Annotated in this window: 91 protein-coding genes and 1 pseudogene (2 of these 92 cut by a window edge); 51 read left to right on the top strand and 41 right to left on the bottom strand. The window is 70.0% G+C overall.

Annotation, left to right across the window (positions count from 1 at the left end):
• On the top strand, positions 1-2,054 hold the 3' portion of the coding sequence (locus ABZ880_RS13035; RefSeq protein WP_361260803.1) for a beta-N-acetylglucosaminidase domain-containing protein. 1,030 nt of this gene lie to the left of the window's left edge; only the last 2,054 of its 3,084 coding nucleotides appear in the window; its start codon lies beyond the left edge, outside the window; its stop codon occupies positions 2,052-2,054.
• 71 nt (positions 2,055-2,125) lie between these two features.
• On the opposite strand, the gene ABZ880_RS13030 is transcribed toward ABZ880_RS13035, so the two are convergent.
• Entirely contained in the window at positions 2,126-2,890 is a 765-nt protein-coding gene (locus ABZ880_RS13030; protein WP_361260801.1) for an SIS domain-containing protein, read from the bottom strand.
• 171 nt (positions 2,891-3,061) lie between these two features.
• Here ABZ880_RS13030 and ABZ880_RS13025 point away from each other — a divergent pair, with 171 nt between their 5' ends.
• The 6 genes from ABZ880_RS13025 (at position 3,062) to ABZ880_RS13000 (ending at position 12,321) form a co-directional block, all read left to right on the top strand.
• Complete coding sequence (locus tag ABZ880_RS13025) at positions 3,062-3,946, top strand: MurR/RpiR family transcriptional regulator (RefSeq protein WP_361260800.1); 885 nt, start codon at positions 3,062-3,064, stop codon at positions 3,944-3,946.
• A 134-nt stretch (positions 3,947-4,080) separates the two neighbouring features.
• Positions 4,081-8,298, top strand: coding sequence for an NEW3 domain-containing protein (locus ABZ880_RS13020; protein ID WP_361260798.1), 4,218 nt, complete (start codon positions 4,081-4,083; stop codon positions 8,296-8,298).
• Complete coding sequence (locus ABZ880_RS13015) at positions 8,295-8,921, top strand: peptidyl-prolyl cis-trans isomerase (protein ID WP_361260796.1); 627 nt, start codon at positions 8,295-8,297, stop codon at positions 8,919-8,921. The genes ABZ880_RS13020 and ABZ880_RS13015 overlap by 4 nt, the downstream gene beginning before the upstream one ends.
• Before the next feature lie 129 nt (positions 8,922-9,050).
• Positions 9,051-10,424 (top strand): sugar ABC transporter substrate-binding protein, encoded by a 1,374-nt coding sequence (locus ABZ880_RS13010; RefSeq protein ID WP_361260794.1) that lies wholly within the window; start codon positions 9,051-9,053, stop codon positions 10,422-10,424.
• 26 nt (positions 10,425-10,450) lie between these two features.
• Positions 10,451-11,446, top strand: coding sequence for a sugar ABC transporter permease (locus tag ABZ880_RS13005; RefSeq protein WP_361261081.1), 996 nt, complete (start codon positions 10,451-10,453; stop codon positions 11,444-11,446).
• On the top strand, positions 11,443-12,321 hold the full coding sequence (locus tag ABZ880_RS13000) for a carbohydrate ABC transporter permease (protein WP_361260792.1): 879 nt from the start codon (positions 11,443-11,445) through the stop codon (positions 12,319-12,321). Before ABZ880_RS13005 ends, ABZ880_RS13000 begins: the two co-directional genes overlap by 4 nt.
• On the opposite strand, the gene ABZ880_RS12995 is transcribed toward ABZ880_RS13000, so the two are convergent.
• Together ABZ880_RS12995 and ABZ880_RS12990 are read right to left on the bottom strand one after the other, a co-directional pair.
• The gene (locus ABZ880_RS12995; RefSeq protein WP_361260790.1) at positions 12,311-14,578 is read right to left on the bottom strand and encodes a glycoside hydrolase family 3 N-terminal domain-containing protein; all 2,268 of its coding nucleotides are present in this window, start codon (positions 14,576-14,578) and stop codon (positions 12,311-12,313) included. The genes ABZ880_RS13000 and ABZ880_RS12995 overlap by 11 nt on opposite strands.
• 46 nt (positions 14,579-14,624) lie before the next feature.
• On the bottom strand, positions 14,625-15,707 hold the full coding sequence (locus tag ABZ880_RS12990; protein WP_361260788.1) for a BadF/BadG/BcrA/BcrD ATPase family protein: 1,083 nt from the start codon (positions 15,705-15,707) through the stop codon (positions 14,625-14,627).
• 20 nt (positions 15,708-15,727) lie between these two features.
• Here ABZ880_RS12990 and ABZ880_RS12985 point away from each other — a divergent pair, with 20 nt between their 5' ends.
• Positions 15,728-17,014, top strand: coding sequence for a glycosyl hydrolase (locus ABZ880_RS12985; protein ID WP_361260786.1), 1,287 nt, complete (start codon positions 15,728-15,730; stop codon positions 17,012-17,014).
• A 46-nt stretch (positions 17,015-17,060) separates the two neighbouring features.
• Here ABZ880_RS12985 and nagZ read toward each other — a convergent pair whose 3' ends face one another.
• Together nagZ and ABZ880_RS12975 are read right to left on the bottom strand one after the other, a co-directional pair.
• Positions 17,061-18,548, bottom strand: coding sequence for a beta-N-acetylhexosaminidase (gene nagZ, locus ABZ880_RS12980; RefSeq protein WP_361260784.1), 1,488 nt, complete (start codon positions 18,546-18,548; stop codon positions 17,061-17,063).
• 57 nt (positions 18,549-18,605) lie between these two features.
• Positions 18,606-19,556, bottom strand: coding sequence for a LysR family transcriptional regulator (locus ABZ880_RS12975; protein ID WP_361260782.1), 951 nt, complete (start codon positions 19,554-19,556; stop codon positions 18,606-18,608).
• 71 nt (positions 19,557-19,627) lie between these two features.
• Here ABZ880_RS12975 and ABZ880_RS12970 point away from each other — a divergent pair, with 71 nt between their 5' ends.
• The 5 genes from ABZ880_RS12970 (at position 19,628) to ABZ880_RS12950 (ending at position 24,614) form a co-directional block, all read left to right on the top strand.
• Entirely contained in the window at positions 19,628-20,515 is an 888-nt protein-coding gene (locus ABZ880_RS12970) for an SDR family NAD(P)-dependent oxidoreductase (protein ID WP_361260780.1), read from the top strand.
• A 338-nt stretch (positions 20,516-20,853) separates the two neighbouring features.
• Positions 20,854-21,831: a lysylphosphatidylglycerol synthase transmembrane domain-containing protein gene (locus tag ABZ880_RS12965; protein ID WP_361260778.1), complete on the top strand. Its 978-nt coding sequence runs from the start codon at positions 20,854-20,856 to the stop codon at positions 21,829-21,831.
• Between the two features lie 324 nt (positions 21,832-22,155).
• Complete coding sequence (locus ABZ880_RS12960; RefSeq protein WP_361260776.1) at positions 22,156-22,563, top strand: ATP-binding protein; 408 nt, start codon at positions 22,156-22,158, stop codon at positions 22,561-22,563.
• A gap of 103 nt (positions 22,564-22,666) precedes the next feature.
• The gene (locus ABZ880_RS12955) at positions 22,667-23,281 is read left to right on the top strand and encodes a haloacid dehalogenase-like hydrolase (RefSeq protein WP_361260775.1); all 615 of its coding nucleotides are present in this window, start codon (positions 22,667-22,669) and stop codon (positions 23,279-23,281) included.
• Between the two features lie 175 nt (positions 23,282-23,456).
• On the top strand, positions 23,457-24,614 hold the full coding sequence (locus ABZ880_RS12950) for a hypothetical protein (protein ID WP_361261079.1): 1,158 nt from the start codon (positions 23,457-23,459) through the stop codon (positions 24,612-24,614).
• On the opposite strand, the gene msrB is transcribed toward ABZ880_RS12950, so the two are convergent.
• The 4 genes from msrB to ABZ880_RS12930 all read right to left on the bottom strand — a co-directional run bounded on the left by msrB (position 24,595) and on the right by ABZ880_RS12930 (position 27,919).
• Positions 24,595-25,002, bottom strand: a complete 408-nt coding sequence (gene msrB / locus ABZ880_RS12945) for a peptide-methionine (R)-S-oxide reductase MsrB (protein WP_361260773.1) — start codon at positions 25,000-25,002, stop codon at positions 24,595-24,597. The two genes, ABZ880_RS12950 and msrB, sit on opposite strands and share 20 nt — an antisense overlap.
• A gap of 13 nt (positions 25,003-25,015) precedes the next feature.
• Positions 25,016-26,404, bottom strand: coding sequence for a UDP-N-acetylmuramate--L-alanine ligase (gene murC / locus ABZ880_RS12940; protein ID WP_361260771.1), 1,389 nt, complete (start codon positions 26,402-26,404; stop codon positions 25,016-25,018).
• Between the two features lie 77 nt (positions 26,405-26,481).
• Positions 26,482-26,955 carry an indole-3-glycerol phosphate synthase gene (locus ABZ880_RS12935; RefSeq protein WP_361260769.1) on the bottom strand — a complete coding sequence of 158 codons (474 nt, stop codon included), beginning with the start codon at positions 26,953-26,955 and terminating at the stop codon, positions 26,482-26,484.
• A gap of 133 nt (positions 26,956-27,088) precedes the next feature.
• Positions 27,089-27,919, bottom strand: coding sequence for a pyrimidine reductase family protein (locus ABZ880_RS12930; protein ID WP_361260767.1), 831 nt, complete (start codon positions 27,917-27,919; stop codon positions 27,089-27,091).
• Positions 27,920-27,956: 37 nt separating this feature from the next.
• Between ABZ880_RS12930 and zapE the strand changes: the two genes are divergently transcribed.
• The 10 genes from zapE to ABZ880_RS12880 all read left to right on the top strand — a co-directional run bounded on the left by zapE (position 27,957) and on the right by ABZ880_RS12880 (position 36,660).
• Entirely contained in the window at positions 27,957-29,063 is a 1,107-nt protein-coding gene (gene zapE, locus ABZ880_RS12925) for a cell division protein ZapE (RefSeq protein WP_361260765.1), read from the top strand.
• Between the two features lie 165 nt (positions 29,064-29,228).
• On the top strand, positions 29,229-29,621 hold the full coding sequence (locus ABZ880_RS12920; RefSeq protein ID WP_361260763.1) for a hypothetical protein: 393 nt from the start codon (positions 29,229-29,231) through the stop codon (positions 29,619-29,621).
• An 84-nt stretch (positions 29,622-29,705) separates the two neighbouring features.
• Entirely contained in the window at positions 29,706-30,284 is a 579-nt protein-coding gene (locus tag ABZ880_RS12915) for a carbonic anhydrase (protein WP_361260761.1), read from the top strand.
• Positions 30,285-30,292: 8 nt separating this feature from the next.
• Complete coding sequence (locus ABZ880_RS12910; RefSeq protein ID WP_361260759.1) at positions 30,293-31,747, top strand: SulP family inorganic anion transporter; 1,455 nt, start codon at positions 30,293-30,295, stop codon at positions 31,745-31,747.
• A gap of 101 nt (positions 31,748-31,848) precedes the next feature.
• Entirely contained in the window at positions 31,849-32,637 is a 789-nt protein-coding gene (locus ABZ880_RS12905) for a slipin family protein (protein ID WP_361260758.1), read from the top strand.
• A gap of 95 nt (positions 32,638-32,732) precedes the next feature.
• Positions 32,733-34,100, top strand: coding sequence for an alkaline phosphatase PhoX (locus ABZ880_RS12900; protein WP_361260756.1), 1,368 nt, complete (start codon positions 32,733-32,735; stop codon positions 34,098-34,100).
• 33 nt (positions 34,101-34,133) lie between these two features.
• Positions 34,134-34,688, top strand: coding sequence for a YbhB/YbcL family Raf kinase inhibitor-like protein (locus ABZ880_RS12895; protein WP_361260754.1), 555 nt, complete (start codon positions 34,134-34,136; stop codon positions 34,686-34,688).
• A gap of 16 nt (positions 34,689-34,704) precedes the next feature.
• Positions 34,705-35,562, top strand: a complete 858-nt coding sequence (locus tag ABZ880_RS12890) for a PPK2 family polyphosphate kinase (RefSeq protein ID WP_361260752.1) — start codon at positions 34,705-34,707, stop codon at positions 35,560-35,562.
• Between the two features lie 48 nt (positions 35,563-35,610).
• Entirely contained in the window at positions 35,611-36,453 is an 843-nt protein-coding gene (locus ABZ880_RS12885; RefSeq protein ID WP_361260750.1) for a polysaccharide deacetylase family protein, read from the top strand.
• 18 nt (positions 36,454-36,471) lie between these two features.
• Positions 36,472-36,660, top strand: coding sequence for a hypothetical protein (locus tag ABZ880_RS12880; RefSeq protein ID WP_361260748.1), 189 nt, complete (start codon positions 36,472-36,474; stop codon positions 36,658-36,660).
• A gap of 107 nt (positions 36,661-36,767) precedes the next feature.
• On the opposite strand, the pseudogene ABZ880_RS12875 reads toward ABZ880_RS12880, so the two are convergent.
• Positions 36,768-36,986: pseudogene (locus ABZ880_RS12875) on the bottom strand (ATP-binding cassette domain-containing protein); the annotation flags it as partial.
• A 69-nt stretch (positions 36,987-37,055) separates the two neighbouring features.
• On the opposite strand from ABZ880_RS12875, the gene ABZ880_RS12870 reads away from it, so the two are divergent.
• From ABZ880_RS12870 to ABZ880_RS12835, 8 genes are all read left to right on the top strand, one after another.
• The gene (locus tag ABZ880_RS12870) at positions 37,056-37,772 is read left to right on the top strand and encodes an aminoacyl-tRNA hydrolase (RefSeq protein ID WP_361260746.1); all 717 of its coding nucleotides are present in this window, start codon (positions 37,056-37,058) and stop codon (positions 37,770-37,772) included.
• Entirely contained in the window at positions 37,763-38,407 is a 645-nt protein-coding gene (locus ABZ880_RS12865; RefSeq protein WP_361261077.1) for a TetR/AcrR family transcriptional regulator, read from the top strand. The genes ABZ880_RS12870 and ABZ880_RS12865 overlap by 10 nt, the downstream gene beginning before the upstream one ends.
• A gap of 83 nt (positions 38,408-38,490) precedes the next feature.
• The gene (locus ABZ880_RS12860) at positions 38,491-39,099 is read left to right on the top strand and encodes a TIGR03086 family metal-binding protein (protein WP_361260744.1); all 609 of its coding nucleotides are present in this window, start codon (positions 38,491-38,493) and stop codon (positions 39,097-39,099) included.
• A gap of 163 nt (positions 39,100-39,262) precedes the next feature.
• Positions 39,263-40,054, top strand: a complete 792-nt coding sequence (locus ABZ880_RS12855; protein ID WP_361260742.1) for a DUF4142 domain-containing protein — start codon at positions 39,263-39,265, stop codon at positions 40,052-40,054.
• A gap of 124 nt (positions 40,055-40,178) precedes the next feature.
• On the top strand, positions 40,179-41,519 hold the full coding sequence (locus tag ABZ880_RS12850; RefSeq protein ID WP_361260740.1) for a DUF692 domain-containing protein: 1,341 nt from the start codon (positions 40,179-40,181) through the stop codon (positions 41,517-41,519).
• Positions 41,520-41,597: 78 nt separating this feature from the next.
• Entirely contained in the window at positions 41,598-42,368 is a 771-nt protein-coding gene (locus ABZ880_RS12845; protein ID WP_361260738.1) for a DUF4142 domain-containing protein, read from the top strand.
• Positions 42,369-42,474: 106 nt separating this feature from the next.
• Positions 42,475-43,236, top strand: a complete 762-nt coding sequence (locus tag ABZ880_RS12840; protein WP_361260736.1) for a TIGR04222 domain-containing membrane protein — start codon at positions 42,475-42,477, stop codon at positions 43,234-43,236.
• A 154-nt stretch (positions 43,237-43,390) separates the two neighbouring features.
• Positions 43,391-45,028 carry an alpha/beta hydrolase gene (locus tag ABZ880_RS12835; protein WP_361260734.1) on the top strand — a complete coding sequence of 546 codons (1,638 nt, stop codon included), beginning with the start codon at positions 43,391-43,393 and terminating at the stop codon, positions 45,026-45,028.
• Positions 45,029-45,072: 44 nt separating this feature from the next.
• Here the strand turns inward: ABZ880_RS12835 and hemQ are convergent, their stop codons facing one another.
• Together hemQ and hemG are read right to left on the bottom strand one after the other, a co-directional pair.
• The gene (gene hemQ / locus ABZ880_RS12830; protein WP_361260732.1) at positions 45,073-45,804 is read right to left on the bottom strand and encodes a hydrogen peroxide-dependent heme synthase; all 732 of its coding nucleotides are present in this window, start codon (positions 45,802-45,804) and stop codon (positions 45,073-45,075) included.
• A gap of 4 nt (positions 45,805-45,808) precedes the next feature.
• A complete protein-coding gene (gene hemG, locus ABZ880_RS12825; RefSeq protein WP_361260731.1) occupies positions 45,809-47,323 on the bottom strand; it encodes a protoporphyrinogen oxidase in 1,515 nt (504 codons plus the stop codon).
• Positions 47,324-47,483: 160 nt separating this feature from the next.
• Between hemG and ABZ880_RS12820 the strand changes: the two genes are divergently transcribed.
• Together ABZ880_RS12820 and ABZ880_RS12815 are read left to right on the top strand one after the other, a co-directional pair.
• On the top strand, positions 47,484-48,458 hold the full coding sequence (locus ABZ880_RS12820) for a DUF4349 domain-containing protein (RefSeq protein WP_361260729.1): 975 nt from the start codon (positions 47,484-47,486) through the stop codon (positions 48,456-48,458).
• 53 nt (positions 48,459-48,511) lie between these two features.
• Positions 48,512-49,900, top strand: a complete 1,389-nt coding sequence (locus ABZ880_RS12815; RefSeq protein WP_361260728.1) for an FAD-dependent oxidoreductase — start codon at positions 48,512-48,514, stop codon at positions 49,898-49,900.
• A 56-nt stretch (positions 49,901-49,956) separates the two neighbouring features.
• Here ABZ880_RS12815 and ABZ880_RS12810 read toward each other — a convergent pair whose 3' ends face one another.
• A complete protein-coding gene (locus ABZ880_RS12810; protein WP_361260726.1) occupies positions 49,957-50,277 on the bottom strand; it encodes a hypothetical protein in 321 nt (106 codons plus the stop codon).
• Between the two features lie 125 nt (positions 50,278-50,402).
• Between ABZ880_RS12810 and ABZ880_RS12805 the strand changes: the two genes are divergently transcribed.
• Positions 50,403-51,221, top strand: a complete 819-nt coding sequence (locus ABZ880_RS12805; RefSeq protein WP_361260724.1) for a rhomboid family intramembrane serine protease — start codon at positions 50,403-50,405, stop codon at positions 51,219-51,221.
• 1 nt (position 51,222) lies between these two features.
• On the opposite strand, the gene hemE is transcribed toward ABZ880_RS12805, so the two are convergent.
• Complete coding sequence (gene hemE / locus ABZ880_RS12800) at positions 51,223-52,299, bottom strand: uroporphyrinogen decarboxylase (RefSeq protein ID WP_361260722.1); 1,077 nt, start codon at positions 52,297-52,299, stop codon at positions 51,223-51,225.
• A gap of 126 nt (positions 52,300-52,425) precedes the next feature.
• Here hemE and ABZ880_RS12795 point away from each other — a divergent pair, with 126 nt between their 5' ends.
• The 3 genes from ABZ880_RS12795 (at position 52,426) to ABZ880_RS12785 (ending at position 55,505) form a co-directional block, all read left to right on the top strand.
• Entirely contained in the window at positions 52,426-53,094 is a 669-nt protein-coding gene (locus ABZ880_RS12795; RefSeq protein WP_361260720.1) for a DUF3000 domain-containing protein, read from the top strand.
• 229 nt (positions 53,095-53,323) lie between these two features.
• A complete protein-coding gene (locus tag ABZ880_RS12790) occupies positions 53,324-53,986 on the top strand; it encodes a response regulator transcription factor (protein ID WP_030939825.1) in 663 nt (220 codons plus the stop codon).
• Between the two features lie 202 nt (positions 53,987-54,188).
• Positions 54,189-55,505 carry a ribonuclease D gene (locus tag ABZ880_RS12785; RefSeq protein ID WP_361260717.1) on the top strand — a complete coding sequence of 439 codons (1,317 nt, stop codon included), beginning with the start codon at positions 54,189-54,191 and terminating at the stop codon, positions 55,503-55,505.
• 82 nt (positions 55,506-55,587) lie between these two features.
• On the opposite strand, the gene ABZ880_RS12780 is transcribed toward ABZ880_RS12785, so the two are convergent.
• The 3 genes from ABZ880_RS12780 to ABZ880_RS12770 are packed head-to-tail and all read right to left on the bottom strand — an operon-like array spanning position 55,588 to position 58,684.
• Entirely contained in the window at positions 55,588-56,418 is an 831-nt protein-coding gene (locus ABZ880_RS12780; protein WP_361260715.1) for a carbohydrate ABC transporter permease, read from the bottom strand.
• Complete coding sequence (locus ABZ880_RS12775; RefSeq protein WP_361260713.1) at positions 56,415-57,368, bottom strand: sugar ABC transporter permease; 954 nt, start codon at positions 57,366-57,368, stop codon at positions 56,415-56,417. Before ABZ880_RS12775 ends, ABZ880_RS12780 begins: the two co-directional genes overlap by 4 nt.
• Positions 57,368-58,684, bottom strand: a complete 1,317-nt coding sequence (locus ABZ880_RS12770; RefSeq protein WP_361260712.1) for an extracellular solute-binding protein — start codon at positions 58,682-58,684, stop codon at positions 57,368-57,370. Before ABZ880_RS12770 ends, ABZ880_RS12775 begins: the two co-directional genes overlap by 1 nt.
• Before the next feature lie 151 nt (positions 58,685-58,835).
• On the opposite strand from ABZ880_RS12770, the gene ABZ880_RS12765 reads away from it, so the two are divergent.
• The 6 genes from ABZ880_RS12765 (at position 58,836) to ABZ880_RS12740 (ending at position 68,766) form a co-directional block, all read left to right on the top strand.
• Entirely contained in the window at positions 58,836-61,211 is a 2,376-nt protein-coding gene (locus ABZ880_RS12765; RefSeq protein WP_361260710.1) for a glycoside hydrolase family 2 protein, read from the top strand.
• Positions 61,208-62,236 (top strand): LacI family DNA-binding transcriptional regulator, encoded by a 1,029-nt coding sequence (locus ABZ880_RS12760; RefSeq protein ID WP_361260708.1) that lies wholly within the window; start codon positions 61,208-61,210, stop codon positions 62,234-62,236. Before ABZ880_RS12765 ends, ABZ880_RS12760 begins: the two co-directional genes overlap by 4 nt.
• Positions 62,237-62,359: 123 nt before the next feature.
• Positions 62,360-63,580, top strand: coding sequence for an acetyl-CoA C-acyltransferase (locus tag ABZ880_RS12755; RefSeq protein ID WP_361260706.1), 1,221 nt, complete (start codon positions 62,360-62,362; stop codon positions 63,578-63,580).
• Positions 63,577-65,703: a 3-hydroxyacyl-CoA dehydrogenase NAD-binding domain-containing protein gene (locus tag ABZ880_RS12750; RefSeq protein WP_361260704.1), complete on the top strand. Its 2,127-nt coding sequence runs from the start codon at positions 63,577-63,579 to the stop codon at positions 65,701-65,703. Before ABZ880_RS12755 ends, ABZ880_RS12750 begins: the two co-directional genes overlap by 4 nt.
• 234 nt (positions 65,704-65,937) lie before the next feature.
• The gene (locus tag ABZ880_RS12745; protein ID WP_361260702.1) at positions 65,938-67,305 is read left to right on the top strand and encodes a cellulose binding domain-containing protein; all 1,368 of its coding nucleotides are present in this window, start codon (positions 65,938-65,940) and stop codon (positions 67,303-67,305) included.
• 51 nt (positions 67,306-67,356) lie between these two features.
• Positions 67,357-68,766, top strand: coding sequence for a polysaccharide deacetylase family protein (locus ABZ880_RS12740; RefSeq protein ID WP_361260700.1), 1,410 nt, complete (start codon positions 67,357-67,359; stop codon positions 68,764-68,766).
• A 61-nt stretch (positions 68,767-68,827) separates the two neighbouring features.
• Here ABZ880_RS12740 and ABZ880_RS12735 read toward each other — a convergent pair whose 3' ends face one another.
• The 3 genes from ABZ880_RS12735 to ABZ880_RS12725 all read right to left on the bottom strand — a co-directional run bounded on the left by ABZ880_RS12735 (position 68,828) and on the right by ABZ880_RS12725 (position 73,146).
• A complete protein-coding gene (locus ABZ880_RS12735; protein ID WP_361260698.1) occupies positions 68,828-70,552 on the bottom strand; it encodes a glycosyltransferase in 1,725 nt (574 codons plus the stop codon).
• The gene (locus tag ABZ880_RS12730) at positions 70,549-71,817 is read right to left on the bottom strand and encodes a nucleotide sugar dehydrogenase (RefSeq protein ID WP_361260697.1); all 1,269 of its coding nucleotides are present in this window, start codon (positions 71,815-71,817) and stop codon (positions 70,549-70,551) included. Before ABZ880_RS12730 ends, ABZ880_RS12735 begins: the two co-directional genes overlap by 4 nt.
• Before the next feature lie 312 nt (positions 71,818-72,129).
• The gene (locus ABZ880_RS12725; protein ID WP_361260695.1) at positions 72,130-73,146 is read right to left on the bottom strand and encodes a hypothetical protein; all 1,017 of its coding nucleotides are present in this window, start codon (positions 73,144-73,146) and stop codon (positions 72,130-72,132) included.
• Between the two features lie 85 nt (positions 73,147-73,231).
• Here ABZ880_RS12725 and ABZ880_RS12720 point away from each other — a divergent pair, with 85 nt between their 5' ends.
• Positions 73,232-74,122: an NAD(P)-dependent oxidoreductase gene (locus ABZ880_RS12720; protein WP_361260693.1), complete on the top strand. Its 891-nt coding sequence runs from the start codon at positions 73,232-73,234 to the stop codon at positions 74,120-74,122.
• A complete protein-coding gene (locus ABZ880_RS12715) occupies positions 74,122-74,496 on the top strand; it encodes an NTP pyrophosphohydrolase (RefSeq protein WP_361260691.1) in 375 nt (124 codons plus the stop codon). The genes ABZ880_RS12720 and ABZ880_RS12715 overlap by 1 nt, the downstream gene beginning before the upstream one ends.
• Before the next feature lie 16 nt (positions 74,497-74,512).
• Here the strand turns inward: ABZ880_RS12715 and ABZ880_RS12710 are convergent, their stop codons facing one another.
• The 9 genes from ABZ880_RS12710 to ngcE form a co-directional block, all read right to left on the bottom strand.
• Positions 74,513-76,009 (bottom strand): amino acid permease, encoded by a 1,497-nt coding sequence (locus ABZ880_RS12710; RefSeq protein ID WP_361260689.1) that lies wholly within the window; start codon positions 76,007-76,009, stop codon positions 74,513-74,515.
• Positions 76,010-76,154: 145 nt separating this feature from the next.
• The gene (gene dxs / locus ABZ880_RS12705) at positions 76,155-78,083 is read right to left on the bottom strand and encodes a 1-deoxy-D-xylulose-5-phosphate synthase (protein ID WP_361260687.1); all 1,929 of its coding nucleotides are present in this window, start codon (positions 78,081-78,083) and stop codon (positions 76,155-76,157) included.
• Between the two features lie 205 nt (positions 78,084-78,288).
• Positions 78,289-79,605 carry a sugar ABC transporter permease gene (locus ABZ880_RS12700; protein ID WP_361260685.1) on the bottom strand — a complete coding sequence of 439 codons (1,317 nt, stop codon included), beginning with the start codon at positions 79,603-79,605 and terminating at the stop codon, positions 78,289-78,291.
• Positions 79,602-80,393: an ATP-binding cassette domain-containing protein gene (locus ABZ880_RS12695; protein WP_361261075.1), complete on the bottom strand. Its 792-nt coding sequence runs from the start codon at positions 80,391-80,393 to the stop codon at positions 79,602-79,604. Before ABZ880_RS12695 ends, ABZ880_RS12700 begins: the two co-directional genes overlap by 4 nt.
• A gap of 247 nt (positions 80,394-80,640) precedes the next feature.
• Positions 80,641-81,735 carry a substrate-binding domain-containing protein gene (locus ABZ880_RS12690; RefSeq protein ID WP_361261073.1) on the bottom strand — a complete coding sequence of 365 codons (1,095 nt, stop codon included), beginning with the start codon at positions 81,733-81,735 and terminating at the stop codon, positions 80,641-80,643.
• Positions 81,736-81,868: 133 nt separating this feature from the next.
• Positions 81,869-83,068, bottom strand: a complete 1,200-nt coding sequence (locus ABZ880_RS12685) for an ROK family transcriptional regulator (protein WP_361260683.1) — start codon at positions 83,066-83,068, stop codon at positions 81,869-81,871.
• Between the two features lie 204 nt (positions 83,069-83,272).
• Positions 83,273-84,208, bottom strand: coding sequence for a carbohydrate ABC transporter permease (locus ABZ880_RS12680; protein ID WP_361260681.1), 936 nt, complete (start codon positions 84,206-84,208; stop codon positions 83,273-83,275).
• Positions 84,209-84,223: 15 nt separating this feature from the next.
• The gene (locus ABZ880_RS12675) at positions 84,224-85,159 is read right to left on the bottom strand and encodes a sugar ABC transporter permease (RefSeq protein WP_361260679.1); all 936 of its coding nucleotides are present in this window, start codon (positions 85,157-85,159) and stop codon (positions 84,224-84,226) included.
• Between the two features lie 67 nt (positions 85,160-85,226).
• Complete coding sequence (gene ngcE / locus ABZ880_RS12670; protein ID WP_361260677.1) at positions 85,227-86,672, bottom strand: N-acetylglucosamine/diacetylchitobiose ABC transporter substrate-binding protein; 1,446 nt, start codon at positions 86,670-86,672, stop codon at positions 85,227-85,229.
• A gap of 355 nt (positions 86,673-87,027) precedes the next feature.
• Between ngcE and ABZ880_RS12665 the strand changes: the two genes are divergently transcribed.
• Positions 87,028-90,828, top strand: coding sequence for a GH92 family glycosyl hydrolase (locus ABZ880_RS12665; protein WP_361260675.1), 3,801 nt, complete (start codon positions 87,028-87,030; stop codon positions 90,826-90,828).
• A 20-nt stretch (positions 90,829-90,848) separates the two neighbouring features.
• Positions 90,849-92,813 (top strand): alpha-glucuronidase, encoded by a 1,965-nt coding sequence (locus tag ABZ880_RS12660; RefSeq protein WP_361260674.1) that lies wholly within the window; start codon positions 90,849-90,851, stop codon positions 92,811-92,813.
• A gap of 7 nt (positions 92,814-92,820) precedes the next feature.
• On the opposite strand, the gene ABZ880_RS12655 is transcribed toward ABZ880_RS12660, so the two are convergent.
• From ABZ880_RS12655 to ABZ880_RS12635, 5 genes are read right to left on the bottom strand one after another with little or no spacing between them, the layout of a single operon-like run.
• Entirely contained in the window at positions 92,821-94,833 is a 2,013-nt protein-coding gene (locus ABZ880_RS12655) for a beta-galactosidase (protein WP_361260672.1), read from the bottom strand.
• Entirely contained in the window at positions 94,830-95,519 is a 690-nt protein-coding gene (locus tag ABZ880_RS12650; protein WP_361260670.1) for a hypothetical protein, read from the bottom strand. Before ABZ880_RS12650 ends, ABZ880_RS12655 begins: the two co-directional genes overlap by 4 nt.
• Positions 95,516-97,171 (bottom strand): extracellular solute-binding protein, encoded by a 1,656-nt coding sequence (locus tag ABZ880_RS12645; RefSeq protein ID WP_361260668.1) that lies wholly within the window; start codon positions 97,169-97,171, stop codon positions 95,516-95,518. The genes ABZ880_RS12650 and ABZ880_RS12645 overlap by 4 nt, the downstream gene beginning before the upstream one ends.
• Positions 97,172-97,207: 36 nt before the next feature.
• Positions 97,208-98,080: a carbohydrate ABC transporter permease gene (locus ABZ880_RS12640; RefSeq protein WP_361260666.1), complete on the bottom strand. Its 873-nt coding sequence runs from the start codon at positions 98,078-98,080 to the stop codon at positions 97,208-97,210.
• Positions 98,074-99,066: an ABC transporter permease subunit gene (locus ABZ880_RS12635; protein ID WP_361260664.1), complete on the bottom strand. Its 993-nt coding sequence runs from the start codon at positions 99,064-99,066 to the stop codon at positions 98,074-98,076. Before ABZ880_RS12635 ends, ABZ880_RS12640 begins: the two co-directional genes overlap by 7 nt.
• 228 nt (positions 99,067-99,294) lie before the next feature.
• On the opposite strand from ABZ880_RS12635, the gene ABZ880_RS12630 reads away from it, so the two are divergent.
• Complete coding sequence (locus ABZ880_RS12630; protein ID WP_361260662.1) at positions 99,295-100,302, top strand: acetylxylan esterase; 1,008 nt, start codon at positions 99,295-99,297, stop codon at positions 100,300-100,302.
• Here the strand turns inward: ABZ880_RS12630 and ABZ880_RS12625 are convergent.
• Together ABZ880_RS12625 and ABZ880_RS12620 are read right to left on the bottom strand one after the other, a co-directional pair.
• Positions 100,283-103,555, bottom strand: a complete 3,273-nt coding sequence (locus ABZ880_RS12625) for a GH92 family glycosyl hydrolase (RefSeq protein ID WP_361260660.1) — start codon at positions 103,553-103,555, stop codon at positions 100,283-100,285. The two genes, ABZ880_RS12630 and ABZ880_RS12625, sit on opposite strands and share 20 nt — an antisense overlap.
• A 355-nt stretch (positions 103,556-103,910) precedes the next feature.
• Entirely contained in the window at positions 103,911-104,984 is a 1,074-nt protein-coding gene (locus tag ABZ880_RS12620) for a lytic polysaccharide monooxygenase (protein WP_361260658.1), read from the bottom strand.
• Positions 104,985-105,294: 310 nt separating this feature from the next.
• On the opposite strand from ABZ880_RS12620, the gene ABZ880_RS12615 reads away from it, so the two are divergent.
• Positions 105,295-105,897, top strand: coding sequence for a Uma2 family endonuclease (locus tag ABZ880_RS12615; protein WP_361260656.1), 603 nt, complete (start codon positions 105,295-105,297; stop codon positions 105,895-105,897).
• A 10-nt stretch (positions 105,898-105,907) separates the two neighbouring features.
• Here the strand turns inward: ABZ880_RS12615 and ABZ880_RS12610 are convergent, their stop codons facing one another.
• The 4 genes from ABZ880_RS12610 to acnA all read right to left on the bottom strand — a co-directional run bounded on the left by ABZ880_RS12610 (position 105,908) and on the right by acnA (position 111,726).
• Positions 105,908-106,510, bottom strand: a complete 603-nt coding sequence (locus tag ABZ880_RS12610) for an HD domain-containing protein (protein WP_361260654.1) — start codon at positions 106,508-106,510, stop codon at positions 105,908-105,910.
• Between the two features lie 81 nt (positions 106,511-106,591).
• Positions 106,592-108,118 carry an ATP-binding protein gene (locus ABZ880_RS12605; RefSeq protein WP_361260652.1) on the bottom strand — a complete coding sequence of 509 codons (1,527 nt, stop codon included), beginning with the start codon at positions 108,116-108,118 and terminating at the stop codon, positions 106,592-106,594.
• Positions 108,115-108,840: a response regulator transcription factor gene (locus tag ABZ880_RS12600; protein ID WP_361260650.1), complete on the bottom strand. Its 726-nt coding sequence runs from the start codon at positions 108,838-108,840 to the stop codon at positions 108,115-108,117. Before ABZ880_RS12600 ends, ABZ880_RS12605 begins: the two co-directional genes overlap by 4 nt.
• Before the next feature lie 168 nt (positions 108,841-109,008).
• Positions 109,009-111,726 carry an aconitate hydratase AcnA gene (gene acnA, locus ABZ880_RS12595; RefSeq protein WP_361260648.1) on the bottom strand — a complete coding sequence of 906 codons (2,718 nt, stop codon included), beginning with the start codon at positions 111,724-111,726 and terminating at the stop codon, positions 109,009-109,011.
• 282 nt (positions 111,727-112,008) lie between these two features.
• On the opposite strand from acnA, the gene ABZ880_RS12590 reads away from it, so the two are divergent.
• Together ABZ880_RS12590 and ABZ880_RS12585 are read left to right on the top strand one after the other, a co-directional pair.
• Positions 112,009-112,206 carry a DUF4236 domain-containing protein gene (locus tag ABZ880_RS12590; protein WP_361260646.1) on the top strand — a complete coding sequence of 66 codons (198 nt, stop codon included), beginning with the start codon at positions 112,009-112,011 and terminating at the stop codon, positions 112,204-112,206.
• Between the two features lie 65 nt (positions 112,207-112,271).
• Entirely contained in the window at positions 112,272-113,801 is a 1,530-nt protein-coding gene (locus tag ABZ880_RS12585) for a UDP-N-acetylglucosamine 1-carboxyvinyltransferase (RefSeq protein ID WP_361260644.1), read from the top strand.
• 23 nt (positions 113,802-113,824) lie between these two features.
• On the opposite strand, the gene ABZ880_RS12580 is transcribed toward ABZ880_RS12585, so the two are convergent.
• Positions 113,825-115,343, bottom strand: the final stretch of a protein-coding gene (locus tag ABZ880_RS12580; protein ID WP_361260643.1) for a beta-ketoacyl synthase N-terminal-like domain-containing protein. The gene runs 6,125 nt beyond the window's last position; the window shows 1,519 of its 7,644 coding nt (coding positions 6,126-7,644); its start codon lies off the right edge, out of view; its stop codon occupies positions 113,825-113,827.

Raw genomic sequence — 115,343 nt, 5'->3', positions numbered from 1 at the left:
GCCTGCAGCCCCTGGAGATGGTCCCCACCGAGTACTCCGACCTCGCCGACTCCCCGTACAAGAAGGCCCTGCGCGAGCAGCTCGACCCGTCCGTGGTCGTGGAGTGGACCGGCGTCGGCGTGATCGCGCCGACCATCACCACCGAGCAGCTGAAGCAGGCCCGCGCGGTGTACGGCCACCCGATCCTGGTCTGGGACAACTACCCGGTGAACGACTACGTCACGAGCCGTCTCCTCCTCGGTCCGTACACCGGCCGCGAACCGGGCGTCGCGAGCGAGGCGGTCGGCGTGACCGTCAATCCGATGATCCAGGGCGAGGCCAGCCGCATCGCCCTGTTCACCTCGGCCGCCTACCTCTGGAACCCGGACGCCTACAACCCGCGCACCGCCTTCCCGGCCGCCGTCCGCGACCTCGCCGGACCCCAGGCGGCGAAGTGGCTGCGCATCTTCGCCGAGAACAACTACTCGTCCCAGCTGGACGCGACCGAATCCCCCACGCTCACAAAGCTCATCGCGGCCTTCCGCAAGGCATACGACGACAACAGCGGCCTCGGCCAGGCATCCGCGGCACTCTCCTCGTACTTCGCCGACATGGCGGCCACGCCCGCCGAGTTGCGCGCCCACCTCTCCAACTCCGCCTTCCTGGACGAGACTTCGGCCTGGCTGGACAAGCTCGGCCGCTACGGCACCGCGGGACAGACGGCCGTGGACCTGTTGCTGGCGAGCAAGAAGGGCGACACCGAAGCCGTCTCGACGTACTGGAACCGCCTCAAGTCCGAGCGCAAGGAGCTCGACGCGATACCGCAGCAGGTCTCGCCGGGTGTGATGGACCAGTTCCTCTACCGGACGATGCTGGATTCGGCCCCCGACCCGGGCGTCGACGCCTCCTTCGCCCCGGGCTCCCTCAGCCTGAAGCCGGGCGCGACCGAGACCCTCACCCTCGGCCTCTCCGACCGGCGCTCCACCGCCGCCCGCACGGTCTCCTGGAAGCTCGACGTGTCCGACGGCGTCACCGCCTCGCCCACCGGGGGCACGGTCACCGTCCCGGCGGGCGGCAGCGCCTCGGCCACCGTCGAGGTCACCGCCGGGACGACACAGGGCGTCCATTCCCTCGTCGTGTCCGGCACCGGCATCCTCTCCCGGGCGCTCCCGGTCCGGGTCACCGACGGCACGAACACGTCCAGGGCACTGACCGCCAACTTCAGCGGCGCATCGGTCAGTTCGATCGACCTGGCCTCCGGCGAGAGCACCGCCATCACGGTCGGCGCCAACCCGGGCGAGGTGGTCGCCAGCTCCGACGGCCGCACCGCGTACGCCGCCGACCAGGGCTCCAACACGGTCAGCGTGATCGACGTGGCCGCCGGCAAGGTGACCGCCACGGTCCCCGTGGGCCGCGTCCCGGCCGGACTGGCCCTCACGCCGGACGGCCGTACGCTCTGGGTCGCCAACTACACGGACGGCACGGTCCAGCCGATCGACACGGGCACCTTGAAAACGGGCACACCCGTGACCGTCGGATCCGGCCCCGAGAACATGGCGATCACACCCGACGGCAAGACGCTCTACGTGGCGAACATCCACGACAACACGGTCTCGCCGGTCGACCTCACCACCGCAAAGGCCGAGACCGCGGTCCCGGTCGGCCCCAACCCCTTCAACGTCGTCGCCGCCCCAGACGGCAAGAGGGTGTACGTCTCCAACTCCGGCGGCTCGACGGTCACCCCGATCGACACGGCAACGAACGACACCGAACCAACACTGCTCGTCACAGGCCAGGCCTACGGCCTGGCCCTCTCACCGGACGGCCGCACCCTGTGGGTGAGCCCGAGCAACGGCGACACGGTCACACCGGTGGACACGGTGACCGGCGCACCCGCCAAGACCATCACGGTCGGCAAGTCGGCCTTCGACGTAACCCTGAACTGGAACGGCACCAAGGCCTACGTCACAACGGCCGACGCAAACGCCCTGGTACCGATCGACGTGGCATCGGAGACAGCAGAGGCACCCCTCACCACCGGCGCCTATCCACTAGCGGTGGCCACAACGCCCTAAGGGGCGCGGGGCTGTATCGATTTGCGGCTCCGCCGCGTGGGCGCGACAAGCCCCCACCGGCCCGCAGGTACTCAACTAGCGGTACGCCGAATCCGTCCGGCGTACCGCTTCTCCAACTCCAAGTTGCCCTCAAACCCACCAGGCACATTGGCCGAGACATAGACCGGCGGCCGATCACCGGACTCGAGCAGCAGCCTCGACGCCTCGGCGACAGCCATCTGCACCAACATCACACCGGTGAGCGTGGACAAGGCACACACCGCACCTCCACCGGGCAGCTCCAGCAGCGCATCCCCCCGCGGAGCCCGGTTGTCGAGCACGACGTCGGCGATGTCGACAAGCTTCTTCCCGCTCGGATGCCCGGCCGGGACAGCCCGGGTATGGGTGAGCGAGGTGATACCCAGAACCCGGTGACCATGCTCCTTCGCACGCAGCGCCATCTCCACGATGACGTTGTTGACACCGGAGTTGGAGATGATGACGAAGAGATCCTGGGCGTGCGGACCGGCGAGGTCGTAGAGGCGGCCGGCCACCCCGGGCTCGCGCTCCAGGAGCGGATCGTCGAGGACGCTCGGGGCGTCACCGCCGTACAGGACGAGGTCGGCGATCTGGAGCCGATTGGTCGGCACCAGCCCACCCGCCCGCCCGGCGACTTCGAGGACCATCGCCTGGGAGTGCCCGGTGCCGAACGCCTGGATCACGCCGTCGGCGCGGACGCAGTCGGCGATCAGTTCGGCGGCGCCCGCCACCTCGGAGTGTGCGGAGGCGGTGATGTCCTGGAGGACGGCCAGGCTCTCCCGCGCGAAGCCCTCGGCGCTCACGGACTCGACGGACACGCGACACTCCCCACTGGTGGATTGAACCACCCCGTACGACTTCACAGGTGAATCAATAAAACACATGGTCCATGCAGCGAGCAATGCGCGGGGCATGGCCCGTTCCGGACGGCCGCGATGTGGTCCTGGTATTCAATCCAAGCCTCAAGCGGTGGCTGGTACCTTCTCCTCATGCCCTCGACGGACGTCACCACACTGATCCGCACCGAGCTGCCGCGGCTGGCCGGATCCCTACGGAAGGTCGGCGAGCTGATCCTGGAGGATCCGGCCGCCGTCACCCACTGTTCGGCCGCCGAGCTGGGCCGCCGTACGGGCACCTCGCAGGCGACGGTGACCCGTTTCTGCCGTGCCATAGGGCTCGACTCCTACCAGCATCTGCTGATCGAACTGGCCCAGGAGCGCGGCCGCGGCGAGGTCTCCGAGTGGGGCTCCACCGAGATCGACACGGACATCTCGCCGGACGACAGCCTGGAGCGGGTCGTCCAGGTCGTCGGGGTCGCGGACCTGCGCGCGATCCAGCAGACCATCGACCGCATCGACCTGGACGCGCTCGAACGTGCGGCCCAGGCCCTGGCCAAGGCCCGCCGTATCGACGTCTACGGCGTCGGCGGCAGCGGCGCGGTGGCGCAGGAGACGGAGACCCGGCTGTTCCGTATCGGCTGCGCGGTCCGCGGCTGGACCGAGGTGCACGGGGCGGCCACCTCCGCGGCCCTGCTCACCCCGGCCGACGTGGCCATCGGCATCTCCCACTCGGGGGCCACCCGGGAGACCCTCGAACCGTTCGAGATGGCCAAGGAGCGCGGCGCCACCGCCATCGCCATCACCACTGACCCGCGCTCACCGCTCGCCAGGGCCGCCGACGTCCGACTCATCTCGGCCACCTCGGAGACCAGCTTCCGCACGGGCAGCATCGGCGGCCGGCACTCCGTCCTGATGCTCGTCGACTGCCTCTACGTCCGGGTCGCGCAGCTCTCCTACCAGCGCGCGAGCGCCTCTCTGGCGCTGACCGACCACATCACCCCGCAGCATGCGGTGAAGTCGCGCCGGACGAGGTGAACAAGTCCTCGCCTGCAGGGATGCCTGCACGCATTCTGCATGGATGAACCACCGAAGAAACATGAAGATGGTTGTTTGAATCATCCCGGCGATGCCAGGATGGGGTCTCCGCCGAGCATCCTCGTAGGAGACCCATGCGCGTCACCTCTGCCGAGTCGACCGAGCTCTTCGTCGGGACGACCGAGCACCCCCACCAGGTGATGGCCGTCGAACTGAGCCACACCCCGGGCCGCACGGTCCGCCTCACCGTCGACGGCCCGGGCGTCTCCGGCACGACGGACGCCACCACCGGCGACGACGGGACCGTATGCGCCGAGATACCCGTGACCTGCGATCTCGCACCGGGCGAGCACCGCGAGGTCACGGTCACGGCGGCCGACGGGACCGACACGGACCGGCTCACGGCCGGCTTCACGGCCGCCGAGCCCGGCTGGACCATGTTCATGGTCAGCCACTTCCACTACGACCCCGTCTGGTGGAACACCCAGGCCGCCTACACCGAGACCTGGGACGTCGCCGACGACCCGGCCGCCACCGGCCTGCCGGCCCGCACCTTCGACTCGCGCGGCCAGTCCGGGATGAGCCTGGTCCGCGCCCACTGCGACCTGGCCCGCCGCGACCCGGCGTACACCTTCGTGCTCGCGGAGGTCGACTACCTCAAGCCGTACTGGGACGCCTTCCCGGAGGAGCGCGCCTTCCTGCGCGAGCTGATGCGCACCGGCCGCATCGAGATCATGGGCGGCACCTACAACGAGCCGAACACCAACCTCACCGGCGCCGAGGCGACCATACGCAATGCGCTGTACGGCGACGGGTTCCAGCGCGGGATCATGGGCGGTTCGCCGGAGACGGCCTGGCAGCTGGACGCGTTCGGGCACGATCCGCAGTTCCCGGGGCTGATGGCGGACGCGGGCATCAGCTCCAGCTCGTGGGCGCGCGGACCGTTCCACCAGTGGGGGCCGACGCTCTCGGTGTTCGGGGAGGAGCCGCGCGATCCCCAACGCATGCAGTTCCCGGCCGAGTTCAGCTGGATCGCCCCGTCGGGGCGCGGGCTGCTGACCGCCTACATGGTCAATCACTACGGTGCCGGCTGGGCGATCGACAACGCGCCCACCCTCCCCGAGGCGGAGGCGGCCGCGCTCAAGCTCTTCAGGGGCCTGAAGAAGGTCGCGCTCACGCGCAACGTGCTGCTCCCGGTCGGCGGCGACTACGCGCCGCCGTGCCGCTGGGTGATGGCCATCCACCGAGACTGGAACGAGCGGTACGTCTGGCCGCGGTTCGTCAGCGGCATCCCGCGCGACTTCTTCGCCGCCGTCCGCGCCCAGCTCGACGCCGAGGGCCGCAAGGCCTCCCCGCAGACGCGGGACATGAACCCGGTCTACACCGGCAAGGACGTCTCCTACATCGACACCAAGCAGGCCCAGCGGTACGGCGAGACGCTCCTCGCCGACGCGGAGGCCTGGGCGACGCTCGCCTCGCTGGTCACCGGGCACCCCTATCCGGACGCGGCGCTCGACAAGGCCTGGCGTCAGCTGATCTACGGTGCCCACCACGACGCCATCACCGGCTCCGAGTCGGACCAGGTCTACATCGACCTGATGACGGGCTGGCGCGAACTGTACGACCTCGCCGAGACCGTGCACACCGACGCGACCCAGGCGCTCGCCGACCACGTGACGCCGGGCGACGGCGCCGACCTGGTCGTCTTCAACTCCGCGACCTGGGAGCGGACGGATGTGCTGACGGTCGACGACCCGGGTCTGGTGCCCCTCGGTCTGCCCGCCGTTCGGGAGGACGGTCAACTGCACGTCGTCGTACCGGAGTTGCCGGGCATGGGCCTCAAGGCCCTCCCGCTCGGGGAGGGTTCGGCCCCCGAGTGGGCACCCGGCGAGGGCCTCACCATCCGCAACGAGTTCTACGAGGTGACGGTCGACCCTTCGCGCGGCGGCGGCGTCAGCAGCCTGCGCGCGCTCGCCGAGGGCGGCCGCGAGCTGCTGCGCCCCGGGGACATCGGCAACGAGCTGGTCGTCCAGGAGGAGTACCCGCGGCACCCGCGCTTCGGCGAGGGCCCCTGGCACCTCACACCGACCGGCACCACCGCGGCCCGCAGCCGTGACGTGCCGGCCGACATCGATGTCGATCACTCGCCGGCCGGATCGCGGATCACCGTCCGCGCGGACCTCGGGCTCTTCCGGTACACGCAGAGGCTGACCCTGTGGAAGGGCATCGACCGCCTCGACGTGACCACCACCGTCGACGGTTACGACGGCGCCGACCGGCTGATCCGGGTCCGCTGGCCCTCCGACGTGCAGGGCGGGCTGCCGGTGCACGAGGTGGCGGACGCGGTGATCGGGCGCGGGTTCGGGTTCGTGGACGTGGACAGCGAGCAGTTCCCGTGGACGCTGGACAACCCGGCCAACACCTGGTTCGGGCTCGGCTCGACGGCACGGGTCGAACTGCGCGGTGACACGGGGGAGTTGATCGGCCGACGGTCGATCGGAGTCGCCGAGCTCGTGTACTCCGGCTGGGACGAGGCCGGTGAGCTCGGCACCGCGCTCGCGGCGGCCCTCGTGCGCGCCGGGGTCACGGCGACCTCGACGATCTCCGGCGGGCCGCGCTACGGCGACCTGGAGGTCGACTCCAACCTCCCCGACATCCGGATCGCCGTCGGCGGCCCGGACCGCAACTCCCTGGTCGCCGAGGCGCTCGGCTGGGACCCGGCGGCGGCCCGCGAACTCCGGCGCCGGCTGGCCGAGGGCGACGTGGCGGCCGTCTGGGTCGCGCCGCGTGCCTCGCTGCGCGAGGAGTGGGTGCCCGGGGCCGATCTGCGGGACCTGGAGCGGCTGCCGCTGCTGGTGGTCGCGGGCGCCGACGCCGAGGGCGACGCGAAGGCGGTCGACGCGCTGATCGCCGACCTGGACGACGCGACCGTCACGGCCACGGCGGCGGGCGGCGGCGAGGCGCTGCCACCGGGCGACGCCTGGGACGGGCGCGGCTTCGCCGTCCTCAACCGGGGCACCCCGGGCTGTGTCGTCACCTCTTCCGGCGACCTCTACATGTCCCTGATGCGCTCCTGCACGGGCTGGCCGTCCGGCATCTGGGTCGACCCGCCCCGCCGCACGGCCCCCGACGGCTCGGCGTTCCAGCTCCAACGCTGGTCCCACACCTTCGAGTACGCGGTGGTCGCGGGCGAGGGCGACTGGCGCGAGCAGCAACTGCCGCGCGTGGGACATGAGTTCAACCATCCACTGAGCGCGCGAATACGCGGGCACGCGGAATCGCCCTCCCTGCCACGAAAGTCGGCCCTGCTCACCGTGGAGCCGGCGGGCGAGGTCCTGCTCGACGCCCTCAAGCCCGCCGGGTCGCCGCTCGCCCGCGGCAGCGTGGCGCCCGCCGATCCCGAGCGCGGTGTCGTCGTACGGATGCACGAGGTCAACGGGCGTCCGGTGCGGGCGCGGGTGCGCGGGCCGAAGGAGTGGGTGCGGGGCGCCCGCGCGGACGTGCTGGAGACGCCCGGAGAGGCGCTGGCGCCCGACGGGCAGGGGGCGCTCGACGTCGGCCTGACCGGCTTCGAGGTGGCGACGCTCCTCGCCACTCCGCCCGAGGGGACCAGGCCGCCGTACCACCCCGGAGTCGCCGCCCACGAGCCCGCGCAGCCCGTCCACACCCGCTACTGGCTGCACAACTCCGGCCCGGCACCGCGCGGCAACATGCCGGTGACCGCCTACGTCTCCCCGACCACGCTGACCGCCGCCGGCGGACCGGTCGGCGCGACGGTCCGGATCGCCTCGGAGCTGACCGACGCGCCCGTCTCCGGCACCGTGGCCATCGGCGTCCCGCCCGGCTGGCGGGCCGAGCCCGCCGAGGTGCCGTACGCACTGGGCCCCGGCGGCTTCACACTCGGCGAGGTCACGGTGACTCCGCCCGATCAGGCCCCACCCGGTCGGCACTGGCTGACCGCCCGTCTGACCTACGAGGGGCAGACGTACGAGGATGTCGTGGCGCTCGACGTTCCGGGCGAGCGCCACGCAGCACCAACTCTCACCGCCGACCTGGGAGTTGAACAGATCAGCGTGCGCAGGGGCGAGCGGGCCCGCGTCCCGGTGACCCTGTGCAACAGCACCCTCGGCCCGGTCAACGGCACCCTGTGGACCGTGTCCTCCTGGCACACGTGGGGAGGCGTCGACCCGGGCTGCCAGGGCTTCACCGTGGCCGCCGGGGAACAGCTCGACGTCTTCGTCGACGTGGACGGCAGCGCGATCGAACCGGGCTCGTACTGGCTGATGGCGAAGATCGCCTGGCACGGCCGGGTCGCCTACACGGAGGCGATCGTGCTGGAGGTGACGGAATGAGGGAGCACGCGGCCGTGGTGCGGGGCGAAGCGGTCCCGAGACACCGCGTGGACGCGCTGCTGAAGGCCGTACCGGCCCGGGACCGGGAGACGCGCCCGGAGTCCCTCGCGCGGGCCGAGCGGCAGCGGCGGCGCTGGGCCACGCAGGTGGTCGTCGCCGACGAACTCGCCCGCCGAACCTGCGAGGAACAGGGCCTGGCACCGCCGGAAGAGGTGTCCCCCTCCCAGGTGCTGGAAGTCGCCGGCACCGACGTCGCGGACATGGGCAGCATCGTCGCCGCAACCCTCGCCCACTCCCCCGCCGCCCGCCTGCTGCTGACCGAGCTGGAGAAGCAGCAGGAGGTACCCGAGGCCGCCGTGAAGGACTACTACGACCGCAACCGGGACCGCTACCTGACCCCGGACGCTCTACGGCGCGGAGTGGACCCGTTCGGCCGACCCGCCCCCGCGGACTTCCTGCCGTACGAGCAGGCCCGCGAGGGCATCGCACGCGAGCTCCGGCGGGCGGCGGGCCGTCGCGCCTTCTTCGACTGGTTCGACCAGGCTCGGGCCTCCGTGGTGTACGCCGCCGGCCACGAGCACCCCGGCGACCCCTCACACCCGGACCACGAACACCGCCACTGAACACGGGCGGAACCGAAACGCAACACGGCAACCCATTGACCTCCGATGAATTCTGGTCCACCTTTTCATCAATCGGAGTCGAAGTTGGTTGATTGAACCAGCCACTCGGCTGGTCCCAGGAGGGTGGACATGCGCGCTGGAAGACTCACCGCATCCGTGGCGGGAATCATCGCCCTGACGCTCACGGCGGCCGGCTGCGGCCTGTCCGGCAGCTCCGGCGACGGGGACAGCACCGCCGGGGGCTGCAAGGTCGACAAGGGCAACGTCGGCTCCGGGAAGCTGACGGGAGACGTCAAGGGACAGATCACCTTCCAGACGACGAACCTGAAGAAGGACTTCGGGGACTTCTTCAACGGGGTGATCAAGTCCTTCGAGAAGGCCCATCCCGGCGCCAAGGTCAAGTGGATCGACGATCCCGGCGACAACACCTTCACCCAGCGCACGGTCGCCGACGCCCAGGCCTGTACGTTGCCGGACGTCATCAACATCAACGCCCCGACCGCGACCGCCCTCACCAAGGCCGGCTACCTGCTCGACCTGAGCGTGAAGGACCCGGACGTCGCGGGGCCCTTCGTCCCGTCGTTCTGGAAGTCCGCCACCTTCAAGGACGCCTCGGGCAAGGCGATCCACACCACGCTCCCCTGGTACACCGGCGGCGTCCTGCTGACGTACAACAAGGACCTGCTGGACAAGGCGGGCATCGACCCGGCGAAGCCGCCGACGACGTTGTTCGGGCTGTTCGCCGACTACGAGAAGATCGCCAAGGCCGGCAAGGGCAAGTTCTACGCGACGATGGCCAACCCGATCTGGCGCATCCCGGCCGACTTCGACCAGATGAACATCAAGGTCCTGTCCGCCGACGGCAAGTCCGCAGTCTTCGCGGACGACCCGCGGACCGTGCAGTGGGTCAGCTGGATGGCGAAGCTGTACAAGGAGGGCGCGATGCCGAAGGACTCGCTGTCCTCCAGCAACGACCCCTCCACGCTGTACAGCCAGGGCAAGGTGGCCTACGGCTCGACGAACCCGAGCTTCGTACGCTTCGTGAAGCAGAACAGCCCGTCCGTCTACGCGAAGACGGCCGTCGGCCAGCAGCCCTACGACGCACTCGGCCGCGCCTCCGCCGGCGCCCCGCAGTACATCTCGGTCGCCGCGACCAGCAAGCACGCGCCGGTGGCCCTGGCGTTCGCCGAGTTCCTCACCAACGCCGAGAACCAGACGGCCTGGTGCAAGGACCCGAACGTGGTGATCTTCCCGACCACCACGGACTCGTTGAACGATCCGTTCTTCCAGAACGTCACCGGGAGCGACCCGTTCTCCCAGGCCCGCAAGCTCGTCGCCGACCAGCTCAAGACGGCCGACACCAACCAGACCAACCTCTCGCCGGCCGTGCAGAACGCCATCGTCGCGCAGGTGCAGCTGGCCATGCAGGGCAAGAAGAGCCCCGAGCAGGCCGTGAAGGACGCCCAGGCGAAGGCCGACGAGCTGCTGAAGCAGGCGGGCTGAGCGTGGCGACCGAGACCGCGAAGCCGGTGTCCGTGCCCGGTACGGAGCGCAACTCCTCCGTGCCGGGCACGGCCCCGTCCCGTATCCGCCGTATCGCCCGGGCTCTGCTGCCGGGCCCCGCTCCGGGCGCCAACGGAGCGGCGCTGTACCGCCGTTGGTGGCTGCCCTGGCTGTGGACCGCGCCCGCGATCGTGTGCGCGGTGGTGTTCGGGGTGTTCCCGTTCCTCAACACGGTCCTGCTGTCGTTCACCAACGCCAAGCCGCTGGGCGGCGCCGCGAGCTTCGTCGGGCTGGACAACTACACCCGGATGCTGGACGACTCGGACTTCTGGCTGGCAACACGCAACAGCCTGCTCTACGCCGTCATAGTCGTCCCGCTGATGGTGCTGCTGCCGCTGATGCTGGCCGTGCTGGTGGAGAAGAACCTGCCCGGCATCGGCTTCTTCCGCTCCGCCTTCTACACCCCCGTGCTCGCCTCCAGCGTGGTCGTGGGTCTGAGCTGGCAGTGGCTGCTGGCGGACGACGGACTGGTCAACACCTGGCTGCAGAAAGCCCATTTGATCAAGTCGGCCATTCCGTTCCTGTCCGACTCGTGGCTGATCCTGCTGTCCGCGATGGGCCTCACCCTCTGGAAGGGCCTCGGCTGGTACATGATCTTCTATCTGGCCGCCCTCGGGAACGTCCCGAAGGAGCTCCACGAGGCGGCGCAGATGGACGGCGCCGGCGCGGTCCGCCGCTTCTGGCACATCACCGTGCCGGGCGTGCGGCACGCCATGATGCTGGTCGGCACGCTCACCGGCATCGGCTCCCTGCGCGTCTTCACCGAGATCTACATGCTGGGCAGTTCGACGGGCGGCCCCGGCGGCGCCGACCGCACCCTGCCCTTCTACATCCGCGACGTCGGCCTGGATCCGCTCACCGGCAACGCCGGTTACGGCTCCGCGGTCAGCGTCGCCCTGTTCGTGCTGACCCTCGGCCTGACCCTGCTGGCGCAGCGCATGACGAAGGAGGACGAGGCATGACGACCGCCGTCGAGAAGCCCCGGCGCCTGATGCCGCGCTGGCGGGACTACGGCCGCCCCCGCGAACTCGTCGTCCGCTACCTGCTGTTGCTGTTCGTGCTCGGCATCACGGTCGGCCCGCTGGTCTGGCAGTTCCTGGCCTCGCTGAAGGGCGTCGGCGAGGACGTCTTCGGCGCGAACGCCTCCCTGCTGCCGCACCACCCGACCCTGCGCGCGTACCGGCAGGTCTTCGACCAGGTGCCGGTGGCCACGTACATCCGCAACAGCGTGATCGTGGTCGTCCTGTCGATCGTCAGCCAGCTGGTGTTCTCCACCACGGCCGGCTACATGCTCTCCAAGCCCGGCTGGAAGGGCCGCAAGGCGGTCTGGGTGGTGCTGGTCGCCTCCATGATGTTCCCCTTCGAGTCGATCATGGTGTCGCTGTTCCTGAGCATCCGCGACCTGGGCCTGGTCGACAACCTGGTGGGCGTGTGGCTGCCGGGCTTCGTCGGTGCCATCAACGTCCTGCTGATGCGCGGCGCGTTCCTCGCGGTCCCGCGCGAGATCGAGGACTCGGCGATGCTCGACGGGGCGGGCGAGTGGCAGCGCTTCCGCTACCTCTATCTGCCCTCCGCCTGGGGCGCGATCATGGTGGTCACCATCAACACCTTCATCAGCGCCTGGGACGACTTCCTCTGGCCGCTGATCGTGCTCCGCTCGGAGAGCCACATGACGCTGACGCTGGGCCTGTCCCGGCTGCAGAGCTCGTCGTTCGGCTACGACCAGCGGGTGGTCATGGCCGGTTCGGTGATCTCCGTGATCCCGGTGCTGGTGCTGTTCGTGATCACCCAGCGGTGGTTCTACCGGGGCGTCTCGGCGGGGGCCGTCAAGCTCTGAGATCCAGCAGGACGGGTACGGCGGTGAGCGCGGCCCGAGCGGACTCCGCGACCCTGATCTCCACGGTCCTGGTCCCGGCGAGTCGGTCCCTGTCGAGCGGCAGGGCGACCGTACGGCACTCGCCGGGCACCAGGTCGACACCCTCGAACCCGAACAGTTCGAGGGTGCGCGGCCATGTGGAGGTGATCAGCCGCCGCACATAGACCTGCACGACCGAACGCCCGCGCCGCACTCCGGTGTTGGTGACATCGACGGTGACGGTCCGCCCGTCCGTGCCCGGCGTTCCGTACTCGAAGCTCGTGTACGACAGCCCGTGCCCGAAGGAGTGCAGCGGCTCGGCGGTCTCGTCCACGTAGCCCCCGTACTCGGTGTCCTTGTGGTTGTAGTGGACGGGGAGTTGGGCCGCCGAACGCGGGACGGAGACGGGGAGCCGGCCGGAGGGTTCGGAGTGTCCGAGGAGCACTTCGGCGATGGCGTCGCCGCCCCACGGGCCCGGGTACCAGGCGGTGAGCACGGCGGCCGCCGTGTCGGGCACGACGTGCGGGCGGCCCTGCAGCAGCACGACCACCGTCGGCGTGCCGGTCGCGACGACGGCGTCCAGCAGCGCGTACTGCGCCGCGCCCAGCCGCAGCCCGGCGAGGTCGACGCCCTCGCCGCAGCTCATCTCGGATACCGCCGAGACCGCGGCCCCGTTGGCGGCGAAGTCCGTCTCGGGCGTACGGGCGCTGCTGCCGCCCAGCACCAGCACGGCGAGATCGGAGGCGGCGGCCGCGGCGATCGCCTCGGGGATGCCGGAGAGGTCGTCGCCGGTGAGCGCGCAGCCGCGGGCGTGCCGGATGTCGGTGCCGGGCGGGGCGAGCCTGCGCAGCCCGTCGAGCACACTGCTGCCGGTGCCGGGGCGCTGCGGGGCGGTGTAGTCGCCCAACTGGTGGGCGGTGGTGGCGGAGTGGGGTCCGAGGACGGCGATACGGGCGACGGCCGACGCGATGGGAAGAGTGTCGTCGCTGTTGCGGAGAAGGGTGACGGACGCCCTGGCGAGATCGGCGCTCAGGGCCCGGCCCTGCCGGGGTGAGGGCAACTTCCCTGCGCTGTAAGGCCGTTCGAAGAGACCGAGGCGGAACTTGAGGCGCAGGACGCGGGCGACGGCGGCATCAAGGGCGGACTCCTCGACGAGCCCGCGCTCCACCGCAGCCTCGAGATGTGTGAAGCCCTCGTCCCAAAGGCTCAGATCCACCCCGGAGTTGAGGGCGAGGGCGCCCGCGGAGACCTTGTCTCCGGTGATGCGGGCCAGGCGGTCCACGGCGAGACCGTCGGCCATCACGAGCCCGTCGAACCCGCACTGCTCCCTCAACACCCCGGTGAGCAGAGGTCTGTTGCCCGAGCAGGGCATGCCGTCGACCTCGTTGTACGCGGCCATGACGGCGGCGGCCCCGGCGCGGATGCCGGCCCTGGCGGCCAGCAGGTGGATCTCGTCGAGTTCGCGCAGCCCGAGCTCGGACTCGGCGGAGTTGCGGCCGCCGACGGTGGCGCCCTGCCCGGCGAAGTGCTTGAGGACGACGGGGGCCTTGTCGGCGGCGAAGGTGTCCGCCGGGCCGCCCTGCATGCCGCGCACGAGGGCTTCCGTCAGACGGGCGGCGAGGTACGGGTCCTCGCCGAAGCACTCCTCGGTGCGGCCCCAGCGGGGATCGCGCACGATGTCCAGGGCCGAGACCAACGCCAAGTGGCCGCCGCGGGCACGGAGTTCGGCGGCGGCGTGGGCGGCGGCGCGCTCGTACAGCGCCGGGTCCCAGGTGGCGCCGACGGCCAGGTTGACGGGGAGGACCGTGCCGTCCAGGGCCATGTGGCCGTGCGGCACCTCCTCGACGAACAGCGCGGGGATGCCGAGGCGGCTGCGCTCGATGACATGCCGCTGCACGAGGTCGGCGAGGGCCGCGCTGTCGTCGGCGCCGGGCCCGTTGGTGTGGTCTACGCCGGACCAGGCGTCGGCACGCATCAGCCCGTACAGGGCGCCGAGCCCCGCGAAGCGTTCGGTCTCGGCGTACAGGGCGTCGGTGAGTTCGAAGCCGCCGTCGGGGGTACGGCGGTAGGCGTCCCAGCCGTACATGCGCTGGTTGAGCTGGCCGGTCTTCTCCCGGAGGGTCATACGGGGCAGGAGATCGCGGACTCGGGCGTCGAGGGGGGCGGAGGGATCGCGATAGAGGGGGCGGTGCCCTTGTGAGCGTTCGGCGCGGGCGGCCGCGGGCTCGGGAGTCGGCATGCGACCGGTCCTTTCGTGCGTGCAGGTCAGACCTTGTGCGTGTTGGTCAGACGAGGAGGCGAGCGAGGGCCACGGCTCCCGCGCAGCCGTCGGCGACCCAGTCGAGGGTGAGGCCGAGGGCCTGGAGGCGGGCAGTGAGGGGCGCGGTGAGGGGGCCGTCGGGGCCGAGCAGACCGCCGGTCGCGACCACCGGCTCACCCGGCTGCGGCTCCAACGCCCGGAGTGTGTGGGTGAGTTGGTCCACTGCCTCGTCGAGGATCCGCAATGCCACGGGGTCCTTCTCCCGGGCCGCCTCGGCCACCAGCGGGGCGAGGCGGGCGAGCCGGGGGGGGGACTGGGCCATGACGACAGGGAGCAGATGCATCCGGTAGGCCTCACGGCCGACGCGGGACCAGCCGGAGCCGACGAGGAACCCGTACGACGGCTCGCCCGCCCCGGAACCGGCGCGCGAGCTGTCGGCCTCGAGGCCACCGGAACCGACCCCCGGAAGACACTCCGTCGGCAGCCCCAAGGCCCGCCCCACCGCCTCCGCCAGCACCGTCGCCCCGCCCCTCCCGTCCGCCATCCGCAACGCGGCCCGAACCGCCTCCCGCCCGATCCAGAAGCCGCTGCCGTCGTCGCCGAGGAGCCAGCCGTCGCCGTCGACCGTGGCCGTGCAGCGGCGGTCGGTGATGCGCATGGCGACGGCGCCGGTGCCGGCGACCAGGGCGAGGCCGTCCGCCGGGGCGCCGGGGGCGGAGGCGAAGGCGGCCTCGATGTCACTGCTGATGGCGATCGAGTCGGCACCGATGCCGAGTCGGCGCAGGGCGGCGGTGAGCGCGGTCAGGGCGTTGAGGCGCCCGGGGTCGCCCTCGTCGACGCCTGTGGCACCCGCGAACCCGCCGCCCACGGCGACGACCCTGCCCCGCGCGCCCTCCGGCACCGCCCCGGCGACCGCCTCGGCGAGGTGCTCGGTGAGCTGGGGCAACGGGACGGTCAGGGCGTTGCCCGGACCGGCGGCGCCCTCGCCGAGGAGGCGGCCGTCCGCGGCGGTGGCGAGGACGGCCCGGGTGCGGGTGCCGCCGGCGTCGAGCCCGACGACCAGCTCCGGACCCGGCCCGGCCGCCGGTTCGCCGGAAGCTTGGTTCAAATCGCTATTCATTACCGACCATGGTGGTTGATACATTCAGCGAGGACAAGCCCCCGACCCTCGAGGGTCGGCGACCCGAGGAGGATCCCATCCCTACGCTCCGCTTCGGCGTCAACTACACGCCCCGCCGCGGCTGGTTCCACTCCTGGCACGACTTCGACCCGGAGCACGCCCGCGAGGACCTGGCCCAGATCGCCGGGCTCGGCCTCGACCACATCCGGGTCTTCCACCTCTGGCCGCTGCTCCAGCCCAACCGCACGCTCATCCGCACCGCCGCCGTCGACCAGCTGGTGCGCCTGGTGGACCTCGCGGCCGAGGCGGGCCTCGACGTCATGGTGGACGGCGTGCAGGGCCATCTGTCGAGCTTCGACTTCTACCCGGAGTGGACCCGCAGCTGGCACCACCGCAACGTCTTCACCGACCCGGAGGCGATCGAGGCCCAGGCGGAGCTGCTGCGCACCCTCGGCCGCGCCCTCGCCGACCGCCCGAACCTGATCGGCCTGCAGCTCGGCAACGAGCTCAACAACCTGGTCGAGCACAACCCGGTGACGGCGGCCGAGGTCGACCACTACCTCGACACCCTGCTGGCTGCGGCCCGCGAGCACCTGCGTGAGAGGCAGCTGGCCACGCATTCCGCGTACGACGCCGCCTGGTACGGCGACGACCACCCGTTCACGCCGGAGGCCTCGGCCCGCAAGGGCGACGTCACGACCGTGCACCCCTGGGTGTTCTCCGCGGACTGCGCCCGCCGCTACGGCCCCCGCTCCCCCGAGGTGCTGCACCTCGCCGAGTACGGCACCGAGCTCGCGAAGGCGTACGCCGACGATCCGTCCCGTCCGGTCTGGGTCCAGGAGACGGGCGCACCCGAGCCGCACATCCCGGCGGCCGACGCGCCGGGCTTCGCCCGCGCCACCGTCCTCAACGCGGCCGACTGCGAGGGACTTTGGGGCGTGACGTGGTGGTGCTCCCACGACGTGGACCGCTCCCTCGCCGACTATCCGGAACTGGAGTACACCCTGGGCCTGTTCGACTCCACGGGCCGCGCCAAGCCGATCGCCGATGCTCTCGCCGAGACGATCACCGAGCTGCGGGCGAAGCCGGTGTCCCCCCAACCCCGCGACACCGCCCTGGTGTTGGACTGCACGCCCGCCACCCGCTCCGCGTCCGGTCCCGGCGGCGCGTACTTCGAGGAGTGGATGCGGCTGCGCAAGCAGGGTGCTCGTCCGGCGGTGGTGCTCGCCGAACGGGCGGACGACGCCGGGTACTTGGCGGCGCGCGGGATCGTGGAGACCGTAGGACTGCCGTGACGGCCGTACGACTGAGATGACCGCCGTACGACTGAGGTGCTGGCCGTCAGACGCCGGCCAGCACCTCGGCCACGGCCCGCAGGTTGACCCGCCCGCGCCCGTACGAGCACAGGTCGCCGCCCTCCGGCAGCCCGGTGTCCACGCGCACCGCGTCCGGGCGCCGGGCCAGCAGGGCGTCGCGGAAGCGGGCCTGCCAGGGGTGCAGCCCGGCGTCACAAGTGGCCACGACCAGCGGCGAGTTGGCAGATATGCGCAGGATGCCGTCGACCAGGGCGGCCGGATCGGCCGGCTCCCCGCTCACCGCCGTGCCGCCCGCCCTGGCGTCGAGGGGGCGCAGCTCGGTCAGCAGGTCCTCGCCGCCCCAGTTGAGGGCGGGGTGCGGCGGCGGGAAGAGGTCGACGACATGGGCCCCGCGCACGGAAGGCGGCACGCCCCGGCTGCGGACGGCGCGCCGCGCCGCTTCCAGCCCGGCCTCGCCGTCCCAGCCCGCCACGACCCCGGCCGGGGTGGCGTACCGCTCGGCGAGCCGTCGCACCCGCCCCGCGGCCTCCCACACCCGGTCCTCCGAGAGTCGTCCGGAGTCCAGGGCGTCGAGCACCGCGTCCCGGCAGGCGAGCGTGACCTCCAGGTCCGGTACGGCGACGATCACCTGGTCCGCGCCCGCGGCGAGGGCGATCCGCGCGCCGGCCGCCTCGCCGTACTGGTCGGCGATGGCCTTCATCTCCAGGGCGTCGCTGACCAGCACGCCCTCGAAGCTCAGGTCGTGACGGAGGACGTCGCCGAGGATGCGACGGCTGAGGGTGGCGGGACGGTTGGCGTCCAGCGCCGGGAAGACGACGTGCGCGCTCATCAGCATCGGCACACCCGCGGCGACGGCCGCACGGAACGGTTCGAGATCGACCTGCAGTTCCTCGTACGGCCGCGGGTCGACGGCGAGGTCGTGGTGGCTGTCGGTCTCGGTGCCGCCATGGCCGGGGAAGTGCTTGGCGCAGGAGGCGATGCCGCGGGCCTCGGTGGCGGTGATCCAGGCGCGCAGATGGCGGGCGGCGAGCTCGGGGTCGCCGCCGAAGGAGCGGGTGCGCACGATCGGGTTGTCCGGCCTGCGCTGCAGGTCGGCGACCGGGGCGTAGGAGGCCGTGATGCCGAGCGTGGCCAGGTGACCGGCGAGCGCGTCGGCGCAGCGGGCGGTCAGGTTCGGGTCGTCGGCGACGCCGAGGGCGTAGGAGCCGGGGACCTCGGGGGCGCCCGCGCCGACCAGGTGGCCGATGCCGCCGCCCTCGTTGTCGATGGCGACCAGCAGGTCGGGGCGTATCGCCCGCAGCGCGTCGGTGAGCTCGCGGACCTGCTCCGCGTCGCGCACGTTGCGGGTGAAGAGGATGACGCCGCCCAGCCCGCGGTCGACGAGCCGCTTGAGGGTGTCGGGGAAGCTCGTGGTGCCGTCGAACCCGGCGACCAGACAGCGGTGGACCGCCTCGTCCAGGTCGGAGGAGACGGAGGAGAGGGCCGGGCCGACGGACACGCGCTCGGTGGTCACCCTCTGGATTCTTCTGGCTTGCTCAGCCGGAAGTCAACACTTCACTGGATGAACGATTCATCGGATGGGTGGGGTCGAGCCATATCGCGGCAGGTCAGCCCCGTCGAGGGCCGCCGCCCGCAGCGCCTCGGCCACCCGCACCGCCGGTTCCGACGGCGCCCGGGGCGGCCGCGCCAGCAGCAGGCGCCGCTGCTCCTGGGGACCGCCGCGCACCGGCAGGACGCGTACGCCCTCCGGCACGGCATGGGCCAGGGCGGCCGGCACGGTGGTCAGTCCGCAGCCGGCCGCGACGAGGTGCAGCTTGGCCAGCCAGTCCCGGGCGGTGTGGGCGATCTCGGGCCGCTCGTCGAGCCCCGGCCACACCCCCATCAGCAGGTCCCCGCCCGACGTCGGCCCGGCGATCCACCGCTGTCCGCGCAGATCGGCCACGTCGACGAAGTCACCGCGGGCGAGCGGATGCGCCGCGGGGACGGCGAGGCGCAGTCCGCGCTCGGTGAGGGTCTCCAGGCCCAGCGCGGGCGACTCGGCGTCCGGCGGCCGGAAGGGCGGCGCCGCGGCCAGCAGCGCGAGGTCCAGGCTGCCCGCCCGCAGCGCACGCACCAGCGCCGGGGTGCTGCCCTCGCGGGTCTCGACCGTGATCGCCGGGTCCGTGCGGTGCAGTGCGGCCAGGGCGCGGGGCACGACGAAGGCGCCGGCGCTGGGGAACCAGCCCACCCGTACGACACCGGCCTGCGCGGGCAGTCCGGCCAGCTCGCGGGCCGCGCCGTCGATCTGGTCGAGCACGGCACCCGCCCGGCGCAGCACGACCCGCCCGGCCGCCGTCAGCCGTACGCCGTCGCGCCGGCGCTCCAACAGCCGTGCGCCCGCGGCGCGTTCAACGGAAGCGATCTGCCGGGACACGGCGGGCTGGGTGTAGCCCAGCGAGGCGGCGGCCGCCGTGAAGGTGCCCTGCTCGGCCACGGCCCGGAAGACCCGCAGCGCGGTCAGCGAGACGTCGGTGAAGTCCATGACGTACACGCATACCAGGGGTGCGTAACTTTCGTTGGACGCATGGATGTGCGGATTCCTAGCGTGACCGTATGACCTCTTCTCGTATCGCCCTCGTGACGGGCGCCAACCAGGGACTCGGCCGCGCACTCGTCGAGGGTCTCGCGGCCCGGCTGAACCCGGCCGACGTGGTCCTGCTGACCGGCCGCAACGCGGGCCGTGTCGCCGAGGCCGCACAGGAGGTGGCGAGCGCGCCGGGCACCCGCGCCCGGGTGGAGGGCAGGGTCCTGGACGTCTCCGACACGGAGGCCGTCGGCGCGCTGGCCACCGAACTCCACGACCGCCACGGCGGGGTGGACATGGTGATCTCGAACGCCATCGCCCCGCTCCTCCCCGACCGCTCACAAGCCGCACAGGCCGACGAGTTCATCACCGTCTCCAACACGGCCACCCACGCGGTCCTACGATCCTTCGGCGCCGTCCTGCGCCCCGGCGGCCGCCTGATCGTGGTGGCGAGCACCCTGGGCACGCTCGGTCATCTCGACCCGCGCCTCCACCCCCTCTTCGACGGCGCGACGCTCGACGGGGTGGAGCAGACGGTGGAGTCCTGGCGCAGGTCGGTCCTCGACGGCACGGCGCAGCAGGAGGGCTGGCCCCGCTGGCTCAACGTCCCCTCGAAGGTGGCCCAGGTCGCCGCCGTACGCGCCGTCGCCGCCACCCGCCGCGACCACGACCTGGCGACCGGCACCCTCGTCGCCTCCGTATGCCCCGGCATGATCGACACCCGCGCCTCCAGGCCCTGGTTCAGCGACTACAGCCACGCCCAGACCCCCGCGCAGGCCGCCGGCCCGGTCCTCGACCTGATCCTCACCGACCACGTGGACTCGTCCGCATACGGCGAACTGATCCGCTTCGGCAAGATCCTCCCCTGGCACGACGGCACACCCCCGACCGAACAGGACCGCCTGCTGGTGCCCTAGGGTCTGTCTTTCGGATCAGCTCGGCGTCGCGGGCCCTGGCACGCGCTCCCCCACTGCCTTAAAGGCGTGGGGAACCCCCAGCGGCGTTGGCGTCACTCTCCCCCACTCTCGGCTTCGCTCGAGCGGGAGGGGCCCCCATCGCTCCGCGTCGACTCCCTCCTCCGCCTTGCAACTGCACGCTCCCCCATGACCCCGCTCAAGGCGGCCAAGAAGCGCCGTTTCTCGCAGCCGACCTGATCCGAAAGACAGACCCTGACCGCCGGGCACGTCGTCCACCCGCCCGCGCCCCTTCGGCTCCCGGACACCGCGGCGTCACACCGGGCGGGAACGGTTCGGCCGTGTCCCTGCTCCCGCTCGAAGACGCCCCCGCACCACCGCTCCCCGCGGCCCGAGTCGCTCGCCGGGCCCTGGTCCTGCTTCCCCTCCTCCTGATCGGCGCATGGGCGGCGATCGACTGGCGCACCATGTACGACGGCACCGCCCGGCTGGCCTCCGCCGACCCCCGGTGGCTGCTGGCCGCGATGCTGTTCAACTGCCTGGGCTGGGTGTGTGCCGCGTGCATGCGGCAGGGTGCCGTGCCGGAACGGCTCCCGCCGGGGCCGCTGCTCGCCTCGCAGTTCGCCGCCGGCGCCGCCAACCAGCTGCTCCCGGCGAGCATCGGCGCCCATGCCGTCACCCTGCGCTTCCTGCAGAACCGCGGCATCCCCCTCGCCCGCGCCACGGCCTCCCTCGCGCTCTACTCCCTGGTCAAACCGATCGCCAAGACAGCCGTACTGCTGGTCTTCCTCGCGGCCTTCCCCGACCTGCTGCGGATCGGTGAACTCGTCCCGGACCAACGGACGTCGACCATGCTCGTCGGAGGCGTGGCGCTCGCCCTCGCCTCCGTGGCCGCCCTGCTGACAGCCGTACGACCGCTGCGCCGCCCCCTCCGCAACGCCGTGCGCTGCGCCCTCACCGACGCACGGCGGCTGCACACCCGCCCGGCCCGGGTCCTAGCCCTCTGGGGCGGGGCCGTGGCCGCCCCGCTGCTGCAGGGGAGCGTGATCGCCTCGGTGGGCGCCGCGCTCGGCCTGTCGCTGTCCTGGGCCGAGGTGACCTTCGCGTTCCTCGCCGCGAGCGCGGCCGTGGGTGCCGTACCCGCACCGGGCGGCATCGGCCCCGTGGACGCGGCGGTGGTGTTCACCCTCGTCGCCTTCGACGCCCCGCTGGACCTGGCGGCGGCGACCGTCATCGGCTACCGCGTCCTGACGGCCTGGCTGCCCCTGCTGCCGGGGGCGCTGGTGCTGTCGGCACTGGTGCAGCGGAAAGTGCTGTGAACCCACCGGCGGGCTTCGGCCGTTCTGCATGTGACGTACGGATGTCCGACTGGTCAAACGTGCGGGGTGACAGCTCGGGCGGCCTTGTCAGGTGTGTATTCGGCCGACCCGGCATCGCTCCTCTGACCTGCGCTTTTCCCGGCGGCGACAGTCGCGGGCGGATGCGACGAGCAGGTGTCGTACCGCCAGATGAGACGGAACCGGCGGCTTCCGGCCGGATCAGGTCTGGCGCAATGCCGCACGACGGCCATGACCGAAGTGACATCAAGCAGTCACGCTGCGCTTCTGTGTGTGTCAAATCCGTGCACAAAGCGAGGAGCTCCCGTGCTGAGACGTGACGCCTTCCGGCTGCCCCGCCATCCGGCATCGGTCTCCGGCGCCCGGCGGCGCGTACGGGACCACCTGACCGCGTGGGGGCACAAGGCCGACGACGAGATCACCGAGGAGACCGTACTGGTGGTCTCCGAGCTCGCGGCGAACGTGGTGCGCCACGGGCCCGTGCTGGAGCGGGAGTTCGAGATCGCGGTGACGGTACTCGCGGACGACTCCTGCTTCGTCGAGGTCTCCGACGACAGCCCCGCCCCGCCCGTCCCGCAGACCCTCCGCTCCTGGGAGCAGGAGAGCGGCCGCGGCCTGCGCCTGGTCGACGCCCTCGCCCGCACCTGGGGAGTGCACCACCGCGGCCGGGACGGCAAGACCGTCTGGGCCCTGGTCACCTCCGGACCCCCATAGCCGGCCGAATACCCGCAGCCCCGAACAGAGTTCGGACCCCGGCCGCCCGGCGAGTCCGAACAACAGGAAGGACCGGATCATCAAGCCCCGCCGCCCCGCCCCCGTGATCGCATTCTTCGACGTGGACGAAGCGCTGTTCACCACCCCCGCCCGGTACGACTTCCTCCGCTACCGGCTCGGCGAGTCCCAATACGCCTACGAGGCCGACCAGTTGGGCGCCCTGACCGCCCTCGGCATCGACCCGCCCGACCTGCTGCGGGCGTACTACCGCCTCTACGCGGGAACCCCGCTGACCGAACTGATGGAACAAGGCCGCCACTGGTACGACGACGTCCGCCGCGGCCGCCGCATAGGCCCGCCGTTCCTCGCCCAGACCCTGACCGCGCTGCGCGCCCATCAGGACGCCGGGCACCTCACCGCCCTGGTCTCCGAAGCCTTCGCCCCCTGCCTGGCTCCCCTGCGCAAGGACATGGGCGCCGACCTCGTCGTCTCCACCGAACTCGTCCTGAACGCCGAGGGCCACCTGACCGGCGAGGTGCGCCACCCGATGACGGCGGCGGCCAAGACCCGGGCCGTCGTCCGCGCCGCGGCCGAGCACCGCGCGGACCCGCGGGACTGCTTCGGCTACGGCACCCGCACCGACGGTCTCGGCGTCCTCGGTTCCGTCGGCAACCGCACCGTCGTGGACTCCCGTACGGCCCTCGTGTCCCTGGTGTAGCGGTCCCGCTCACGGCCGCCACAAGCAACCCACAGCGCCGAGCCCCCCTCTACAGGGATGACGCAGCGCAGTGCCCGCGACCCCGGCCGTCCCGACGCCGGACGCTGGCGGAGGGGGAGGACCGAAGGTGCTGAACCGGGAGACGGCGCCGGCCGTGCCCAGGGACGGGGCGCGGATCGGCCGGATCGGCCGGATCGGCCGCTATCCGGTGCGGTGGCACAACGCGCTGCTCGCCCTGTGGACGGCCGTCTGGTTCTTCGTGGCCGAACGCCACGGGGCCGTGTCCTGGCACTACCTGAGAACCGGTCAGCAACTTCTCTTCAACCAGATCCCCGGCGGCGGCCTCGCCCTCTACGCCAACCATCCCGAGCTGCAGATCGGCCCGGTGAGCTTCCTGGTCGCCGGCCTGTTCGCGCCGTTCCCGGCCGAGTTGGGCGAGAAGCTCGCCGACGCGTTCATGTCCGGTCTGGGCCTGTACATGCTGGTGCTGGTCGGCCGTGCCGCCGCCGACCACTACCGCGGCACGGGGCTCAACCACAAACGCCTCCAGCAGCGCGTGCTGATCGCCGGAGCGGCCTTCATCCCCATGTGGGTGGAGGTCGCGGTGCGTTTCGCACACCTCGACGACGTCCTCGCGCTGTTCTTCACCACCCTCGCCGTCCGCGCACTGGTCCGCGGCAAGGCCACGGCCGTGGGCATCTTCCTCGCCCTGGCGGTGGACTCCAAGCCCTGGGCGGTCGGCTTCCTGCCCCTCCTGCTGGCACTGCCGCGCACCGCACGCCTGCGCTCGGCGGCCTGGGCCATGGGCCTGGTGGCCGTGGCCTGGCTGCCCTTCTACCTCACCCACCTGGACACCCTGGCCGCCGCCCGCTTCACGATCCCCAACCAACCCGCGTCGTCCCTGCGCTGGTTCGGCGTGCACGACGCCGCCACGCCCTGGTGGGACCGCCCCGCCCAGATGGCCCTCGGCCTCGCCCTGGGCGCCCTGGCCGTCCGCCGGCACCGCTGGCCGGCGGTGGTGCTGCTCGCCGCCGACGCCCGCATCGTCCTGGACCCGAGCGTGTACACGTACTACAACGCCTCGGTCCTCCTCGGGACCCTGATCTGGGACTCCATCGGCCAGCGCCGACTGGTCCCCTGGGTCAGCTGGCTCGCCCTGATCTCCCTCTACGGCAGCGCGCTCCTGGTCCCGTCGGCGTCCACCCAGGGCTTCATCCGCCTGGCCTTCGCGGTGGGCTCCGCCGCCTACGTCCTCTTCTGGCCCCAGCGCCCGCCCCGCAACAGACGCCGCAGGCGGGCACAGGACGACAGAGTCAGCCCTCTTCCGGCGTGAGCCGCAGCGAGATGCTGTTGATGCAGTACCGCTGGTCCGTCGGCGTCGGATAGCCCTCGCCCTCGAAGACATGGCCGAGATGCGACCCGCACCGCGCACACCGCACCTCGGTCCGCACCATCCCGTGCGACCGGTCCTCGATGAGTTCCACCGCGTCCGTGTTCTTGGGGTCGTAGAAGGACGGCCAGCCGCAGTGCGACTCGAACTTCGTGGTGGAGGTGAACAGTTCGGCACCGCAGGCGCGACAGGAGTACACGCCCGTCGTCTTGGTGTTGGTGTACTCACCGGTGAAGGCAGGCTCCGTGCCGGCCTGGCGCAGCACCGCGTACTCGGCCGGAGTCAGCTCCGCCCGCCACTGCTCGTCCGGCTTTTCGACGTCGTACGACATGAGCCTCAGCCCCTCACTGCGAAAGACGGTCCAGGATGCGCGGCCCGAGGTCGGTGACATCGCCCGCGCCCATGGTGAGAACGAGATCACCGGCCTTCGCCATTCCCGCCACCACCTCGGGCACGTCCGCCTTGTCGTGGACCGCCGTAACGTCCGCGCCCGCGGCCCGCGCCGCCTCGATGATCAGCTCGCTCGTCACACCCGGGATCGGGTCCTCACGGGCCGGATAGATGTCGAGGACGACCGAGGCGTCGGCGAGGGCCAGGGACTCTCCCATCTCCTTGCCGAGCTCCTGCGTCCGCGAGAACAGGTGCGGCTGGAAGACGACCAGGATCCGCGCGTCGCCCGCCGCGGAGCGCATCGCCTCCAGGTCGGCCGTCATCTCGGTGGGGTGGTGGGCGTACGAGTCGATGACCTGCGCCCCCGACGCCTCGCCCTTCAGCTGCAGGCGCCGCTTCACACCGGTGTACGCGGCCAGGGCGGGCGCCAGCTCGGCGGCCGGGACGCCCAGCGCGATGCCCGCGGCGAGCGCGGCCACGGCGTTGTGCGCGTAGTGACGGCCGGGGACGGAGACCGTGAAGGTGAGCGGCGAGCCGTCCAGCTCGACGGTGACCTCGCTCTTCAGCCCCTGCGGGACGACCGACAGCACCCGTACGTCGGCGTCCTCCGCGTCGCCGTACGTCACCGTCCGCACCGAACCGGACACCCGCCGCGTCAGCTCGCGCGCACCCTCGTGGTCGGCGTTGATCACCAGCGTGCCACCGGGCACGATCCGTCCGGCGAACGTCTCGAAGGACTCGTAGATCTCGTCCATGGAGGCGTAGTTGGCGTGGTGGTCGAGCTCGACGTTGAGGACGATCGCGACCTCGGGCGCGTACTTGTGGAAGCTGCGGTCCGACTCGTCCGCCTCGGCGACGAAGATCTCGCCCTCGCCGTGCAGCGCGTTGGAACCGGGGGCGTCCAGGTCGCCGCCGATCGCGTACGACGGGTTCAGCCCGAGCTCGCTCAGCGACACCGCCAGCATCGAGGTCGTGGTGGTCTTGCCGTGCGTACCGGCGACCGCGATCGGCCGCAGGCCGTCCATCAGCGCGGCGAGGGCGTCGGACCGGTGCACGACGGGGATGCCGAGCTCGGCGGCCCGGGCCAGCTCCGGATTGTCCTTCCGGATCGCCGACGACACGACGACACAACTGGCGTCGTCGGCAAGGTGCTCCGCCGCATGCCCGATGTGCACGGTCACGCCCAGCGCCCGCAGCGCCTCTGCGGTCGCGGACTCCTTGGCGTCACTGCCGGCCACCTTGGCCCCACGCTGCGCAAGAATCTTGGCAATCCCCGACATCCCGGCCCCACCGATGCCGATGAAGTGCGGTCGGTCCATGGCGGGGGGAAGGCCGGGTGCCATGCGTGTCTCCTGGGATGGTGCGGCAAACGTCGAATCACCCAAACCCTATGGCACACGGAATGGGGTATGGGTACGTCTCATGCCTTGCTGTGCGAGAACAGCTTGAGCACCGGCACCCCCACCTTGTGCCGCGCCCTCGAAGCCCAGTCCCGGTGGAAGAACTCCTCCACGTAGTGGGGATCGGTCAGTACGATCACCTCGTCCGCGTCGATCTCGTCGACCAGCGCTTTGAGGGCGTCCAGCGGATGGTCCTCGATGAGCCGCCCGTCCGCCTCGCTTCCGGCGGCCTGCAGCGCCTGCAGCGACACCTCGAGGGCACGCTCCCCGAAGTCCTTCGCCGCCGCCCCCTCCGGTACCTCGCGCTCCTTCGCCACCTCGTCCAGCTCGCCGAGCGCGACGTCGTCGATGGCCCGCAGCAGGCGGTCCGCCTGGTCGCCGCGGGGCTGGAGCAGGACGTGGAAGGAGACCTCCTCGTCCCCGTGCAGGCTGGTGACGAACTCCACGTCTGCGGACGTCAGGGCCTTCTCGATCATCAATACGCTTGTGAACACCGGGCGCCCCTTCTGCGGAAACCATCCTGCCCCGTGGTGTCACGGGGACTGCGAGATTCAGTGTGCCCGCCGAAAGCCAAGCGGAACGGTAGATTCCGCCGTTTTCGGGACCTGCGGTACCGCTGAACGATTTTCAAGTCCGCTGGTAGCGGCCGAACAGAAACCCCTCCTCCTCCAGCAGCGAGACCAGCCCGAACCGTTGCGGAACCGCGACAGTCGGCCCCCCGGCGATCCGCTGCGCATCCCCCGCGGTGAGCATCGGCGCCACCGTGAGGCACAGCTCGTCCAGCACCCCCGCCGCCACCAGCTGCCCGAGCAGCCGCGGACCGCCCTCGGTCAGCAGCCGCGTGTGCCCGAGCTCCCCGAGGGCCTGTACGGCACGGACGGGCTCCACACCCATCCCGTCACCGGCGATCACGACCCGCGCGCCCGCCTTCTCGGCGGTGGCGATGCGATCGGGGGCCGCCGCGGCGCCCGTGAGAACCAGGGTCGGCACCACCGGCGAGGTGAACAGCGGAAGGGAGAAGTCGAGGTCCAGGCTCGCGGTGACCACCGCGACGGCCGGCGCCGCCTCCTGCCCGGCCGCCTTCCGCGCCTCGGCGAACTCCGCACGCGCGCGTGCGGGCCGGTACGCCTCCTGACGTACCGTTTCCGCACCGACGATCACCACGTCCGCCAGCGCCCGCAGCGTCCCGAAGATCCGCATGTCGGCCGCGTTGGAGATGGGCTGGGACTTGCCGTCGTGCTGGGCGGCGCCGTCCAGCGTGGAGACCATGTTGGCCCGCAGCCAGGGCACGCGCTGCCCGCCGGCGACCGGCTCCGGGTAGGCGTAGGCGGCGGCGAGCTCGGCGAGACTCCACTCCCGGTCGGCCGGGGCGCCGGGAACACCGCCCCCACCGGCCGCACGCTCCTCGCCGGAAGCCGTCGGCACTGTCTGGTCGGTCACAGGGAACAGGCGTCGCATGTCGTGCAGTGTTCCACGACGCTTAGCATGGGTAACCGTGTCGTCCTCGCCTTCCGCACCCGGTATCGGTCCGATAGCCACCGCGGCCCCGCTGTCCCTGTGCGCCCGCACTCCGCACGTCCCCGCTGACCGCCTGGTCGCCGAGATGGTGCCGCCGCCGCGCTTCGACTCGGTCCGGTTCAGCACGTACATACCGGACCCGAACCAGCCCAGCCAGACCGAGGCCGTACGGGTCCTCGAGGGCTTCGCGGCCGGACTCGGCGGGGCACACGCCGTCGGCGGCGGCAAGCGCGGCCTCTTCGGCTTCGGCAGGCCCAAGGCGCCCAAGACCCCGGCCGGTCCCCGCGGCGTCTACCTCGACGGCGGCTACGGCGTCGGCAAGACCCACCTGCTCGCCTCCCTCTGGCACGCCACCCCGGCGGAGCCCGCGCTCAAGGCGTTCGGCACGTTCGTCGAGCTGACCAACCTGGTCGGCGCCCTCGGCTTCCAGCAGACCGTGCAGACGCTCAGCGGCCACCGGCTGCTGTGCATCGACGAGTTCGAGCTCGACGACCCCGGCGACACCGTCCTCGTGTCGACCCTGCTGGGCAAGCTCGTCGACGCCGGCGTCGCCCTCGCCGCCACCTCCAACACCCTCCCCGGCAAGCTCGGCGAAGGCCGTTTCGCGGCGGCTGATTTCCTACGGGAGATCCAGGGCCTGTCCGCCCGCTTCCGCACCCTGCGCATCGACGGCGAGGACTACCGCCACCGCGGCCTGCCCGAGGCGCCGGCGCCGTACTCCGACGAGCAGGTGACGAAGGCGGCGTACGCCACCGCGGGCGCCTCGCTCGACGACTTCCCGCACCTCCTCGACCACCTCGCCAAGGTCCACCCCAGCCGCTACGGCGCGCTGACCGACGGGCTGAAGGCGGTCTGCCTCACCGACGTCGAGGCGGTTCCCGACCAGTCGACCGCCCTGCGGCTCGTCGTCCTCGCGGACCGGCTCTACGACCGTGAAGTACCCGTGCTGGCCTCCGGGTTGCCCTTCGACAAGCTCTTCAGCGAGGAGATGCTGAACGGCGGCTACCGTAAGAAGTACTTCAGGGCGATTTCCCGGCTCACGGCTCTGGCCCGGGACGGCAAGAGGCTCGCCGAGAGCGACTAGATCAAGCCACCCCACCAGCGCATTTCAGGCTCTCTTCAGCTCGAAACGTTAAGTTAACCCTGCAAACAACTTTGCAGGGTTAACGTGTTTCTTGACCAGTCATTGACCCACCCTTGGTCATTGGCTGGTCAATGCGAGAAGTGTGAATCACCTGGAGGGGGGCGCATGTTCCGACGTACGAGGATCCGGACCACGTTCGCGCTCCTTGCCGCCGCGCTGCTCGCCCTCCAGTTCTTCGCACCTGCGGAGTCCTTCGCATCCGCGCACACGGTCCGTCAGGTCGAGGCCAAGGCCCAGCCCGGAATCAAACTGTCCGGCAAGGCGCTGCGCAGCGAGACACTCACGCACCGTCACTGCGACCACTCCGGAGGCCCGACGGGCCCCCTGCGCACCCGAGACCGTCACCGCGCGGTCGACTTCGCCCCCGAGGATCCCGAACGAGGCCTGCCGGCCGAGGACCCCGCGGCCGTACACCAACCGGCCGCGCCCAGGGCGCCGCGCACGTCGAGACCCTCGACAGCGCACTCTCCGGCAGCACTTCAGGTCTTCCGCTGCTGACAGCAGAGCAGTTTCTCTCTCCCCCACATCTGTCCTGCCCACACCGACGCGCCATTGCGGCGCGCCAGGAGGAGTCACCACATCATGCAGCCCCTCATCGACAACGCCCGTACGTTCGGACAGCGCCCTGAGGAGTTCGCCAAACTCGCCGAAGGCCAGTCCCCGCAGGTGCTGTTCATCACCTGCTCCGACTCCAGGGTCGTCCCGGCCCTGATCACCGGCGCCCGCCCGGGCGAGCTCTTCGAGCTGCGCACCGCCGGCAACATCGTCCCGCCGTACGCCTCCGAGCACCCCACCAGCGAGGCCTGCACCATCGAGTACGCCGTGGAGGTGCTCGGCGTCAGCGACATCGTGGTCTGCGGCCACTCCCACTGCGGCGCCGTCGGCGCCCTGGTGCGCGGCGACGACCTGACCGCCGTACCGGCCGTGCGCGACTGGCTGTCCAACGCCACCCCGCGTCCGGCGGGCACGGTCGAGGACCCGACCGTCACCGAAGGCGTGCAGAGCCACGTCCTGACGCAGCTGCTGCGGCTGCGCTCGTACCCGTACATCGACAAGAAGCTGAAGGATCGTCAACTGACCCTGCACGCCTGGTTCTACGAGGTCCACACCGGCACCGTCCTGGCGCACGACGCCGCCACCGACGCCTTCTCCTCCCTGTGAGCGCCGCGATGACCAAATACCCCCACCTGCGGCAGGACTTCGCCGCATCGCTGGTCGTCTTCCTCGTCGCGCTCCCGCTGTGCGTGGGCGTGGCCGTCGCCTCCGGTGTCCCGGCCGAACTCGGCCTGGTCACCGGCATCGTGGGCGGCATCGTCACCGGCCTCATGCGCGGCAGCAGTCTGCAGGTCTCCGGACCTGCGGCCGGTCTGACCGTGCTGGTCTTCGAGGCGGTGCAGGAGTTCGGGCTGCCGGCCCTGGGCGTGATCGTCCTCGCCACCGGTGTGCTCCAGCTCCTGATGGGCGCCCTGAAGCTGGGGCGTTACTTCCGGGCCATCTCGGTCTCGGTGGTCGAGGGCATGCTGGCCGGCATCGGCCTCGTGCTGATCGCCGGGCAGCTGTACTCGATGGCGGACGCCAAGGCGCCGTCCTCGGGCCTGGCGAAGATAGCGGGCATTCCCGAGGCGCTCGTCGAGGCCGTCGGGAACACGGGCGCGCCGGCCTCCCTGGGGCTCGGCGCGGGCACCATCGCCGTACTCGTGCTGTGGAAGCGGATGCCGAAGCAGGTGCGCACCATCCCCGGACCGCTCGCCGCCGTCGGTCTTGCGACCGTCGCCGCGCTGATGTTCTCCCTGCCGGTGGCCACCGTCGAGGTGCAGGGCCTGCTGGGCTCCATCCAGCCGCCCCCGCTGAGCGCCTTCGGCGACCTCGCGAACATCGGTCTGCTCGGCACGGTCGTGGCGTTCACGCTGATCGCGTCCGCCGAGTCGCTGTTCAGCGCGGCGGCCGTGGACCGGCTGCACGACGGTCCGCGCACCGAGTACGACAAGGAACTGATGGCGCAGGGCGCGGGCAACGCGATCTGCGGTGTGCTGGGCGCCCTGCCGATGACCGCGGTCATCGTGCGAAGCGCGGCGAACGTCCAGGCGGGCGCGAGGACGAAGGCGTCCCGTGTGATGCACGGCGTGTGGCTGCTGCTGTTCGCGGCCCTGCTGCCGGGCGTCCTCGCCTACATCCCGATCCCGGCGCTCGCGGGCATCCTCGTGTACTCCGGCGCCAAGCTGATCCCCGTCCGCGAGATCGTGTCCCTGTGGCGCGAGCACCGCGGCGAGGCGCTGATCCTGGTCGTCACCGCCGTGTCGATCGTCGCGGTCAGCATGTTCGAGGGTGTCCTCATCGGTCTGGCTCTCGCCGTCGTCAAGACCGCCTGGGAGGCCTCGCACATCAAGCTCGAGGTCATCGACAAGGGCGCGGGCCCGGTCCAGACGTACCTGTCGGGCAACGCCACGTTCCTGCGGCTGCCGAAGATCCTCGACAGCCTGGAGGCGCTGCCCCAGGACCGCCCGGTGGAGCTGGACCTGTCCGGCCTGCACCACCTGGACCACGCCTGCCGTACGGCACTGGAGAACTGGGCCGAGCGGCACAGCGCGGTCGGCACCGAGCCGGTGCGGGTCACGACTCCGTAGCGCACGGGCGGCTGGTCCCGGGTCCGTCATGGCCCGGGACCAGCCACCGGGCATATCGTTACAGGAGCAGACATACGAGGCCTCTCACAGAGGAGGTCGTGATGGTCCCTGAGCTGGTGACGGCGGCCGTGGCGGCCGGTACCGCCGGGCTCGTCTACCTCGCCGCGGCGGCGAAGGTCGTCAAGCAGTACGAACGCGGGGTGGTCTTCCGGCTCGGGCGGCTCACCGGCGCCGTACGAGAACCCGGCTTCACGACGATCGTGCCGTTCGTGGACCGGATCAACAAGGTGAACATGCAGATCGTCACGCTGCCGGTGCCGGCCCAGGAGGGCATCACCCGGGACAACGTGACGGTGCGCGTGGACGCCGTCGTCTACTTCCGGGTGGTCGACGCGGCGAGCGCGCTGGTCAAGGTCGAGGACTACAAGTTCGCGGTCTCCCAGATGGCACAGACGTCCCTGCGCTCGATCATCGGCAAGAGCGAGCTGGACGATCTGCTGTCCAACCGCGAGAAGCTCAACGAGGGACTGGAGCTGATGATCGACAGCCCGGCCGTCGGCTGGGGCGTGCAGGTCGACCGGGTCGAGATCAAGGACGTGTCGCTGCCGGAGTCGATGAAGCGCTCCATGGCCCGCCAGGCCGAGGCCGACCGCGAGCGCCGGGCCCGCATCATCAACGCGGACGCCGAGCTCCAGGCCTCCAAGAAGCTCGCCGAGGCCGCCGAGCAGATGTCCGATCAGCCCGCCGCTCTCCAGCTGCGGCTGCTGCAGACGGTCGTCGCCGTCGCCGCCGAGAAGAACTCGACACTGGTGCTCCCCTTCCCCGTGGAACTGCTGCGGTTCCTGGAGAAGGCGCAGGAACACCCGCCGGACCGGCAGATCGAGAAGTGACACGTGCTACGCGCGTGGTTCCCGCACCGCGTGACGGGTGATAGACACAGCGGCGTCACAGTTCCTGTCCGCCAGCAGGAAGGTTGCACCCCTTCATGTCTGCAACACGACGTCAGATCCTCGCCCGCAGCGGTGCCCTGGGAGCCGGCATCGCCTTCACCGGAGCCCTCTCCGAACTCTTCGCCGGAACCGCCGCCGCCCAGCCCGTGGGCCACACGGGCTACGGCCCCCTGGTCCCCGACCCCGGCGGCCTGCTCGACCTCCCGAAGGGCTTCCGCTACCAGGTCCTCTCCCGCGAGGGCGACCAACTCCGCTCGGGAGAAGGCACCGTCCCCTCCAACCACGACGGCATGACCGCCCTGCCCGCGAGAGGCCCGCGCGTCCACCTGGTCCGCAACCACGAGAACCGCCCCACCGCGAAGTACGCCGTCCCGACCGTCGCGGGCCTCACCTACGACCCCGCGGGCAAGGGCGGCTGTACGGCCCTCACGCTCGACGGCCGCAACAACGTCCTGTCCGAACGGGTCGCCATCGCCGGTACGGCCGTCAACTGCGCGGGCGGGCCCAGCCCTTGGGGCACCTGGCTGACCTGCGAGGAGACCGAGGACAAGGCCGGCACCAACGGCTACACCAAGGACCACGGCTTCATCTTCGAGGTCGACCCGTCCGACCCGCACCGCACGGGCGCCGTACCGCTGACCGCGATGGGCCGCTTCCAGCACGAGGCGATCGCGATCGACCCGCGGCACGGGATCGTCTACGAGACCGAGGACGCGTTCCTCAAGCCCTTCGGCCTCTTCTACCGCTTCCTGCCCAACAGGCCCCTGGGAGGCGTCGGTTCACTGCGCGCGGGTGGCCGGCTGCAGGCGATGCGCGTGCCCGGCGTACCCGACCTGTCCGCGATCCAGGAGCCGGGCGCCACCTTCGACGGCATCGAGTGGGTCGACGTGCCGGACCCGCTCGCCGCCCAAACCCCCGTCCGCCTGCAGGACTTCGGCCCGAAGGGCATCACGCACGCGCAGAAGCTGGAGGGCTGCTACTGGGGCGGGCGGTGTGTGTACTTCGTGTCGTCGTTCGCGCACAGCGCCGAGGGCTCGGCGGCCGACCACTACGGCCAGATCTGGCGCTACGACCCCTCGTCGCGCCGCCTGACCCTGGTGATCGTCTTCGGCCCGGACACCGACGTCCAGCTCCCCGGCGAGTCCCCGGACAACATCTGCCTCGCCCCGAGCGGCGGCCTCATGGTCTGCGAGGACGGCAATGGCGCCCAGCACGTCTTCGGCGTGACGAGGGGCGGCGAGGTGTACGCGATGGCGCGTGGACGGCAGAACATCGGCACCCCGGACGCACCGGAGTGGGGCGAGTTCGCGGGCGTCACCTTCTCCCCCGACGGCGGCACGATGTACGTCAACTGCTACACACCCGGCACGACGTTCGCGGTGACGGGTCCTTGGCGCAGGTAGCGGGGACCCAGGGGCGCGACTAGCGTTCCGCCCATGGACCGCAGGCTCGTGATCGTGGCCGTCGCGGCGGCGATGGGGCTCGCGTCGGGCTGCGGGGACGACGGGAAGGATTCCTCCGTCCCCGCACCCAGCGCCTCGCACCGCATCGCCGTGTCGAGCTCCGCCTTCGCCGACGGCGGCACGATCCCGCGCCGCTACACCTGCGACGGCGAGAACGTGTCGCCTCCCCTGGCCTTCTCCGGCATCCCGGCCACGGCCACCACCCTGGCCGTCCTGGTCGAGGACCCCGACGCCCCGCACGGCACCTTCATCCACTGGCTGCTCTGGAACGCGGACGCGAAGAAGACACGGTGGGCGGCCGGCCAGGTGCCGCAGGGAGCGACCCAGGGCCGCAACGGATTCAAGAAGCAGGGCTACGGCGGCCCCTGCCCACCCAAGGGCAGCGAACCCCACCACTACGTCTTCTCGGTCTTCGCCACCGACCGCACCCTCGACCTCCCCTCCGACGCCTCGACCGACGACCTGAAGCGGGCCCTGGCCGACCACACCCTGGCCTCGGGCACCCTGACCGGCCGCTACGGCCGCTGACCGGAAGGGACCCGCCGTGGAGAAAGGGAAAGCCCCGAGAGATCTCCGCCGGCTGCTGCGCGTGCCCGCCGGCAAGCGGATCGACCTGTCCACGTACGGCACCCGCGCGACACCTGCCGGCCCGAAGAACAAGCAGGCGGGCCGGGCAGCCACCGCCCGCATGGGCAAACGCCTCGCCGACCTGCAGGAACGCCTCTGGGCGGCCGCCACCACGGGCGACCGCCGCCGGTTGCTCCTGGTGCTCCAGGGCATGGACACCAGCGGCAAGGGCGGCACGGTGAAGCACGTGGTGGGCCTGTTCAACCCGGCGGGCTGCCGCGTCATGGGCTTCAAGGCCCCCACGCCGGAGGAACGGGAACACCACTTCCTCTGGCGCGTCGAGAAGGAGCTCCCCCGCCCCGGCGAGATCGGCGCCTTCGACCGCTCCCACTACGAGGACGTCCTCGTGGCCCGCGTCCGCGCCCTGGCCCCGCCGGACGAGATCGAGCGCCGCTACGAGGAGATCAACCGCTTCGAGCAGTTCCTCGCCGACGACCGCGTGACCGTGATCAAGTGCTTCCTGCACATCTCCTACGAGGAGCAGCGCCACCGCCTCCTGCGCCGCCTCGACCGCCCGGACAAGCGGTGGAAGTTCAGCCCCGGCGACATCGACGACCGTGCGCTGTGGCCCGCGTACCAGGAGGCGTACGAGATCGCCCTGCACCGCTGCACGGCCCCGCACGCCCCCTGGTACGTGATCCCTGCCGACCGCAAGTGGTACCGCGACTGGGCAGTCGCACGCCTCCTCCTGGAACACCTTCAGGCCCTGGATCCGCAGTATCCGGAGCCGGACTACGACGTGGCTGAGAGCCGGGAGCGGCTGCTCGGCGAGTGAAGCGCGCCGGTCCGCCATTCGACCGATTTGTACGGTTATGTTCATGCGGTGATCATTCGAGTACGACAAGTGGCCGCCGCCTGCGCACTCGGCGCCCTCCTCACCGCCTGCGGCGCCCCCGACGCGCCCCACGCCGCCCGCCCGGCACCTTCCGCGACCTCCGCCGCGGCGTCCCGGCCGCCGACTCTCGCCCCGGGGCCCGCCGGTCTGACCCCCGTCTTCAAGAACGGCCCGCGCACGCAGGGCAAGACGGTCGCGCTCACCTTCGACGCCGACATGACCGCCGACGAGGGCACGAGGGCGGCACGCGGCGAGCGGTTCGACAATCCGCAGCTCATCGCGACGCTACGGGCGCTGAAGGTGCCGGCCACCGTGTTCATGACCGGGCGGTGGGCCGAGCAGTACCCGGTGCAGGCCCGGTCGATCGGGCGGGACCCGCTCTTCGAGGTCGCCAACCACTCCTACAGTCACTACGCCTTCACCGGTGACTGCTACGGGCTGCCGACCGTCGCCGAGGACCGGATGCGCTCGGACGTGGAGCGGGCGTACACCGCGTTCCGCAAGGCCGGAGTGCCGGACGCGATGCCGTACTTCCGCTTCCCCGGCGGCTGTTACGACCAGCAGGCCCTGAAGTCGCTGGCCTCGACCGGCGTCACCGCCGTGCAGTGGGACGTGGTGAGCGGGGACGCGTTCGCGACGGACGCCGACGCGGTGGCCCGGCAGGTGCTGGAGGGCGTGCGTCCGGGCTCGGTCGTCGTCATGCACTGCACGCGCAGTGCCGCCCCGGCGACCGAGCGGGCCGTGCGGACCGTCGTGCCGGAGCTGCGCAAACAGGGCTTCCGGTTCGTGAAGGTGTCCGAGCTGATCGGGGCCGAGGACCGCCTGCGGTGACCGGCTTACGCTGGAGGCATGAGCGACGACAGCGACGACGCGTACTGCCTGATCGACGCCACCAGGCCGCCGAAGGCCGACGGGCCGCCGTATGCGGAGTGCGTGCTGTGCCGGGAGCCGACCGAGTATCCGGAGTCGTACAAGGGGATCACGATGTGCCCGGTCTGCGAGTGGCAGGAGGCGCAGCGCACGGCCTGTTCGGGGTGAACCACCTGGTCAGGGCGACCGGCCGGAGGTGAGCGCGCAGGCCGCCGCGGCCGCCGCTGCCGCGAGGACGGCGGCCGCCGCCAGCGGCAGAAGGGGCACCGGGATCTTGGGACGTAGGCAGTGCGGGGGCGGCCGGTGATACGGCCCTCACTGGGGGCGTCCATTCCGGCGAGGAGGCGGAGGAGGGTGGACTTGCCGGTGCCGTTCGGTCCTTCGACGCGGGTGAGGGTGGCCGGGGGGATGGCCAGGTGGACGCCGCGCAAGACCCAGGGGCCGCGGAAGCCGTAGCGGCGGCCGACGTCGTCCAGCCGTAGATCGCGTTGCACGGTGCCATCCTCTCGTGCGGTGGGATCGCACCCGGAAGAACCGATCTTCCGACTGGCAGACTTGTCCTCGTGAGTACGGACGAGACCACCGCCCAGGACAGCCCTTTCCGGTCCGAGCCCAGCGCACGCGACGCCGCACCCCAGTTCGTGCTGCCCCTCGTCGTGCGGATCGAGAAGGCGGCGCCGCCTGCGCGGACCGATGCGTTGGAGACCGCCGCCCGGGCCGTCCTGGTCGTCCTCAGTGACGAACGGTCCGTCGGGGACGGTGAGTGGGCGCAGGTCATGAGCGACTGGCAGGATGCGCGGATCCGGAAGGTCGTGCGGCGGGCCCGTGGTGCCGAGTGGCGGCGGGCCGAGGCGTTGCCCGGGATCACCGTGCAGGGGAAGTCGGCCGAGGTGCGGGTCTTCCCGCCCGTGCCGCTCGACGGATGGCCCAGGGAACTGGCCAAGTTGCAGGTCTCCGGCACCGACCTCGACGACCCCGAGCCGCCGGTGGAGGCGGATCCCGCGCAGCCCGTGCTGTGGCTGAACCCCGACCTCGACATGTCGGCCGGCAAGGCCATGGCCCAGGCGGGGCACGCTGCCCAACTGGCCTGGTGGGAGCTGTCGGACGAGGAGCGGGCCGCCTGGCGCGACGCCGGTTTCCCCCTCGCCGTGCGGACCGCGGACCCGGCGCGCTGGGGGCAACTGACCGGCAGCGGGCTGCCGTTGGTGCGTGACGCGGGGTTCACCGAGATCGCCCCCGGCTCCTGCACCGTGGTCGCCGACCACCCGGCATTGCGATGACCCGCCTCGACGGCCGGGTCGAACGGGGCAACCGCACCCGGCAGTTGGTGTTGGGCCGTACCGTCGAGATCGCCTCCGTCGAGGGGCTGGAGGCCCTGTCCGTCGGGCGGCTCGCTACGGAGTTGCAGCTCAGCAAGAGCGGGGTGTTCGCGCTCTTCGGGTCGAAGGAGGAGCTGCAGCTCGCCACCGTGCGCGAGGCGGGCCGTATCTTCGCCGAGCGCGTGGTCCGTCCCGCCGAGGAGGAGGCGGCGGGGGTCGGCCGGGTGTGGCGGTTGTGCGAACTGTGGCTGGAGTACTCGCGGGGCCGGGTCTTCCCGGGCGGCTGCTTCTTCTACGAGGTGATCGCCGAGTTCGACGCCCGCACCGGGCCGGTGCACGACGCCGTGGTGCGCGCCCAGCGCGGCTGGACGGCCCTTGTGGAGCGCACGATCGGCGAGGCGTGCGATGCGGGAGAGCTGCACGCCGACACGGACGTGCCCCAACTCGCCTTCGAACTCGTGGCGTTGATGGAGACGGCCAATGTGGTCTCGGTGCTGCACGGCGAGGAGAGCGCCTACCGGCGGGCCCGGGTGGGCATCGCGGCGCGGCTGCGGGCTGCTGCGGTCGATCCGGAGCAGGTTCCTCAAGTTCCCTGAGCCGCTTGCGCGTTGACGGGTACCGGGATGGCCGTCGCGAAAAACAAGTAGCACGACCGTTCGCATAGTTTTAGGCTCGGGTCATGACTGTCACCGAAGCGGACATCGTCGAACTGGACCGGGTCGCCGTGCGCGAGGCGGTTCGGGTGGTGGATCTGGCGCAGGGCGAGGACTGGGAGCGGGACACCCCGTGTGCGGGGTGGACCCTGCGGCGGCTGGTGGCGCACATGGCGGCGCAGCATCACGGGTTCGCGGCCGCCGCACGGGGTGCGGGGCGGGAGGCGGTGCACTGGCGGGAACCCGACGACATGAGCGAGCCGGCGCATGTGCACCGGGCGGCCGCGGTGGAGGTGCTCGGCGCCTTCGGTGAACCCGGCGTCCAGGAGCGGGAGTTCGCACTGCCGGAGCTGGGCGGGAGCTTTCCCGGGCGGATGGCGATCGGGTTCCACTTCATGGACTACGTGGTGCACGCCTGGGACGTCGCCGCCACGCTCGGGGCGCGGGTGGAGCTGCCGGACGAGGTGCTCGACGCGGCACTCGCCGTGGCCCGGCTCGTCCCGACCGATCCGGCGCGGCGGGGACCGGGGTTCGCGTTCGCGCCCGTGGTGGAGGGGCCCGCGGGGGCAGGTCCGCTCGAGGAGGCGCTGCGGTTGCTCGGGCGGGCGCCGGAGCAGTGGCCCACGCGGACGTAAAGGCCGCACGAATTCGCAGGTGAGAGCCGTGCGACTTTGCCATCCGTTTAATTCTTTACCCGTTGTTTGAACAACGGGGATCTCCCAGGCGTACCTCCTGGCACGGCGCCGGCCAAGCCCCTTGCGCCGAAGACCAGTTGGTTTTTCACCCCGGGAGGCACCTTTGAGCGTGCGCATCAACGGCACGGCACTCCTCATCGCGGCCCTCGTCGCCACCCTCGGCGCGCTCGCGTTCCCCGTGTGGTCGTACGCCGACCGTTCGGGCACCGGCCAGGCGAACGTGGCGGCGGGGACCGTGAACACCCAGTGGGGTCCGCTGACCGCCGCCGACCGCGATCTGATCGTGCGGGTCCGGCTGGCCGGGCTGTGGGAGCTGCCGGCCGGGCAGCAGGCGATCCAGCGCGCGCCCAGCCAGGCGATCAAGGAGGCCGGCGACCATCTGATCGTCGGCCACACCGACCTCGACAAGCGGGTCCGCATCGTGGCGGCGAAGCTCGGCGTCGAGCTGCCGAACCAGCCGAACGAGCAGCAGCAGGGCTGGCTGCAGGAGATGACCGCGGCTTCGGGCGCGGAGTACGAGTACAAGTTCGTCAACCTGCTGCGCGCCGCGCACGGCAAGATCTTCCCGGCCATCGGTACCGTCCGGAACTCCACCCGCAACACGCTCGTACGGCAGCTGGCCTCGGACACCAACCAGACGGTCCTCGACCACATCACGATCCTGGAGAAGACCGGGCGGGTCGACTTCGACGCCATCGCCAACGACTCCGTGGCCGGCACCACCGCCAGCCCGACCGGCCCGTCTGCGCCGGTCCCCGGCCAGGTCGCGCCCTCGGCACCGGCCGCCGAGGCCACCGGTGACGTCAGTACGACCTCCCGGCCGTCGCCGGGCGCACCGGGCACGGTCAACACGGGCCGGCCGGATCCGGTGGATTCGGAGGGCGTACTGCAGTGAACCGCGCGAGCCGACCGGAACCTCAAATGTTGCTCTGAAGGTTCCGGGGGCGGGATTCGGGTCCCGGCGGCGGGGCCATACCCCCGTCACGTTCTTCGAGGAGACGGCAGGGAGGGGACGGACCATGGAGCGACTGGGAACGGGCATCGGGTGGCGGCCGGAAATCGCCGACGCCGTGGAGCGCATGCCGGGCATCGACTGGGTCGAGGCCGTGGCCGAGAACGTGTGCCCCGGGCACCTCCCCGAGTCGCTGCAGCGGCTGCGCGAGCGCGGGGTGACCGTGATCCCGCACGGCGTCTCGCTCGGCCTCGGCGGTGCGGACCGGCCCGCCGCCGGGCGCCTGGCCGCGCTGGCCGAGCGGGTGGAGGCGCTGGGCGCTCCGCTGGTCACCGAGCACATCGCGTTCGTACGGGGCGGGGGGCCGCTGACGGCGTCGCCGCTCCTCGAGGCCGGGCATCTGCTGCCCGTGCCGCGCACCCGGGACGCCCTCGACGTGCTGTGCGAGAACATCCGCATCGCGCAGGACGCGCTGCCGGTGCCCCTCGCCGTCGAGAACATCGCCGCGCTGATCTCCTGGCCGGGCGAGGAGATGACCGAGGGGCAGTTCCTGTACGAGCTCGCCGACCGGACGGGCGTACGGCTCCTGATCGACGTGGCCAACCTGCACACCAACCACGTCAACCGCGGCGAGGACCCGGCCAAGGCGCTCGCCGAGCTGCCGCTGGAGGCCATCGCCTACGTCCATGTCGCGGGCGGCTTCGAACGCGACGGCGTCTGGCACGACAGCCACGCCCACCCGGTGCCGCAGCCGGTCCTCGACATCCTGACCGACCTCGCGTCCCGGGTCTCACCACCGGGAATGCTGCTGGAGCGGGACGAGAACTTCCCCGAACCGGCAGTGCTGGAAGAGGAGTTGGAGGCGATTCGGGGGGCTGTGGAGAAGGGGCGGGCTGCACGGGCGGAGGCAGTGACGGGAGAGACGGCGGACGTGGACACCGTCACGCCGTCCGCAACGCCCGCTCCCGCCCCGACGTCCGCCTCCTCCACCGATGCCGCCCGTCAGCGGCTCGGCCTCGCGCAGGCCGCCCTGTTGTCCGCGCTCGTCGCCGGGACCCCGGTGCCGGAGGGGTTCGACCGGGTGCGGCTCGGGGTGCAGGCGCGGGCGCTCGCCGGGAAGCGGGCCGATGTCGTGGGCAAGATCGCGGCGGAGCTGCCGGAGATCCTCGGCGAGGCGTACCGGCCCGCCTTCCTCGCGTACGCCCACGGGCACCCGATGAGCGACGGCTACCGCCGGGACGCCCTGGACTTCGCCGAGCATCTGCTGCTCGGCGGGCGACTGGAGGAGGGCCGGGCCAGGCAGGAGCTGCGGGAGTGGTGGCTGGAGCGGTCGGGGCCGGTGCCGCGATCGCAGCGGCCGACCGTGCGCATCGCGCGGGCCGCACGGAGGGTGCTGCTGCACCGCTGAGTGTGCCCAGGACAACAGCCCGCGGAAGCGGTGCCTCCTGAACCCCGCAGTAATATGCGATGCCGTACAGGAGGCACCATGCGACCGCGACCACCCGTCACCGGCCGAGGCATAGTCAGCGGCACCGGGGTCATCATCATCGGCCTGACGGCCACCCTGCTGGCATTGATCTTCCCGATCTGGTCGTACGCCGACCGGTCCGGGGCCGGGACCGACGCCGACGTGCTGAACGCCCAGACCGTGTCGACGCAGTACGGCCCGCTGTCCGCCCTCGACCGCGACTTCATCACGAAGGTCCGGCTGGCGGGCCTGTGGGAGCTGCCCGCCGGCCGGCAGGCCGAGCAGAAGGGCACCACCGAGGCCGTACGGACGGCGGGGCGGCACCTCGTCGAGGGGCACACCTTCCTGGACCAGCGGGTACGCGACGTCGCGGCCAAGCTCGGGCTCGGGCTGCCGGACGAGCCCAACCCCCAGCAGAAGGACTGGCTGGCGACCCTGAACGCGGCTCAGGGCACGGACTACGACCGTGATTTCGCCAACATCCTGCGGCTGGCGCACGGCAGGGTGTTCTCGGTCGTCGCCCAGGTCCGTGCGAGCACCCGCAACTCGCTGGTGCGTGAGCTCGCCGACGACGCGAACACGACCGTGCTGGACCACATCAAGGTCCTGGAGGCCACCGGGTACGTCGACTGGGACGCCCTGGCCCGGGACATGGCCGCCACGAGCACTCCGCCGCTCACCAACTCCCCCGGCCCGACGACCGATCCCGGCCAGGTCGTCCCGGTCACACCGTCGGCGGCCGGGACCTACACGCTCCCGCCGGCCGCCTCCAGCCCGCCGCCGCAGTAGCGAGGGTCCGCTTCAGGACAAACGGAACGTCACGTGCAGGCAACGCTCCGTCCGTATTGTGAACAGGCCATGGCGTTTCCCTGGGCCTTTGGCATAGAAACGCGGCATGTTCTGGGTACTTCTCCTGCTGCTGGCCTGGGCCGTCGCCGGCACAGCGTGTACGCGGCTGTGCCTGGCCGCCGTACGCGCGGCGGCCGTCGACGAGGACTCCCGGGATCACGATCTGACGCTCTACGAAGCCGCGTTCCTGTCCGGCGGACCCGAGCGGGTCGCCGATCTGACCATGGTCTCCATGGCCCGGCAGCGGCGGCTGCTGCTCGCCCACACCGGGTGGGCGACGGTGGTCGATCCGCGCGGGCGGGACGACATGGAGCGGTCCGTCATAGGGGCCATCGGGCCCGAGGGGCAGAACCGCATCGAACCGGTGCGGGCCGCCGCGGCCTCCGCGGACGCGGTCGCCGGTCTCGCCGACCGGCTGGTCAGCGCGGGTCTCGCCGTGCCCGCCGGTGCCCGGACCACGGTCGCCGCCGGGGTGCGCCAGGTGCAACTGGCCGCGGTCGCCGTCCTCGCCCTGGGCGCGATCGCGCTGCTGGTGCCCGCCCAGCCGGACATGCCCCGCGGCCTGGTCGCCCTGTGGTTCGCGCTGCCGCTCGCCCTGACCCTGAGCTGTCTGGCCGTCGCCCGCATCGAGGTCCACCCGTACTCGCGCTGGGCCTCCCCCGCCGGGCAGCGACTGCTCGGCACCCTCCCCAGGCGCGCCGGGAACAGCGACGACCGCACCTACCTCACGACCGTCGCCGTACGAGGCATCCGCGCGGTCGGCGAACCCGACGTACGCGCCGCCTTCGCGCACCGGGAGCACACATAAGGCCTGCCGATCACCGAGGCACATCCTGGCGCGAACCGCAACCCGGGGGCGCATAGGAGGCATTGGGGCCGACACCGCCGGGGCGGTGCTTGCCTTCGACGATCATCGAACGAAACATCCCTTTTGTCGCCGCCGTGCACCGAAGGGATACGTCATGCGAGCTGCCGCCCTCTACTCGGCCGCCGGATCCTTGCTCCTGGCCACCCTCTCCGCCGCCCCGGCCGGCTCCGCACCCGGCACACCGGAAGCGGCCGAGTCGAGAGGTACGGCGGTGGCCGCCGCACGCGCGCGCGCCGCCGGCATCGACTTCGGGAAGTGCACCGACATGCAGGACATGCCGGGGACCATGGAGTGCGGCACGGTGTCGGTTCCGCTCGACTACGCGCAACCCCGCGGCAAGCAGATCAAACTGGCCGTCAGCCGGGTGCGGGCCACGCACAAGGATCCGGGCAACAGCAAGCACCGGGTGCCCCGGCAGGGCTCCCTGGTCTACAACCCGGGCGGCCCGGGCGGAGACGGTCTGTACTTCCCGCTCGTCGGCCTGCAGCCGAAGTGGAAGCGCCTCGCGGCGGCCTACGACCTGATCGGCTACTCCCCGCGCGGCGTCGGCCGGTCCGCACCGCTGTCCTGCGAGGACCCCAAGCGCTTCTTCAAGTCACCCTCGGAGGCGCCGTCGTTCCCCTCGGAGTCGTACAAGAAGGAGCGCATCGCGGAGGCGCAGGCCTACGCGCGCGGGTGCGCCAAGCGGACGGGCAGCGCGCTGCGGTTCTACAACTCCCTCAACAACGCCCGCGACCTGGACGTCCTGCGGGCGGCGCTGCGCGAGAACCGGCTGACGTTCATGGGCGCCTCGTACGGCACCTACTTCGGGGCGCTGTACGCGACGCTGTTTCCCTCGCACGTGCGGCGGATGGTGTTCGACTCGGTGGTGAACCCGTCCCAGGAGCAGATCTGGTACCGCAACAACCTCGACCAGTCGGCCGCGTTCGAGAGCCGCTGGGCGGACTTCCGGGAGTGGGTCGCCCGGCACGACGACGTCTACGGGCTGGGAAGGACGGCCGCGGCCGTCGACCACAACTACAAGAAGGTGAGCGCGCAGCTCGCGGCCGAACCGGCGGGCGGCAAGGTCGGGCCGGCGGAGCTGCAGAGCGCGTTCCTGCAGGCCGGGTACTACGACGACTACTGGCCGCTGCGCGCGCAGGCGTTGTCGGCGTTCGTGAAGGGCGACCCGAAGCCGCTGATCGAGCAGGCCGGGCCGACCACGGAGGCGGCGGCCGAGGCGGAGAACTCCAACGCGGTGTACACGGCCGTCGAGTGCAACGACGCGCCCTGGCCGACGGACTTCAGGGTCTGGGACCGGGACAACACCAGGCTCGCGCGCATTGCGCCCTTCGAGACCTGGGACAACGTGTGGATGAACCTGCCGTGCGCCTACTGGCAGGCGCCCCGGCAGCAGCCCCTCGACGTGCGGACCGGGCCGGGTGAGCTGGCGCCGACGCTGATCCTTGCCGCCGAGCGGGATGCGGCGACGCCGTACGACGGGGCTCTGGAGCTGCACCGGCGGCTGTCCGGCTCGGTCCTGGTGACGGAGCGGGACGCGGGCACGCACGGCATCGGGGGCGGCCCGAACCTCTGCATCAACGGCTTCCTGGACGCGTATCTGCTGGAGGGCCGGCTGCCGGAGCAGCGCGCGGCCTGCGCCCCGCACGCGGAGCCGCAGCCGAAGACGGCGGACGACCGTTCCCAGTCGGCGCCCCTGAAGGAGTCGCCGAAGGGGAAGGCCCGAGGCTGAGAGCGAGTGTCCGGACCCCGCCCGGGGTCCGGACACAGCCTTGGCTACGCCAGGCCCGCGACGAGCTCGGCGATGTCCTTGCGGCGCCCCGTGAAGAACGGGACCTCTTCACGGACGTGCATCCGGGCCTCGGAGGCGCGCAGGTGGCGCATGAGGTCGACGATGCGGTACAGCTCGTCGGCCTCGAAGGCCAGGAGCCACTCGTAGTCGCCCAGCGAGAACGACGCGACCGTGTTGGCGCGCACGTCCGGGAAGCCGCGGGCCATCTTGCCGTGGTCGGCGAGCATGCGGCGGCGGTCCTCGTCGGGCAGCAGGTACCAGTCGTAGCTGCGCACGAACGGGTAGACGCTGATGTAGTTGCGCGGCGTCTCGTCGGCGAGGAAGGCCGGGATGTGCGAGCGGTTGAACTCGGCGGGGCGGTGCAGCGCCATGTTCGACCAGACCGGCTCCAGGGCGCGGCCCAGCTTGGTGCGGCGGAAGAGGTTGTACGCCTCCTGCAGCTGGTCGCTGGTCTCCGCGTGCCACCAGATCATGAGGTCGGCGTCGGCGCGCAGACCGGACACGTCGTACGTGCCGCGGATCGTCACGTCCTTCGCGGCGAGCTGGTCGAAGAGCTCCTGGACCTCGTCGGCGTAGCCCGCGCGGTCCTCGGGCAGCACGTCCTTCAGCTTGAAGACGGACCACAGGGTGTAGCGGATGACCTCGTTGAGGTCCTTGGCCAGCTTGCCCTTGTTCGCGATCCGGTCGGGGGCAGTGGTGGGGGCGTCGTCACTCATGCGGCTATTCTCCCGCTCCGCCGTGCAGACTCTGCACCGGGTTGGCGGTGAGCTCCTCCACGCCCGCCCGTCGCCCACCACCACCCTCAACCGAAGCGCTTCGCGCTGCACCTCTTGATGCCAGATCACCACCGATCTGATCCACGGCCGCGTACGCGCTCGCGATGCAGGCCGGGATGCCGACGCCGTCGTACTGCGCGCCGCACACGGCGAGGCCCGGCAGCTTGGCGACGTGCTCGCGGATGCGGGCCACGCGCGCGTGGTGGCCGACGGGGTACTGGGGCAGGCCGTCGGTCCAGCGGGTGACGCGGGTTTCGAGGGGGGGCGCGTCCAGTCCGGTGGCCTCGCGCAGGTCGTGACGGGAGACGTCCACCAGGCCGGCGTCGTCGCGCTGGAGGATCTCGGTCTCGCCGTACCGGCCGACGGAGGTGCGCAGGACGACCGTGTCCGGGTTCCCCTCGGCGATCCAGCCCCACTTCTGGGAGGCGAACGTCGACGCCTTGATGGTGCGCCCGTCGACCGGCGGCACCAGGAAGCCGCTGCCCCCGGGGAGGGCGGTGTCGGTGCGGCGGTAGGCGAGGGTGACCAGGGCCATGGACGCGTACTCGACGGCGGCGAGCTCGGTGGCGGCCTCCGGTGCCTCGGGGCGCAGGAGGCCGGCGGCCGCGGGCGCGGGGACGGCCACGACGACGGCGTCCGCCTGCAGCACGCGGTCACCGGCGACGACACGCCAGCCGCCGGGTGCCTCGCGGCGCAGTTCCGTCACCGGCGTCCCGGTCAGGATCTCGCCGCCGCGCGCGCGGACCGACTCCGCCACCGCGAGCGGCAGGCTGCCGACGCCGCCCCGGATGCCCATGAAGACCGGGCCGGTCTGCTGGGCGGCGGCCATCCTGGCCTGGATCTCCCGGACCCCTTCGGTGAGCGAGTCGTGGGTCTTCGCGACCTGGTACAGCTGCGGGACCGCCGAGCGCATCGAGATGCGGTACGCGTCGCCCGCGTAGACGCCGCCGAGGAGCGGCTCGACGAGGCGGTCGACGACCTCGCGGCCCAGCCGCGCCGCCACGTACTCCCCGACCGCCACGTCGTCGCCGACCTCCGTGCGGGGCAGGTCGGCGTCGCGCTCGATACGGGCCAGGCCCTCGTCGGAGAGGACCCCGGTCAGGGCGGAGGCGGTACCGGGGACGCCCATGAGGTGGCCCTTGGGCATGGGGCGCAGGGCGCCGCGGGTCCAGATCGAGGCCGTCGCGGTGGCCGGCGGCTGCAGGCGCTCGTCGAGGCCCACCTCGCGCGCGAGGGCGACCGCTTCGGGCCTGCGGGCCAGCATCGACTCGGCGCCGAAGTCCACCCGCGCGTCCGCGATCTCGCCGGGCAGCAGCTTGCCGCCGACGCGGTCCGACGCCTCCAGCACGGTCACCCGCGCACCGCGCTGCAACAGCCGATGGGCCGCGGCCAGCCCGGCGATCCCGGCTCCGATGACGACGACCTGCCCCGTACCCGTACGAGTCTCCTCTTCGCGCATGACGTCAAGCCTCTCAGACCCCACTGACAGCGCGCCCGCGGCCCGGTGTCCTTCACGAGTCCCGACCGTGACCGCATCGGGACCGTCCGGGTCCAACGTCCGGGCCCCTCCCGGCGTCGAAGGAGCGTCAGTCGTCACGACCCTCGGGGGGTACCGCCACATGCGCGCACTTCATTCCGTACGACCGGTTCAGGCCCTGGCCGCGCTCCTGCTGGCCGCGGCCCTCGCGCTGGCCGGCTGCAGCGGCGCCAACGACTCCTCCTCCAGCGACGCCGGCGGGGGCGGGGACGCCAAGGCGGCCGCACCGGGCGCCCAGCAGGAGGGCGCGTCGGGCAGCGGCAAAGCGGACGGCAGCAGGAAGGCGCCCAAGCTCACCGCGAGCCACATCATCCGTACGGCCTCGCTGACCGTGCAGGTCAAGGACGTGCCCAAGGCCCTGGACGAGGCCCGCACGACCACCGAGAACGCGGGCGGCTACGTCGGCGACGAGACCACCAGCCGGGACGAGAAGGGCCACGAGCGCACCCGCGTGGTCCTGCGCGTGCCCGTCGACAAGTACGACGAGGTCCTCGCCGACCTCCAGGGCACCGGCAAGCTCCTCGACCGCACCGCGAAGGCCGAGGACGTCACCGACCAGGTCGTCGACGTGGACAGCCGTATCAAGTCGCAGCGGGCGAGCGTGGCCCGGGTGCGCGAGCTGATGGACCGGGCCACCAAGCTCAGCGATGTGGTGGAGCTGGAGGGCGAGTTGAGCAGCCGGGAGGCCGACCTGGAGGCGCTGCTCGCCCAGCAGGCGTCCCTGAAGGACCGCACGAGCCTCGCCACGATCACCCTGTCGCTGTCCGAGACGCCGGTGAAGAAGGCCGCCGAGGACGACGACCCCGGGTTCGTGGACGCGCTGGCCGGCGGCTGGGGCGCGTTCTTGACGATGCTGCGCTGGCTCGCCGTGGCGTTCGGCGCGGTGCTGCCGTTCGCGGCGGTGGCGGCCCTGGTCGTGCTCGCGTGGCTGCGGCTCGTCCGGCCCCGGCTGCCGCGCCGCCCGGCCCCCGCACCGGCGACGAGCGCGCTGGGCCCGCTGCCGACGGCCCGTCCGGCACCGCAGGCCCCGAGCCCGCGGGAGCACGACGAGGACTGATCCACAAGGTAGGGCAGCGGACCTGAAATGCCCTGCCCCCGTAGCGTGTTCACATGGACATGAGCGCTGCGCGGGAACGACTGGTCGTGATCGGTGGCGACGCCGCGGGGATGTCCGCGGCGTCGCAGGCACGTCGGCTGAAGGGCCCGGACGAGCTGGAGATCGTGGCCTTCGAGCGCGGCCACTTCACCTCGTTCTCGGCGTGCGGCATCCCGTACTGGGTCGGCGGCGACGTCGGGGAGCGGGACGAGTTGATCGCCCGTACGCCCGAGGAGCACCGCGGGCGGGACATCGACCTGCGCATGCGGACGGAGGTCACCGAGATCGACGTGGCGGGCCGCCGGGTACGCGCGCGTGACGTCGATTCCGGGGACGAGTCCTGGACGTCGTACGACAAACTCGTGATCGCGACCGGTGCCCGCCCGATCCGCCCGGACATGCCGGGTGCGGACGCTCCCGGAGTCCACGGCGTGCAGACCCTCGACGACGGCCAGGCGCTCATCGACTCGCTCACGCGCACGCGTGGCCGTCGCGCGGTCGTCGTCGGGGCGGGCTACATCGGCGTGGAGATGGCCGAGGCGCTCATCAACCGCGGCTACGAGGTGACGGTCGTCAACCGCGGCAGCGAGCCGATGTCCACGCTCGACCCGGACATGGGTCGGCTGGTGCACGAGGCCATGGAGGGCATGGGCATCACCATGGTCAACGACGCCGAGGTCACCAAGGTGCACACCGGCGAGGACGGCCGGGTGCGGGCGGTCGCGACGGAGGACGCCGAGTACCCGGCGGACGTGGTGGTCCTGGGCATCGGCGTACGCCCGGAGACGGCGCTCGCGAAGGCGGCCGGTCTGCCCCTGGGCACCCACGGCGGCCTGCTCACCGACCTCGCCATGCGGGTGCGCGGGCACGAGAACATCTGGGCCGGCGGCGACTGCGTGGAGGTCCTCGACCTGGTCTCCGGCCAGGAGCGCCACATCGCCCTCGGCACCCACGCCAACAAGCACGGCCAGGTCATCGGCACCAACGTCGGCGGCGGTTACGCCACCTTCCCGGGCGTCGTCGGCACCGCGGTCTCCAAGGTCTGCGACCTGGAGATCGCCCGCACGGGCCTGCGCGAGAAGGACGCGCACAGGGTCGGACTGGAATTCGAGACGGTCACCATCGAATCGACGAGCCGGGCGGGCTACTACCCGAACGCCTCCCCGATGACGGTGAAGATGCTCGCCGAGCGGCGAACGGGCCGCCTCCTGGGAGTCCAGATCGTCGGCAGGGAGGGCGCAGGCAAGCGGGTGGACATCGCAGCGGTGGCTCTGACGGCCGGGATGACGGTGGAACAGATGACGGCGCTGGACCTGGGCTACGCACCCCCGTTCAGCCCCGTATGGGATCCGGTCCTGGTCGCCGCGCGCAAGGCATCCAAGGCAGTGCAGCAGCTGCCGTAAAGGGGCGCGGGGAACTGCGCGAGCAACCCCCCGCGACCTGCACCCGACAGCGACTCCTAAGCCGACCCGTTGATCCGCTCGATCGCCTGCCGCGCCTGCTCCGCCGGAGGCCGCGGCGGCAACGACGACACGGACGCCGTGGACGTCACCGCCGCCGGCTGCTCCCCCGCCGGCTTCGCATGCGCGGCGCTGCGGACCGACCGCAGCCGCTGGCTCACCGCCTCGTCCAGCGTCACCGGTCGCTGCATCTGCGCAGCCAGCCGTCCGGCCTCCTGGCCGAGCCGGGCGACGTCCTCCCACGGCAGCTTCACCACCAGGGAGATCTCCGCCTCGCCATCGGGCGTTGCGTGCATCGGAGGAGTAACTCGGTCGTTCATCGCCTGTTCCTCACGTCGTCCCCGCGACCCGCCTTCCCCGTGCCGCGGGCGGTTGAGGAGTCATACGCACGCACGCGTACCGGTGTTCACCGATTCGCCCGGCGCATCGGGGGCACTAATTCCTTGTGGTCATCCCCGTCCATGACGTGAACCCGGTGCGCCGCACCCCGTGGGTGACGTACGCGCTGATCGCCGCGAACTTCTACGTCTTCCTGTCCACGCCCGGCTTCGCCGGTTCCGTGACGGGCGAGAGCAGCCTGTCCCAGCTGTGCCACCTGCAGGCGTTCCTGGACCACTATGCCGCGGTGCCAAGGGAGTTGATCCACCATCAGATGCCGCAGGTGGTGCCGACGGGCGACGTGGGCCCGCACGGCGCGGGCTGTGTGGTGGCCCCGCCGGGCTACGACAAGTCCCCGGCCGTCAGCGTCCTCACGGCGTTGTTCCTGCACGGCGGCTGGCTGCACCTGCTGGGCAACATGCTGTTCCTGCTGATCTTCGGCAACAACGTCGAGGACCGCATGGGCCACATCAGGTTCGCGCTGTTCTACGTCGTCTGCGGCTACGCGGCTTCGTACGGCTTCGCGCTCCTGAACGACGACTCGGGCGACCCGCTGATCGGCGCGTCCGGCGCCATCGCGGGCGTCCTGGGCGCCTATCTGGTGCTGTATCCGAAGGCCAGGGTGTGGGTCCTCGTGCCCTTCCTGATCTTCCTGCCGCTCAGACTGCCCGCGTGGCTGGTGCTGGGCTTCTGGTTCGTGCTGCAGGCGTTCTACTCGTCCGGCGAGGGCGTCTCGAAGGCGGGCACGGTGGCGTACGCGGCGCATGTCGTCGGCTTCCTCGTCGGCATGCTGCTCGCCTGGCCGCTCAAGCCGGGCACTCCACCGCCACCGGAACCGCGCGGCCTGCTGTTCGGCAGGAAGGCGCGGCCCCGGCACACCTGGTGAGTCAGCGGGCGGTCTGCGTGTGGACGTACTCCACGAGGCGGGTCAGCGCGTCCGGGTCGGTGGACGGCATGACGCCGTGGCCGAGGTTGAAGACGTGGCCCTCGAGGCCTGCGGCCGAGTCGAGGACCTCGCGGGTCTTGGCCTCGACGGCCTCCTTGGAGGCGAACAGGACGGTCGGGTCGAGGTTGCCCTGGAGCGCCTTGCCGGGGCCGACCCGGCGGGCCGCCTCGTCGAGCGGGACGCGCCAGTCGACGCCCACCACGTCCGCGCCGGCCTCGCCCATCAGCTGCAGCAGCTCGCCGGTGCCGACACCGAAGTGGATGCGCGGGACGCCGTACCCGGCGACGGCGTCGAAGACCTTGGCGGAGGCCTGGAGCACCGAGCGGCGGTAGTCGACCGGGGCGAGGGCGCCGGCCCAGGAGTCGAAGAGCTGGACGGCCGAGACGCCGGCCTCGATCTGCACCTTCAGGAACGCGGACGTGATCTCCGCGAGACGGTCGAGCAGATCGGCCCACAGCTCGGGGTCGCCGTACATCATCGACTTGGCGTTCTCGTACGTGCGCGACGGACCGCCCTCGACGAGGTAGCTCGCGAGGGTGAAAGGCGCGCCGGCGAAACCGATGAGCGGCGTGGAGCCGAGCTCGCGGGTCAGCAGGCCGATCGCCTCGGTGACGTAGGAGACGTCCTCGGGGGTGAGGTCGCGGAGCTGGGCGAGGTCGGCGCGGGTGCGGATCGGGCGCTCCACGACCGGGCCGACGCCGGGCTTGATCTCGAGGTCGATGCCGATGGCCTTGAGGGGGACGACGATGTCGCTGTAGTAGATCGCCGCGTCGACGTTGTGCCGGCGCACGGGCTGCAGCGTGATCTCGGTGACCAGCTCGGGGCGCATGCAGGACTCGAGCATCGGGATGCCCTCGCGCACCTTGCGGTACTCCGGCAGGGAGCGCCCGGCCTGCCGCATGAACCACACCGGGGTGTGCGGCACGGGCTCGCGCCTGCACGCCTTCAGGAAGGCTGATTCGTACGTGGCTGCCGGCTGCGTCTGGGCCTGGCCCGCGGGGCTCTCGTTCACACTCACGACGGCAAGTCTCGCACGGCGCCACAGGGACGGGAGCAGCGGTTCGCGGGGCACTAACCGGACATGCGGCCCCCGCACGGGTGTCCCTCCCTGCACGGAGCCCCCGTTCCCCTTAATCTTCCCCGCATGGCTGCGGCTCAGGGACGACTGTCGGACGGCGCTGACGGAATGGACGACTCCAAGGAGGGGGACCGAAATGGGAGCAGTACTCCCCCGGTGCCCTTTCGGGCTGCCGTCGACGCGCTGAGGGCCGCGCGGCTGCGGCCGCAGATCGAGGTGGAGGCGACGCGCCCGCCGCAGCGGCTCGCGCCGTTCGCGTACGCGCTGGAGGCCACCGTCGTCGACGGCGACCAGGACCTGGCCGACGGCCGTCTGGTGCTGCTGCACGACCCGGACGGGCACGACGCCTGGCGGGGCACCTTCCGGCTGGTGACGCTGGTGCGCGCGGAGCTGGAGCCGGAGATGGCCGCCGACCCGCTGCTGCCCGACGTGTGCTGGTCCTGGCTGACCGGTGCGCTCCAGACGCGCGGACTGTCGTACGGCGAACCGAGCGGCACCGTCACCCGTGCCAGCTCCCACTACTTCGGCGGCCTGTCGGACCGCCCGGCCGCCTCGCAGATCGAGATCCGTGCCTCCTGGACGCCCCGCGAGGGCCTGGGCGGCGTTCCCGACACGGCGGCCCATCTGGCCTCCTGGTGCGATCTGCTGGCCCAGGTCGCGGGCCTGCCGCCGGCCGGCCCGGGCGACGCGTCGGTGGTGACGCTGCCGCAGCGACGGGACCCGCAGTCACGCTGACCGTCACTCCGTCGGCACGGGCACTCTCGGGACCGTCACTTTGTCGATACGGCCACTTTCAGTCATGAATCGCGCCTCGAACGAACCGATTCGTTCACCGAACGATCGATCGCATGTCCGAATTGACTGATTGTTACTCACTAAATCGTGATCTTTCTCTAAAGGACTTCGGGTTTGGTGCCGAAGACGACTGTGACCTTGAAAGCCGTCCCGCACCCCAGGAGGCCTGGTGTCCGTTCTCCTCGAGCAGCCCGCAAGCCTGGTCGCCTACCGCCCGAACAAGCCGACCGCCATGGTGGTCGTGGCCGACCCGCGCGTCCGCTCCACCGTCACCCGCCACCTGTGGGCGCTCGGTGTGCGCGATGTCATCGAGGCCTCGTCCATCGCGGAGGCTCGTCCCCGCATCGGCAACCCCCGCGACATCTGTGTCGCCGACGTCCACCTGCCCGACGGCTCGGGCCTCACCATCCTCTCGGAGACCCGCGCCGCGGGCTGGCCCAACGGTCTCGCCCTCTCCGCCGCCGACGACATCGGCGCCGTACGCAACGCCCTCGCGGGAGGCGTGAAGGGCTACGTCGTCACCGGCACCCGCACGAACGTCGGGCTCCCCACCCGGCCGGGCGCCGCCCCCATCGGCTCCGCCGCCGCCCGTATGCACCGCCGCCCCCCGGGTGCCCCGAGTCACCCGGGTGGCTACCGCGAGCTCTCCGGCCGCGAGGTCGAGGTGCTGCGACTGGTCGCGGAGGGCCAGTCGAACAAGGCGATCGGCGTCTCGATGGGCCTGTCCGCGCTGACCGTCAAGAGCCACCTCGCCCGCATCGCCCGCAAGCTCGGCACCGGCGACCGTGCCGGAATGGTCGCGGTGGCCCTGCGGACCGGCATCATCCACTGAGTCCGGTCACCGTCTCTTGCCCCGGTCGTTCAAATCCCCACTATTCACGGACGTGAACCGCATCGGCCTCCGGTCCTCCCGCCCGTACCCCACCTGTCGTGAACCGGATGTTTCACCGACCTGACTGGTTTACGACCCTCAAGCGCCCGTCGACGGAACGTTACGTCGGCGGGCGCTGTCCATACACAGATACCCTTGACAGGTGACCGACGCCCAAGAGACCGCAGCAGACAGCCCACTGCGAACCACCGGAGGCGCCCCTCCGGAAGCCGGCGGATCTTCTGTTACGGGGGCGCCCGACCCAGAGCCCAGCGCGGAACCCGGCCCTGAACCCATCCCTTTGCTCGAGCCGCGCGAAGGCATTCCGCCCGTGATCGCCGACGCGGATGCGCTCGCCGAGGTGATCGCCGCGTTCGCCGCCGGCTCCGGGCCCGTCGCCGTCGATGCCGAACGTGCGTCGGGGTACCGATATGGCCAACGTGCATATTTGGTTCAGCTGCGCCGCGAGGGCGCGGGGACCGCGCTGATCGACCCCGTGGCCTGCCCCGATCCGTCCGGGCTCGGTGAGGCGCTGTCCGGCGTGGAGTGGGTGCTGCACGCGGCGACTCAGGATCTTCCCTGTCTGCGCGAGATAGGCATGGTGCCGACGCGGCTGTTCGACACCGAGCTCGCGGGTCGGCTCGCCGGATTCCCCCGGGTCGGTCTCGGCGCCATGGTCGAGAGCGTGCTGGGTTTCGTACTGGAGAAGGGGCACTCCGCCGTCGACTGGTCGACCCGGCCGCTGCCGGAGCCGTGGCTGCGGTACGCGGCGCTGGACGTCGAGCTCCTCGTCGACCTGCGCGATGCGCTGGAGAAGGAGCTGGACCGGCAGGGGAAGCTGGAGTGGGCCAGGCAGGAGTTCGACGCGATCGCCTCGGCTCCCCCGCCGGAGCCCCGCAAGGACCCCTGGCGGCGGACGTCCGGGATGCACAAGGTGCGGCGGCGCCGGCAGCTCGCCGTGGTGCGGGAGCTGTGGCAGACGCGGGACCGGATCGCCCAGCGGCGGGATGTGTCGCCGGGCAAGGTGCTCGGGGACGCGGCCATCGTGGAGGCGGCGCTCGCTCTTCCGGCCAATGTGCATGCGCTGGCCGCGCTGAACGGCTTCGGGCATCGGATGGGGCGGCGGCAGCTGGAGCAGTGGCAGGCCGCGGTGGATCGTGCGAAGGCTTTGACCGAGGCGCAGTTGCCGGCGCCCGGGCAGCCGGTTACGGGGCCTCCGCCCCCGCGCTCCTGGGCTGACAAGGACCCTGCCGCTGCGGCTCGGTTGTCTGCGGCTCGGGCGGCGGTGTCCGCGTTGGCCGAGCGGCTGAACATGCCGCAGGAAAACCTGATCACGCCGGATACGGTGCGGCGCGTTTGCTGGGAGCCGCCGAAGGTGGTTGACGCGGAGTCCGTCGGGGCCTCGCTGACGGGGTACGGTGCTCGGCCCTGGCAGGTCGAGCAGGTTACGCCGGTGTTGGTTGCCGCCTTGTCCGCCTAGCCGCCACAAGAGGTTCGCTCGTACGGCGACTGCGGATCGGTTGTGGTTGCTCGCGCAGTTCCCCGCGCCCCGCTGGGCGCGCTTATCTGGTCGCTCCTCGGGTGAAACCGTTGTAGATGTACCGCTGCAGGCTCAGGAAGACGATCAGGGTCGGCAGGATGACGAGAATCGCTCCTGCCGAGATCGTTTCCCAGTGGGCGCCGAAGGGGCCCTTGAAGCGGAACAGGGACGTCGAGATCACGCCAAGATCCTGGGACGGCATGTAGAGGAAGGGGATGTAGAAGTCGTTGTAGACGGTGATCCCCTTCACGATGACCACCGTGGCGATCGCCGGTTTCAGGAGCGGGAAGATGATCTTGCGGTAGATCGTGAAGGCGTTGGCGCCGTCGATGCGGGCCGCCTCGTCGAGGGACGTCGGGATGGATCGTACGAACTGCAGGAAGATGTAGATCGAGACGATGTCCGTGCCCATGTAGAGCGCGATCGGCGCCCAGAGGGTGTTGAACATTCCGAAGCTGTTGACGATCTGGAAGGTCGCCACCTGGGTCGTGACGCCGGGGACCAGTGCCGCGAGCAGGAAGAGCGCCACCACCAGTTTCTTGAAGCGGAACGTGAAGCGGTCTATGGCGTACGCCGTCATCGAACCGATGAGGACCGTGCCACCGATGGCGAAGACCAGGATGAACGCCGTGTTGCCGAAGGCCGAGAGCATGCGGCCGTCCTGGAACGCCGTCACGTAGTTGTGGAAGTTCAGCAGGTCGTCGGGGGGTGTGAGGGCTCCGCTGTCGTTCGCCATCTCCTTGTCCGACTTGAGGGAGGTGAGGAGGACCACCCCCAGGGGGAGCAGGACCACCACTGCCGCGGCGATCAGCGACAGGTACATGAGCGTGCGGGCCACCGCTCTGCGTGTCATACGAGTTCCACCTTGTCGTCGGGGACGAGGCGGCGCTGGAGCCACGTCACCGCCAGGATGATCAGCAGGAGCACGACCGCGGCGGCCGAGGCGAGGCCCGTCTTGTTGAACTGGAAGGCCAGCTTCACGGTCTGGATCACGAAGGTCTCGGTGCCGGTCGCGCCGCCGGTCATGATGTACGGGATCTCGAAGGCCGACAGGGAGCCCGAGATGGAGAGGATCACCGTCAGGGCCAGGACCGGCCTGATGCCGGGCGCGATGATGTGGCGGAACTGCTGCCAGCGGTTCGCACCGTCCAGTTCGGCCGCCTCGTACAACTCCCCCGGAATGGACTGGATCGCGCCCAGGAAGAGCACGAAGTTCAGGCCCATGTAGCGCCAGACCGAGACGCCCGCGAGGGAGATGTTCGCGGAGACCGGGCTGCCCAGCCAGGCGTGGTCCGAGTGGTGGCCGAACAGGGACAGCACCGAGTCCAGGGTGCCGCCGTCCTGGAAGAAGTAGAGGAAGACGAAGCCGATCGCCACCCCGTTGATCAGGTACGGGAAGAAGAGCACGCCCTTGAAGAAGTTCCGGAAGCGGACGTTGAAGCTCAGGATCGTGGCGAAGTAGAGGGCCGCGACGATCTGGACCGCGGAGGCGGCCAGGTAGTAGCCGCTTACCCAGAAGACCTCGAACAGGTCGGGGCGCGTGAGGAGTTCGGTGTAGTTGCCCGTGCCCGTGTAGTGGAGTTCGGGGCTCACTCCGTCCCAGTCGGTGAAGCTGTACGCCACCATGTTGGCGATCGGCGCGTAGGTGAAGGTGATCAGGAGGGCGAGAGGGGCCTGGAGGAAGAGCCAGGGGGTGAGGCCCCGCCACACGCGTGCGCGGCGTGGGGCGGGGGCCGGGACCGGGGCCGTGGCCGCCGGTCCCGGGGTGGCCTGCACGGCCGCCCGATGGGAGGTGTCCGTCATCAGGACCCCACGGTCTTCTGTGCCTCGGTCCACTTCTTGCCGAGGTCGGCGAGGAAGTCGTCGAGGCTGCCCTTCCTGGCGCCGCGTGCGAGGTCCACGAGGTCCTGGCGGTAGTCGGGCTTGTAGATGCCGACCTCCGACTGGTCGTCGATCTCCTTGACCTGGGCGCCCTTGGCGTCGCTGACCTCGATGAACTTCACGCCCTCGTCCTCGTACGGCTTCAGCACCTCGGGCAGGGGTGCGGACTTGAGCGGGGAGATCGCCAGGTTGTCCTTGTCGTAGCCGGACTTGTCGGTGAACCAGTCGATCCAGGCGCGGGCCGCCTCCTTGTGCTCGGAGTGGACGTTGACCGCCTGGTTGTAGTCGGGGCCGACAACTGCGCAGAACTTTCCGCCCACTTGGGCCGGGAAGGGCATGAAGCCGATGTCGTCCGGGTTCACGCCTGCCTTCTTGGCCGCGTCCTGGAACTGGATGATCGCCCAGGTGCCGAGCCACTGTGTGGCGATCCTGCCCTTCGCCAACTGGGGCTTGGACAGCTCCCAGTTGGTGGTCGCCGGGTCCTTCTCGACCAGGCCCTGGTGGACGATGTCGTACAGGAGCGTGTCGCCGACGCGCAGGTCGCTGCCCTTCGCCCAGGGGTCGCCCTCGGCCAGCTCGGTGGTGGCCCGGGTGTCGCAGCTGGGCGAGCCGTTGACGTACGTCCAGGAGGTCAGCGGCCACTGGGCGGCGAAGTTGGTGTAGTAGGGGGTCGCATCGGTCCTGGACTTGATGGCCTTGAGGTCGGTGAGGAACTCGGCAGGCGTGGTGGGCCACTTGGTGACGCCGGCCTCGCGCCAGACCTTCTTGTTGTAGACGAAGCCCGGGGAGACGCCGATCGGGCTCTGGCCGTAGACCTTGCCGGCAACGGTGGTGGTGTCGGTGAAGCGGTACTTCCTGCTGCGTTCGGCCCGGGTGCCGAGAGAGGCGAAGAACTTCGGGTAGTCGTTCTTCTTGATGACCGCGGGGATCAGGAGGACGTCGCCGTAGTTCTCCGTGTTCATCCGGATCTTGACCTCGGCCTCGTAGTTCGTGAGGGCCTCGAACTCGACCTTGACCTTCGGATAGGTCCTGTTGAACTCGGCGGCGTACTTCTTCATCGTGCCGTCCTGCACGAGGTCGGTCCGCTGGGTGAGGACCTTGATGGTGCCGCTCACCTTTGACGGGTCGTCAGGTGCCTTCGCTTCTGCGCCCTTTGACGTGCCTCCGGTACCGGTGCAGGCCGTGAGCAGCAGGGCAGCGGTTCCGGCAGCGGTGGCGAGGACTGTACGGCGGTTCATGTGCATCAGCTCCGTTCACGGGACGGACGAGCACGAGCGGGTTGGCTGGTTCGGTACTCTGACAACGTTTTCTTAACCGGTAAAGTCCCTATTCCGCCATCACTGCCGAAAGTTTTCCGAGCACTGGACTGGAACGGTTTAGGGAGTGTGCATGCTGGAGGCGACACCGCTCACCGAGGGATGGGTCCTGCGGCACGGGGAGGCCGCGCTTCCGGCCGTCGTGCCCGGGTGTGTGCACACCGATCTGATGGCGGCGGGGGTGATCCCGGACCCTTTTCTCGGTACGAACGAGACCGAGGTGGCGTGGGTCGGGCGGCGGGAGTGGACCTACGAGACGGAGCTGCGGGCCGGGCCGCCCTCCGAGCACGAGCAGACCGACCTCGTCTTCGAAGGGCTCGACACCGTCGCCGAGGTCATGGTGGACGGTCGGCTCCTGGGCCGGACAAGGAACATGCACCGGTCCCACCGCTTCGACGTGACCGGGCTGGAGGGCCGGCTCTCGGTGCGGTTCGTCTCCGCGTACGCCGAGGCCGAGGCGGTGCGCGGGCGGGTCGGTGAGCGGCCCGCCGCCTATGCCGAGCCCTACCAGTACATCCGCAAGATGGCCTGCTCGTTCGGCTGGGACTGGGGGCCGACGCTGGTGACGGCCGGAATCTGGCGGCCGGTGCGCCTCGAGCGCTGGTCGACGGCCCGGATCGCCCGGGTGCGGCCGCTGGTGAGGGTCGAAGGCGGCCTGGGTGTGGTCGAGTTGCACGTCGAGGTCGAGCGCAGCCGGGTCGAGGTGCCGCTGGCCGTCGAGGCGACGGTGGGCGGGGCACGGGTGCGCGGGAAGGTCGACGGGACGGCGGGGGTCGTACGGCTGGAGGTGCCGGAGGCGCGGCTGTGGTGGCCGCGCGGATACGGTGAACAGCCTTTGTACGACGTCGAGTTGACGCTTCTGGGCGGCACCGAGGCGCTGGATGCCTGGCGGCGGCGGATCGGGTTCCGGACCGTCGGGCTGGACACGTCTGACGACGCTGACGGCAGCGGGTTCACCCTGGTCGTCAACGGCGAGCGGCTCTTCGTACGGGGCGTCAACTGGATCCCGGACGACGTGTTCCCCTCCCGGATCACCCGCGAGCGGTACCGGGAGCGGCTGCGGCAGGCCGCCGACGCGGGCGTCGATCTCGTACGGATCTGGGGCGGCGGGATCTACGAGAGCGAGGACTTCTACGACGCCTGCGACGAGCTGGGGCTGCTGGTGTGGCAGGACTTCCCCTTCGCGTGCGCGGCCTATCCGGAGGAGCAGCCGCTGCGCGGTGAGGTGGAGGCCGAGGCGCGCGAGAACGTCGTACGGCTGATGCCGCATCCCTCGCTGGTGCTGTGGAACGGCAACAACGAGAACCTGTGGGGGTTCCGGGACTGGGGATGGGAGCCGCGGCTCGGCGGGGACTCCTGGGGCGAGGGGTACTACCTCGGCGTACTGCCGCGTGTGGTGGCCGAGCTGGACCCGACGCGGCCGTACACGGCGGGCAGTCCGTGGTCCGGCTCGTGGGCGCGGCATCCGAACGATCCGGCGCACGGGACGCACCACTCCTGGGAGGTGTGGAACCGGGAGGACTACGCCGAGTACCGGAGCGAAGTGCCGCGGTTCGTCGCCGAGTTCGGGTGGCAGGCGCCGCCCGCGTACGCGACGCTGCGGCGGGCGCTGCCGGGTGAGGAGCTCGCCCCCGACTCCCCCGGCATGCTGCACCACCAGAAGGCCGACGACGGGAACGGCAAGCTGGAGCGCGGGCTCGCGCGTCATTTCGCCGTGCCGGAAGGGGACTTCGGCCGCTGGCACTATCTGATGCAGGTCAATCAGGCGCGGGCGGTGGCGGCGGGCATCGAACACTGGCGGTCGCACTGGCCGGTGTGCGCGGGCACGGTGGTGTGGCAGCTCAACGACTGCTGGCCGGTGACGAGCTGGGCCGCGGTCGACGGGGACGGGCGGGAGAAGCCGCTGTATCACGAGCTGAAGCGGCTGTACGCGGACCGGTTGCTGACGGTCCAAGTGCGGGAGTCCGGGCCGGTGTTGACCGCGGTCAACCAGTCGCGGGAGGAGTGGTCGGGCAGCTTGCGGTTGCGCCGGATGTCCGTCGAGGGCGAGTTGATCGCCGAGACAAGGACGGGGCTCCGGGTCGCGGGGCGTTCGGTCGGTGTCGTCGGGGTGCCGCGCGAGGTGGTGCCGGCCGGTGCCAAGGAGTTTCTGGTGGCGGACGCAGACGGGCTTCGGGCGGTTCATTTCCCGGTGCCGGACCGCGAAATCCCCTGTCCACGGCCGGAGTTCGACGTTTCCGTGGCGCCGGGTGCGGTGACGGTGACGGCCCACACCCTCGTACGGGATCTGCTGTTGCAGGCCGACCGGCTGCACCCGGACGCACGCGCCGATCGTGGGCTGGTCACGCTGTTGCCCGGGGAACGGGTCACGATCGGTGTGCGCGGCTGGGAGACTCCTGACCCGGATGCCGCCCGGACTGCCCTGTACTGCATGGAGCCCACCCCATGACCACCTCACGCGTCACCATCAAGGACGTCGCCGCGCGTGCCGGTGTGTCCAAGGGGGCCGTGTCGCTCGCCTTCAACCACAAGCCGGGGCTGTCGGAGACGACCCGGGACCGGATCTTCGAGGCGGCGCGGGAGTTGGGGTGGGCGCCGAACCCGACCGCGCGGACGCTGGCCGGGTCACGGGTGGACGTGGTGGGGCTGGCGATCTGCCGGCCGGCGCGGCTGCTGGGGCTCGAGCCGTTCTACATGGAGTTCGTGTCGGGCGTGGAGAGCGTGCTGACCGAGCGGTCCTGCTCGCTGCTGCTGCGGCTCGTGCGGAACGTGGAGGAGGAGGTCGGGCTGCAGGAGTCGTGGTGGCGGGGGCGGCAGGTCGGGGGGTCGATCCTGGTCGACTTCCGGCTGGACGATCCGCGGGTGGCCGCCGCCGAGCGGCTCGGGATGCCGGTGGTGGCCGTGGGGCATCCCTCGCTGACCGGTTCCCTGACGTCGGTGTGGACCGACGACGCGACCGCCACGACGGAGGCCGTGCGGTATCTGGCGGCGCTGGGGCATCGGCGGATCGCGCGGGTGGGGGGTGCGGCTGCGCTGGGGCACACGGCCGCGCGGACGGCTGCGTTCGACGAGGCGGCGCGGACGTTGGAGCTGGCCGGGGCCTGGCAGGTCACCACCGACTACTCCGGCGAGGCGGGGGCGCGGGCCACCCGGTCGTTGCTCTCGGCCGCGGCGGCCGACCGGCCGACGGCGATCGTGTACGACAACGACATCATGGCGGTGGCGGGGCTTTCGGTGGCGGCCGAGATGGGGCTGAGCGTGCCGGGTGACGTCTCACTGCTGGCCTGGGACGACTCCCAGCTGTGCCGGCTCACGCATCCGACCCTCTCCGCCATGAGTCATGACGTGCATGGATTCGGGGCGGATGTGGCACGGACGCTGTTCGGGGTGATCACGGGCGAAGGGCCGGGATCGCATCCGGTGCCCACTCCGGTGCTGACTCCCAGGGGGTCGACAGCTCCTCCCCGGGTGTGACCTTCGCCGCTCCCCCCTCCAGGACTGTGCAGCTACGTTACCCGTAAGTAGCATGGGACCTGAGCGCGCGCTCAGCGCTTGCGTGTCGCAGCAGTGCCATCCCGCATCTGGAGGAGAGCCATCGTGCCTCGTACCGTCAGGGACGTCGTCTTCGTCGACGGCGTCCGTACCCCGTTCGGCAAGGCGGGCCCGAAGGGCATCTACCACGAGACCCGCGCCGACGACCTCGTCGTGAAGGCGATCCGGGAGCTGCTGCGCCGCAACCCGGGTCTCGACCCGAAGAAGATCGACGAGGTCGCCATCGCCGCGACCACGCAGATCGGTGACCAGGGCCTCACCATCGGCCGCACGGCCGGCATCCTCGCCGGTCTGCCGCAGTCGGTGCCCGGCTACTCGATCGACCGTATGTGTGCCGGTGCGCTGACCGCCGTCACCACCGTCGCCGGTTCCATCGCCTTCGGTGCCTACGACGCCGTCATCGCCGGTGGTGTCGAGCACATGGGCCGCCACCCGATGGGCGAGGGCGTGGACCCGAACCCGCGGTTCGTGAGCGAGAAGCTCGTCGACGAGTCCGCCCTGTTCATGGGCATGACCGCGGAGAACCTGCACGACCGCTACCCGCACATCACCAAGCTGCGCGCCGACGAGTACGCCGTGCGCTCGCAGGAGAAGGCGGCGAAGGCGTACGCCAACGGCAAGATCCAGGCCGACCTGGTCCCGATCTCCGTACGCCGCACCAACCCGGAGGCCGGCGAGACGGGCTGGGGCCTGGTCACGGCGGACGAGCCGATGCGCCCTGGGACGACCCTGGAGAACCTCTCCGGTCTCAAGACCCCCTTCCGCGTGCACGGCCGGGTCACCGCCGGTAACGCGGCCGGTCTGAACGACGGCGCCACCGCCTCGATCATCGCGTCCGAGGACTTCGCCCGCGAGAACAACCTGCCGGTCAAGATGCGCCTGGTCTCGTACGCCTTCGCGGGCGTCGAGCCGGAGGTCATGGGCTACGGCCCGATCCCGGCCACCGAGAAGGCCCTCGCCAAGGCGGGCCTGTCCATCGAGGACATCAACCTCTTCGAGATCAACGAGGCCTTCGCCGTCCAGGTCCTGGCCTTCCTCGACCACTACGGCATCGCGGACGACGACGCGCGCGTCAACCAGTACGGCGGCGCCATCGCGTACGGCCACCCGCTGGCCTCCTCCGGCGTCCGTCTGATGACGCAGCTGGCCCGCCAGTTCGAGGAGCAGCCGGAGGTCCGCTACGGCCTCACCACCATGTGCGTCGGCTTCGGCATGGGCGCGACGGTCATCTGGGAGAACCCGCACTTCGACGGAGGCAACAAGTGAGCACCACCGAACTCCTGAAGGGCGCGGCCGAGCTGTTCCCCGACGAGGTCGTGACGTCCGCGCACGTACGCCACCTCGACCTGCCGTTCGGCGCCGGGCGCTTCGCGCTCATCACGCTGGACAACGGCTTCGACCACACCAAGCCGACCACCTTCGGCCCGGCCTCGCTGGCGAACCTCAACACCGCCATCGACCAGGTCGAGAAGGAGGCCGCGGCCGGCGAGATCGTCGGTGTCGGCATCACCGGCAAGCCGTTCGTCTTCGCGGTCGGCGCCGACCTCAAGGGCGTCGAGCTGCTCAAGGAGCACAAGGACGCGCTCGCCATCGGCAAGGGCGGCCACGAGGTCTTCAAGCGCCTCTCCGGCATCGCGGTGCCGACCTTCGCGTACTACAACGGTGCCGCGATGGGCGGTGGCGTCGAGGTCGGTCTGCACTGCAAGTACCGGACCGTCAGCAAGGCGCTCCCGGCCTTCTCCCTCCCCGAGGTCTTCCTCGGCCTGGTCCCCGGCTGGGGCGGCTGCACGATCCTGCCGAACCTGATCGGTGCCGACAAGGCCGTCTCGGTGATCATCGAGAACAGCCTCAACCAGAACAAGCAGCTCAAGGGCCAGCAGGTCTTCGACCTCGGTATCGCGGACGCGATCTTCGAGGGTGCGGACTTCCTGGAGCAGTCGCTGATCTGGACCGCCCAGGTGCTGAAGGGCGACGTCGAGGTCGAGCGTCCGGTGATCGACCGCGGTGAGGCCTGGGACCAGGCCGTCGCCAAGGGTCGCTTCATCGCGGACTCCAAGGTGCACGGCGCCGCTCCGGCCGCCTACCGTGCGCTGGACATCATCGCCGCCGCCAAGAACGGCGACCTGCAGCAGGGCTACGACGCCGAGGACAAGGCGCTCGCCGACCTGATCATGGGTGGCGAACTGCGGGCCGGCATCTACGCCTTCAACCTGGTGCAGAAGCGCGGCAAGCGCCCCGCCGGTGCGCCGGACAAGAACCTGGCGCGCCCGGTCACCAAGGTCGGTGTCGTCGGCGCGGGCCTCATGGCCTCGCAGCTCGCCCTTCTCTTCCTGCGCCGCCTCGAGGTGCCGGTCGTGCTGACCGACATCGACCAGGAGCGCGTCGACAAGGGTGTGGGCTACGTCCACGCCGAGATCGAGAAGCTGCTCGGCAAGGGCCGTATCAACCAGGACAAGGCCAACCGCCTCAAGGCGCTGGTCACCGGTGTGCTGGACAAGGCCGAGGGCTTCTCCGACGCCGACTTCATCATCGAGGCCGTCTTCGAGGAGATCGGCGTCAAGCAGCAGGTGTTCGCGGAGGTCGAGGCGGTCGCCCCGGCGCACGCGATCCTCGCCACCAACACCTCCTCGCTGTCCGTCTCCGAGATGGCGTCGAAGCTGAAGAACCCCGAGCGGGTCGTGGGCTTCCACTTCTTCAACCCGGTCGCGATCCTCCCGCTGCTGGAGATCGTCCGCGGCGAGCAGACCGACGACGCCTCCCTGGCCACGGCCTTCGCCGTCGCCAAGAAGCTGAAGAAGACCGCGGTTCTGGTGAAGGACGCCCCGGCGTTCGTCGTGAACCGCATCCTCACCCGCTTCATGGGCGAGATCCAGAACGTCATCGACGAGGGCACCCCGGTCGAGGTCGCCGAGAAGGCCGTAGAGCCGCTCGGTCTGCCGATGTCCCCGCTGGTGCTCCTGGAGCTGGTCGGTCCCGCGATCGGTCTGCACGTCTCCGAGACCCTCAACCGGGCCTTCCCGGACCGCTTCACGGTCTCCCCGAACCTCGCGGCCGTCGTCAAGGCGGGCAAGCGCGGCTTCTACGTCTACGACTCCGGCAAGCCGGAGCTGGACCCGGAGGTCGCCGCGCTGCTGAAGCAGGGTGACTCCGTCCTGACCGAGGAGCAGGTCCGTGACCGCGTCCTCGACGCCGTCGCCCAGGAGATCGGGCTCATGCTCGACGAGGGCGTCGTCGCCGAGGCCCAGGACATCGACCTCTGCCTGATCACGGGCGCCGGCTGGCCCTTCCACCTGGGCGGCATCACGCCGTACCTGGACCGCGAGGGTGTCTCCGAGCGCGTGAACGGCAAGAAGTTCCTGGCTCCGGGTCTCGCGAGCGTCCCGGCGTAACGGCACTGCCCTGAAAGGGGGCGGGCCGCCCGGTATCGATCCGGGTGACCCGCCCCTTTTGCTGTGCGTTTACAGTTAGGATCTCCACACAGCCAGATCAAATTCTTCACATTCACTTGACGTTCCTGATCAGAGCCGGATCGGGAACGTATCGATTTCCTGCGGAGGAATTCCGTGGCGTCCACCCGCCGCCGCCAACAACCCCGACGCCGGGTGTGGCCAAAGATCAAATTGTTGCTGCTTGTTGCCGTGGTGGCCGCGGGCGCCACCGCGCTCTATCCGATCTGGCGCAAGGCACACCCGGATCCGCCGGAGTTGACCGTCCGGTACCGGACGGACACCCCCGCGACGGCCACGGCGGCCGAGCCGTCGCTGGAGGTCTTCAACGACTCCGAGCAGCCGCTGCCGCTCAGCGACGTGGCCCTGCGGTACTACTTCACCGCGGACGGCGGCTCGTACGCCTTCAACTGCGTCCAGGCCGCCTTCGACTGCTCCGACGTCGCCGGGACCGTCGTGGAGCTGGACAAGCCCACCGACACCGCCGACCACTACCTGGAGCTCAGGTTCACGGACGCGGCGGGCACGCTGAAGCCCGGTGCCAACAGCAAGGGCATCGACGTGCAGCTCTACCGCGTCGACCACAAGAAGCTGGACCAGTCGAACGACCGCTCCTTCGACGCTGAGAAGACCACGTACAAGGAGTCGAAGACGATCACCGCGTACAAGCGCGGAGTGCTCGCCTGGGGTGAGGAGCCGGACGGCAAGAAGCCGGACAGCGACTCCAAGAACACGTCGAAGGCCGCCGCCGACCCCGCGCCGGATCTTCCCTCCGGCGTCCTGTTCGACAACTTCCACTACACCGGCGCCAAGGACCCCGCTCTCTTCAAGCACGGCTGGCTGGTGCGCACCAGCGACGGCGGCCCCGGCATCGAGGACACGTGGTCCGCGGACGGCGTCACCTTCCCCTCCGAGAAGGACGCCCTGGGCGACGGGCAGGTGCTCAACCTGCGTGCCGGCACGGACGGCACGAAGGCGGGCACCAAGCAGGCCAGCGTGGGCACTTCCGGCCGGGAGTTCAAGTCCGGGACCTACGCCGCCCGGATCCACTTCAGCGACGATCCGACGACGGGCAAGAACGGCGACCACGTCAACCAGACCTTCTACACCATCGGCGGCAAGGGCACGACGTACAGCGAACTCGACAACGAGTACCTGCCCAACGGCGGTTGGGGGCGGCTCGGTCCCAAGCTGGACAACGTCACCTGGCACACCGTCGAGGACCGTGTGTACAACACGACCGTCAAGAGCCTGGCCGGGTGGCACACCGTCGTGATGACCGTCAAGGACGGCGTCGTGACCTACCGCGTCGACGGCAGGAAGATCTACACCACCAGCGGCAAGTACGCCCCGCGCGCGGGCATGTCCGTGAACTTCAACACCTGGTTCATCGACCTGCCGTTCAAGGGCGGCGAACGCGCCTGGGACATGAAGGTCGACTGGCTCTACTACAACGCCAAGGACGCACTGTCCCTCGAGGACGTGGACTCGGCGGTCAAGGACTACAGCGAGAACGGAATGAACTACTTCAACACCACATCCTGACGACCTTGGGGGGCGCGGATGAACCGGGAAAGGTCCCTGAACGCAGGGGGGTTGAGCCGTAGGTCCGCACTACGGCTCGCGGGAACCGGGGGGCTGGTGACCGCGGGCGGTGCCCTGCTCGGCACCGCGCCCGCCACACCGGCGGCCGCCGCCGGCATCGGAAACCTGGGCACACCACCGACGTACGCGCCCACCGGTCTGCGCCCCAGACGCCGGCCCGCGACCTGGTCCCAGCAGTTCCAGGCCGGGCACGGCTGGAGTGCCGCGGGCACCGGCACCTCCTCCGCCGACGTGAACGACACGTCCGCCTTCGTGCACGGAACCCAGTCGGTGCGCGTGACCACCACCGGCACGGGCAAGCAGTCGTACGTCAGGAAACTGGGCGGGGCGTCGACGAGCCTGACCGGCAAGGCGATTCGGCTCGTCCTCCGGGTCGACGACACGACGAACCTCTCGAAGCTGTCCTTCTATCTCGGCAGCGGCTCGCTGGCGAACTACTTCCTCTGGCAGTTCCACACGCACTCCGCGACGGCGACGAACTACGTCCAGTCCGGCGAGTGGGTCACCGTGCACCTGCAGTGGGCCGACGTGACGAGCGCGACCGGGACGTACTCGATCTCGTCCGGCGGTGTTCCGTCCACGACGACCGGGTTCACCGACATGTCCTTCGCGGTGTACGACAACGCGGGCGGCCCGGTGACGTACCACCTGCAGTCCGTGGAGCTCATCCCCGACACCGCGTCCGTCTTCCCCAAGGGCGTCGTCTCCATCACCTTCGACGACTCCCACGCCTCCGTGTACGGCCTGGCCCGGCCCGTGCTGGACTCGTACTGCTTCCCCGGCACGGTGTACAACATCGCCGACGCGATCGGCACCAGCAGCTATCTGACGCTTGATCAGATGCACTCGCTGCAGGACTTCTCGGGCTGGGAGATGGCGGGGCACTCGTACGCGACGAGCGCGCACACCGCGAGTTACAGCAAGCTCTCGGCGCAACAGGTGGACGACGACCTGCGCACCCTGCGGGAGTGGCTGGTCGGGAACGGCTTCACCAGCGAGCACTTCGCCTATCCGCACGGCGCGTTCGAGAAGACGACGGACGGTGTGCCGGTGGACCAGATCGCGAGCCGGCACTTCACCACCGCCCGGTCGATCATCTCCGAGACGATCGAGTCCTTCGCCCCGGCGATGCCGTACCGCCTCAAGGCACTCACCGGCGTCAACGACGGTTCGGGCGTGGGCGGTACGGCGCTGGCGAACCTCACGGCGGCGGGCGGCCGGCTCGACCGGTGTGCGAACGACGGGGACTGGCTGATCCTCTGTCTGCACCGGGTGGTCGACGCGGCTCCCGCCGCCAGTACGGAGATCAGCAAGGCGGGGCTGGGGACACTGTTGAAGGCGATCGCCGACCGGGGGATTCCGGTGGTGACGGTCGCGGAGGCGATGGCCTACTACAAGTAGGCGATACGACGGACGGGGGCGGCTCCTCGCTTCGAAGGAGCCGCCCCCCGTCCGTGCTGTGCTACCAGCCCTGTCCGTGCCCGTTGTTGCCCTGCTGCCAGGAGGGGTCGACGTACTGCCCCTGGTGGTCCGGGTAGTTGGGGTGCTGCCCGTTGTAGTACGGGTCGTGCTGGCCGCCCTGCCACTGCTGTTCTTCCGGCGTCCCCCAGGAAACGCGCTGCTGGGGCGCGTACGCGTGCTGCTCGTCGTAGCCGGGCAGCGGCTGCGGCTGGCTGGGGATGGCGGGGGCCACGCGCTGGGCCGTGCGGCGCAGGGCGACGCCCTCGAGACGCATCAGCTGGAGCGTCTCGGTGACCTTCTTGTCGGAGTACGGGTCCTCTTCCTCGAAGATCTCCGTCACGTCTGCCTCGTGGTCACCGGCCACCGACACCTCGACGCCGCCCTGGCGGGTGCCCCAGCTGCCCTTGTGCAGGGTGACGAGGGCGTAGAACCGCAGCGGGGTCAGCAGGGTCAGCTGGATCACGCCGTAGATGGGTGCCAGCAGGAACATGCCGAAGCGCTTGATGAAGCCCATGCCGCGGCGCGGGAAGTCGAGGTAGCGGACATTGCGCAGGTAGCCCATCAGCACCATGAAGACCAGGTAGTCGCCGATGTGGGCGACGAAGCGGTCCGGGTGCAGGATCGGCGTGATGACCATCGAGTAGAACATCGCGGTGCCGAAGACCAGCCACAGCGCGAGTTCCATGCAGGTGAGCCAGAAGGCCGGGCGGTACTTCTTCTGGTGCGTGAAGGCCCACAGGGACTCGCGGAAGAAGGACTTGTTCCAGCGGACCTGCTGGCGCAGGAAGTGCGGGAGCTTCTCGGGGACGGCCGTGTAGCCGACGGCGGTCTCCTGGAAGACGACCTGGCCCTCCATCAGGCAGTAGTTGGTCATTCGGCGGTCGTCGCCGAAGACGGCCGGCTTGCCCAGGAACTGCTGGTTGAGGAAGTCCGGCAGGTACTTGCGCACCAGGGTGCCGCGGTACGCGGACAGCGCGCCGCAGCAGCACAGGACCGACTTCAGCCGGGAGTAGGCGGCCCGCTCGAAGAGGAAGGAGTTGCCGTACCTGAGGTCCTGCAGGCGCGTGAAGATGTTGCTGTCGTGGTTGAGCGCCAGCACCATGCCGGTGGAGGCCATGATCTTCTCGTCGGCCAGCGGCAGCAGCAGCTCACGGACGGTGTCCCGGGACAGGACGGTGTCCGAGTCGACGCACAGGAAGATGTCCGAGTACGGCGCCGCCTCGAAGCCCAGCGCGAGGGCCTCGCGCTTGCCCTTGTTCTCGGGCTGCACGCTGACCGTGTACTTGACGCCCTCGGCCTCGAACTCGCGGCGCATCTTCTTCGCGGCCCTGATGCCGGAGTCGTTGGCGCTGCAGTCGTCGATGATGTGGATCTCGTTCGGCAGCCGGCTCTGCGCGAGAAGGCTGCGCATGCCCTGCTCGAACATCACCGGGTCCTCGTTGTAGATCGGGATGACCGCGGTGACCCAGGAGTTCTCCAGGTACTCCAGCTCCTCCCTCCCGGCCTTGGCCGGACGGTAGAAGAGGGCGCCGAACATCTTGAGGGCCAGCAGGCCCATGGCGCCCAGTGAGTACAGGTGCAGGGAGCCCGCGTCGAGCCGGGTGACGATCAGTGCGGCGAGGGCGAGGAAGACGAAGTACGAGACCTTCAGGTGCCGGCGCTTGCGGTGCGCGCGGCGGCCGCCGGACTCGACGGCACTCGGTATGTACGTATCGTCGGCAGTCACAGCTTGACCACCCGGGGGTGATCGGCGGACTTGCCCCGGGTGTCGAACAGGGCCCGCGCGCGGTCGGCCAGCAGGCCGAGGTCGATCTCCCGGTGGGGCTGGAGCAGGATGGTGAGGTCGGCGGTCTCGGCCTCGGCGAGGTAGTCCTCGGCCCGCTCGACCGACGCGCCGGCGACCTTCCAGTCCTCGACCCGGGGGTCGAAGTAGACGAGTTCGGCGCCCCGCACGAGGAGGTTCTCGGCGACGGCGAGGGCCGGGCTCTCGCGCTGGTCGGAGATGTCGGGCTTGTAGGTGACGCCGAGCAGCAGCACGCGGGAGCCGCGCACCGCCTTGCCCTGGTCGTTCAGCAGGTCGGCGGCCCGGTTGACGACGTGGACGGGCATGCGCTGGTTGATCTCCTGCGCTAGCTCCACGAAGCGGAACGGGATGCCGAGCGAACGGACCTTGTAGGAAAGGTAGTTGGGGTCGATCGGGATGCAGTGCCCGCCGACGCCGGGGCCCGGGTAGAAGGGCGCGAAGCCGAACGGCTTGGTGGAGGCGCAGCGGATCGCGTCCCACAGGTCGACGCCGATCTCACGGCAGAACATCGACATCTCGTTGACGAGGGCGATGTTCACGTGCCGGTAGGTGTTCTCCAGCAGCTTGGCCATCTCGGCCTCGCGGGTGCCCTTGGCCTCGACGACACGTGTCACGAAGCGCTCGTAGAGGGCCCGGGCCGCCTTGGTGCAGTCGGCGGTGACGCCGCCGACGACCTTGGGCGTGTTCTCCAGGCCGAAGGAGGGGTTGCCCGGGTCGATGCGCTCGGGCGAGAAGGCCAGGTGGAAGTCCTCGCCGACCTTGAGACCGCCGGCCTCCAGGCGCGGGCGGACGACCTCGTCGGTGGTGCCGGGGTACGTCGTGGACTCGAGGACGACGAGGGTGCCGGGCACCAGGTGGGCGGCGATGTCCTCGACGGCGGCGTTCACCGCGGTCAGGTCCGGGGCGTACTCGGTGAGCGGGGTCGGGACACAGATGACGACAGCGGCGGCCCGGGCGATCACGTCCGGCCGGTCGACCGCCTCGAAGCCCTGCTCGAGCATCGCGGCGACCTCGGCGTCCGTGATGTCGTCCACATGTGAGCGGCCGGAGTTCAGGCCCTCGACGACGGTGCGGCTGCGGTCGAGACCGACGACTTTCAGCCCTGCCGCCGCGGCCGAGCGGGCCAGCGGGAGTCCTACGTAACCGAGCCCGACAACAACAAGATCCACCGCGGAGGATCTGTTCACGACATCATTCCCAACCCCGTTGGCACGGCAAGACATGCGACGGCAAGACAAGCGCGGGCGGCTTTCGGCCACCCGCGCGGAATTCGAACAAGCTGTGGAAGGCTAACAAGACCTTCACGTTCTCACCACAGTCGCTCAAAGTGCCCCTTGTCACGCACGCATCCGTACAACCCTTTCCACCCCTTGTATGTCTCCTGTCACCGACTGCTCACGTGTGAGCCCGTTCGAACAGGAAGCGGAACGATCCGAGCAAAGGTGCCGGGCGACGGCAAGAACCGGCCAGAGCGGAAAGCGGAAGCGGAAGGGTGGCTGTCAGACCTCGCGCCACGCCTCCAGCGCCAGCCCCGGTTCGTCCTTCCGGCGGGTCAGCAGGAGCTGTCCGGTCGACGGGGACAACGTTGCCGCCACCACCCGGTCGTCCTCGTCGACCGCGAGCGACACCCCTGCGTCCGCGGGGAGTTGGGGTCCCGACTCGGTCCACCAGGCGCCCGCCGACTCCTGTTCGGTCGGGTACGCGGCGAAGGCGACGCGACCGCTCGACGAGCGCTGGGCGAGCAACGTGCAGTCGTGGCCGTCGAGTTCGCAGCGGACGGCGGAGACCGGGCCGGGCCCGGCGGAGGCGAGCAGCGCGACGGGCTTGCCGCCGGGGCGCCAGGCGCACAGGTCGCCCGAGTCGTCGGTGTAGAAGAGAGTGGTGCCGGCCGCGGAGGTGGCCAGGGCGCGCAGGGTGCCCGGCCGGACCGGGGCCTCGATCGCCTCCTCCAGGGCGGGCTGCGCACCGGGCTCCTCCTGCCGCCAGTGCAGGATGCCGCCGGGCACGGCCGCGTACAGCTCGACCCGCCCCGACTCCCCCGACACGGCCGCCAACTCCCCTTGTACGTCACGCCCCTTGAGGTCGCGCCAGGGATCCCAGCCGCCCTTCTCCTTCTGGGCGACCATGCTCACCCCGCCGCCCTTGTTGCGTACGAAGACATGGGCCCGGCCCTCGGCGTCGACCGCGACGGCGGGCGTGCCGGTGTCGGGGCCCTTCTTGTCGGGGTGCCCGATCGGTACCCAGTCGAGGGCGGCCAGCCGGGGCCGGAAGTGGGTGGAGTGCACCAGGCCGGACTCGCCGGAGGTGGTGGGCCGCCAGGAGACCAGATGGGTGTAGGAGTCGGCGCCCCGGCCGACGGCGGGCGAGAGGCGCAGCTTCTGGTCGCCGCCGATCCTGTGCGGGGCCGACCAGGGGCCGCCGGGGCCGCGTTCCGCGCGGCACAGGACGGCGTCGCCCGTCGGCAGGTAGACACTGAGCCGGCCGTCGCGGCCGCGTATGAGCCAGTCGCCGTTCACTGGTTCACTCTAAGCGGGCGGGTACACGTACTGCGTCCCGGGCCCTCGCACCAGGCAGCCACCGTACGAGAAGGAAGCCGACCACATGACCGACAAGCTCACCGTGACCGTCCTCGGCACCGGCATCATGGGCGCCGCCATGGCCCGCAACCTCGCCCGCGCCGGGCACACCGTCCGCGCCTGGAACCGCACCCGAGCCAAGGCCGAGCCGCTCACCGCGGACGGCGCCCATGTCGCCGACACGCCCGCGGAGGCGGTCCGGGGCGCGGACGTCGTACTGACCATGCTGTACGACGGTCCGGCCGCCCTGGACGTCATGCGCGAGGCCGCCCCCGCGCTGCGCCCCGGGGCCGTCTGGGTGCAGTCGACGACCGCCGGCATCGAGGCGATCGGCGGCCTGGCCGCGTTCGCCGACGAGCACGGCCTGGTCTTCTACGACGCCCCCGTGCTCGGCACCCGCCAGCCCGCGGAGGCCGGTCAGCTCACCGTGCTGGCCGCCGGGCCGCTCGAGGGACGGGCCGTGGTGGAGCCGGTGTTCGACGCGGTGGGCGCCCGCACGGTGTGGACCGGCGAGGACGGCGCGGCCGGCAGCGCGACCCGGCTGAAGCTGGTGGCCAACAGCTGGGTCATCGCCGCGACGGCCGCGACCGGGGAGGTGCTGGCCCTGTCCAAGGCCCTCGGCGTCGACCCGCAGAACTTCTTCGACCTCATCGCGGGCGGCCCGCTCGACATGGGCTATCTGAAGGCCAAGTCGGCCCTGGTGCTCAACGAGCAGTTGTCTCCGGCCCAGTTCGCGGTGGACACGGCCGCCAAGGACGCCCGTCTGATCGTCGAGGCCGGGCGGCAGAACGGTGTCCGCCTGGACGTGGCCGCCGCGAGCGCCGAACGCCTGGAGCGGGCCGCCGCGCAGGGCCACGCCGACGAGGACATGGTCGCGGCGTACTTCGCGAGCTTCGACGAGAAGCGGGCCGACTAGTGGACGAGAGCACTCCCCTGCTCGTGATCGTCGACGCCGCGAACGTCGTCGGGTCGGTCCCCGACGGCTGGTGGCGCGATCGGCGGGGGGCCGCGGAACGGCTGCGCGACCGGCTGGCGGCGGACGGTCTCCCGGGCCACCCGGGCCCCGTGGAGATCGTCCTCGTCGTGGAGGGGGCGGCGCGCGGAGTGGAGACGGTGCCGGGGGTACGGGTCGAGTCGGCGCCCGGCAGCGGGGACGACCACATGGTCGACCTGGTCGCCGGTGCGGGTGAGCGGCCGGTACTGGTGGTGACGGCGGACCGCGAACTGCGGCGCAGGGTTGGGGAGTTGGGGGCGGAGGTGACGGGACCGCGGTCGGTCAGGCCGACGTGATCCCGTCACCGCGGATTCAGGAGCCGCCGACCGGGGTCCGCTCCTGCCGATCGAGGCGGCTGTGCGAGCGGCCATAGAGGAAGTACACGAAGAAGCCGACGACCATCCAGATACCGAAGCGCAGCCAGGTCTCGGCGGGGAGATTGAGCATCAGCCACAGCGAGGCGCACACCGACAGGATCGGGATCACCGGCACCCAGGGGGTGCGGAAGGCGCGGGGCAGGTCGGGGCGGGTGCGGCGGAGGATGATCACGCCGATCGCGACGACCACGAACGCGAAGAGCGTGCCGATGTTCACCAGTTCGGCCAGTTCGCTGAGGCTGGTGAAGCCGGCCAGGATCGCGATGAGCACGCCGAGCAGGATGGTCGGCCGGTGCGGGGTCTTGAACCGCGGGTGGACGTGGGAGAAGAAGCGCGGCAGCAGCCCGTCGCGGCTCATCGCGAAGAACACCCGCGTCTGGCCGAGGAGCAGGATCATGCAGACGGTGGTCAGGCCGACGGCGGCGCCGAAGCTGATGAAGCCCGCGAACCAGGGGTGTCCGGTGTGCTTGAAGGCGTCGGCGAGCGGGGCGCTCACGGAGAGCCTGGTGTAGTGCTCCATGCCCGTGACGACGATCGACACGGCGACGTACAGCACCGTGCAGATGACGAGGGAGCCGAGGATGCCGCGGGGCATGTCGCGCTGCGGGTTCCTGGTCTCCTCGGCGGCCGTGGCGACGACGTCGAAACCGATGAACGCGAAGAAGACGACGGACGCGGCGGTGAAGATGCCCATCACACCGAAGTTGGAGGGCGCCCAGCCGAACATCAGCTGGATGAGCGGCGACTGGAGGCTGTTGCCCGCCTCGACGGTCTGCGCCTTGGGGATGAACGGGTCGTAGTTCTCACCATGGATGAAGAAGGCACCGGCGATGATCACGGTCAGGACGACGGTCACCTTGATCGCGACCACCACCGAGGTGACGCGCGCGGAGAGCTTCGTACCGACCACGAGGATGGCGGTCAGCACCAGCACGAGCGCGGCGGCGAGGATGTCGAAGCCGAAGCCGTCCGCCCCCTCCCTGCCACTCAGTGAGGCGGGCAGGTGCCAGCCGGCGTTGTCGAGCAGCGAGGCGATGTACCCGGACCAGCCGACGGCCACCACCGCCGTGCCGAGCGCGAACTCCAGGACCAGGTCCCAGCCGATGATCCAGGCGGGCAGCTCGCCCAGGGAGGCGTACGAGAAGGTGTACGCCGATCCCGCCACCGGGACGGTGGAGGCGAACTCGGCGTAGCAGAGCGCGGCGAGCGCGCAGGCGACCCCGGCTGCGACGAAGGCCAGGGCGACGGCCGGGCCGGCGTTGTTCTTGGCCACCGTGCCGGTCAGGACGAAGATGCCGGTTCCGATGATGACGCCGACGCCGAAGACGGTCAGATCCAGCGCGGAGAGGGATTTCTTCAGCGCGTGTTCTGGCTCCTCGGTATCGAGGATGGACTGCTCGACCTTCTTCGTCCGGAAGAGGGTGCTGGTCATGCGTACCTCCCACGCTGTGTCGTCCTCGACATGATCGAGAGGGGGCGTAAGGCGTATGCCCCGGCGCGGGCGGATTCACGCAGATGGGCCGCTTTCACCACCCCTTGGCGGTGGTGAAAGCGGCCCGTCCGGCCGTACGGAGGTGTCAGTCGCGCGCGGGTTCCACCGCGTCGACCTGGGCGGCGGCCCGGTTGAAGCGTCCGTCGAGCTTGGAGACCAGGCCGGTGACCTGGCGGGCGATGTCGGGGGCGGTGAGCCCGATCTCCGCCATGACCTCGGCGCGGGAGGCGTGGTCGAGGAAGCGCGGCGGGATGCCGAAGTCGCGCAGCGGGACGTCGACGCCGGCGTCGCGCAGGGCCTGCGCGACCGCCGAACCGACGCCGCCGACACGGGAGTTGTCCTCGACGGTGACGACCACGCGGTGCCGCTCGGCGAGCGGGGCCATGGCCTCGTCGACGGGCTTGACCCAGCGCGGGTCGACGACGGTGGTGGAGATGCCCTGCTTGTCGAGCAGGGAGGCGATCTCCAGGCACATGGGGGCGAGCGCGCCGACGGAGACGAGCAGCACGTCCGGGGTGTCCGTGCCGGGCTCGCGCAGGACGTCCATGCCGCCCACGCGTCCCACGGCGGGTACGGCGGGGCCGACGGCACCCTTGGAGAAGCGCACCACGGTCGGCGCGTCCTTGACCTCGACGGCCTCGCGCAGCTGCGCCCGCACCTGGTCGGCGTCGCGCGGGGCGGCGAGCCGGAGCCCGGGGACGACCTGGAGGATCGACATGTCCCACATGCCGTTGTGGGAGGCGCCGTCGGTGCCGGTGACGCCGGCTCGGTCCAGGACGAAGGTGACGCCGCACTTGTGCAGGGCGACGTCCATCAGGACCTGGTCGAAGGCGCGGTTGAGGAAGGTGGCGTAGACGGCGAAGACGGGGTGCAGACCGCCGTGGGCCAGGCCGGCGGCCGACACCGCGCCGTGCTGCTCGGCGATGCCGACGTCGTAGATGCGGTCCGGGAAGGTGTCCGCGAACTTCTTCAGGCCGACCGGCTGCAGCATCGCCGCGGTGATCGCGACGATGTCCCCCCGCTCCTTGCCGAGCTCGACCATCTCGTCGCCGAAGACGGAGGTCCAGTCGGCGCCGGAGGCCTTGATCGGCAGGCCGGTGTCGGGGTGGATGGGGCCGATGCCGTGGAAGCGGTCGGCCTCGTCCTGGAGGGCGGGCTGGTAGCCGCGGCCCTTCTCGGTGAGGCAGTGCACGATGACCGGGCCGCCGAACCGCTTGGCCCGCGCGAGCGCCGACTCCAGGGCCTCGATGTCGTGGCCGTCGATGGGGCCGACGTACTTCAGGCCGAGGTCCTCGAACATGCCCTGCGGCGCGATGAAGTCCTTCAGGCCCTTCTTGGCGCCGTGCAGGGTCTCGTAGAGCGGCTTGCCGACGACCGGAGTGCGCTCCAGGAGGTCCTTGCCGCGGGCCAGGAAGCGCTCGTACCCGTCGGTCGTACGGAGAGTGGCGAGGTGGTTCGCGAGGCCGCCGATGGTCGGGGCGTACGACCGCTCGTTGTCGTTGACGACGATGACGAGCGGGCGGTCCTTGGCGTCGGCGATGTTGTTCAGCGCCTCCCAGGCCATGCCGCCCGTGAGGGCGCCGTCACCGATCACGGCGACCACGTGGTCGTCGCGCTCGAGGATCTGGTTGGCCTTGGCGAGGCCGTCGGCCCAGCCGAGCACCGTGGAGGCGTGGCTGTTCTCGATGACGTCGTGCTCGGACTCGGCCTGCGAGGGGTAGCCGGACAGGCCGCCCTTCTGTTTGAGCTTCGAGAAGTCCTGGCGGCCGGTGAGCAGCTTGTGCACATAGGACTGGTGACCGGTGTCCCAGAGCACCCTGTCCTTCGGGGAGTCGAACACCCGATGCAGCGCGATGGTCAGCTCGACCACACCGAGGTTCGGGCCGAGGTGGCCGCCGGTCTTGGAGACGGCGTCGACGAGGAAGGTCCGGATCTCCTCCGCCAGCTGGTCCAGCTGCTCCAGGCTGAGCCGGTCCAGATCACGCGGTCCCCTGATGCGGGTCAGCAGCGGCACCCGTGCCTCCTTGCAGTAGAGCTGATCGAGCTGTTGCCGGGCTTGTCGAGTCTAATGTTCCGCCTTTGCGGACGACGCCCGGGCGGTGCGTGATACGTCACGCGATCGGCTGTACCCAAGATGTGGCGGTCCTACGACATGACTGTGCCCGGTACCGCCGTTGGTACCGGGCACAGGTCCGAGGGAGCAGTACGGCAGCCCGGGCTTACGCCCGGCCGGCCGCCTTCTGGCTCCTGCGGGAGACCGAGTCGATGACCACCGCACCCAGCAGGACCGCGCCGGTGATCATGTACTGGATGGACGTGTTCATGTTGAGCAGGTCAAGGCCGGTCTGGATCGACTGGATGACCAGCATGCCCAGCAGGGCGGACCAGACGGAGCCCCGGCCGCCGAACAGCGACGTACCGCCGATGACCGCGGCGGCGATGGCGAGCATCAGGGTGTTGCCGCCACCGGCGCTCAGCGTCGCACTCGCGGTCTGACCGGCGAAGAACATACCGCCGATCGCCGCGAACGCACCGGAGATGGCGAAGACGGTGATACGGATCAACGGCACGTTGATACCCGCACGGCGAGCGGCCTCGATGCCACCACCGACCGCGAACACCTTGCGGCCGTACGTCGTACGACGCAGCACGAAGTCCACGATCACCAGCGCCGCGAGGAAGATCACCAGCGCGTTGGAGACACCGGCCGCGTCGTTCAGCACGGCCGCGGCCACGAAGGACGCCACCGCGAGCGCACCGACGCGCAGCAGGATCTCGCTGGTCGGCCGGAACGGCACCCCCGCGGCCCTGCGGCGGCGCTGCTCGCTGAAGTTGCCGACGAGGGTCAGCACGACACCGAGACCGGCCAGCAGGTATGCGCCGATGATGGCCTGGTCCATGAAGAAGGAGCTCTGGCCGAGCAGATGGATCGGACCCGAGTCGGACGGGATGTTGATGGTGCCGCTGGAGCCCAGCAGCCACAGCATCAGGCCGTTCCAGCCGAGGAAGCCGGCCAGGGTGACGACGAACGCCGGTACGCCGATCTTGGCGAAGAACCAGCCCTGCAGCGCGCCGATGCCGAGACCGGTGAGGACCGCCAGGACCAGCGCCAGCCAGACGTTCATACCGTGTTCCACCACGAACACGGCGAACAGGGTGGAGCCCAGACCGCTGACCGAACCGACCGACAGGTCGATCTCGCCGAGCAGCAGGACGAACACCAGACCGATGGCGAGCATGCCGGTGGCCGACATGTAGTAGCTGATGTTCGAGACGTTGTCGGCGCTGAGGAAGCGGTCGTTCTGCAGCTGGAAGATCGTCCAGATGACGATCAGACCGATCACCACCGGCAGCGAGCCCAGCTCACCGCCCTTGACCTTGCGCGTGAACTCGGTCCAGTAGCCCTTGAAGCCCTCTTCGCGGACCAGCAGCCGGGGGTCGACAACGGTGATCCCCGCGGCGGTGGGGTCGTCGGTGGGCGCGACCGTGGTCTGCGCCTCGGCGTCCCCCTTGGAAACCTTCGATGTGTCGCTCACTGTGCGGCCTCCGCGCTGCGACGCCCCGCACGACGGGTCACGGCGTTGTCCGTGGCACCCGTGATCGCGGAGATGATCTCTTCCTGACTGGTGTCCTTCACAGGGAAGGAGCCGTTGTTCCTGCCCAGCCGCAGCACGGCGACGGTGTCGGCGACTGCCTTCACGTCGGCCATGTTGTGGCTGATGAGGATGACGGCGAGGTTCTGCTCGCGCAGCCGCTCGACGAGGTCGAGGACCTGCGCGGTCTGCTCGACGCCGAGCGCGGCGGTGGGCTCGTCGAGAATGACGACCTTGGGGTCGCCGATCAGGGCGCGCGCGATGGCCACGACCTGGCGCTGACCGCCGGAGAGGCTCGCGATCGGGATGCGCACGCTCGGGATGCGGATGGAGAGCGTGCTCAGCAGCTCGCGGGCCTTCTTCTCCATCGAGACCTCGTCGATGATGCCGCGATGCAGCAGCTCACGTCCGAGGTAGAGATTGCCGACCACGTCAAGGTTGTCGCACAGGGCGAGGTCCTGGTAGACCGTCGCGACGCCGAGTCCCTGGGCGTCGTGCGGCTTGTTGATGCTGACCGGCTTGCCGTCCCACTCGATGACGCCCTCATCGATGGGATGCACACCGGCGATCGTCTTGACCAGCGTGGACTTTCCTGCGCCGTTGTCGCCGACCAGGGCGACCACTTCTCCGGCGTGGACCTCCAGTTCGACGTCGGTGAGTGCCTGCACCGCACCGAATCGCTTGGAGACTCCGCGCAACGCCAGCACGGGCGTAGCGGACACGTTAACCATCTCCTTCGCCGCCTGACCGGCGGGGATGCCGCGCTTGGGGTAGGGCGCGGAGGGTTGTGCTGTGAGCACCGATTAATAAGTCGAACATGCGCGCGACCGATGCCTCTTGGCAACGGCTGCGTCCGCAGTGCTTCCGTCCGGCGCCCGCCCCGCAGCGGGGTGTTTGGGCGAGGCGGGCGCCGGACAGGCTCTGTGCCTGCCGTCGGGGCGAGTCCGCGAGGGACGCACCCCGAGGCTGGTGCGGCGCTTACTGCAGGCCGGCCTTCTTGCACGCGGCGGCGTAGTCCGTGGTGCAGATCTGGGCGACGGTGTAGAGACCGTCCTTGACAACCGTGTCGTTGATGTTCTTCACGGTCACCGAGATCGGGGTCAGCAGCTTGGCCTGCACCTTGTTGCCCGAACCGCTGGTCACCGTGGTGTCGGCCAGGGACTTGATGTCCTTGCCCTGGAGCAGGTTGACCGCGAGCTCGGCGGCGTTGTCGGCCTCGCCCTTGTAGGGCTTGTAGACCGTGGCGGACTGGGTGCCGGCGACGATCCGCTGGATGGCGGCGAGCTCGGCGTCCTGGCCCGTCAGCGGGATGTCGCTGATGCCCGCACCCTTGAGGGTGTTGGCGATACCACCGGCCATGCCGTCGTTGGCGGCGTAGACGCCCGCGATGTTCTTGGCGCCCAGCTGGGTGATGGCCGCGGACATCTTCTGCGCGGCGACGGTGTCCTTCCACAGGCCGGACTGCTCGTAGGCGATGTTGACCTTGCCGTCGAGGATCTTGTGCGCGCCCTGCTTGAACTGCGCGGCGTTCGGGTCGGCGTCGTCACCGTTGATCATGACGACCTTGGCCTTCGGGGTCGCCTTGGAGCCGAGCGCGTCGAGCAGGGCCTGACCCTGGAGCTGGCCGACCTTGACGTTGTCGAAGGAGACGTACGCGGAGATCGGGCCCTGGGCCAGACGGTCGTACGCGACGACCTTGACGCCCTTGTCCACCGCGGACTGGATGGAGGACTTGATGGCGGCGGAGTCCTGGGCGGAGATCACGATGACCTTGACGCCCTTGGTGACCATGCTGCTCATCTGCTGGGCCTGCTTGGCCGGGTCGGCCGCGGCGTTGGCGTAGGAGACGGTGCAGTCGCCGCACAGCTCCTTGACCTTCGCCTGGAAGTACGGCTTGTCGAACTTCTCGTACCGCGTGGTGACGTTGTCGGGCAGGAGCAGGCCGATCGACTTGCCACCGGCGCCGGAGCTGGCGCTGGAGCCGCTGTCCTTGTCCTTGTCGCCGGCCTTGCCACAGGCGGCGGCCGAGACGGCGAGCGCGGAGATCGCGACGGTCACGGCAGCACGACGCATGAGCGTGTTCACTTGAGAAACCTCCCTGACGAGGCCGCGACGTTGCGGCCGAGGTGGCTGGAAGTCAACTCGGCCACACGTGCGACGTCAAGAAGTAAATCCTTAACGAGATGGCAACGGTGCCATCCGTTCTCTAAGTGAAGGCAGGGGTCGCAACAGCGAGTGTGCCGTCCAAAAGGGTCGAATCGCCCATCTCGCTCAGCGCGAGAGCGAGCGCTCCGAGCACCTCCGCACGGCCCCCAAGTGCCCCCGGGAGAACGGACAGTTGGCGCGCCGCGCTGGGAATGGCGTAGCGGCCGACGGACTCCCTGATCGGCCCGAGTACGAGCTCACCGGCCTCGGCGAGATCACCGCCGAGGACCACTCGGCTCGGGTTCAGCAGATTGCAGAGATTGGCGACTCCACTGCCGATGTGGCGGCCGACGTCGGCGATCACCCGACGGCAGCCCGGGTCTCCGTCCCTGGCCAGCCGCACGACGCCTTCCATCGTGAGGTCGGTGCCGTGGCTCGACTGGAGCAACGGAAGCACATAGCGCGCTGCAGCAAAGGTTTCCAGGCATCCGCGGTTTCCGCAGCGGCATACGGGACCGGATTCATCGAGTGTAATATGTCCGATTTCACCCGCGGTGCCGCCGGGACCCCGATAGATCTTGCCGTTGATCACCAGACCGGCGCCGACACCGCTCGCGACCTTGATGTACGCCAGGTCCCTGACCCCCCGGCCACTGCCCCAGACCAGCTCTCCCAGGGCGCCGAGGTTGGCGTCGTTGTCCACGTGCACGGGCACGCCGAGCCGCCCCCGCAGCTCCTCGGCGGGCTTGGTGCCGGTCCAGCCCGGCAGGATGGCGGTCGAGCCCAGGGTGCCGGACTCGACGTCGATCGGGCCGGGCACGCCGAGGCCCACCCCGGCGATCTTGGAACGGTCGACGCCCGTTGCTGCAATCAGGCGATTGACCAGCTCTTCCGCCCGGTCGAAGCCCTGTGTCGAGGAGGCGTCCACGTCCAGCGGCTCGGACTCCTCGGCCAGCACCTGGTGGGCGAGGTTGCCGACGGCGACGCGCAGGTGCGTGTGCCCGAAGTCGACGCCGATGACGATGCCGGCGTCGCCGCTGAGGCTGACGCTGCGGGCCCGGCGGCCGCCCGCCGAAGTGGGCGTGACCTCGACCGTTCCGCCGTCCTTGAGCTCGCGGACGATGTTGGAGACCGTCGCCGCGGACAGTCCCGTGGTCCTCGCGATCTCCGCCTGCGTGAGCGACCCGGCCAGCCGCACGGCACGTACGACCCGCTCCAGGTTGGCTCGATGCAGTGACGACTGCGACCCCGGAGTCTCCACGACGACCTCCTGCGCGCGGGACCGCTTCGATGAGGCCCCGTCTATGTCCAACTAGTGAACTCTAAGCTGAGCCGTTCGGGTTGCCTCCCGTCAAGAGGTTGAACCGTATCCGGGTTCGTGTACACCCATCCGTACACGTGTGCGCGCCGCACCCGGTGCCGGGAGCGGCGCGCACACGGACGGCAGCGGAGGGCTACACCGCCCTCACTTCAGCGTCGCCGACGTCAGGCCCGCCTGCACCTGGCGCTGGAAGGACAGATAGACCACCAGCATGGGGATCATCGCGATGGTCACGCCCGCGAACAGCACGGGCAGGTCGGAGGCGTAGCCCTGCTGCTGTTGCAGCTGGATGAGCCCCTGGGTGAGGACGTACCGCTCGGGGTCGCTGCCGCTCTGCGGCTGCATCAGCACGGTCGGCAGGATGAACTGGTTCCACTGGCCGAGGGTGTTGAAGATCCCGACGCTGATCAGGCCCGGCTTCGCCATCGGCAGCATCACCTGGAAGAAGGTCCGGGTGTGCGAGGCCCCGTCGAGGATCGCCGCCTCGAAGACCGCCGTCGGCAGGGTCCGGAAGAAGGCGTGCATGAAGAACACCGTGAACGGCATCGAGTAGGCGACGTAGACCAGGATCAGGCCCTGGTAGGTGTTGAGCATGTCCAGCCGCTTCACCATGAAGAACAGCGGGACGAGGGCCAGGAACACGGGGAACATCGCGCCGGCGACGAAGAAGTAGTACAGCAGCCGGTTGCCCCAGAACTGGTACCGGGCCAGCACGTACGCGGCCATCGAGCCGAACAGCATGGTCAGGGGCACGGAGAAGACCAGCACGATGATCGTGTTGAGGAAGTAGTCCCCGATGCCCTTGTTCCAGGCGCGGTGGAAGACGTCGAAGGTCCAGTTCTCCGGCCAGCCGAAGGCCGAGCCGCCGATCTGGGCGTCCGTCTTGAAGGAACTCAGCACCAGCCACAGCAGCGGCAGCACGATCAGCAGCGCCCACAGGGCGAGGAAGCCGTGCGAGAAGACGTTCAGTACGACGCCTTCGCTGCGCTGGTCACCCGGGCGGGCCGGCGTCTTGGCGACGCGCGGCTGGGGCGGAACGGTGCCGCCCTGGGCGGCGGTCTCCTTGAGAGGTGCGCTCATCGTCGTATCTCCCGCTCAGAACTCGACGCGGTCGCGGCGGGTGGCGCGCAGCATGACCACGGACAGGACCAGGGTGAGCAGCAGCATGACGACGCCCATGGCGCAGGCGTATCCGCTCTTGCCGAAGTACTGGAAGTTGCGCATCATCACCGTCGACATCACGTCGCTGTGGTGGTCCGGGCCGCCGCCGTACGCGCCCATGTTCTGGGTCATCGAGGAGACCAGCACGAACATGTCCATCGCGACGATGCCCAGGTACACCCAGGCCGTCTGCACGGTGTCCCACAGCAGCGGCAGGGTGATGCGGAAGAAGGACTGGTTGCGGCTCGCGCCGTCGATGAGGGCGGCCTCGTAGATGTCCCTCGGGATGGACTGCATCGCGGCCGAGAACAGCACCAGATAGAAGCCGACGCCATGCCAGACCACGGCGATGATCAGCGCCCACAGCACCATGTTCGGCTCGTTCAGCCATTCCACGGGGTTGTCGGCACTGACCAGTCCGAGTTTGATCAGGAAACCGTTGAGCAGGCCGCCGCCGTCACTGCGGTACACCGCGTTGAACAGCACCGCGACGATCGCCAGCGACAACACCTGCGGGAAGAAGTAGATGATTTTGTAGAACTTGGATCCGGCGACGCCCTGAACTCCGCCGGCCCTGCTGCGTCCGCCCGCGTTCACCATGAACGCGAAGAACATGGCGAGCAGAATCGTGATCACCGGGATGAAGATCAGGAACAGGATGTTGTGCCAGATGGCCTGCATGAACACGTCGTCCTGGAACAACGCCTTGTAGTTGTCGAGGCCGACGAACTTGAAGGTCTGCGACTGGCCCTTCCAGTCGGTCAGCGAATAGCCGAACGTCTGGATGTACGGCCAGATCACGAAGATCAGATAGAGCGCCACGGGAACGAACAGAAATCCCGCGACGAACCTGTACTGCCCTTTGCGCATTGGCGTTTCCTGCCCCTGGTGTCCTTTCCCGGGCCGGATTTCTCCGGCCCGGGAAACGGCGTTGCGGTCAGTCCCGGTGGTTCTTCTTGGAGGCCGGGTCCTTCGCCTGCTTGTCGACCGCGGCCTGAGCCCGCTTCAGCCACTCCTTCGGCTGGATGCGCTTGGCCATCAGCTCGTTGGACGCGGCCTCGAGGGCGGCACCCATCTCGCTGTACCACTCGGTGTACAGGTAACGGAAGGTGTTGTCGCCGGCCGCCTTGGACGCCACGACGGTGGACTGGGTGCCCGGGCGCAGCTTGACGCTGGGGTCGACGCCGTCCTTGAGGATGGTCAGGGAGTTGGCCTCCTTCGCGAAGAGCGTCGACCACTCCTTGGAGAGCATGCGCCGCATGAACTCCTTTGCGCCGGGCAGGTTCTTGGCCTTTGCCGGGATGATGAAGGGCTCTCCGGAACCGGCCCGGATCGCCTCGAAGGGCAGCTTGCTGTCCGGCAGCAGGGGCATCGGCATGAACTTCATGTCGAAGTCCGACGGCGTCTGCTTGAGCTGCTCGTTCTCCAGCCAGGAGCCGCAGGTGATGAACGCGGCCTTGTACTGGTTCCAGCGGGTCTGCGACTCGGTGTGGGTGAGGCCGTTGGTGCCGGGCATCAACAGGCCCTTCTCCACGACCTCGTAGATGGCCTCGACACCGGCCTGCGCCGCGTCGGAGCCGACGAACGCCTTGGGGTCGAGGTTGTCGATCGCCTTCATGGCGTCCAGACCGCCCTTCTTGGCGATCATGTCCATGATGGCGACGTTGATGTAGTACGGGTACTTGCCCTGGTGGGCCAGGCCGCCGATGCCGTCCTTCTTGGCCGCCTGACAGACCTTGATGAAGTCGGCCCAGGTCTTGGGCTCCTCCCAGCCCTTCTCCTTGAAGAGCTTGCCGGAGTACCAGAGGCCCCACACCGTGTAGATGTAGTTGAGGGCGACGATCTTGCCCTCCTGCATGCCCGCGTCGAGGGTGCCGGGGATGATCATGTCCCGGACCTTCTTGCTCGGGTCGTCGACGGACGGCGCGTCGAGCACCGACGCGAGGTCCAGCAGCTGGCCGTTCTTGTAGAGGACGTCGACCTTGATCTGCTGGGCGCCGGAGTCGTCCACGATGTCCGGCGGGTTGCCCGCGTTGAAGCGGGGCTGCAGCTTTCCGGTGATCTCCTGGGTACCGGTATGGGTGGAGGTGATGCCCAGGTCCTTCTTGAAGTCGGCCTCCCACGCCTTGGCGTAGTCGTCGCCGTAACCGCCCTTGAAGATGACGACGTCGAGCTTGCCGTTCTTCTCCACTCCGAAGGGGTTGGTCTTGGAGGTCTTGCCCTGGTTGTTGTCGCTCGAGTTGTCGTCTCCGCCACCGCTGGCACAGGCCGACAGGAAGCTCATGGCAGGTACGGAGATCAAACCGAGTGCGGCCGAACGCTTGATCAGATCGCGGCGGCCTACACCCGCGGTGCCGTTGTTCTCGGCGGAAGTGGATCCCATGCTCAAGTCCTCGCCTTCTCCAGGACTCAGGCGGTGAACCGGATCCTCCCGGGCACCGCGGTCAGGTCAAGCAGGGTCGTGCAGGATGTGCGGATCGTGTGATTCGCCGACAGGTATAGTCCACTTCCCGCCAACGGAGCAAGATCGAATGCAAAGTGGGTCATGGGTCTTTTCCGAGTTGAGACCTCGCGGAAATATGAGTCGCCTGTGGCCGCCTTGCCGGAAAAATCCGCGACATAGGCCCCGAATGCCACACTCAACACCCTTGACATCACTGACCACTTGACCCACTACTGGTCCTTGCGCATCGAAGCTGACAACGTTGTCCGACTGAGCGCAGGGAGGGTGCTGGTCCATGCGGAACAGAGCTCGGCACAGATGGGGTCCGGCGGTCGTGATCACGGCCGCCTTTGTCATGGCGGTGGGCTCGCAGGGGGCGGCGGTCGCCCTGCCCGACGCACCGTCCAAGGCCGACCGGGAGTTCGCCTCCTCCTTCGAGGCGGGTGACCCGGCGCCCGACTGGCTCAACACCGTCGACACCGCAGCGGACGGCTCCAAGCGGGCCTCGGGCGTCGACGGCGGCTACAGCACCGGCATCCCGGGCAATGTCACCGACCACGTCACGGACGTGCGGGCGAGCGCCGAGAACACGGACGGCGGCGAGGTGAAGGAGAACCTCGTCGACGGCGAGTCCGTCACCAAGTGGCTGACCTTCGAGCCCACCGGCTGGGTCGAGTTCGACCTGGACAAGCCCGTCAAGCTGGTGACGTACGCGCTCACCTCGGCGAACGACTTCGCGGAGCGCGACCCCGCGGACTGGACCCTGCAGGGCTCCACGGACGGCAAGGACTGGAAGACCGTCGACTCCCGCTCCGGTGAGTCCTTCTCCGAGCGGTTCCAGACGAAGTCGTACGACCTCGCCGAGCCGGCCGAGTACCAGCACTTCCGGCTCGAGATCACCAAGAACCACGGCGCCGACATCCTGCAGGTGGCCGACGTTCAGTTCTCCACGGGCGGCAGCGGCGGCCCGGTGCCGCAGGACATGCTGTCGCTGGTCGACCGCGGACCGGCCGGATCGCCCACCGCGAAGGCGGGCGCCGGGTTCACCGGAAAGAGGGCCCTGCGTTACGCCGGACGGCACACCGCTGACGGACGGGCGTACTCGTACAACAAAATCTTCGACGTGAACGTGTCGGTCGGCCGGGACACCGAGCTGTCGTACCGGATCTTCCCGTCGATGGCCGACGGGGACCGCGACTACGACGCCACGAACGTGTCGGTGGATCTGGCCTTCACGGACGGCACCTATCTGAGCGACCTGGGCGCGACGGACCAGCACGGCTTCGCGCTGTCGCCGCAGGGGCAGGGCGCCTCGAAGGTCCTCTACGTCAACCAGTGGAACAACGTGGCCTCGCGGATCGGGTCGGTCGCGGCCGGCAGGACGGTCGACCGGATCCTGGTGGCGTACGATTCCCCGAAGGGCCCGGCGAAGTTCCGCGGCTGGCTGGACGACATCGGTCTCGAGCGAGTCGCGCCCGAGAAGCCGAAGGCCCATCTCTCCGACTACGCGCTCACGACCCGTGGCACCAACTCCAGCGGCAGCTTCTCCCGCGGCAACAACTTCCCAGCGACCGCCGTGCCGCACGGCTTCAACTTCTGGACGCCGGTGACCAACGCCTCCTCTCTGAGCTGGCTTTACGACTACGCGCGCGCGAACAACGACGACAACCTGCCGACGATCCAGGCGTTCAGCGCGAGCCACGAGCCGAGCCCGTGGATGGGTGACCGGCAGACCTTCCAGGTGATGCCGTCCGTCGCGTCCGGTACGCCGGACACCGGGCGGGAGGTACGTGAGCTGGCGTTCCGGCACGAGAACGAGACCGCGCGGCCGTACTACTACGGGGTGCGGTTCGAGAACGGCCTGAAGGCCGAGATGACGCCGACCGACCATGCGGCGGCGCTCCGGTTCACGTATCCCGGCGACGACGCGAGCGTCGTCTTCGACAACGTGACGGAGCAGGCGGGGCTCACGCTCGACAAGGAGAACGGGATCGTCACCGGCTACTCGGACGTGAAGTCCGGGCTGTCGACGGGCGCGACCAGGCTCTTCGTCTACGGCGTGTTCGACAAGCCCGTGACGGACGGGGCGTCGAGCGGGGTCAAGGGGTTCCTGCGGTTCGACGCGGGTGACGACCACACGGTCACGCTCCGCCTCGCCACCTCGCTGATCAGCGTCGACCAGGCCAAGGACAACCTCCGCCAGGAGATCCCGGACGGCACGTCCTTCGACACGGTCAGGAACCGCGCCCAGCGCACCTGGGACAGGCTGCTCGGCAAGGTCGAGGTCGAGGGCGCGACGCCGGACCAGCTGACCACGCTGTACTCGAGCATGTACCGCCTGTACCTGTACCCCAACTCCGGCTTCGAGAAGGTGGGTTCGAAGTACCAGTACGCGTCGCCGTTCTCGCCGATGCCGGGCCCGGACACCCCGACGCACACCGGTGCGAAGATCGTGGACGGCAAGGTGTACGTCAACAACGGCTTCTGGGACACGTACCGGACCACCTGGCCGGCCTACTCATTCCTGACGCCCGGTCAGGCGGGTGAGATGGTCGACGGGTTCGTGCAGCAGTACAAGGACGGCGGCTGGACCTCGCGCTGGTCCTCCCCCGGTTACGCGGACCTGATGACCGGCACCTCCTCGGACGTGGCGTTCGCGGACGCGTACGTCAAGGGCGTCGACTTCGACGCGAAGGCGGCGTACGACGCGGCCCTGAAGAACGCGACCGTCGTGCCCCCTGCGTCCGGCGTGGGACGCAAGGGGATGTCGACGTCCCCGTTCCTCGGCTACACGAGCACCGACACGCACGAGGGCCTGTCGTGGGCGATGGAGGGCTACAACAACGACTACGGCATCGCGAGGATGGGCCAGGCCCTCTACAAGAAGACGGGCGAGAAGCACTACAAGGAGGAGTCGGAGTACTTCCTCAACCGGGCCCAGGACTATGTGAATCTCTTCGACTCCAAGGCCGGGTTCTTCCAGGGGAAGGACGACAGGGGCGACTGGCGCGTGGACTCCGCCAAGTACGACCCGCGCGTGTGGGGTTACGACTACACGGAGACCAACGGCTGGGGCTACGCCTTCACCGCCCCGCAGGACAGCCGGGGCCTGGCCAACCTGTACGGCGGCCGAGGCAAGCTCGCGGACAAGCTCGACGAGTACTTCGCCACCCCCGAGACGGCGTCCCCGGACTTCGTCGGCTCCTACGGCGGTGTCATCCACGAGATGACGGAGGCGCGGGACGTCCGGCTGGGCATGTACGGGCACTCCAACCAGGTCGCGCACCATGTGATCTACATGTACGACGCGGCCGGGCAGCCGTACAAGGCACAGAAGAACGTCCGCGAGGTGCTCTCGCGGCTCTACACCGGCAGCGAGATCGGGCAGGGCTACCACGGCGACGAGGACAACGGCGAGCAGTCGGCCTGGTATCTCTTCTCCGCGCTCGGCTTCTACCCGCTGGTGATGGGCGGCGGCGAGTACGCCATCGGCTCACCGCTGTTCAAGAAGGCGACGGTCCATCTGGAGAACGGCGAGGACCTGGTCGTCAGGGCGCCGAACAACAGCACCAAGAACGTGTACGTGCAGGGGCTGAGGGTCAACGGCCGTACGTGGACGTCGACTTCGCTCCCCCACTCGCTGCTCGAGAAGGGTGGAGTCCTGGACTTCGACATGGGGTCGAAGCCCTCGTCGTGGGGCACCGGCAAGAACGCGGCGCCCGTGTCGATCACCCAGGACGACAAGGTGCCGACGCCGCGGGCGGACGTGCTGAAGGGTGACGGTCCGCTGTTCGACAACACGTCGGCGACGGACGCCACGGTGACCTCCGTGGACCTGCCGGTCACCGGTCCGGTCAAGGGCCTTCAGTACACGGTGACTTCGTCCTCCGACCACACCAAGGCACCGACCGGCTGGACGCTCCAGGGCTCGGACGACGGGACCACCTGGAAGACCCTCGACGAGCGCTCCGGCGAGTCCTTCACATGGGACAGGCAGACACGGGCGTTCACCGTGGGGTCCCCGGGTACGTACGGGAAGTACCGTCTGGTCCTCGACGGCGAGGCGGTGGTGTCGGAGGTCGAACTGCTGGCCTGAGCAGCCGAGTTGGGGGTCCCATGCCGCTTCCCGTGCCCGTCCCGCCCGAGGGTGTCGACCCGGCCTGGCTGCCGGACGAGGCCTTCCGGCCGATCGGCAGCCGGCGGACGCTGATCCGCGGCTGGGGCCCCCTGGCGCGCACGGCGCACCAGAACGTGGCGGAGGCCTGTGCACGGTTCGGGGGACGCGTCGAGCGCGACGCGTCCCTCGGGCCGTTCGACCTGGTGCTGGAGCTGACGCCGGGCGACAACTCGTCGGAGGCGTTCACGTACGAGCGCGGTGACGACTGTACGACGGTCACCTCGTCGGGCCAACGCGGCCTGCTGTACGGACTGTTCCATGTCGTACGGCTCGGCGAGGACGCCTTCCGCGAGGAGCGGCCCCGCGAGACGCACCGCCCGGCACTGGCACTGCGGATGGTGGACCACTGGGACAACGTGGCCGTGCACCCGGTCATGGGCCAGGTCGAGCGGGGCTATGCCGGCGGGTCGCTGTTCTGGGAGGACGGGCGCGCCCGCTGGGACCTGGACCGCGTGCTGGCCTACGGCAGGCTGCTGGCGGCGTGCGGGATCAACGCCGTGGCCGTGAACAACGTCAACGTGCACGCGGCCGAGGCCCGTCTGCTGACCGACCGGATCGACGAAGTCGCGGACATCGCCCAGGTGTTGAGGCAGTACGGGCTCCGCACCCATCTGTCGGTGACCTTCGCCGCGCCGATGGTCCTCGGCGGGCTGCCGGGTGCCGATCCGCTCGACGAGAGCGTGCGGGAGTGGTGGGCGGAGACGACCGCACAGGTGTACCAGGCCGTCCCCGACTTCGGCGGATACGTCGTGAAGGCCGACTCGGAAGGTCAACCGGGACCCTTCGCGTACGGCCGCAGTCACGCGGACGGTGCCAACATGCTGGCCGCCGCGCTCGCCCCGCACGGCGGCACCGTGCACTGGCGGGCCTTCGTCTACGACCACCGCCAGGACTGGCGGGACCGGACGACGGACCGGGCACGGGCCGCGTACGACCATTTCGTGCCGCTGGACGGGGAGTTCGCGCCGAACGCGGTGCTGCAGGTGAAGCACGGGCCGATGGACTTCCAGGTGCGGGAGCCGGTGTCGCCGCTGATCAGTGCTATGTCACATACCAGGCTCGCCGTGGAACTTCAGGCCACGCAGGAGTACACCGGGCAGCAACGGCACGTGTGCTGGCTGGGCCCGATGTGGAGCGAGGTGCTGCGGTTCGGTCCCGAAGAGGGCCTGCCCCTCGAGGAGTTGGTGGCCGTCTCCAACGTGGGCGACGACCCGTTCTGGACCGGGCATCCGCTCGCCCAGGCCAACCTCTACACCTTCGGGCGGCTCGCCTGGCAGCCGCGGGCGGATCCGGTCACGATCCTCGACGAGTGGATCGGGCTCACCTTCCCGTCCGCTCCGCGGCGGCTGATCGACGGACTGCACTCCGTGCTCGACGGCTCCTGGCAGACGTACGAGAAGTACACCGCACCGCTCGGGGTCGGCTTCATGGTGCAGCCGGGGCACCACTACGGGCCGAGCGTCGACGGCTACGAGTACAGCCCTTGGGGGACCTACCACTTCGCGGACCGGGACGGCATCGGTGTCGACCGGAGCGTGGCGACCGGCACCGGGTACGCGGGGCAGTACGCCAAGCCGTGGGCGGAGGTGTACGAGTCGGCGGAGAGCTGCCCGGACGAACTGCTGCTGTTCTTCCACCATGTGCCGTACGGGCACGTCCTGAAGAGCGGGAAGACCGTGATCCAGCACATCTACGACACGCACTTCGAGGGCGTGGCGGAGGTGGAGGAGGCCGTGGAGGTGTGGGCCTCGCTGGCCGGGCTGATGGAGCCGGGGCGCCACGCGCGGGTTGCGGAGCGGTACCAGGAGCAGCTCCGGAGTGCCCGCGAGTGGCGCGATCAGATCAACAGCTACTTCTTCCGGAAGTCCGGGGTGCCGGACGAACGGGGACGACGGATCTACTGAAGGTCGTCTACTGAAGGCGCAGGACCGCGACGCCCAGTGGGTCGAGGGTGAGCGGGTCCTGCGCCTCGACCTGCTTGCCGGTCAGGAGCTCGGTCGCCGTCGCGTGTGCCGTCAACCGGGCCGGTTCCTGGGCGTGGTTGAGGAGGAAGAGCAGACGGGTGCCGTCCGGGGCGACGCGGTGCGCGGTCTCCACGGTGGGGTGGTTGGCGTACGGGCCGAGCAGTCCGTGCCGGGTGAGGATGCGGCGTACGACGTGGTCGACGCCCGGCTGGTCCAGCGCCGTGGCGACGTACCAGGCCTCGCCCCCTCCGTACTCGTGCCGGGTCACCGCCGGGGTGCCCGCGTAGAAGTCGGCGCCGTATGTGGCGATGGCCTCCGCTCCGCGCGGCAGCACGATCTCGAAGACGAGCCGGGCCGCTGCGCCCAGTTCGGGGACGGGCTGCACGAACTCCGGTGGGCGGGCGTCCCATTCGTCGATCCGGATGCCCATCAGGTCGGCGAGCGGGCCCGGGACGTCGGTGAGGAAGGCGCGGTCGTGTTCGTCGACCCGGCCGGAGAGGAAGGTGCTCAGGACCGTGCCGCCCCGTGCGGCCACCGCCTCGAGGCGGCCGGCGAGGTCGCCCTTGACCATGTGCAGGGTGGGGGCGAGGACCACGTCGTAGGGGGTGAGGTCGGCGGTCTGCGGTACGACGTCGACGTCGGCGCCGGCCTTACGGGCGGCCCGGTAGTACGCGTGGACCACGTCCGGGTACTTGACCAGCCGGGACGGGCCGTCGGAGATCTCCAGGGCCCACCAGCTGTCCCAGTCGAAGAGGAGGGCGGTGCGGGCGGGGGTGCGGGCGCCGAGGGTCGCGGAGCCGAGCAGCTCCAACTCCCGCCCCAGGCCCGCCACTTCGCGGAAGACTCGGGTGTCGTCGCGGCCCGCGTGGCCGACGACCGCCCCGTGGTACTTCTCGCAGGCTCCGCGCGAGGCGCGCATCTGGAAGTACAGGGCCGCGTCGGCGCCGTGGGCGATCGCCTGGAAGGTGGTGAGACGGAGTTCGCCGGGGCGTTTGAGCGGGTTGACGTCACGGCAGGCCGTCGTCGACGGGGTCTGTTCCATCAGCCAGAAAGGGGCGCCGTCCTTGAGCCCCCTCATCAGGTCGTGGGCGAGGGCGGGGCGGGTCGGCGGGGCGTCCAGGGGCGGGTAGTTGTCCCAGGAGGCGAAGTCCAGGTGGGGCGCCCAGCGGTGGTAGTCGAGGGGGCGGAACAGGCCCATGAAGTTGGTGGTGACGGGGGTTTCGGGGTCGCGGCTGCGGATCGCCTCCTTCTCGGCGAGGAAGCAGCCGAGGAGGGCGTCGGTGGTGAAGCGGAAGTAGTCGAGGGTGGTGCCCTGGAAGGCGGTGTGGTCGGGGCCGCGCCAGTGCTCGGTGAGGGCGCTCGGGGGTTCGATCTCGGCGAAGTCGGTGTAGCGGTGCGACCAGAAGGTGGTGCACCAGGCGTCGTTGAGGGCGTCGAGGGTGACGTACTTGTTCCGCAGCCAGTCACGGAAGGCCTCGGCGCACAGGTCGCAGTAACAGGCGCCGCCGTACTCGTTGTTGATGTGCCAGGCCAGCAACGCCGGGTGGTCCGCGTACCGTTCGCCGAGGCGAGCCGCCAGCGCGGTCGACAGGCGGTGGTACGCGGGTGAGCTCGGGCAGAAGTTGTGACGCTGGCCGTAGCGGTGGCGTCGGCCCTCGAAATCGGTGCGGTTGACCTCGGGGTACTTCTTGGCGAGCCAGGGCGGGAGGGCCGCGGTTCCGGTGGCCAGGCAGACGCTTCTGTTCTCCGCCGCCGCCCGGTCGAGGATGCGGTCGAGGACCGTGAAGTCGTAGGTGTCCTCGGCGGGTTGGGTGAGGGACCAGGAGAAGACGCCGACGGTGAGGGTGTCGATGCCGGCCTGTGTGAACAGGCGGTGGTCCTCGTCCCAGACCTCCTCGGGCCACTGCTCCGGGTTGTGGTCGCCGCCGTACGGGATCTTCGGGGTGCGGGGCGCGGTCATACGGTGAAGTCCTCCTGGGTCTCGGCGATCACCGCGCGGCTTCCGTGCAGCAGGGAGAGCAGCAGTGGGGCGGCCAGCAGCGCGGGCAGGGCCTCGGTCAGCAGGGCGGTGCCGGCGGCGGACAGGACGAGCAGGGAGGCCGCGGCGAGCGTGGCCCGGCCGTGCCGGAACAGGAAGTACCCGGCGAGGCGGGCGGTGTCGCGGGCGCGGAAAGTGAAGAGCGAGGTCAGGACGAGGGCGTGGGCGCCCCAGAGGAGGGAGGCGAGGCCGATGCCGGCCAGCAGCAGCGCCCACCAGCCGGGCAAGCCCGTCGCCGCGAAGTGGGTGAGGGTGAAGGCGATCACCGTCAGCCAGGCGAGCAGGGGCGTCCAGAGTCCAAGGACCGGGAGCGCGTTGAGCCGCCAGCCGCGCGCGTATGCGCGGGCCGGGTGCAGGTCGGTGAGGTCGCGGTCGCGGTGGTGGAGGGCGTACAGCGCGGCGGACAGGGCCGGACCGAGCGGGAGCAGGGATACGGCGGCCAGGGGGAGGTTGGCGGGCTCGGGCCCCAGGAGGAACAGCACGGCCAGACCCGGCGAGGCCGCCGCGAGCAGCAGGACCTCCACGGTGACCAGCGTGTGGACCAGCGCGACGGCCCGGGAGAGGGGGCCGTCGCCGAAGGAGGCGGAGGCTGCGCGGGTGCTGCTCACCCGTTCTCCTTCTTGAAGCGCTCGTACGCCTTGTTGTGGAGGTCCACGAGCTGCTGCATGTTCTTCGCCTTCAACTCGGCGATGTAGGAGCCCCATTCGGACATCGGGCGCTTGCCGAGGACGAACTTGAGGGTGTTCTGGATGGCGTGGTCCTTGAGCGGGGTGTCCCAGAGCGTCGCCTGCTCCTGCTCCGCGGACCGGAGCGGGTGTGCCGGGTCGACGGGCAGCTGCTCGCGCTGGGACATGGCCTCCTGGAACTTCTTCTCGTCCGGGCTGAAGGAGGAGGAGACCAGCTTCCAGCTGCCGCCGTAGGTGAAGACGCCGTTGAAGAACCCGAAGTCCTTCTGGAGGTCCTTGGGGGCGTCCGGGTCGGAACCCATGAGGGAGATCCCGGGCTCCAGCTCGTAGGTGTCGCCGGACTTGGTGTAAGTGACGCCCTTGACGCCCCACTTGCAGAACTCCTGGCCCTCGTCCGAGTACCAGAGCCAGTCCACGAACTGCATGAGCGCGACGAAGGTGTCACTCTTGAGGGCCTTGCCGGAGACCATGATGCCGTTCTCCAGCCGGACGCCGCTGAGCACGACGGGGCCGGCCGGTCCGAGGGGCACCGGCACCATCTCGATCTTGGCACCCTTGACCTGCTTCTGCAGGTTGAAGCGGTAGTTCTGCACCAGCTCCTGCGGATTGGCGCTGATCACGTACGACTTCTCGGCCAGCAGCTTCTGCACGGCCTGGTCGTCCTGCTGGGTGAAGCTCTCCGGGTCGAGCAGCTTCTCGGCGACGAGCTTTCTCAGGTACTCGACCATCGCGCGGTAGTCGTCCTGCGCGGCGGTGAAGACGAACTTCTTCGCCTTGGTGTCGAAGCTGATGTTGTCGTAGGACCAGCCGGCCCTGACCCCGTACGCCTGGCCGAGGTAGCTGAACAACGCGCCGCACGGGAAGGGGGTGTTGGTGCTCCAGCGGTCGGTCCACGGGTACTTGTCGGGGTACTGGGCCTTGAGCGCCTTCAGGACGTCGTACACCTCGTCCCAGGTGGTCGGCAGGCTCAGACCGTGCTTGTCGAGGACGTCCGTGCGGAGGGACAGCGAGTAGCCGGCCTTGGGCTTCTCGTGCAGTCCGGGCAGCAGGTAGTACTTGCCGTCGGACTGGCGGATGGAATCGAGCTCGGGCTCGAGCTTCCACTTCTTCACCTTGGCCCGGTAGTTGGGCATCAGGTGCACATAGTCGCTGACCGGGAGGATCGCGCCGGACGACACGAAGGCGACCTCGGAGGGGTGGTACGTCTTGGGGATCAGGAAGGGGGCGTCGCCCGCACCGATGAGGACGCTGCGCTTCTTCTCGTAGTCCGCAAGCGGGACGTCGAGGGGCTTGATGGTGATGCCGGTGCGCTTGGTGACCTCCTTCCAGAACAGCCAGCTGCCCTTGAGGGGGTAGACCGGGTTGTCGTTGTGCAGCATGGAGAAGGACAGCGGTTTCGCCGCCTTGAACTGCCGGCCGGCGCGGTACTCCTTCATCGCGCCGTTCTGCTTCTTGGAAAGGTCCTTGGAATCACCTCCGTCGTCGCCGCTGCCGCAGCCGGTGAGGGTGGCGAGGCCGATGAAGCCGGCGGCCGCCAGGATCTGACGCCGCGACAGCTGTCCTTGGTTATTCACGGGAACTCCTTTGTTCCGTAGGTCAGTTGAGGGACGTCAGCCCTTGACCGCGCCGAGCATCACGCCCGAGACGAAGTAGCGCTGGACGAACGGGTACACGCAGATGACCGGCAGGGCGGTGAGCACGATGGTGACCGCCTCGATGCTCGCGCCGACCTGGCTGAGCTGGTCGGTGGTGGCTCCGGCGTTGCCGCCGCCGGTGGCGCCCGCGATGAGGTTGCGCAGATAGACCGTGACCGGCATCAGATCGGTGCGGTCCATGTAGAGGAAGGCGCTGAACCAGGAGTTCCAGAAGGACACCGAGTAGAAGAGCACCATCGTCGCGACGACGGCCTTGGACAGCGGCAGCACGATCCTGAGGAGGATGCCGTAGGTGCTCAGTCCGTCGATCTGCGCGGCCTCCTCCAGTTCGGTCGGCAGGCTCTCGAAGAACGCCTTCATCACCAGGAGGTTGAAGACGCTGATCGCGTTGGGCAGCGCGATCGCCCACACGCTGTTCTTCAGGCCGAAGGTGGTGATCAGCACGTAGTTGGGGATCAGGCCGCCGGTGAAGAACATGGTGAAGACAGCGACGCCGATGAGCGCGGTGCGGCCCTTGAGGTGCTTCTTCGACAGGACGTAGGCGTAACAGGTCGTCAGGGCCATGGCCACGGCGGTCGATACGACCGTGTAGAGCACGGTGTTGCCGTAGTTCCGCCAGAACATCGAGTCATGGAAGACGATCTTGTACGTGGTGAGGTTGAACCCCTTGGGCCACAGGGTCACCTCACCGGCCCTGATCTGGCGCTCCCCGCTGAAGGACCGGGCGACGATGTTGGCGAACGGGTACAGGGTCACGACCACGACGAAGGTGAGGATCAGCCCGTTGACGCCCTGGAAGACACGGTGGGAACGGCTGGTTTTCACCACAGGCTGGTCCCCACTGTGCGGCGCGAGAGCTGGTTGGCGGATGTGATCAGGACCAGGCCGATGACCGCCTCGAACAGGCCGATGGCGGCCGCGTAACTGAAGCTGTTGGACTCGACACCGGCCCGGTAGACGTACGTCGAGATCACGTCGGCGGTCGGGTAGGTCAGCGGGTTGTACAGCAGCAGGACCTTCTCGAAGCCGACCGCCATGAACGTGCCGACGTTCAGGATCAGCAGCGTGATCATGGTGGGCCTGATGCCGGGCAGGGTGACGTGCCAGATCTGCTGCCGGCGGTTGGCGCCGTCGATGCGCGCGGCCTCGTACAGGTCCTCGTCGATCGTGGTGAGCGCGGCGAGGTAGAGGATCGTGCCCCAGCCGGCCGTCTGCCAGATCTCCGAGCCGACGTAGATCGTGCGGAACCACTCGGGTTCCTGGATGAAGCGGATCGGGTCGTGCCCGAACCAGCCGAGGACGTGGTTGACCGGCCCGTCGGTGGCGAGCATCTGCATGGTGATCCCCGCGACGATCACCATCGACAGGAAGTGCGGAAGGTACGACACCGACTGCACGAACCGCTTCAGGGAGCGCCTGCGCACCTCGTTCAGCAGCAGCGCCAGGACGATCGGGATCGGGAAGCAGAAGACGAGCGTGAGCCCGCCGAGCCACAGCGTGTTGCGGAACACCTGCCAGAACGTCGGATCGCTCAGGAACATGCGCACATAGCGCAGCCCCACCCACTCCTCGCCGAACACCGAGCCGCCCGGCTCGAAGCGGCGGAAGGCGATCACATTGCCGATCATCGGCAGATAGCGGAAGACCAGGAAGAACAGCAGGGGCAGCAGGGCCAGCGAGTACAGCTGCCAGTCGCGGCGCAGTGCCCTTCGCCAACTCACCTTTGGCGACGGCGGGTTGGGGCGGGGCGCCGTCTTCGGCGGGGGCGGGTCCTGGGTGCCGGGCGGTGGAGCCGACGTGGTGGAGGTGCTCATGCTCGGGCCTTCCGGGGCGGGGGACGCGGAACCGAAACTTTCGAGCTCTTACCGGTAACTTCGCGGCAACCTAGAGGCACTCAGAAAGCGCTGTCAATGGGTCACGCAGGAGATGTCAGAGGCGGATGCGCGGTGTTGGAACCCTCTGAGTACGGGGTAGAACACGGGAATTCGCTTCTGCGGTTCCGCAAGTTTCCATCACCGGACCGACTCCTGCGAGGTGCCGCCGTGCCCGCGTTCGACCTGCCACTGCCCGAGCTGGAGCGCCATCGTCCGGAGCCCGAAGAGCCCCCGGACTTCGACGAGTTCTGGCAGGGCACCCTCAAGGACGCGGCCCAGCGGGACCCGTTGGTGTCGGTGCGGGTGGTGGAGACCGGGCTACGGCTGACGGAGACCTTGGACGTGACGTTCCGAGGCTTCGCCGGGGATCCCGTGCGCGCCTGGTTCAGTCGTCCGGCGAGGTCCCGCGAACTCCTGCCCGCCGTCGTCGAGTTCGCGGGTTACGGGCGCGGCCGGGGCCTTCCGCACGAGCGGCTGACCTGGGTGAACGCCGGGTATGCGCATCTGCTCATGGACAACCGCGGCCAGGGCGACCAGTACGGCTGCGGCGGCGACACACCCGATCCGCAGTCGGGGTCGACGCCGGGCGGCCCGGGCCCGGCGGCGCGCGGCCTGCTCGCCCCGGAGCGCTACCACTACCGCCGGCTGATCACGGACGCGGTCCGTGCGGTGGCGGCGGTGCGCGCCCTGCCGGGTGTGGACGCGACCCGGACGGCGGTCGTCGGCAACAGCCAGGGCGGCGGACTCGCCCTGGCCGTCGCGGGGTTGCTGCCGGACCTGACGGCGGCCCTGGTCACCGCGCCTTTCCTGTGCGGCATCCGGCGGGCCCTCGACCTCACCGACGCGAGCCCGTACGGCGAGATCGCGGCCTACCTCGCCGTCCACCGGGGCGCGGAAACGGCCGCGTACCGCACCCTCTCCTACATGGAGGGCATCTCGTTCGCCCGCCGCGCGCACGCCCCGGCCCACTTCGGGGTCGGCCTGCGCGACACCGTGTGCCCGCCGAGCGGGGCGTACGCCGCGTTCAACCGGTACGCGGAGCTGGCCGGCGCGGACCCCCGCAAGGAGATCCACGCCTACCCGTACAACGGCCACGAGGGCGGCGAAGCAGTGCATGTTCGCCGCCAACTCGCTTGGCTGGCAGCGGTGTTGGAGGTCAGCTCGTCGCGAGGGTGAACACGTGCAGATCCGTGTTCTGCGGCAGCTTCACGCTCGCGATCGTCTTGCCCGCCGGTGCCTCGAAGGGCTTGGTGGCGAAGACGTACGTCGCCACCGGGTCCTTGTCCGCACCCGCGACATTCCGGTACGCGGTCTTGGCGACGACCTCGTTGCCGTACTGGACGGTGCCGCCGCCTCCGCCTACGGTCCAGTCGGTGAAGGAGAGGTCGACGGTGTCGGTGCTGCCGTCGGTGTAGGTGACGGTGGCCTTGGTCTGCTGGTTGCCGTTGACCGCACTGCCGATGAAGGACAACTTGGCCGCCGGGCCGGCGAGTTCCACGGTCTGGCCGTCCGCCGAGACGTTGTCCGGGCGGGCGTCCGGCGAGTTCGGCCAGGTGAAGGCGAGCCCGTCGACGGTGCCCTGACCGCCCGGCGTGAGACCGGCCGCCGAGAGCGCCTGGCGGGAGTAGCTCCAGCCGCCGCCGTCGTAGTCGGCCTCGTCGTGGTCGCCCTCGTCGTCCGAGATGCCGGTGTTGTTGTAGGCGGCGAGGAGAGTGCCGGGAGCGGCGACGGTGAGGGCGACGGGCTGCTCGTAGGAGGTGTCGCCGGAGGTCACCGTGACCTTGGCGTCGTAGAAGCCCTGTTTCATGTCCTTGGCGGAGCCGAGGGTGATCTCCTGGGAGCCGTCAACGACCGTTCCTTCGCCGGGAGTTGCCGTGATTCCGTCCGGTACGTCGACCTTGAACCGCACCTCGGGCCCGACACCCCCGCTCATCGACAGCGCACGGATGCCCACCTTCGCACTCCCGCCCGGCTCGATGGTCGCCGTGGTCGGACCGACACCGATCTGGTACGGCTGCTCGCCCTCACGGAAGGACGGCGGGGCGTCCGAGGGGTCGCTGCCCCAGGTCTTGTCGGGCGTACCGGAGAGCGTGTAGTCGAGCCTGCCGCCGTCCCGTACGAGGGAGGCGGGCAGCCAAGGCCGGTCGCTGGTACGGCCGTTGACCTTGAGTGAGTTGATGTACGGGGCGTCCGCGGCGGCGCCCTCCGCGCGGATGGAGATGTCGTTGCCGTGGGGCCGGTCGATCTCGATGCGCGGGAAGAGCGGGGAGGCGAGGGCGAGTTCGGCGCGGGACGGGACCTGCGGGTACATGCCGAGGGAGGAGAAGACGTACCAGGAGGACATCGCGCCGAGGTCGTCGTTGCCGGGGATACCGCCGGGCTGTGTCGACCAGAGCTGCTTCATCGCGGCGCGGACGGTCTCCTGCGACTTGTAGGGCGCGCCCGCGTAGTCGTACAGGTAGGGCACGTTGATCGACGGCTCGTTGTCCAGCTCGGACTTGTCGCCGCCGCTGCCGGTGAAGGCCCAACCGCCGTCGGCGTCGTGGAAGAAGGTGTCGAGGCGCTTCACGGAGGCGTCACGGCCGCCCATCGCGGCGAACAGGCCGGCCGGGTTGTGCTGGACCATCCAGGTGTACTGGGCGGCCGTACCCTCGACGAACCCGTTGCCGGTGGCCGGGGTGAAGCCGGTGACCCAGCTGCCGTCGGCCTTGCGGTTGGCGATGTATCCGCCGGTCGGGTCGGCGGCGATGTTGAAGTTGTTCTGCCACCACTGGGAGCGCTTGGCGAAGGTGGCCGCGGTGTCCTTCTCCCCTGCCGCGGTGGCGAGTTGGGAGAGGGAGAAGTCGGCGCCGGACATCTCGAGGGTCTCGGCGGCGCCGCCCCAGGCGTTGGAGACGGACGGCATGTAGTGCAGCTTCAAGTACTTGTCGAGCGAGGGGCGTTGACCGACGGACAGCACCGGCTTCCCGGCCGACGACAGGTCCTGCTCCGTCGGCACGGTGGCCGCCCGGACCAGTGACTTGAGGGCGCCGCGCAGGTCGAAGTCCGTGCCGCCGAAGGCGCGGATGCCGGCCAGGGCGGTGGGCGAGGGATCGCCGTTCATGATGTGGGTGCCGCCCGCGCCGTGCAGCCAGCGGTCCCACACGCCGCCGTTCTGCCGGGCGAGTTCGTACAGGGACTGCGCGATGTCGGAACCGGTGCGCGGGTCGAGGAGGGTCAGCAGCTGCACCTGGTTCCGGTAGACGTCCCAGCCGGAGAAGGTGCCGTACTGGGCCTGGTGGCCGCTGCCGACGGTGTGGACCTTGCCGTCGCTCCCCCGATATCTGCGGTCGGCGTCGCTGATGACGTTCGGGTGCAGGAGCGCGTGGTAGAGCGCGGTGTAGAAGGTGGTGCGCTCGTCGTCGGTACCGCCGCCGACGCGGATGGCGTCCAGCTGATCGCGCCAGGCGCGGTGGGCGGCGTCCTGCACCGAGCCGAAGGAGCGGTACGGCGGGTTCTCGGCGGCGAGGTTGGCCTCGGCGCCCGCCTGACTGACGTACGAGATGCCGACCTTGGCGTCGACGGGGCCGTCGCCGGGCTCGAACTCGACGTAGCCGCCGGCGCCCTTGCCGGCGACGGGGCGTCCACCGCTGGAGAAGCCGCCGGTGCCGCCGCCCGCCGAGGTCGAGCCCGGGCTGAGCTTGTCGTCCTGCCAGGTGCCGGTGGCCTTGAAGGCGCGGTCGAAGCGGGCGGTGAAGTAGAGGGTGTAGTAGGCGCGTTGGCCTTCCGGGTCGAGGTAGCCGCAGAAGTTCCCGGAGGTGACGGAGCCGGAGACGGTACGGGTCGCCGGGTCGATGGTGACCGACGAATCGGTGGAACCCACCTCGGAGTTGGCGGTGCGGACGAGGAGGGAGGCGGGTTTGTCGGCGGGGTACGTGAAGCGGGCCGACCCGGTGCGGGCGGTCGCGGTGAGGTCGGCCGTGACCCCCGACGCCAGGCCGACCTTGTAGTGACCGGGCTCGGCGGTCTCGTCGGCGTGGCTGAAGTCGGAGGCGTAGACGGCGTCCTTGGTGTCGCTCGCCGGCGACGACGTGACCTCACCGGCGTACGGGAAGAACGGGATGTCGCCGCTGCCGCCCGCGCAGCCCGTGCCCGACATGTGGGTCAGGCCGAAGCCGCGGATGCGGGTGGTGTCGTACTGGTAACCGCCGGGCGCGGCGGTGCGGGTGGCGTCGCCTCTGGTGTTCTCCGGGCTCCAGGAGAGCATGCCGAACGGGGTGACGGCGCCCGGGAAGACGTTGCCGCCGTTCTTGGTGCCGATGAGCGGGTCGACGTACGAGGTCGGGTCCCGGACGAGATCCGGTGGAGCGGCGGTGGCCGCCAGGGCGGGGGTGGCACCGCCGACCGCGAGAACCGCGGCCAGCAGCAATGACGTAGGACGGAAACGCATGACGCGGCCCCTCCTCCTTCGGACGGGTCGCGCACCACAGGTCGCACAAGCCGCAGGGACAGTAGCGTGCGCCACGCGTACCACGGAAGAGTGCGTACGGGGGCGGGGGCGCGCGGCAGGGACACCCGCACGGTGCAGCAAAGTGGGCCAACTGGTTTGACAGCGTTGTCGGTTGAGGCGATAGAGTCATGTGCAGACCATTAGACAACGTTGTCGCCGCATCGCGAGGTCGCCACAAGCCAGCACCACCCGGACAGGTACTCCCCCGGCCTGGCCCGGCTCGCGGACCCGGTGGAGCAAGACATCGCCACCGGGTCCGCCCCGAGCGGAGGTTCAGCCGTTCTGCCGCGGTGGTTCAGCCGACCCGGCAGGGAAGGGTCGTCGCCGGATCGCCGCCGTCGCCCGAGACGACGTAGCCGAAGGTCGCGCTCTGGCCCGGACTCAGCGAACCGTTCCAGTCGGCGTTGTGGACCATCACGTCCTGGCCGTTGTAGGTCGCGTCGCCGCTCCACAGGCTCTCGACCTTCTGGCCGCCGGGCAGCGTCCAGTTGACCATCCAGCCGAGCATCGGGACGTCACCGGAGTTGGTGACGGTGACCTCGGACTGGTAGCCGCCGCTCCAGCTGTTGGTGGTCCTGCGGGTGGCGGTGCAGGTGCCGGGCACGGGGTCGGTGGGGTTGCCGGGATCGTGGATGCCCGTCACCTCACCGTTTCCGCCGTCGAACACGACGTCGGAGCAGGAGTAGAAGGTCTCCGCGCTGTCCGAGCGCTGCCAGACCATGTAGATGATGTGGCGGCCCGACTTGTTCGCGGGAAGCTTGCCGGTCCAGGAGTAGTTGGCCTCGACCGTGCCCGGGGAGCCGTTGAGCGGCGGGTGGTCGACCGTGAGGAACGGGGTGTCCTCCATGTCGTCCCAGGTGAGCGTCCTGGTCGGGTCGAAGCCGTCCTTGGTGACGTAGACGTAGAACCAACCCGGGTGCGCCGCCCAGGCGTTGTAGGAGAAGTCGACGGTCGCGCCCGAGGTGAGGTGGGTCAACGGCCAGTCGCTGCGCGGGAGGTTGAAGCCCGTGAAGTTCGGGTTGCCGCCGCTGCAGAGCTCGCCGTCGGGCACGAAGCCGCGGGTGCGGCCGGCACCGTCCGAGCGCAGCACGGAGAACCAGTTGTAGAACGGCGTGGTGCCGCTGACCTGTTGGGCCGCCTTGCAGGCCGGGTTGACGGGCTTGATCTCGCCGGTGTCGGTGAGGCCGTCCTCCCAGCACAGGAAGGTGCGGCTGCCGGGTTTCATGGGGGTGCCGTGCGCTTCCGCCTTGCCGCCGGCCGTGACGACGAGGGCGAGGGCCGGGAGGGTGGCGAGGAGGGAGACCAGGATGAGGAGGAGGGCTCGGGTGCGGGTGGAGTCCGTTAATCGGTCCCTTGTTGTCAGGATCATGACAGGCAAATTTCCTTCGGGTACGGCTGTGCAGGTGCACGGGCGGGTATGCGGAGGTGAGGCGGGGTGAGGGCGGTCCGAGGGCGGCGGGTTCCGGTCCGTCGCCGAGTGGGAGCGCTCCCACCCCGTGTGTGGGGAAAGTAGCGCCGGTTGAGTCGGTTGTAAACGGGTCGCGATTGCCGTTTGGCGCGGCGGGGGGCGCGACGCGCGTCAACCGTGCGCCGTGGCATCACCGCTTCGGCCGGCTGTACCTTCGTACGTACGATCATGCCGCGTATCGACGTCCACCCTGACGTCCATGGGAGCAGTGATGACCACATCCCAGCAGGGACGGGCCACCGAGGACACCTGGATGTTCACGCCGGCCGACGGCTGGACCTTCGACCAGGTCAAGGACTTGGAGCTGCCCTTCGACTGGGAACTCGTGGATGGACGGATCGTGGTTCGAGAACAGACCAGGTTCTGGCACAGCCAAGTGCGGGACGAGATTGTGGCCGCTCTGAAGGCGGCGCGCAGCGAACCGTACAAGATTGTGGCCGAGCAATGCGTAATGGTCGATGACCAGAACACGCCCAAGCCCGACGTGATCGTCTTTGACCCCCGAGAGCTGAACTTTTTCGAGATCGAGTGTGTTCCGGTGGGGAAGGTCTCCCTCGTCGTGGAGGTCGTCTCCCCCGGCTCCCGCCAGGACGACCGCGTACGCAAGCCCGCGCTCTTCTCCGCGAACAAGGTCCCTTACTACTGGCGCGTGGAACTGGACCGGGACCAGAAGCTCGCGGTGCACGAGTACTGGCTCAACGCGGACACCCTCTCGTACTTCCCCGCGCCGTCCCACCCGGTGCACAACGACAAGCTCGTCACCGCGCTGCCGTTCCCCGTCGAGATCGATCTCGACGCGCTCCTCGGCTTCTGATCCCGCCGTCTCAGCGCACTCGCTCCACCGGGTAGGCCGCCTGGAAGGCCAGTCGCCCGTCGGCGTCCTGGCCGATGGCCGTGAGCAGGTCGTCGAAGGACAGGAACTCCTCCCAGGCCGTCCGTCCGCTCGCTTCCGCGAGACGTGCGACGAACAGGTCCTCCAACTCCTGGACCCGCTTGCCCTTCCAGATCTTGTCGGCGACGCTCACCAGCAGATCTTCGAGGCCGATGCCCGGCCGGGTCCAGGTCGCGTGCGACGCCGCGAACCGGGCCAGCTCCGGGGCGATGCCATGGGCCAGCAGCAGCTCGCGCCCGGCGGCCTCGTGCGCAGAACCGGGGCCGGACAGTTCGGCCGGGTGTGCCGTCTTGCCGATGTCGTGCGTGGCCGCTCCGAACAGCACGGCCTCTCGGTCGAGTTGGACCGACGGATGCTCCCGCGCCATCCAGTCCACCAGTTGGTGCGCTACGTCGTGGACCGCCCTGAGGTGGGCCGCCAGACGGGGCGGGGCGTCCAAGTCCCGGAGGAGTCGGGCCACTTGGTCGGGCAGCGGGCGCAGGGGCGGGTCGCCGGGGTCGTGCAGGGCGGGCTGGAGGGGGTCGACGGTCGTCACCGCGTCAGGGTAGGGGGGCGGGGTGAGGCGCGCATGAGGAATCGCGTCACACCGGTCGCCCGCCGCAGCCTTGTCGCTCCGCTATACCGACGCCGGTTTCGTGTGACCCACCGGCTCCACAGCGGGCTCGAGCTCGGGGATCGGTACGGCGGACGGCAGTTCGACGGTGAACTCCGTGCGCCCCGGGACGCTTTCCACCTCGATACGTCCCCCGTGCGCCCCCACGATCGCCGCCGCGATCGCCAGTCCCAGCCCCGATCCGCCTTCCTTGCCGGGCGTCCTGGCCCGAGACGTGTCCGCGCGGGTGAACCGCTCGAAGACCCTCGGGAGCAGTTCCGGCGGAATACCGGGCCCGTCGTCCCGCACCCTGACCACGCACCGCTCCCCCGTCGCCGCCACCTCCGCCACCACCGTCGTGCCCACCGGTGTGTGCATGCGGGCGTTGGCCAGCAGGTTGGCCACGACCTGGTGGAGGCGGGACTCGTCGCCGAGGACCAACGAGGGGGCGTCGAGGGAGAGTTGGAGTTGCCATTCGTGGCCGGTGCCTGCCGCTCGCGCGTCCCACACCGCCTCCGCGACCACCGCCGCGAGGTCCACCTCGCCCGACTCCAGCGGGCGGCCCTCGTCCAGGCGGGCCAACAGCAGCAGGTCCTCGACCAGGCCCGTCATGCGGGCCGACTCCGCCGAGACGCGTCGCCAGGCGAGGACCGGCTCGATGCGGTCCGTGCCGCGGTTCATCAGTTCCGCGTAGCCCGCGATCGAGGCGAGCGGGGTGCGGAGTTCGTGGCTGGCGTCGGCCAGGAAGCGGCGCATGCGTTCCTCGCTGCGGCGCACCTGCTCCTCGCCGCGCTGGCGTTCGGCGAGGGAGGACTCGACGTGGTCGATCATCCGGTTGAGGGCGGCGCCGACCTGGCCGGCCTCGGTGCCGGGGTCGGTGTCGCGGGCCGGGACACGGGTGAGGCCGGTGACCTCCCCGCGGTCCAGCGGGGCCCTGGAGACCTCGACCGCGGTGGCGGCGACCCGGCCCAGAGGGCGCAGTTGACGTCGTATGACCACCGCGCAGACCACACCCGCGGCCGTCAGTCCGGCCGCTGCCACGCCCGCCTCCACCATGACCAGTCCGCCGATCATGTTCTGCACGTTGCCCATCGGGAGACCGGTCAGGACGCGGATGCCGTCCGAGTCGAGCGCGGTGATCCGGTAGGTGCCCAGAGCGGGGACGGTGACCGTGTGCTCTGAGCCGTCGGTCGCGATGCCCCGCAGTGCGGCGCGCTGGGCGGTGGTCAGGTTCTGCGGCGGGGCGTCCTGGCTGACGACGGCCGCCGAGACGATCGTGCCGTCGTCGTCGAACCGGGCGGCGAGCAGTCCGGCGGGATGGCCGTTCTCGGTGAGGAAGGACAGGTTGGCCTCGTCGTCCGGATGGAGCCCGGCTCCGCCCAGGCTGCGCTGGGCGGCGTTGGTGACGCGGTCGTCCAGGTCGCCCATGAGATAGGCGCGTTGGACGGCCGCGGTGACGAGCGCCATCGCCCCGCATACGACGAAGAGGGTGGCCGTGATGAACAGCAGCAGGCGGGTGCGCAGGGAGCGGCCGCGCAGGCGGGCGGTCATCTGCCGTCCTCCGTCGGCCTGATGGTGTAGCCCATGCCGCGGACGGTGTGGATCATCGGTGCCCGGCCCTTGTCGATCTTCCGGCGCAGGTTCGAGATGTAGACCTCGACCAGGTTGCCGCCGCCGTCGAAGGAACTGCTCCACACGTGGTCCAGGATCTGGGACTTGCTCAGCACCTGGCGCGGGTGGTTCAGGAGAAGGCCGAGCAGGTCGAATTCCTTGGCGGTGAGCTGGATGTGCTGACCTGCGCGGTGCACCTCGCGGGTCTCCTCCGTCAGGACCAGGTCCCCGAGAACCCGTACGGAGTCGTCGGTGCGGTTCCGGTCGGTGGCGGCCCGGCGCAGCAGTCCGCGCAGGCGCACCACGACCTCCTCCAGCGAGAAGGGCTTGGTGACGTAGTCGTCGGCTCCGTTCTCGAGGCCGTCGATGCGGTGCTCGAGGGCGTCGCGGGCCGTGAGCATCAGTACCGGGAGCTTCGGGTTCTCGTGGCGCAGGCGGCGCAGTACCTGGATGCCGTCCAGGTCCGGCAGCATCCCGTCGAGCACGACGGCGTGCGGGGCGCAGCCGCGGGCGATCCGCAGCGCGCTGCGCCCGTCGGCGGCCGGGTAGGGCCGCCAGCCCGCCTCGGCGACGGCGACGGAGAGCACGTCGGTGAGCGCGGGCTCGTCGTCGACGATGAGCACACGGACGGAGCCGGTTCGGGACACGGAGGTGCCAGACATGTCTCGATACTGTCCCGGTCCGCTGAGGGAATCCTGTGTTCCACCTGAGGGTGGGTGATGACCTGGGATTTCTCCCGAACGGGCAGGACGGATACGGGCGAGGGCCGCGCCCCCGGCGAACCGGGGACGCGGCCCTCAACTACCTTGCTGTACTGCCTACTTGACCGCTTACTTGCGGATCAGGCTGCGCAGCACGTACTGCATGATGCCGCCGTTGCGGTAGTAGTCGGCCTCACCGGGGGTGTCGATGCGGACGACCGCGTCGAACTCGACGCCCGTGTCGGTGGTGACCTTGACCGTGCGCGGCGTGGTGCCGTTGTTGAGCTCCTCGACGCCCGCGAAGGAGAAGGTCTCCTCGCCGGTCAGGCCGAGGGACTCGGCGGTGGCACCCTCCGGGAACTGCAGCGGGAGGACGCCCATGCCGATGAGGTTCGAGCGGTGGATGCGCTCGTACGACTCGGCGATGACCGCCTTGACGCCCAGCAGCGCGGTGCCCTTGGCGGCCCAGTCGCGGGACGAACCGGAGCCGTACTCCTTGCCGGCCAGCACGACCAGCGGGATGCCCTGCTCGATGTAGTTGCGCGAGGCGTCGTAGATGAACGACACCGGCGCGTCGGCCTGGGTGAAGTCGCGGGTGTAGCCGCCCTCGGTGCCCGGCGCGATCTGGTTGCGCAGGCGGATGTTGGCGAACGTACCGCGGATCATGACCTCGTGGTTGCCGCGGCGGGAGCCGTAGCTGTTGAAGTCGCGGCGCTCGACGCCGTGCTCCGTGAGGTACTTGCCGGCCGGGGTGTCGGCCTTGATCGCACCGGCCGGGGAGATGTGGTCAGTGGTGACCGAGTCGCCCAGCTTGGCGAGCACGCGCGCGCCGGTGATGTCGGAGACCGGGGCGGGCTCGTGCTCCATGCCCTCGAAGTACGGGGGCTTGCGGACGTAGGTCGACTCGGCGTCCCACTCGAAGGTGTTGCCGGTCGGGATCGGCAGCGCCTGCCACTGGGCGTCGCCCGCGAAGACGTCCTGGTAGGACTTGTTGAACATGTCCTCGCCGATGGCGTTGGCCACGACGTCGTTGACCTCGGCCTCGGAGGGCCAGATGTCCTTCAGGAAGACCGCGTTGCCGTCCTGGTCGGTGCCCAGGGCGTCACGGGTGATGTCCACCTTCATGGAACCCGCGATGGCGTACGCGACGACCAGCGGCGGGGAGGCCAGGTAGTTCATCTTGACGTCGGGGTTGATACGGCCCTCGAAGTTCCGGTTGCCGGAGAGGACCGAGGTGACCGCGAGGTCGTGGTCGTTGACGGCCTTGGAGACCTCCTCCGGCAGCGGGCCGGAGTTGCCGATGCAGGTGGTGCAGCCGTAGCCGACGAGGTTGAAGCCGACCTTGTCGAGGTACGGGGTCAGGCCCGCCTTGTCGAAGTAGTCGGTGACGACCTTGGAGCCCGGGGCGAGGGTGGTCTTGACCCACGGCTTGCGGGTCAGGCCCTTCTCGACCGCCTTCTTGGCCACCAGTGCGGCGGCGACCATGACGTACGGGTTCGAGGTGTTGGTGCAGGAGGTGATGGCCGCGACCGTCACCGCACCGTGGTCGATCTCGTACGTCGAGCCGTCGGGGGCGGTCACGGTGACCGGGTTGGACGGGGCGCCGTTCGGGGCGACGGCCGGGGCGTCGGAGGCCGGGAAGGACTCCTGGCCCGCCTCGTCCACGACGTCGACGTAGTTGCGTACGTCCGACTTGAACTGCTCGGCGGCGTTCGCGAGCACGATGCGGTCCTGCGGGCGCTTCGGGCCGGCGATCGACGGGACGACCGTCGAGAGGTCCAGCTCGAGCTTCTCGGAGAAGTCCGGCTCGGCCTTCGGGTCCAGCCAGAGGCCCTGCTCCTTGGCGTACGCCTCGACGAGCGCGACCTGCTGGTTCGAACGGCCGGTCAGGCGCAGGTAGTTGAGGGTCTCGTCGTCGATCGGGAAGATCGCGGCGGTGGAGCCGAACTCCGGCGACATGTTGCCGATGGTGGCGCGGTTCGCGAGGGAGGTGGCGGCGACGCCCTCGCCGTAGAACTCGACGAACTTGCCGACGACGCCGTGCTTGCGGAGCATCTCGGTGATCGTGAGCACGAGGTCGGTGGCGGTGGTGCCCGGGGTGAGCTCACCGGTCAGCTTGAAGCCGACGACGCGCGGGATGAGCATCGAGACCGGCTGGCCGAGCATCGCGGCCTCGGCCTCGATGCCGCCGACGCCCCAGCCCAGCACACCGAGGCCGTTGACCATGGTGGTGTGCGAGTCGGTGCCGACGAGGGTGTCGGGGTAGGCCTGGCCGTTGCGCACCATGACCGTACGGGCCAGGTGCTCGATGTTGACCTGGTGGACGATGCCGGTGCCGGGCGGGACGACCTTGAACTCGTCGAAGGCGGTCTGGCCCCAGCGCAGGAACTGGTAGCGCTCCTTGTTGCGGCCGTACTCCAGCTCGACGTTCTGCTTGAAGGCGTCGTTCGTGCCGAACTTGTCGGCGATGACGGAGTGGTCGATGACCAGCTCGGCCGGGGCCAGCGGGTTGATCTTCGCCGGGTCGCCGCCGAGCTCCTTGACGGCCTCCCGCATGGTGGCGAGGTCGACGACACAGGGGACGCCGGTGAAGTCCTGCATGATCACGCGGGCGGGCGTGAACTGGATCTCCTGGGAGGGCTGGGCCTGCGAGTCCCAGCCGCCGAGGGCACGGATGTGGTCGGCGGTGATGTTCGCGCCGTCCTCGGTACGGAGCAGGTTCTCGAGCAGAACCTTGAGGCTGTACGGAAGGCGAGCCGAGCCTTCCACCTTGTCCAGCCGGAAGATCTCGTACGACTCGTCGCCCACCTGCAGCGTGCTGCGGGCGTCGAAGCTGTTCGCCGACACGACAGTCTCCTTCATTGATGTGCGCGTACTCACCACGATCCTGCCGCCACGGCAACTTGGCCGATCCGCTAAGGTAAGGCTAAGTTAGGTAAGCCTTACTGCCGTGGCGGCTGCGGTGCTCCTCGGCAGATATCTCGATGTCGAGATAACTCTAGTACATGGGGGCCGGATGGTCATGCCCGGTCCCACTGTGGCGCACGTCGCTGTTTCCCGCGCGACGCCCATCAGTGCGCCAAGTCGGGGTAGCCGAGGAAGGAGTCCGAACCCTCGGAAGGAGGCACGATGCCCCTCACGTTTCGCAAGAGTTTCCGGATCCTTCCCGGAGTGCGGCTGAACATCAACCGACGCTCCTGGTCCATCACCACCGGCGGCAGTCACGGTCCCCGGCACACACACAGCAGTTCGGGACGTCGTACGACATCGGTGGATTTGCCCGGACCTTTCGGATGGCGTCGCACCCGCACCCCCAGGCGGCGTTGACGGGGCGTCACCCGAATGGACCCCCCAAGGATGTCCAATCTCATATCTGAGATAACCTCAGCCCCATGGCAGACGACTACCTCGTACGCATCGGCAAGCTCATCCGTGACGCCCGGCAACACCGGGGCTGGACACAGGCGCAGCTTGCGGAGGCGCTCGGCACCAGTCAGAGTGCGGTCAACCGCATCGAGCGCGGCAATCAGAACATCAGTCTTGAGATGATCGCTCGTATCGGTGGCGCGCTCGAGAGTGAAATCGTGTCGCTCGGCTATGCGGGGCCGATGCATCTGCGGGTGGTCGGCGGACGCCGGCTGTCCGGCGCCATCGACGTCAAGACGAGCAAGAACGCCTGTGTCGCGCTGCTCTGCGCGTCCCTGCTCAACAAGGGCCGCACGGTGCTGCGCCGGGTCGCACGGATCGAGGAGGTCTACCGGCTTCTCGAGGTGCTGAGCTCCATCGGTGTGCGCACGCGGTGGGTCAACGACGGCGTCGACCTGGAGATCGTGCCGCCCGCCGACCTGGACATGGAGGCCATCGACGCCGAGGCCGCCGTAAGGACGCGGTCCATCATCATGTTCTTCGGTCCGCTGCTGCATCTGATGGACCGCTTCAAGCTGCCCTACGCCGGCGGCTGCGACCTCGGCACGCGGACCATCGAGCCGCACATGATCGCGCTGCGCCGGTTCGGGCTCGACATCGCCGCCACCGAGGGGCACTACCACGCGCTGGTGGACCGGTCGGTGCGGCCCGAGCGGCCGATCGTGCTGACCGAGCGCGGGGACACCGTCACCGAGAACGCCCTGCTGGCCGCGGCCCGCTCCGACGGCGTCACCGTCATCCGCAACGCGTCCTCCAACTACATGGTCCAGGACCTGTGCTTCTTCCTGGAGGCGCTGGGCGTACGGGTGGAGGGCATCGGCACCACGACACTCACCGTGCACGGCGTCCCGGACATCGACGTCGACGTCGACTACTCGCCCTCGGAGGACCCGGTCGAGGCGATGAGCCTGCTGGCCGCGGCGGTCGTCACGGAGTCCGAGCTCACCGTCCGGCGCGTGCCGATCGAGTTCCTGGAGATCGAGCTCGCGGTGCTGGAGGAGATGGGGCTCGACCACGACCGCACGGCGGAGTACTTCGCGGACAACGGCCGGACGCGGCTGGTGGACCTCACCGTCCGGCCCTCCAAGCTGGAGGCGCCGATCGACAAGATCCACCCGATGCCGTTCCCGGGCCTGAACATCGACAACGTCCCGTTCTTCGCGGCCATCGCCGCCGCCGCGCAGGGCAAGACGCTGATCCACGACTGGGTCTACGACAACCGCGCGATCTACCTGACCGACCTGAACCGTCTCGGCGGGCGCCTCCAACTCCTCGACCCGCACCGGGTGTTGGTCGAGGGGCCGACCCGCTGGCGCGCCGCCGAGATGATGTGCCCGCCCGCGCTGCGGCCCGCCGTGGTGGTCCTGCTGGCGATGATGGCCGCCGACGGCACGTCCGTGCTGCGCAACGTGTATGTCATCAACCGCGGTTACGAGGATCTCGCGGAGCGACTGAACTCCGTCGGGGCGCAGATCGAGATCTTCCGGGACATCTGACGGGACGTCTGAGGGTCGGGTTTCTACGCGTCCCTCACCTCCACTCCTTCGCCGTCCTCCCTGACCTGCACGTTGCAGGTCAGGGAAGGGCGGTCGGTCGGCCATCCCGCGGTGAGATCGGGCGAGACCGTGATCGCCGAGGGGTGCAGGCGGGTGCGGCGGGCGATGTGGTCCTTGATCGCGATGCGCGGTAGTTCGTCGCGGGCGCGGGAGCCCTGGGGCAGGGCGTAGACGTCGGCCACCGTGCCCGGCAGCCAGTCGAAGCGGTCGATGTCCTGCGCCGTCAGCCGGGTCACTCCGTCGGTGGTGGCGGAGAGGCCGATGCCGTCGGCGTACTGGCGGTCCCTGAGGAAGGTGCGGCGCGGCAGCGGATCGGCGTCCGCGATGCGGCCCTTCGGGAGGAGGATCTCCACCAGGCGGAAGGTCGCCAACAGGCCGCCGTCGGACGAGAGTTGGACGTCGAATGCCGGTAGGCGCCGGTCGTCCGCGTCGAAGCCGGCGAAGCGGGCCTCGACCCGTACCTCTCCCCTGGTCGGGATCGGGGCGTGGATGTCGAAGGACGCGACGCGGTGGGGAAACGCGGCCACGTCCCGGGGGATCTCCGGTGACCAGCGCCGGAGTCGGTCGTGCGGGACGACATGCAGGGCCGCGTCCAGCAGGCCCGGGTGCAGGAGGCCGTGCGGGACCGTGCCGCGGGCCGCGTCCAGGACTCCGGATGCCGCGCCGGGGGTCTCCCGGGCCGACAGCAGGTGTTGGAACGCCGGGCCGTGGAAGAGGGTTCCGGTGGTGTAGGGATCGTCGGCGGGGGCGGCGTCCGGGAGCGGTGCGAAGGGGTGGGGCGGTTCGCCGGTTCGTTCGCCGACCAGGACCGTGGCGGTCGCCGCCGGTTCGAAGCGGGAGAGGGCGGCGGTGGGCGCCTTGCGCCAGGTCAGCAGCGTCACGGTCAGTTCGTCGGCACGGCTGCCGGGAGTGACCTCCGTCTTGAGGCGGACCGGTTGCGCGGCGCGGATCCAGCGGAGCAGGCGGACGTCTCGCAGGGCCCGGACCGGCTTGCCGGCGTGGGTCGTTGCCGCCTGCGCGAGCAGGTCGAGGGTGCACATGCCGGGCAGGGTCGGGACGGTCCAGGTCGGCCGGTGGTCGGTCAGCCAGGTGTCCACGGCGGGGTCGAGGAGGAGCTCGGCGCTGCCTTGCGCCGACTCCCCCTCCCGTACGTCCCCTTCCACCACGCGCAGCGCCAGGTCCCGTACGTGATAAATGCGGGTGCCGTCGGCCCACAGCCATGCCTCGGCCACGGCGTGGTCGGTGCCCTTCTCGCGGATCTCCAGTTCGACGGTGACGCGTTGGTTGGCGGGTACCACCTGGCCCCGGTAGGTCCAGGACAACGGGCGGGCAGGGGTGATGAGTTCGAAGCGGGGGCGCCGTAGGGCGTCGGTTGCCCCGCACTCGACCAGGTACGTCTGGAGGAGCCGGTGCATCGCCTCGACGCCGAGTGAACCGGGCTGCACCGGGTCCGAGAAGAAGTGCGCCTTGAAGAACCACTCC

The organism is Streptomyces sp. NPDC047043, from assembly GCF_040644055.1.
Classification (GTDB): Bacteria; Actinomycetota; Actinomycetes; order Streptomycetales; family Streptomycetaceae; genus Streptomyces.
Note: the sequence above shows the minus strand (reverse complement) of the source record. Positions and strands in the feature narration are given on the sequence as shown.

What these genes read in the sequence shown, in the direction of transcription:
- ABZ880_RS12905 (WP_361260758.1), top strand. Translation starts at nt 31,849, where the DNA reads ATGGTCCCTGAGCTGGTGACGGCGGCCGTGGCGGCCGGTACCGCCGGG.
- ABZ880_RS12780 (WP_361260715.1), bottom strand. Translation starts at nt 56,418, where the DNA reads ATGACACGCAGAGCGGTGGCCCGCACGCTCATGTACCTGTCGCTGATC.
- ABZ880_RS12835 (WP_361260734.1), top strand. Translation starts at nt 43,391, where the DNA reads ATGCGAGCTGCCGCCCTCTACTCGGCCGCCGGATCCTTGCTCCTGGCC.
- ABZ880_RS13020 (WP_361260798.1), top strand. Translation starts at nt 4,081, where the DNA reads ATGCGCGTCACCTCTGCCGAGTCGACCGAGCTCTTCGTCGGGACGACC.
- ABZ880_RS12655 (WP_361260672.1), bottom strand. Translation starts at nt 94,833, where the DNA reads ATGACCGCGCCCCGCACCCCGAAGATCCCGTACGGCGGCGACCACAAC.
- ABZ880_RS12720 (WP_361260693.1), top strand. Translation starts at nt 73,232, where the DNA reads ATGACCGACAAGCTCACCGTGACCGTCCTCGGCACCGGCATCATGGGC.
- ABZ880_RS12625 (WP_361260660.1), bottom strand. Translation starts at nt 103,555, where the DNA reads ATGCGTTTCCGTCCTACGTCATTGCTGCTGGCCGCGGTTCTCGCGGTC.
- hemG (WP_361260731.1), bottom strand. Translation starts at nt 47,323, where the DNA reads ATGCGCGAAGAGGAGACTCGTACGGGTACGGGGCAGGTCGTCGTCATC.
- ABZ880_RS12985 (WP_361260786.1), top strand. Translation starts at nt 15,728, where the DNA reads ATGGTGGTTGATACATTCAGCGAGGACAAGCCCCCGACCCTCGAGGGT.
- ABZ880_RS12620 (WP_361260658.1), bottom strand. Translation starts at nt 104,984, where the DNA reads ATGATCCTGACAACAAGGGACCGATTAACGGACTCCACCCGCACCCGA.
- ABZ880_RS12585 (WP_361260644.1), top strand. Translation starts at nt 112,272, where the DNA reads ATGGCAGACGACTACCTCGTACGCATCGGCAAGCTCATCCGTGACGCC.
- ABZ880_RS12605 (WP_361260652.1), bottom strand. Translation starts at nt 108,118, where the DNA reads ATGACCGCCCGCCTGCGCGGCCGCTCCCTGCGCACCCGCCTGCTGCTG.
- ABZ880_RS12930 (WP_361260767.1), bottom strand. Translation starts at nt 27,919, where the DNA reads ATGCGACGCCTGTTCCCTGTGACCGACCAGACAGTGCCGACGGCTTCC.
- ABZ880_RS12710 (WP_361260689.1), bottom strand. Translation starts at nt 76,009, where the DNA reads ATGACCAGCACCCTCTTCCGGACGAAGAAGGTCGAGCAGTCCATCCTC.
- ABZ880_RS12795 (WP_361260720.1), top strand. Translation starts at nt 52,426, where the DNA reads ATGGCTGCGGCTCAGGGACGACTGTCGGACGGCGCTGACGGAATGGAC.
- ABZ880_RS13000 (WP_361260792.1), top strand. Translation starts at nt 11,443, where the DNA reads ATGACGACCGCCGTCGAGAAGCCCCGGCGCCTGATGCCGCGCTGGCGG.
- murC (WP_361260771.1), bottom strand. Translation starts at nt 26,404, where the DNA reads ATGGCACCCGGCCTTCCCCCCGCCATGGACCGACCGCACTTCATCGGC.
- ABZ880_RS12920 (WP_361260763.1), top strand. Translation starts at nt 29,229, where the DNA reads ATGTTCCGACGTACGAGGATCCGGACCACGTTCGCGCTCCTTGCCGCC.
- ABZ880_RS12600 (WP_361260650.1), bottom strand. Translation starts at nt 108,840, where the DNA reads ATGTCTGGCACCTCCGTGTCCCGAACCGGCTCCGTCCGTGTGCTCATC.
- hemQ (WP_361260732.1), bottom strand. Translation starts at nt 45,804, where the DNA reads ATGAGTGACGACGCCCCCACCACTGCCCCCGACCGGATCGCGAACAAG.
- ABZ880_RS12770 (WP_361260712.1), bottom strand. Translation starts at nt 58,684, where the DNA reads ATGAACCGCCGTACAGTCCTCGCCACCGCTGCCGGAACCGCTGCCCTG.
- ABZ880_RS12810 (WP_361260726.1), bottom strand. Translation starts at nt 50,277, where the DNA reads ATGAACGACCGAGTTACTCCTCCGATGCACGCAACGCCCGATGGCGAG.
- ABZ880_RS13015 (WP_361260796.1), top strand. Translation starts at nt 8,295, where the DNA reads ATGAGGGAGCACGCGGCCGTGGTGCGGGGCGAAGCGGTCCCGAGACAC.
- ABZ880_RS12900 (WP_361260756.1), top strand. Translation starts at nt 32,733, where the DNA reads ATGTCTGCAACACGACGTCAGATCCTCGCCCGCAGCGGTGCCCTGGGA.
- ABZ880_RS12590 (WP_361260646.1), top strand. Translation starts at nt 112,009, where the DNA reads ATGCCCCTCACGTTTCGCAAGAGTTTCCGGATCCTTCCCGGAGTGCGG.
- ABZ880_RS12635 (WP_361260664.1), bottom strand. Translation starts at nt 99,066, where the DNA reads ATGAGCACCTCCACCACGTCGGCTCCACCGCCCGGCACCCAGGACCCG.
- ABZ880_RS13025 (WP_361260800.1), top strand. Translation starts at nt 3,062, where the DNA reads ATGCCCTCGACGGACGTCACCACACTGATCCGCACCGAGCTGCCGCGG.
- ABZ880_RS12845 (WP_361260738.1), top strand. Translation starts at nt 41,598, where the DNA reads ATGCGACCGCGACCACCCGTCACCGGCCGAGGCATAGTCAGCGGCACC.
- ABZ880_RS12660 (WP_361260674.1), top strand. Translation starts at nt 90,849, where the DNA reads ATGCCGCTTCCCGTGCCCGTCCCGCCCGAGGGTGTCGACCCGGCCTGG.
- ABZ880_RS12695 (WP_361261075.1), bottom strand. Translation starts at nt 80,393, where the DNA reads ATGGTTAACGTGTCCGCTACGCCCGTGCTGGCGTTGCGCGGAGTCTCC.
- ABZ880_RS12975 (WP_361260782.1), bottom strand. Translation starts at nt 19,556, where the DNA reads ATGGACTTCACCGACGTCTCGCTGACCGCGCTGCGGGTCTTCCGGGCC.
- ABZ880_RS12910 (WP_361260759.1), top strand. Translation starts at nt 30,293, where the DNA reads ATGACCAAATACCCCCACCTGCGGCAGGACTTCGCCGCATCGCTGGTC.
- ABZ880_RS12765 (WP_361260710.1), top strand. Translation starts at nt 58,836, where the DNA reads ATGCTGGAGGCGACACCGCTCACCGAGGGATGGGTCCTGCGGCACGGG.
- ABZ880_RS12675 (WP_361260679.1), bottom strand. Translation starts at nt 85,159, where the DNA reads ATGCGCAAAGGGCAGTACAGGTTCGTCGCGGGATTTCTGTTCGTTCCC.
- ABZ880_RS12915 (WP_361260761.1), top strand. Translation starts at nt 29,706, where the DNA reads ATGCAGCCCCTCATCGACAACGCCCGTACGTTCGGACAGCGCCCTGAG.
- ABZ880_RS12615 (WP_361260656.1), top strand. Translation starts at nt 105,295, where the DNA reads ATGACCACATCCCAGCAGGGACGGGCCACCGAGGACACCTGGATGTTC.
- ABZ880_RS12995 (WP_361260790.1), bottom strand. Translation starts at nt 14,578, where the DNA reads ATGCCGACTCCCGAGCCCGCGGCCGCCCGCGCCGAACGCTCACAAGGG.
- ABZ880_RS12690 (WP_361261073.1), bottom strand. Translation starts at nt 81,735, where the DNA reads ATGCGTCGTGCTGCCGTGACCGTCGCGATCTCCGCGCTCGCCGTCTCG.
- ABZ880_RS12850 (WP_361260740.1), top strand. Translation starts at nt 40,179, where the DNA reads ATGGAGCGACTGGGAACGGGCATCGGGTGGCGGCCGGAAATCGCCGAC.
- ABZ880_RS12820 (WP_361260729.1), top strand. Translation starts at nt 47,484, where the DNA reads ATGCGCGCACTTCATTCCGTACGACCGGTTCAGGCCCTGGCCGCGCTC.
- ABZ880_RS12895 (WP_361260754.1), top strand. Translation starts at nt 34,134, where the DNA reads ATGGACCGCAGGCTCGTGATCGTGGCCGTCGCGGCGGCGATGGGGCTC.
- ABZ880_RS12840 (WP_361260736.1), top strand. Translation starts at nt 42,475, where the DNA reads ATGTTCTGGGTACTTCTCCTGCTGCTGGCCTGGGCCGTCGCCGGCACA.
- ABZ880_RS12880 (WP_361260748.1), top strand. Translation starts at nt 36,472, where the DNA reads ATGAGCGACGACAGCGACGACGCGTACTGCCTGATCGACGCCACCAGG.
- msrB (WP_361260773.1), bottom strand. Translation starts at nt 25,002, where the DNA reads ATGTCGTACGACGTCGAAAAGCCGGACGAGCAGTGGCGGGCGGAGCTG.
- ABZ880_RS12815 (WP_361260728.1), top strand. Translation starts at nt 48,512, where the DNA reads ATGGACATGAGCGCTGCGCGGGAACGACTGGTCGTGATCGGTGGCGAC.
- ABZ880_RS12665 (WP_361260675.1), top strand. Translation starts at nt 87,028, where the DNA reads ATGCGGAACAGAGCTCGGCACAGATGGGGTCCGGCGGTCGTGATCACG.
- ABZ880_RS12970 (WP_361260780.1), top strand. Translation starts at nt 19,628, where the DNA reads ATGACCTCTTCTCGTATCGCCCTCGTGACGGGCGCCAACCAGGGACTC.
- ngcE (WP_361260677.1), bottom strand. Translation starts at nt 86,672, where the DNA reads ATGGGATCCACTTCCGCCGAGAACAACGGCACCGCGGGTGTAGGCCGC.
- ABZ880_RS13010 (WP_361260794.1), top strand. Translation starts at nt 9,051, where the DNA reads ATGCGCGCTGGAAGACTCACCGCATCCGTGGCGGGAATCATCGCCCTG.
- ABZ880_RS12860 (WP_361260744.1), top strand. Translation starts at nt 38,491, where the DNA reads ATGACTGTCACCGAAGCGGACATCGTCGAACTGGACCGGGTCGCCGTG.
- ABZ880_RS12775 (WP_361260713.1), bottom strand. Translation starts at nt 57,368, where the DNA reads ATGACGGACACCTCCCATCGGGCGGCCGTGCAGGCCACCCCGGGACCG.
- ABZ880_RS12680 (WP_361260681.1), bottom strand. Translation starts at nt 84,208, where the DNA reads ATGAGCGCACCTCTCAAGGAGACCGCCGCCCAGGGCGGCACCGTTCCG.
- ABZ880_RS12760 (WP_361260708.1), top strand. Translation starts at nt 61,208, where the DNA reads ATGACCACCTCACGCGTCACCATCAAGGACGTCGCCGCGCGTGCCGGT.